Origin of the sequence: Salmonella enterica subsp. diarizonae (genome assembly GCF_008692785.1) — a bacterium.
In the GTDB taxonomy this organism is placed as follows: domain Bacteria; phylum Pseudomonadota; class Gammaproteobacteria; order Enterobacterales; family Enterobacteriaceae; genus Salmonella; species Salmonella diarizonae.
On the sequence record NZ_VXJV01000005.1, the window covers coordinates 57,128 to 172,470 of the forward strand.

The following is a 115,343-nucleotide window of genomic DNA, read 5'->3' on the forward strand; positions in this document are numbered from 1 at the left end:
CACAAGTGTCATTTTCATCTGAAGAGTTTGCGAACTTAACAGATGGTACTCTAAATAATGATACGACGATTGATGATGCAGCAAAAAATGTCAATGTTGTCCTTTTCAATAATGGAAATTCACAAAGTTCACAAGTTTTTATCGGGCGTCAGGATGATACTCCCCAGATTGTAACACTTGACAATGGCAGTGGCGTTTTTTCATTCGCGGCTGCTTATGTACCTGGTCCACAGTTTAATTCTGATTCAAATCAAATTGTTCCCGGTAAGGTTCACACCAATGCAACGTTTAGTATTACGTATTATTAGCAATTAGTGGAGCTTATTATGCGCATATGTACCAATGGCATAAGGTTTTTTCTGTTGACATTCTTCGGATTATTTCCATTATATTCTCAGGCTGATATTGTGATATCCGGGACTCGGGTTATTTATCCAGAGGGCAAAAGTGCTGTAACAGTCCATCTTGACAATCGTGGTGAGCGTCCATTGCTCGTACAAACATGGCTTGATAATGGGACTGAAAACAAGTCTCCGGATGAAATAGACGCGCCATTTGTCATAACACCGCCAATTACACGTATTGATAAAGACCATGGGCAAACTGTGCGAGTCATTTATACCGGTGGAACGTTGCCGCAAGATCGTGAATCATTGTATTGGTTCAATGTGCTGGAAGTACCCCCAAAAGATGATTCTTCAGCGTCTGCTAATAAGCTTCAATTAGCGTTTCGAACACGCATCAAATTTATTTACAGGCCACGTTCTTTGGATGGTGATTTGGCGTCTGCACTGAAAAAAGTTAAATGGAACTGGGGACGCAATAAAAAAGGCTATTTTTTCACTGTGACGAATAATAGTGGCTATTATTTATCAATGGACAAAGCCAATATTGACATTGCAGATAAAAATTATTCAATTAATACGGAAATGTTAAGTCCTTTTGGGACTGCACATTTTCCCATTGTCGCATCGAATGGAATCAATATTCCAGAACATGGAAAAATCAACTACTCTGTGGTTAATGACTTCGGTGGGCTAACGACAGCGAATGTGTCATTATGATATTCGTCATATAGTTGTTCATGGAATTTATCATTTAAATTCGCCTGTCATAATTGTGCCCGTAAATAGAGTGATATCATTTTACTCTATGATATTACGCTATTTACTTGCAAAACCATGCTAAGCATTCATTGAGCAAGAGTTTCCATATGTATCAAAATCGAAAAAGGAAGTGGGGTTGGGTATTTGTTGGTAGTGGAGTTTGTATTGTGACTATCTCATTTGTAACTTATGGACTTGTTGGAAATGAAAAAGATGTAAATTCTTCTCCTGTTGTAAAATATGCAGAAGACGATCCCACTGACACTGATGTCGCAGAACAGAAGATACGGGGTATTTTATATTCAAATGGCCCAGAAAATGCGTCTTTGAATGTTGCAAGACCAGGAGAAAAAATAATTTCAAAGGTAGATCAAGACGAAATGCGCAGCCAGAAAATGGCTGTAACGGGTGAAATGCCAGTACCTACGTATGCGAAAATTGAGAGTCAGCCTGTTCAGCAAGCTAATAATAACTTGCATAATATTTTTTTATCTGGAAACGCCAAAAATTCTACCGGAATTATTGTTCCGTTGAAAGAGCATGATGGAAAAAAACAAGATACTTCCTTTGATGCTATGAAAGCAGCATCATTAACTACACTTGTTCAACGTGAAAAAAGTAATGATGTCTTTCGTGATGTACATAAATCGGTTCTCAAAGAGAGGCAACCAGGCTCATCGTTTCCAAAGCAAATTAGGGCTTCAAAGCGGTCTATTACAGGTGATGACGCAGGTACGACTTCCAGATCTGTTGTTGCTCTGAACGAACTTAGTCGGAGTGCGCAAGAGCCTGACATATCGGGTGGGGATGAAAAAGTTGAGTTTGATTCACGCTTTCTGAATGGTAATGCTAAAGATGTTGACGTAAGCCGTTATGCCGAAGGTAATCCAGTGATGCCGGGAAATTACAATTTGGATGTCCTTGTTAATGATCAGCTAAAGTTAAATGCAACGATCTTATATATTGATGATGGTAATAAAAACACTTCTCCCTTTGTTACTGAAAAAACACTGACGCAGCTAGGTATTAAATATTCACTTAAGTCTCAGGATAAGATGAAGAAGGCGGGTGAGGATTATTACAACTTACTAAAAGTCACGCCCGGGATAAAAGTACGTTTTGATCAGGAAACGCAAGAGTTAAATATCAGTATCCCACAACTTTATATAGAAAACAGACCGGATGGTTATATTGACCCAAGCCTATGGGATGAGGGTATCACTGCCGGTACATTTTCATATGACGTCAATGCCTATCATTCAGACAACGCGGATGATTCAAGCGACAGTGTGTATTCAGGGCTTCACTATGGGCTCAATTTTGGTGAATGGCGGTTTCGCAGTCGTGGTGCTCTGAACTGGGAATCAGGCAATAAAGCCACCTATGATAGTCAAGAGGCCTGGTTACAGCGTGATATTGCCTCCCTGAAGTCTCAGTTGGTTATTGGTCAAAGCAGTACCCGTGGCGATACATTTGATTCTGTAGCAGTAAAAGGTATTCATCTTTATAACGATGATCGTATGTTAACTGGAGCTGAGTCTGGTTATGCTCCGACTATCAAAGGGGTAGCTAACACCAATGCTAAGGTCACCGTTAAACAGAATGGTAATATCATAAAACAGGTCACTGTACCGCCTGGCCCATTTGAAATAACAGATATTACCCCCTCCGGGTTCGGAAATGATTTGGATGTGACGCTCACTGAGGCTGATGGCAGGGAGCAACATTTTTCGGTTCCTTTCTCCTCTGTTTCACAACTTTTACGTGAAGATAGCCTGCGTTGGGAGGTTGCCTTAGGTCAGTTAGACCAGGATGGATTGTACCATTCCCCTGATATTGCGACCGCATGTGTCTATTACGGTCTGACTGACAAACTGACTACCTATGCAGGATTCCAGTCAACAGACCAGGACTATGACGCATTTTTGTTAGGAAGCGCCGTCAATACTGCTTTAGGCGCTTTTGCGTTTGATGCGACACAGTCCTATGCCACGCTGCCTGATATCGGAAAATGGAATGGTACGAGTTACCGTTTGTCCTATAGTCAGCAATTAGCGCAAAGTAAAACCTCAGTTAACGTTGCTGCATGGCGTTATGCTACAGAGCATTATTTATCTTTGAGTGATGCAACTAATATTTATGATCAATTAAAACATACCCAAAATCAGGCTCAATGGGTGATCAGTGACTATCAAAGATTAAAGGATCAATTGCAAGTCAATATTACCCAGCCTCTTGACTTTTATAATGAATATTGGGGATCGCTGTATGTGTCAGGGAGTTGGAATAGATATTGGTCAGAGCAGAGCAACACCCAATATTCATTAGGGTACAGCAATGCTTTCCGTTGGGGAACATACAGTATTACCGCTCAACGCAGCTATGATGAGAATAATGATTCGGATGATAGTGTTTATCTAAGTTTTAATTTACCGTTTGAAAAATTATCCCCAAATTTTAAGAAAAAATATGGGTTTACTGATGTTAATATGGGGCTGCGAAGCGATTCTGACGGCACTACCCAGCTTGACGCCAGTACCAATGGTAATTCAACCGATAACCGATTCAATTATAGTTTGAACACCTCATATTCGGCAGACTCTAACCAGTCGGGTAACAATCTCACGCAGGTTGGGGGAAATGTTAATTATGCAAGCCGGTTCGGTCCATGGAATGCATCACTCTCCGGCAGTGACCGGGGTGATAAGCAAATGTCATTGGGTGCTAGCGGAGGCATGATCCTTTACCATGGTGGGCTTGTTTTTGTCCCGGATAATATTGATAGCGCAAATACGATAGCATTAGTTAGTGCGCCTGGGGCCGAAGGAAGTCATGTTGGATCTTCTGATAACCAAATCGATCACTCTGGCTATGGTGTAGTCACTAATTTATCTCCCTATCATCGTAATATGGTAAATGTAGATATTAGCCAGCTTGATAACTCCGTTTATTTGGATAATACCTCTGCAACAGTTATTCCTGATGCCGGTGCGGTAGTGGAGGTTAGTTTTAAGACTAAAGTGGGAACACCGTATGTCTTTGACATTATGACCGAACAGCATTCTCATATACCATTCGGTGCTGACGTGTATGATGAAAATAATGAATGGCTTAGCGCGGTTGGACAGGGTGGTAAAGTGTTACTTCGTGGGATGAAGGATACTGGCACATTGCATATTAAATGGGGGGAAGATACAAGCCAGCAATGCTATGTCAATTACCATTTGCCTGCACGGAATGATAAAAAAAATACCAGTATGCTGCTATCTGCAATGCTTTGTAAGCAGAATAATTAAAATAAAATTTACACTAAGGATCATACGATGATGACTTTTGGAAGGCGGTATCATGGTTATTTTTTCTGTTTTTTATCATGTATTATTTCATGGAAAGTTAATGCGCTGAACCTTGACCTTGATTTCATAGCCAACATTAAAATCTCAACTTGCGATATGACATTGCTGGGTGGCAAGTCTACTGGAGGAAATAACTATACTTTCACGATTGGTAATAATGGTAAAGTGGGGGCGATGGACATTATTAATCACCTGGACAGCGCTTCCACAGATTTTTCCATAGGCATAGTTAATTGCGCCCCTGAAATTAGCAAAATTAATGTATCCATTGGTGGAGCGGCTGTATCCGGGATGACTACTGCGTTAGTTAACTCTTTGGCCGGGAGCGATGGCGGCGCAAAAAATATAGGGTTAACTATTGCCCGCCAGACTGCACCGGATACCCCTTTTACCATCAACAGTACTGCAGACGATGGAGGGTTGGTGTGGACCCAGGATGAAATTCACAGCGGTACTGTACCTTTAATTGCTCGTTTGATTAGCACTTCCGATAAAATATCAGCAGGGAATTTTAGTACTATTGCTACTTTCAATTTTACCTATGAATAAAAATATAGGATATTGGGTGTTATTATGCTTAATCTGCAGAGAATGATACTTGCCGGAGTATTGGTGTCATCATCTCAAATTAGTTTCGCTCTTACTGATACTGCTTCAATAACGGCAACATTTAATTCGACAATAGAAAGTGGGACTTGCAAAGCAGTTTTACATGATGATGCTGGTAACTTAGTTGATACACTGGATTTTGGTAATATGTATATTTCTGAGTTTAACAGTAATAAACCAACTAAAAATTTTAGTATTGCTCTTAATGATTGCCTGGCAGTAACGAAAGTTACCATTGCGCCATCCTCCTCCTCTCTATGTACTAATGGTGATGGACAGGAAGATGCTTTTGCCAATGCGAATGGTGATGCCAAAGGGATTGCTGTTGAATTATGGAGTGGCGAACCAGATGCCGGTACGAAATTTATCTGCTCGCAATCATCAGGACAAAGTTTTTCTGTGACCGATGATACGACGATTTTACCGATGAGCATACGAATGATACCGACTGAAACCACATTACAGGTCGGGAGTTTTGATACAACTCTTACACTTATCGTTACATACCCGTAGATTTGAGAAAGACAACATGAATTATCGACATTCACTATGGTACTGTTGCCTTCTGACTATGCTTATCTTTCAGATAGATACCGTAAGGATAGCGCATTCTGCAGAGCAAACTCTTTCGTTAAATGTGAAAGCAAATGTGGTTGAAAATAGTTGTAAGATTTCTTTTTCCGACTCCGGGTCTGTTGACCTTGGGAAGCAAAGTATTGCTGCGATTAAAAGCGTTGACTCTTTTACCAATTATATCGGTAATGGAAAGCATTTTTCTATTAACGTATCAGATTGCTCTCCGCTGAGTAGTGGTGTTATCAGCAAGCTTATTTTTAACTTTTCCCCTCAATCAGGTACTTTCCCCGTAGAAAGTTCTCAGGCATTTGCTAATGATATATTACCTGCTGATGGAGGCGCAACTGGCGTAGGGTTAGTTATCTTTGCTGAACAGCAGGATAAAAATGTGCTTGATGAATCCGGGCATTCGAATGCTATTTTTGATGTAACATCTGATACCTATCTAAATAGTTATGGTTTTTTTGCGCGCTTGCAAAAAATTAACACTATTACAGAGGGGGATTTTACGACGCATGTGACTGTAGAGGTAACTTATGAATAATGGACGTATCGCTTGTAAACTATCAAGGCCTGTCATTGGTGTTTTTTTATTTTCTTTCTCTATCCATGCGTTTGGGGCAACTGAGTGTTTTTTTAATGGTGCAAAAACGGATACATTAACCTTTGCATCACAATCAGTTGATATTACTTCCCCCGTTTCTGATACAAAAATTTTGAAAGATAATATCAAAGGTTCTGTAATAGTAACTACTTCATGTAATGCTGGTAAGGGGGGGCAAGACTTAAACTCAAAGCAATCAGGGGTTGCGGTTACAAGTACGACTATTAATGGTGTTAAAGTAGCATTATTTCCCACAAACGTTACCGGAATTGTATATGGAATAAAATTCGTCTCGAATTCAGAGCCACCAACGGGTTACATTGCAATGAGTACGGACTACACAACGGTTTTTTCAGTTGATGATGATCATGATAAAGAGTACTGGAAAGGTAAGTCAGGTCATTTCGACTTGACACTTTTCCAGACCCGAGATTATGTACCAGGGCAGGGGCATACCATAACACCTAACGCAAATATGGTTGGTGATTTCCGAATTGGTTCCCAGACTGATGCGCAGGATATTCAGATTAATAATAATTCATTCACTCTTAACATCCCGCAACCGACATGTGATGCGGCCACGCTTGAAAATTCAGATAATGCATCAGGGACTCAGGTTAATCTTGGTGATTACTATACGAGTGAACTGATTGGTAATAAACATCCGAAAAAAATTCCCTTTACTATAAAATTAACCGGCTGTGGTGGTGTTAATCATCTGATTACCAAACTAACGTCCCAATACGTATCACCTTATAGCAATAGTATGTTGGCTGATATCAATAATGCACAGCGTGGTGTCGGTGTACAGATATACTCAACGAATGATGTCGCATTGATTCCAAATGATGCTAATAGTTATTATTCTGTCCAGGATTCAAGCACACCGGATACTCGCGAGGCTAATTTTTATGCAGTGCTAAGTGACGATGGGAAGGGAGTAATAACCACAGGAACATTTAAAGCTATGGGAACATTTACCTTTACTTATAATTGATTTTGTGTTTTGAGTGCTCTTATGAAATTGACCTGACCACACTCCTCCACTGAGGGCTTCCCCCAGTAATGAGCGGATAAAAAAGGACGGGCATAAAAAATGCGATCGACTGATTTTGCCAACAATTCAATGAGATTACGTCTATGCCCGATCGTTTATTATGTCAGAGCTTTTTACGCGATACCTTAGAATCCCTTTCACCAGTATCGTCGGGTTGCACTACTTGATCCCCCTGACTCTATCAGCCGGGGATGATGTCGTCGGCATCGGGTTCGATTATTGAAGATATTAATATCAACCCGGACCAGGGACTTTATGCAACAGGGTGCATGCGCATTTCTTTTTTTACCCGCCTGAACTCCAGTTCCTTATTGGTAATAAAAAGCATTAGCGAATCATCTTCATACTACTTCCGTCATCTGAAGGTCTGGTTTGCGTTGGCTTTGAATATTTTGTCTCTGAATAACCTTGTTCTCTGCGCAGAGTTAGCGGTCAACCATAGAGGTGGAGCTTTATCACTGTTCATCCTGGTGATGCGGGGCAGGATGCATTGATACACTGGTTACGAATTATTGGATTGAAATAGCCGCCCCCCTCTCTTTTGGATAAAGTGTAATGACAAAAGGGAGCGGAAAACATGTCTGATAGTTTCAATTCGAAGAAGTCCACCAGAAATCCGTTAATGCAACGCGTCGGATTGATACTCAAGCATTGAGTCAATGTCGAGTTGTGATTCGTCGGCTACTGGAAAAGGAAGAACCATTGCATGTAGTAGAAAAGCGATTACGAAAGTTGCCCGGGTATTGTCATTCAGATCTGCCGGAGCATACGCAATAACCTGGTTTTCCCCAGTGGCGTTACCAATACAAAGCAAGAGACCCTGCTGATGCCTTTCGAAGAGGATACGTAAAACCGTAAGAGGAAGTGATGACCAGTCATCGCCGTTCAATACAAGATTTTTGATCGCTTCGTCCGCTTCTGGTTCGTATTGCGCTTTATACCGGAGGGTTTTTAGACGGTGCAAATGGGGAATAAAAATCTCATTGAGAGACCAGAGAATTTTAACGGTATCTTGCCCGTTGAAGCCTACCAGGCTGCATGATTCTAACGGTTTCCCAAGTGTCTGCTCATAAAAGGCATTAAGCAGATGGAATGTTTCTGGATTCATTTTATGTCCTAAATTCAGGGAAGAAACGGGATTATTTCCACATTCTTTCTATGCTCAACCTATCGGCCAGAGTTATCTGTGAGCCAGAAGGTCTCCATCTCGCTTAGGGAGGCGTCTGTCTTATGTGAGTAAGATTAGAATTTATAAAATAAGGATTGTAGGGGGAAGTTGTCGCGTTGAGCATGGGATAATCAGTTTATGTGTATGTGAGTAAAATGCCAGCCCTTCGGGCTGGCATTCATTTTTATTCCAGGCATCCCTGATATTCAGGATCTGTTTTTAGCAAGTTAGGATAATTGGCACCATCTCTCATGCGGTAACCCGTCCCGACATCACTCGTTGTCTCGCTCTCCGCCCAAACATATTTATTCATTGCCTGATAAGTTGGGTAACTATCCATATTCCCCCACATTGCCGTTATGCGTTGGAAATCAGCCAATGCTGGTATTTTGCGACCCATTTTTTCACAGTTAGCTTTTGTATCATCGTAGGTCGCCAGTGATGAGGAAACATGTAACATTTCATTCCCTTTTGCTATATGCAACGAGCTGGCATCATCAGATTGCCTTCCCAGACTGGTAATACGGATAGTAAAGTTAGCTAATTGATCCTTGATCGTTACGACGCCATTTTGATCGACTGAAGCAATATCCTCGTTCGATGATTCCCAGCTATAATGGCCATCCCCACCCTGTGCGGTAGAACTAAGTTTAAATTGTGTGTTGCTAATCCATGAGGACGGTAGCGAATTATCAAGCAGTGCTTTCCCTGCCAGCTGTAGTTGTCCGGTAAGTGCTGGTGGATCATAAAATGTAATCGTCTGGTTAGTACAGTTATTTGTACCCGTAATACATGCTGTAACAGTCACCGGCCCATCTGTAGTGTCAGATAATGTTGTTGAGGCGATAGCTATGCCACTCTCATCTTTTGCCGTAACTTCGGTTTTGCTAAAGGAACAATCGCTACCGCCGCAGATTCCGCTGGTGGTGGAGAATGTGATAGAAGTGCCCGGTGCTGGATTACCCGCGGAATCGGTAACAATCACACTAAGAGGTTCAGCGCGATCGGTCCAGGCTGTTTCTGGTGTTTTAAAGGTTATTTGTGGGTTTCCTGCACTCGATTCAATAACTGTAAATTGAGTTTGTGCGCTATTTGAGGCATTGTTGTGGCGATCATAAGCGATGCCCTTAAGGGTATACTGCCCTGCGACAGGAGGTAACGTGACAGTGAAATGTGTCGCGTCGCTACCCTGTGTAACAGATCCATTGGCTTTCAGCAGGGATGATGATGGGTCCCATTGAATATGATCAAGCCCATTTTTTGTATCAACCGATGCTGTCAATGGTACCTGCTTTGATATCTCCCCGCTTAATGATGCAGGTAGCGAGAGTTTAATGACATCTTGTTTGCGATATTGCATAACAATATCATTGTTACGCTCAACGAAATCGAAGCGTGACCCCATTAAAGAACGACGAATTTGTACTGCATCTGGGGAAATTTGTTGTGACCAGGGAATACCAAATGCATAGTTGAAGGACACTGATATTGCCGTATCGTCCAGTGAATCACTTCCCTTTTTATAATCTGCTGCAAAGGTGACTAAAGGAATTGGTGTATAACTGAGTCCTACAGTGATGGCATTTGGATTCGTTTGCAGATGGTCGGTACCAAATAATGCGACATCATCACCAAAATATTGTTCATATTTCACATGCCCGCCTAGCTGAGCATAAGAAGGTAAATAACCTTCTATTTGTATATCATAGCCATCGGCAGCCTTTTCATCATAATCTTGTAATTCGTCAGAATCTTGCCAGTCACTAAGTGCAAAATATCCGTTGCCACTGAATTTGAAATAGTCACGCCAGAGTTCAAGGCCAACACCCGTACGGGTTACATTGCTACTCATATTTTGATCATAGAATAGATTATAACCTAACATGGTATTATTTTTCAGAAAATAACGTTGCCCAAGACCCACATTAACAATCATATCATCAGAATCCTCGTAATGTGTATCGAACTGGATATAGTCAAGACGATTTTCTTGATTGTGAAGGCCAAACAGCAGGTCGGCGCTACTGCCGGCTAAAGCCTTACTATTTTGTGTTTGTGTATTGAGCGTTATGCGAGCATTTCCGTACTGCTTTAACCACTTTTCAAAAGCATCGGATGCTAGCTGAGATACCTGCGCATAAGCATAGTTACTCACTGATTCGCGTGATTTTGCGAATGATGATGCGCCTTTGATGATTTTATTTTCAAAAGGGGTGGGTTGTGTACTCGGTGTTAATGTGGAATTTAGTGTCGGCAAATCCTCATTTTTCGCCGTTTTTGACGAGTCGATATTTTGGGCATAAACTACCGACGATATACAAGTTAAAACGAGTAAAAAAAGATTTTTTTTTTCATAAGAATAATTACTTAATGTTGTTTATTTTTTGAAATATGGTGCAGCTAACTATTAAGTTTACGGCTATACAATATTCTGCTATCCAACCGAGGTCAGGAAGCCAGCACCAGCAATATTAATGTATTAAGTCTTTTTCAAAGCTCCAACTCTACCAGAGTGCTTCGTACATTTTTTATCGTATCAATAATTTTATCGATACTTTCTTCGATAATGTTGGTTGTTAAGTTATCCAGGTTTAGAACTTTCATTAAAATGAAAGCCTGTGCTTGTGATTCATAACAGCATACAAGCTCAGCGCTACTGAAAAGATAAGTATTTGCAGAAATAAGTACTAGTGCTTGCTTATGGGCGTCTTCGATTGTGGTATTGGCTAAAACACCATACATGTATATTTTTTCGTCACTATCAGCAATGAGAGTAATGTCATATTCCTCATCAATAAGAAATGAACAGATACCATCCTCATTAAACTTCATATCCGGTACGCCCTGAGTGATACCAAATTCTTTTAAAATTATATTTGCCCGTAATGACATCCAATTACTCCTTATAAGCTGTGTGCTTATTATCCATTAAAATTTTACAAGACTGAATTTCGCTTGGGTATATCGCCAGACTATAAAGCTATTTATCTGTTTATGACAAGGCCAATAATGCATTAGCTACAGGATTAATAAATTATCTTGCGGTCTCATTTTGGATTCCAATGCAGCAGAGGTCTGGCAGTGAAGATAATACATAAAAATACTGTTAAAATTTTTCTGGTAATTTTTTATTAATTCTTATAAGTTTTCCATTTTCCATTTCAATGAAACCACCAATTTTTAGTTGTGCTAAAATTTTTAGAATCATGCTGCGTGATAACCTTGAAAATGTCTGCATGTACTTGACAACGGTATACCTTTCCTTGATAGCATAGGAGTTTTCATTTTCCATATAAATTAGATAACTGCGAATTATTTCATAAGCAGATTGTAAACCTGATGTGGAGGCTCGAACTGCTACTGTTGCTAACGTGGGTAATAAAATCTGAACAACTTCACGCCACATGCCATTTTCATCTATAATCTTATTGAAGACATCAATGTCAACTGAATCCAGTAAGCATGGTGATATTGATTCAAACTCGCAAATAGCACCAGTTTGTCCTAACTGGCCTAGCCCAAGGATATAAGGACTGGTAGTTATACCCAGATTATGTTTTTTTTCACCTTCGCCGATAGATACAAGCAATGCGCCATCAAGCAAAAAATAAATCTTTTTTTGCATTGAATCTTTTTTCTCCTTAGGATCTAAAATACTTCCCGACTCAAGCAAAAATGGCTGTGTAACAGGAAAGAGAGATAACAATTTTTCTATGTATTCGGTGGGTTTATCAATGTCATAAAGATTCATTTATTTACCTGTACTTACGTGTATCCAGAAAAAATCTATGAAACATAATATTACCAGATATTTTGCATTTGAATCGCCATTAATGGTGTATTATTACACACCTCGTGAACATATTTCGATAAGTGCACTAATGTGAGATTTAACTTCTAATAAAATAACTTTTCATCAATTTTTGCTACTTTTTGTGTCTTATTGTTGCCAGGTGTAGTAGAGATTGGCTAATGGTTGTAATGAATTTTAGTTTTTCCATTGCTACATTCTTGCTCTTTTTTTGTTCTTCTGATAATTTCTTCAAGATGATTTTTGTAGGTAAATTTACGCATTCTTCGTAGCTGATGTTTAATACATTAGCAATGTTTTTATTTACTTTAGGCGTTGTTTTTATAGTGATCTTTTTTTTGTCATCAACCTGCAAGCTATGCCCATCAAAATCTTTCAGAATCTGAGATATTTTTTCTATTTTAAATTGTAAATCCATTATTTCAGAATTATATAATTTAATTTTTTTACATTGAGATTGTTGATCTTTACTGCTCATATTAGCAAAACTCCAGTTTATATATTATAAGAATGAAATAAAATCAACGTCTGAATACTATTCGCTATCATCATTCTTTTTGCACATATATTGATTTATATATCAAATCAGGTGTAGCGAGAAGCCCAAAATTAGACATTGTTTATGTTTTATACGACACCGCCTTATCGCATCATGGGACCAGCAGTATACGGCTAAAAATGTAACAGCCAGTGCCTGATGCCAAATTCTCAAACACCCGTACTTTCAGACGCTGCATATTATAAGTTTATGAAAATTAAACCAATAATACACTATAGTGGAAATCCCTAAGATATAAAGATAGATCGAGATTGGCATTTTGTGGATAACTGATGCCTCTGTTTAATTTATTTTCATAATCTAGCAGTTCGTTGTTATAATAAATTTCAATGTTAGGATCTTGCCAATTACTTATGACCCGATTATTACGATATAATTCTGAAGCATGTTGTTTAGCTGATTCAAGACGCTTAAGGGCAGCTTGAACATTCTCTGGTGGTAATAATTCGCTTAGGGTTTCTGCATAATCAACAGCATCGATAGACATTAATGCGTCGTAAGTCTCCTGAGAAATAAGATCAGGCACTATTTTTTGATTTATCCCAGTAATATTTCTTATGGTTTCTTGACCGATATGATCTAACATGCGAATATCTATTACCGGGCTATGATAATCATCAAGGTATAGTTTTCCCTGCGATGTTCTAAGAAAATAAGGGGTTAACTTATTCCTGTCTTGTACAGATATATTTAGATTATTTACTGATATAATACCTATACCTGTTAATGCTACGCTAAAGGAGGCATCATTATCAATCCCTGTTACTTTTATGTTGCCGGTAAGCTTATCAATATCGATAAGATAATTCTCAGAATGTCGATCTATTTGGCCGGCTAACGCATCAGCCCACTCCAGATTATTTAATTCATGCCGTAAATTTGCTTTTGCAATTTCGAATTTGTTATTTGTTTTACATATGCTAAGAATCGATTCTAACTGGGATTGAGTTATCCCGCCTGTACTTACAAGATCACAAGGTGTTTTTCCAGGGGCTTTATTCATAAAAAGCCCAAACTGTTTTTTATACATTCCCGCTGTTGCTGTTGATACTATATTTTGACAACCTAAATACTTGGCTACCTCACTGGATGCAATATTACGGACTAGCATTTCTGAAAAGTTATTGCCGTCCAAACAATGAAGTTGAAGATTACCTAATCCATAACGACCAACATACTCAGGTTTAAAAACTTTCTCAATAGGATGTTGTCCATGTGGTGCGTTATAAACACACAATGTCACTTCATTTACGCTTCCGCAACCTAGCGTATGAGCTGATTTAAGCCTTTCGGAGGATGAATCCTTTTCAAGATATTTAGGTGGAATACCGCGTGAGTAACATTCTATCAAGGCATCAGAGCCCGGTGAATTATAAAAAGCTTGTGTCAGATAACGTCCAGTGTTAGTAAAGTTTCCAGAGGCGGATTTTATTGATAGCTGAGATAGTTCGATTAATCCAGATGAAAAAACCCGATAATCAAAAGAGTTATATATTGTCCGATTGAAACTATCGCGTACTATTTTAATAAGACTTTGAGGGAGCTTTCCTATACTAGGATAGGACCACGTGTTCACATATTCAATCATTTTTTGTACATCTCGATGTACCGAATTGAGCTCGCTTAAACCCCCAAGCCGTTTTGCCTGTTCTTGTAGATTAGTCTGGAGTTTTTCTGTATATTGTATTATATAATTAATGACTTCTTTTTCTTCCGTATATATGTACGGAATTTTGTCCTGGGCCGTTTTCAGAGTGTTTATTGTCGGTTGAAATAGTTGGTTTATCGAATTTTCGAAAACAGGATTAATATTAGCTGTTGCAATTATTTTACATCTTCCGAGTGCGAGATTTAGTGATTTGTTGATAGTGTTGAAAATAATATCGTCATATATTAATTTTGTTCTTTCATATGTTTTATTTTGCGATAGCATTGCGTTTAATTTGAACTGGAGGTTGCGTGTTTTATTTTCTAATCGGTGATAGGCGATTTTATTATTTATCCCATTATTATTTTTCTCTAATATATCCAGCTCAATCAATAACTCGTTGACTTCTTTATAAAATTCTTGCATTGCTTGAGGAGTGCCATGCATATTAGTGACAACATTATCTAAATTTTCACCGATATTTTTCATGATGTCGATATTGTTTTTTCGATTGGAATTATTTGCCTGGCTGGCAACATTGAGCATTTCGCTGATGCGGCGTTCACAATCTTCTGCGCATAAGCTAATATATTCTAGCATATCACCAGTAACCGTTTTTCCATATATTTTTAACTTTTCTTTAAGTGAATATTGCGCTTTAACAGCTTGATTAAGCGCCTTAAATACTTCTGAATCTGAATGAGTTGAAAAATCGTTAAGTTTGTAATCTTCCAGTTTTCGCATGCAAATATCAGCATGACAAATTGCCTTCTTTAGTTGTGTACAGGCATGGGTGGACTGACTAATAAAAAAATTGTGATCTTTATTCTTAGCAGACAAAATATGATTGTTATTTATTTTGTTAATCAGATTAATATGAGATATTTCATTCATACCACCATGATTAGATATGTTTTGTTGTATGATTTTTTTGAGTCGGTTTATGGTCTCAGAATCACTTAGTCGTTCTACAGATGCTCTTGCTCTTATTCCTGGTAACTGTTTTCTGTTGTGCGGTTGCGGATGGCTACTATCCGCTGAACTTGTATTTGGATTGCTTATTAAGAATGTTCTATTTAAAGTTGTCATATATTTTTACCGTGAATTTGTTTTTTATTACTACTTTCAAGTATATCTAACAGTTCTGCTAACGCTGAACCTTCATATATTGTTTTATTATCTCTGGTATTGACTATCTTAAATTTGAATTCATCAGTGTCCATTATTATATATATGTTTGCTTTTTGATTTTGGAAGTAAAATTCGGATTCCATTGCACTGCTGCAAGCATTAACAAATAACTCCCCAATATCCTGTGCTGGCATATTATCAGTCGTGTCAATATCTGAGTATATGCCTCGAATAGGTATATCTAAAGCGACACCACATTGTGATGTTTCCCATATAATGCGCCAGCACCAACTTTGGACCCCATGGCCTACGAGTCCTTTAAATATATAGCCATCATTAAGACTTCTTTTAAAAATACTTTTATCTCTATCGGATTGTTGACTAAATATATCAAACGAAAGTTTTTCTGGTATGGAATGCGAGTTAAGCATATTAAATGTATTTATATAAATAGATTCATTTTTCATATGACTTCCTGTTTATAATGATAATTAATACATAGATCTATCTCTCTATCTCCAGACGTTTTACCTCGCTTGCGTGCTCATATTCTAACTAATTGGAATTACAGGAAAAAATGCTTGCAAAGAGCCTCTGGGGGCGAGGCCCTGGGTGAGGGAAACCAACTTATATGACCCCTGGTAACAGCCACCGGTGAGTCTTCACTATACTTTTTTTGCCATTTGCTGAGCTGCCTGGACATTGATGCTATACAGATGTGCAACACGGTCATTTCGGGCTCTATAGGTTGTTGAATAAAAGCAATTCTCTCTGCTAAGTATGATTCCCCTCAAATGATAATAACTCTTCAATCATCTTATTATTGACTACCTCTTATTTCAAGAGGGATAAAGTATTTGGTTGTTTATGATACGACTTAAGACTATCTATAGTAATCATATACTAGCAGTTATAAAATAAAATTGCGATTGGGTGGGTACTATTCAACTTCATGAGGAGTACAAATGATTTTTACTAGACTATTATTAGAGTCGTTTGTTTTTATTTTATGATTATTGCCTCTTTCTGAAAGAATGAAAGGTAAATTACACACATCTGATATTATTTTTGGTTGCTTGCATGAGTATAATCGCAGATTGAAGTGCCCCCCCCTCATCTGTAGAGTAAATATTTTTTAAGTTAAGGTTATTTTCCACTATAACGGTATTAAAATGTTTTCTGATGCTAAATAGCTGCGCTAAAATAGTAGATCACTTTGAGGGTATTCAGGCCAAACTGTGCGATACCGATCATAGCATCAATTCCACTGTAAGTTTGTTTTTCTGAATTTAACTATGTGGCAATATTTTCAGGAGTAAGATCAGATAAAGGGAGATCAAGCAGGTATGCTAATGTAATGGCTGGGGTAAGTAAACAGAGTGAATACACATCAACGTTAGTCAATTTAAATCCACATATGATTTAAATTAGTCGCATATTTTATAAAGACAAATGCGTATTATGATGTGGTTGTTCAGTAGGTTGGAAAGGTATAAACATTGTATTCGTAATGCGAAGGTTGTAAGTTTGATTCCTATTATTGCACCATTACAACGTTACTGAAACGTCCGTGTTAGCCCATAATCATTCCAATTTCTACAAGACAGGTGCTTGCTATATATTTACCAATCAGTCATTTTAAAAGTGCGTCATAACCGGAGAACTGTCCTCGTCAGGAGGCCTGTTTTCAGAAAGGCAACATCCTATTTCGACAGTAGCTTATATGTGACCGGGTTAGCAGCACATTCCCCTCCGCCACATTCCAGTACAGTTGAAATAAGGTTGGCAGTAATCAGTAACAGAAATACCCAACCGACAATACTGAACAGGTCCGGATTAATATTCAATGAACGAAATGCAACATTCATGCTACTGATTGCCAGAACTACCGCAACAGCAATAATAATCAGAATTGACGTAATCAGAGTCCAGGTATAAAAGTGTAATCCAAAAAATGCAGAACCATATCCTGTGTCACCGGGCATGATATGCAAACACATTTGCCGGGATGCCATAACTCCGGTCAGGATACTGCCAATAATTACCATCCCGTAATGTATACCTCGTAGACCAAAGCAGAGGTTAAATAAAAAGCCAAAACCGGCGATGATGAGACCAGCCCGCTGTAATAAGCAAATTGGACAAGGCAGCTCATGCCTAACGAGTTGATAATAAAAGGCTACAACCAGAGCAACGCATATCCCAAGGAGTCCCACCTGATTAATCAGATGAACAAATGTTGTTGGATGATGATGCGTTTTCATACACACTCCTTAAAATGACAAAGCCAGTGAATTGGTCATATGATGAATGAATGATAAAATAGTGACGATGAGTAAAACGCCCCACAGAATGTAGCTGACTTTATCCTTTCTGTTTATGGCCCCCATTGCCACGCTCAGTGCAAGCAAGAATGGCAGAAACATGAACATAAAAAACTCCTTTATTACATTGCTTGTTAAATATAATGGCTGTGTATTACCGGGTCTGTATTCCAGCTTATCCACCCCGCATTAGTCGGAGCTCAGTAAGGCATCAGGAATTATTTGCGTTATTATAAATCGATTATTTCTATGATGAATTATCCTGGCATCTGCTGGTTACAGAGATATTTCTGGCGACAAGAGTAAGAAATATCCCGATAGCTAATGGTATAATAAGCAGCATTGAGTGTGTTGAAATAGCATATCCATAAATATAGTCTTCCAGACTTACCGCAATCAGCGGAAAGATAAGAAATACAAGCGAAGCCTGGAAGGCATTAGCCTTTTGCTGAAGCGCAAAGTAGCACAGGATACCAAAAACTCCGGCAAAAGCCCCGAGATACAGGGTAGCTAATATTGAGTGTACTGAGAAGGTTGATACTTGTGGTCTTTCAAAAAACCATCCTGTCGCAGAAAGTATCAACCCAGCTAAAAGGCACGGGAGCGCATTAAATGTGATAACAGAGACAGTACAACTTCTTTTCTTACATTGTGTATATATTATGGCATGGATTAACACAGCAGAAATAAGCGCAGTGATACCCTGCCAGTGACTCTCTGTACTTGTATTCGTTTCTTCAAGAAGTATCCCCGTCAATGCAGTGATTGCGATAGTTAAGCCCGCGATCTGCATTAGTTTCGCTTTTTCATTTAGAAACAAAACCGATGCTATCAAAACGGCCACAGGCATATTCGCAAAGATAATGGCGGCAAGCCCAGAGTTGACATAGGTTTCACCATAAATCATTAGTGAGAAAGGAATAGAAAAATAAAAGATGCAAATCACAAACTGGAATAATCGTTGTCCGGGAGGAAACAACAGCGGTTTTTTTCTTAACCATGCAATGATGATTAAAAAAGGTGCTGCAAACATAAACCTCATTCCGGTTGCAAACACTGGAGGGATAGTTTCAACGGCAATTCGCATAGCCAACCATGTAGTCCCCCAGGTTAGTGAAACTAGCAGGAATAATATAGATATCGACACCTTGCGCATAAGATGCTCTCCGTAAAAAAATTAATGTAGCTTTTTAGCTAGAAAAAAGTAGCATTTTCTTCACTGTGTTTTTTATATGTTTAGATAAAAATTTCTCTATCAGAAGATGCAGTTATGCTGAATGAGAAAAATAAGAAATGACTCAGGCTGTTACCACACCATTGTCCACTGCGCCTGCAAGACCTGGCAGCAGTTGTCGATTTAATGTCTATTCTTGCTGGAAGGCATAAAACGCCTTGAAGATGAAGAGCTCATCATTAGTCGGGTTCCCTTGTTGAGCCAGGACAAGTTTAACTTATCGCTTTCAACCCTTACGATGATAAATGATCTTATCCACCCATAGTGGACATACGGCTAAATGAGTAAATTCTCAAGGTAAGAGGCAGGATCTGTATCAACCAGTAAGAAGCCCCGGAAACAGCACCGGCTGAATTCCGTCAGGAAGCTCTGAAACTCGCTGAATGTACGTTGCCCGCGAACGATTGTTAATCAGCACCGTATCAAGAATAATTGTTTGTTTCACAAGGAGATAGAAAAAACCTATAGCTTTGCGCCGGGGCGGAGGCAGGAGGAGATAACTCGTTGTAATAGAATGTTTTTATATGGCGACCTTAATACTGGCGCCATTTGGGATAAAATCTAATCAATTAACAAAATTGTGATCCGCTTCTAAATTACTTCTCCTGGCCGTACGGCTACCTGGAAGAATTTGTTCTGAGTCAGATTCATCACCAGAGCTTGTAAAACCCATTACGTAGCCGCAGAACATAATGGGTTACCAGAGCAAAACAGTTTATAACGTAACATAGATGCCAGACACACTACGACGCGATACGTTAAGCGTGTCGGTTTTTTTCAATGAATAACTGACATATTATATTTTTCCAGTATGGCTGTATATTGTCGCCAGTTTCCAGATTCATTGATTACTGCATAATTTATCGATGTTCCCGGCGTTGGCGAGCGTGTTAGCGGCACATTAAGTGCTGTTTTCGGCGCAACCATGATATCCCCGATACTTTTCTTGCCATCCATCGTTAACGTTAAACTCATATACCACAAGGTAGGGTTAACGATCCGTATATTATTCTCTTTAGCAATAAAGCGTAATTTTTTCTCCTCCGCTTCCGTTGGCGCTTTTAACCCGGTCGGGCGGATTAAAATTTTTAGCCTCAAACGAAGCGGTAATACCAGTTTTCGCGGGTTGTTTTTAATGTCCTGGGTGACTGGCGGTATCTGATAAATGTTTAGCCAGAAGAGACTCTCCCGGTCCGTTGCAAGCTGCTGGCGGGAACTCAGGAGCAGGCGAAGCGTTCTCAGTTCTCCTGGCTGCATTTTAAATACCGGCGGCAGCGCCACCAGCGGCGTTTTGCTATTATCCGGAGAGGCGTCAATGTTTCCGGCGTCGGTCCATACCTGTAACAGCATCGGCGTTGTATTATCGTTGGATAATGTCAACGATTGAGCGATATCATCTGAAGCAAAAATAATTCGGGTTCTGTCAATATTAACGGCGGCTTGTGCTTGACCATACCATCCCGTCAACCAGAGTAGCGTTAATATGACTTTACTGAAAACTAACCACTGCCTGTAATTGCGCATTCACGCTTCCTGCCGTTACTGTTTGTCCGCCGATCGCCTCAAGCGAGGCAGTAAAATCACCGCTGTAGGTTTCTACTGAACCGGATGATACCCGTGTGGTTAAATCTTTATAGCCATACCAGCCTCGGGCGTTGCCGGCACCCGTCTTGATACGATCGGGCAACAGGTTAATCGGCGTACCGGCATCGTTATAGATGCGGATACCCACTCCGGAAGCTACGCCGGGTTCACCATAATGGGTGTCCAGTAGCCACGACAGACCGCCTGCGGATGTGGTTAGCCCCAGGCGATGCGCCGCCGCCACGGCGGTTGGTTGATTAACTACAAACCCCATCGCGACATTGGCGGCACTAATGGTTGGACGGGGGCTGGATACGGCGCCGGACTCACATTCCAGGCTGACGTGGAAAGGTACCTGGCTACTCCCCCCGGCAGCTAATACACCGACTGCCACAGGGGGAATTTTCACGATCGCAGGATAATCTGTGATTTTACATAACGCTCCGCGAACATACGTGACGCTATTATAGGTACTCCATGCCCCGGGCCACTCCTTAGGCCAGCCATAATAATCAATAGCATGATCCAGTCCCGTTTTGATTTGCTCAGTAAGCAAGCCTGGGCCTTTAAACGCTATATAACCCCGAGGCTGCGTCCAGGTATCTCTGTCCAGTGGATTCTGGTAGACAAAATATTGGCTTGAGTCAATTTTAAACATCTCATATAACACGTTGCTAAACGCGCTGGCAGGAATATAAATATATTTATCATCCTGAAACCAACTGTCTGCGGTAAGTTGGCGTTCTTTCCAGAAACGGCTGTAATATTCGCCGGTACTAAGGTTTGTCATACGGACAGCAACATTACGCTCCACATCATAATAGGCGCCTTCTACTTCGGGAGTAAAAAATGCTCCCGCAAAAGCGCTATCGCCATTTGTCGAATACATCTCATAGAGCTTCCCGGCATCGGCGGAATCGCAGCGGTAAAGTACCTGTTTACTGGAATAGGGCGTTCCGGTGGCGGCTGTCAGGAAGTTACCGATGCCACTGGCCAATAGTGTGCCGGAGGGTTGAAATTTTTCACTATTACTGATGCTAATTACCGTTGGCAAACCGATATTACCGGTATTCGTGTCAGTTGCGCCGAGCCAGTTTTGCGCCGTGTAGCCAGCTTTTATCGCCGCGTCAGAGAGCGCGCTCTTATCGATGACTTTTATACATGACGACCATGTTCCGGCGCTAACGAACAGGCTGGTGATAAACAACAGCGTTCGGAAACTAAAAAGCATTGTGCTATTCCTTCTCGCAGATTTTGTTCAGATAGAGAAACGGTTCTTTTGTGTGAAGATCGAGTTGGTAGGCAACCCGGCAACGCTGGTTTGCCCCTTTTCCCCAGCTCACCAGCAGAGAGCCGGACGGATGGGCGATACGGGCATAAATCTGTCCACTCTGGCCGACCATTCCGATGTTTATGCCTTCACCGTTGAAAACATCAGCGCCCATTGGCGGTATGCCGCCATCTGGCATCTTCACGGAGATCAGCACCGCTTTGCCGCTGATAGTGGCGAAATTGACACGCGCGATGGCTCCGGCATAAGGCACAATCTGCTGGCTTCCTCCCGTTAGTTCGGTATCGCTGCGCATCTTACGGGTATCGAGCGTAACGTTATTGACGCGGTAAGGAGATAACGAAGGCAGAATGGCGTAACCAAAGTGATCAACCACAGCGCCCTGACCATTCTGTACGACCGCGCCCTGCGCGCCATCGGCATGGATGAGCGCAAAGGTATCGCTGGTATAGGGGCCAGCCGTCAGACCGCCAGGGTGGAGTACCAGGGTGCCGGACACGCCCAGTCCTTCCTGACGATAGTTATCGCCCTGGTCATAGTTGACGCGAAGTGCGCCAAACCGGGTGTTCTGTTGTAGATTACCGCCAAACGTCGTTGATGCGCCGCTATCGCCATTGCGATAACGCTCGTAGCCGCCATAAACTGACCATGACAGGTCGCTGCTCTCACCGCTACTGCCCGTCATTGATACGGTTGAGGAACGGCTTTGACGGGACTGGTTATAATTCATGGCGACAGAGGTTCTGTTTTCGCCCCAATCCAGCGGTATAGAGACATTAAACGACACTGTTGTCTCGGTATATTTTTGTCGGCTACTCACATCCAGTGGTTCGTTGACGCCGTGATAAAAGCGATCGTAATCCCAGGTGGTGCGCTGTCGTGCGATATTCACCCCGTAGCTTATATTCCGCCACTGGTTGCTATATCCCATTTGTAGCTGTGTTATACGCGATTGGTTATTGTAGTAGTCTGCGGTGCTGGCGCTGAGGTTAAGCGTGCCGAGCCGTCCTAACGGTTGGCTTACCGTCGCAGACAGGCGGTTGCGTTGATGCAGCGTGTCGGAGTAGTAATCAATCTCCGTTTTCGCTTCCCGGCGTACGCCGAGCACGTCCTGAAGATCGCGAAAACCGTTGGTTGAATAACGATAAGCCGCCAGTACCAGGTTAGTGCCGGTGGTAAACGTTTTGCTGTAACTGAGTTCCGCGCGCCAGCCTTGTTGGCGATCATTATGCTCTGCGCGCGCATTCGACCAGGTGGCGTTGAGGCCGAACGCGCCCATACCCGTGGCCCAGACGCCGCCCGCCAGCCATGCCTGGTAACGCTGCGCAATTCGTGAACCGAGGTTGAGGGTAATGGTGTTATTAACGCCGTGCTGGAACGTTCCCTCAAAGAAACGATTTTCAATATCGTAGTACTGACGAACCCTGCCGAAGGCCAGCGAATAGTGCCAGTTACCGGGACGTACCGAATCCGGCACGGAAGAATAAGGCACGGTGAAACGCGAGGTTTTACCGCTGGCCTCGATAACCTCTACCTCCAGATCGCCTTGATAACGGGTGTTGTACAGATCGTCAATATAAAACGGGCCCGGCGGAACGTTGGTTTCATAAATCACTTTCCCCAGTTGTTTTACTACCACGTGTGCGCTACTGGCCGCTACGCCCCGAACTTCCGGCGCATAACCGCGTTTTCCCTGAGGGCGCATCCGCTCGTCGGTGACAAGCTTAGCCCCGTTAAAGGACAGGCTGCCGAATAAGCTGGAGTCCGTATAGCTATCGCCCAGCGACAGGATACTGTTAATGGACGCGACAGGTCTTTGCACCCAGGTTCGAACACTATTATAGCGCCAGGCGCTTCCGCTCTGGCTGCTATTGGCATAGCGCAGATTACTTTGATGACGGACTTGCCAAAGTCCGAGGTTAACGCCCATGTTTATACCGCTCCATAAGTATTGGTAACGATAATGGCTATCGGTATTTTCGGTGTGGGTCCAGTTTGTGTTATGGCGTAAAAACAGCGCCAGCGCGCCGCTATCCCACTCTGAAGGTGAGATATAACCACGCGGTTTGTGCGTAAGTTTGGTCATCGGAATCGTCAGCAACAGGCGAAGCGTGGCGCTATCAAATTGCCAGCCGGCATGAGGTACCCACTCCCTGAGCGGGCGACACTGGGTCGCAGCGTCAGTCGCGGGGAGTGATTTTATCTGTGCCGCTTTCATCACCGATAAGGGCAGGCAGGGTTCAGTTTGTTGACCCTCTTTTACAGCATTAAATCGAATATTAATGCTCGATGTTACCAGCGTGCCATTAACGTAAACGTCGGCAAGATAGTCTCCGGAAGGCATTTGCTGTTCATTAAAACGGGCAATATTTTGTCCGTAAGTGGCCCCCTGAAGTAGCGCAGGATCAAAATAATACTCTTCACCCTGTGCGGAGCCTGAGCAAAATATGGCGATCAATAGCGCAAGGCTTTTGCGGTTCAAATTAATGGTGGGGGACATCGTAGCTCTCACTTATCCTTGCGCCCAGGTCGTTAACCAAAGTAACGGTGACTGTACCGGAGAAGGATTTGAGTGACCGTTTGCCCGGCAGCCACCAGGTTTGGCTGGAGAAAGGGGCAATCATGTCAGCATCCAGGTTATACGAAGCGCCGTTCACTTTTACATTCAGGTTACTTAAAGAGGCAAACCAGGGCAGCGGATTAACAATAACAATACCGCTTTTTCCGGAGCCATTATTAACCGTTTTAATCTGTAGTTTTTTCGCCAGATTATCAGGTTTGCCCAGCCCGTCAGGACGATAGAAAAGTTTTATTCTTGAACGCAGCATCACCAACATTTTATTTTGCCCGCTGTCGCTGCCAATATTCGTTGGGGGCACCTGTAATACGTTAAACCAGAATACTGACTCACGATCCTGCGGCAATTTTTTCGTGTTGTTATAAATTACGCGTACAACCTGGCCAGCTTTGGGTTGAATACGAAATACTGGCGGCGTGGCAATGAACGGCATCGCGCTGCTATTTTCCGGGCTGGTATTCATATCGCCATCATCAAACCAGGTTTGTACGATATAAGGTATTGCGTCATTATTTTTTAACTGCACATCTACGGAGGAGGCTGTCGATGGGTAAATTATTCGGCTACCCAAAATAGTAACGCTCGCCCACGATGCTGTGGCGGGTAGGGCCAGGAATAGAAAAACTATTAAGTAACATAATCCGGAATGTCGGGTATCCATTTTCATCTCAACAACTCCCTGGCGATAGAAAATGGTCTGGTGGTTCAACACCAGACCGTAGCGACAATTATTTATACGAAACGGCGTATTGTAGGGTGGCAGCGACTGTCCCTGCCTCTGCTTTCCCGGTAGAATAATACTGTGCGGTATAAGTCGCGCTCGCTTCAGAAGCATTTGGCTCCAGCTGTAGGTCGCCGTCGCCAGTAAAACCGCCGGTCAGATTGATTGGATTATCTGAGATGTCGAGCAATTGAACTTCAACATTCTTCGCACTGCCAGTATTACCCAGGTTACCGTTACTGGTGACCTGATTACCGACAAAGACGGTGGAGATTTTTGTTGTTTTGTCCTTAGAGCCGGTACACCCGGACAGCCCAATGTCAAACGTGACTGGCCCCGCCGTTTTCCCTTGATCTGTTAACTCTTTAGTACTTACTGTCGGCAATAACACGACGGGTTTAGCCTGATTGCCATTAATCACGACAGAGCACGTTTCATCAGTGACTTCCCCTTGAAAGGTGATGGTATTATCAGAAACAGCCATCGCGCTACTGGAGACAAGAAACGAGCCTGTAACCATGGCTAAATATTTTTTCATAGACATATTATAAAGTTCCTGTATTAATCTTTACTTTTTTCAGGGCGAGTGCAATTCGCCCAAATGTTTCGTGCTTATGGAGACGTGGTAAAATTAACCATCATTAACTCTATTTTGGGATGTAAGCTATACCCTCCTGCCTATCTTTAATGCGATATCAAACTGATAGGATTATTTCTCTTTTGCTGAAATAGAGCGATAAGCGCTTTAGCCCGTATACCTCATTAGTACAACTGATAGTGTTATCATTTGAGTGAGCGTAATTCGATAATAATTCTCTCCGTGACTGAATAGATTAACGACGTTGCAATACAAATCTACACACTTTTGCTATGTAAAATCCGCATCAGCTAAAACTCCCGATGGATAATACGATAGTGAGATTAAGGAAACTTTTCTGAAATGTGCTTCTGAAGCCGTATAATTAGTCTTACTTTTTTCTTACTTTTTGGCTTTCAGAATTTTTCTAAGTTTGCATTCAGGTAAAAAAACATTCAGATTTCACTGTAATATTTTGATTTTTAATGGTTAATTGATGTGAGTGTCAATTATTGTTTACTATGTATGATACTTTTAAGTTAAACTGAAGTTAATTAGGGGGCTGAATTCTTTTTTGAGCATGATAATATGTTGTCTGAATGATGGATGCAGTTACCTTTAGGATTGTCATGAATGAAAGCATATTTTTACTTGATAAGCGTGTTGTATTTGATAGTACGAAAATGACCTTATCGCAGGGTAATGAGATACTCAGAATATCAGAAGCCGAGACCCATTTACTTCTTGCTTTTTGGCAAGGCCTTTATAAAAAAGAAGATATTATCCATTTTGTCTGGGAAAATCGTGGAGGCTGTGTCTCAGAATCAAGTTACTATAAACTTATTAATCAAATGAGAAATGATTTTAGTAGCATTGGTCTACAGTCATCTGACATCGTAACTCGCCCTCGGGTTGGTGTGTCGTTGTCTGTTTCCATTGAGCCTATAAAAAAAATAACCACCGTAAAGGTACAGGATAAAAACGTTAATGGCAACCTGTCGCGGAAAAGCATAATCTATAAAATTAAACATAACAGTGCTTTTATAGTATTAGCAGGAGTCATTATTCTGATATTATTCTATGGGATGTTTCATATATATAGTGCACCTGCCCGTAAAAGTCCTGATGCTTTTTTTACGTATCTTGGTGAATATAATGATTATGTAATCTATAAAACCAAAGAGGATAAGGTCACGTTAAGCGAAGTGGTTTTTGCCTATAACTCTCTGAAAATTAAAATTTACAGGCAGAATGGACGCCATCTTTATTATATCAGAGAACCTAATCTGAATATTTTTCTACAATGCTTAAATCCTGTTGAAATGGCGGTGCCAAAATGTATTACAGTAAAAGAACGTTATTGATTATGTTTATTATATTCATAATCATTATCGTAATAGGGTCTGTAACAGTGCTTGGGTGGATAAAACGTGATTCTTATAGAGCCAATAATCTTATATGCACGACAAAATCAGAGGCTTATATTGAACCACGAAAACTGTACATGGATGGTGGACTGGTTCTGGATCTTAAATCCGGCAGGATTACCGTACACTACGATGTTACTACCGATACGAAAGAGAAACGGCTTTTTTTCCGTGACATCTGCATCAGTAAACTGCGCAGAACAGGTATGAAAACATTTACTTTTAAAGTCAATTCAGTGAAGACTTTTGACTCTGATACTGCTGGCGATTTATTCTCCTGGTTGAGACTATTACAACCCGGTACGATTAATGAGTTAAAGATTGTCAACATTGGAAAAAACACCTATATGTTTTCGCTTAATCGGCATTTATATAATGTGTGTACCACCAGTAGTAATGCTGAGTTACAATGAGTAATACTGTTTTTAATTGGTATTCGTGCCATGATTATTATGTTAACTTAGTGTCAGACTAACATATCGCACGTGACTTTATTTTAGATATCTGCTATCACTCATTTTAACGATGGCATCCTGCATCTGTTGAGTATTGATATTTTCTTTTATGTTTTCGACACAGGGTGTGCTGTCTTGCTATCATTAAGAACATATAACGTATCTCTTAATATTTCTTTTCTATATTAAGTTAATTTGGTTATCATATCAAAGCGTACAGTGGCAAAAGAAAGGCTGGTAAGAGGACAATGTTATGAAAGTAAGAAAGATATTTCTGATGTTGTTTATTGCCGTTCCACTGATCGTAATGATATTAGCGGGGTTACTCGCGGGTATCTTCCAGCTAAAAAGAGATATCGCCGTCAGCGCCAATACGCTGCTGCGGTTTAGCGCGGATATGTCAAACGCCTCCTGGCAAGTCGCCGGAAAAGCCGCCAGTCTGGCTGAACGTTCCTGCACTGACACGCTGAAAGAACTGTCCAGAACGCGGGCCTTCACTCCTTATGTCCGTGACATTGGGTTTCTGGAAAATGGCGATATCACTTGCTCCTTTGTCACAGGAACCGAACGCTATCATTTTTCCCGGCTGGCAGGGTTTTCTTTACCTGCTTCTTATCCGGCTCGGTGGCTGCGATCCATCGGTAGTATGGTCGAAGGGCCAGATCGGCTTGTCGTGGTTTATGTGAAAAAAATAGCAGCGAATAAAGCGGCCTTTGTCATTGTGGATTCGCAGTATGTACAGGAGCTCATGGAGATATTGGCGGCAGAAAGAGCATCTGGTTTTAGTCTAACATTCGGCGCCGGGGATGCTATTACAAGCGCTGCGACATTGTACGGTAAGGCATTTTTAACGCAACGGTTCACCTCAACAGATCATTCTATCCAACTGATGGTGCGCACTCCCTTCTCAACATTATCGGCATACTGGTTACACAATCTTTTTATTTTTGTTCCGCTATCATTATGCTTTTCTGTAGGGATGATTTTGCTCTACAGGCGCTGGCATTTAAAACGCTTATCTCTGGCCCGGGAGATTGAGCGGGGAATAGCGTGCAATGAGTTTACGGTACATTATCAACCTGTTTTTAATGTTAAACGCGGCAGTTGCGGCGGCGTGGAGGCGCTTATGCGCTGGCCGCAACCGGATGGCCGTTTTATGACCCCGGATATTTTTATCACCGCGGCAGAAAATGAAGGAATGATTATTCCACTTTCTCGTCATTTGTTTGAATTGATTGCACATGACGTAACAAACTGGAATGTACCGGATAATTTTTATATCAGCGTAAATATATCGCCTGCGTATCTTATGGATGACGGATTTATACAAGATGTAGAGGCGCTCAGGGCTCATCTGGGAATCATAACGCTTATGCTGGAGCTCACCGAGCGTAGCCTGATTGTAGAACCTTCACTGGTCGCAGAAAAACTTTCAACGCTCCGTGAAAAAGGTGTGTTAATAGCGATTGATGACTTTGGGACTGGCTATTGCTCTCTCTCATATCTGCAACAATTGCCTGCAAATTATCTTAAAATAGACAGAACATTTATCGATACAATTGATACCAGCAGCAATGATGTTCCTGTACTGGATACTATCATCACGCTGAGTCAGCGACTGGGACTCAATGTGGTTGCCGAAGGGGTCAGCACTCATCACCAATTGCGTTACATTTTAAGCCACGGCGTAGGATTCGTTCAGGGATTTCTTTATGCCAGGCCGATGAGGGCTACTGACTTTATGAGCTGGCTTGATAAGTCAGCCTGGCGGCAAAATAGTTTGCTCAACGGGGAGAGCGGGCCAGCGAGCGGCCTGGCGTCTGAATAATGCAGAAACCCGCTACTGAAAAAATTCAATAGTGCGATATATCCTGGTAATATGTTTACGCAGTGAAGAAACGTTATAGCACTGAGGCGGATATTTTTATGAGTCAGAACAACTACCTGATTGACAAAAGAGTTATTCTTGATTACGAACGAATGACGCTTTCCAGTGCCGGAGAGTCGATAACGATATCTGAATCAGAACGTAGTTTGCTTATCGCTTTTTATGAAGGCCTTTTTAAAAAAGATGACTTAATTAACTATGTCTGGGGGCGAAAAGGTGTCGTGGTATCTGATGCCAGTTATTATAAATTGATTAACCAGCTACGAGGATCATTTGATAAAATTGGTCTTAAGGCTGCGTCTGTTGTGACTCGTCCTCGCGTGGGCGTTTTGCTCTCAGTTTCCATTGAACCGTTGAGTAATGAGGATCAAAACACGGCTCTGCCTGCTGTTGCTGAAACAGAATTATCGATGGTTGAAACGCGGCACAATGACACTATTATCTCACCGACACAGGGGACGCTGAATAGAAAAGGTTGGCTCTATTTTTGTTTAGCTGCGATCCTGATGTTTTTTATGATTTATAAAGTTAAGAGCGAAAATATTGATTACTTTACTCTCCAGGGTTCATATGATGGATACACTTTTTATAGTGTAGGCCATGATAAAACGCATCTGACGGATATCGTTGACGCGTACTCTGAGATGAGTAATGAAATACATAAGCAAAATGGGAAATTCATTTATTACATCCGTGTTCCTAACACAAATATTTTTGTCCAGTGTCTTAACCAACTTGATATAGCGGAGCCGAAATGCATTTCCATAAAAGAACGTTATTAAGCTTGGCGACGCTTGGTATGCTGGCTGTTTCAGTCGTGCTGATGGTGGTTTTGGTACGAAATGATAACCATCGATTTATTAATACTGATGAGTTTTTATGTACGACAAGAACGGTAACAACGATACAGCCTAAAAATATTCATGCCGATGGTAGCCTTGTTCTTGATTTTAAGATGAAAAGAATTACGCTTCAATATGAAATAAAAACAAAAGATAATGCTGTAAAAATATTATACCGGGACGTATATATGAAAAATTTACATCGAACAGCGCCTGGTGTCTATACGTTTGAAGTATCCTTGATAAAAGTCTTTGCCACAGACACGGCTGGCGATCTGTTATCATATTTACGGGTTCTGCATCCGCAAGCGGCTAATGAGATTCGAATATCTAAGGTTGGTGAGAAAACATTTTTCTACTCTCTTAATCGGCAGCTTTATAACGTTTGTACCGCACAGTAGATCTGAATGCTACCTGAACGCGTTCAGAAGGTGGTTTGCGTAATTGCCCTCCGGAAAGAGTAAGGGCTAACCTGTGATTCTTTAAAATAATATTAAAAACAATAAGATATAACGTGTAGGTTTACGAAAGGATGTACTGCGATTCTCTGGCAACACTCACAACCTGCCTGACGGATGCGATATAGTGATCGATGAATTTCTGGTTTGAATTAACTATGAATCCGCTATTAATAAAAAAGTAAGAACTCTGTAAGACAGATTTCATATCCATTACCGAGCATATCAGGTTATATTGCCTCCGCAGTTGGTATGGCTGTTAATAAGCATATCTGTCACTTTTAATTTATATGCTATTTGTGTGCCATGAGTTTCGGTACCGCCTTAATTATATATCAAAATGGAGTGTTTTTAATGAAAAAACGGTCTTCGTTCCTTGTTGTTTTAGGTCTGTTATTAGCATCATCTTTAGCTTTGGCTAACGATCAGCACACCGTATCGTTTGGTTATGCACAAACCCATCTCAGTTCATTGAAAAATAGCGATAGCAAAGATCTGCGAGGTTTTAATTTTAAATATCGTTACGAGTTCAATGAGACTTGGGGGATGTTAGGCTCATTCACCGCGACGCGGAAAGAAATGGAGAACTACACCTGGAAAGAGGGGAAATTGCATAAAAATGGTTCCGATTCTGTGGACTATGGTTCTTTGATGTTTGGGCCGACATATCGTTTTAATGACTATGTGAGCCTGTACGGCAATGCTGGTATAGCGACGATGAAATTTAATAAACACTCAAAAGAAGACTCCTTTGCCTACGGCGCTGGCGTAATATTTAATCCTGTTAAAAGCATATCCATCGATGCATCATGGGAAGCAAGTCGTTTTTTCGCTGTTGATACCAATACATTTGGTGTTAGCATAGGTTATCGCTTCTGATATTAAAAGTATAAGCGTTAAGTGTATGGCAAGGAACTAAAAATAACGTGGCGTTGTTACTGAGTAGGGATGGTTAGGATCAATCAGGTAATATTAAGAGGACAATAAAACACTCACCGTGACGTTATTCTATTGATGAAATTATGATAAATTTAGAATCGGAACAACTTCCGTTAAAAACGATAAGCATAGTTTTAACGGATGATTATTATACTTATTTAGGTATCGCTTCACTCTTCGAGGCTGGGAAGTGCTTTATGTTCCCACTGAATGGAGGATATAATTCGTGTCAGATATCAGCTAGCGAAGATATCATAATTATTATTGATGGACGAGTTTTGATTCAGGGGATCTGGAAAGGTTTTAAGACGCTCATGCAGCATTATCCACATGCTCGTCGAATCTGGCTCACGCGCAGAGATATTGGAAAACTTTATCCATCTGGCTGCGATAGAGATCCTGATATCGATCCCGATTTGGCAAAGCCTGTTTTTATTGAGTACTTCATTAAATACGCTTGTGCAAACGATGTAGCGGTCGGTGAACTCGTGCCGTTGACAAAAAAGGAGGAGGAGTTGTTATGGCATTTTTTATACAAAAAGTCGATGAATCAGATTGCCAGTAGCTATGGCATTAGTCGCAAGACTTTATATATTCATAGATTGCGTATTTGCCGTAAATATGGCTTCAAACGTTTTTTCCATTTGCTATTTATTTACCAAAGAAGTCGCCATATATTTACATCTAAAATCTCCCATGTAGATAAAAAGGCCAGCCAGGCTTGAAGTGAACAAGATGAAAAAGTTAACGATGAGAGAGTGTGAAAGCATGAGCCCTACTTTATTGCTTGCCATTAAGATACTTATCTCGTCGCTTGACGAACAAACGAAAATAAGGCTCAGAGAGCATATTGAAAAAACTGAACAAGAAATAGCCTCAAGCATACATGATAGCATCATGACAGAGACTTTTCTTCAGCAAATGAAAGACATTCGTTACATCTTAAATATGGCTCCTTGACGGCGTCCAGAAGAGAGAACGTGTCACGATTTAATGATTAATAGACCAGGTATCAGTATGAAAAAGATCGTAGTATGTTTTGCCGGTTTGGCTTTAACCGCATGTAGTGCTAATTCGTTGAATTATGGCGCTGAACAGGTACGGGTGATGACCAGCGAGCCAGGTAAGGAATGCAGCTACTTAGGGGATATCACGGGCAGCCAGGGGAATTTCTTTACCGGTGGCTGGACATCCAACAGTAACCTGGAAACGGGTGCCCGTAACGATCTGAAAAACAAAGCTTATAAAATGGGCGGAAATACGGTAGTCCTGTTAACCCAGCGTGCGGGCCAAACAGGAAGTTCATGGCACGGTTCGGGCTCAAGCAAACAAACTAATGTCACATTAAGCGGGAACGTTTATCGTTGCCCTCGTTAGCCTGATTTTGAATAAGGCGAGTATTTAGCGCAGGCAATGTATTGCTGTTTAACACATGCGCCATACTGGCGATGCGTTTGGTTGAAGTTGAAACGTCGCTATCCGGGGAGCAGATAGCTGCCGCCCTGTAAAAGGCCGGTTTCCCGCCGCGCGAGCTGTAATCGTCAATTGCGACCGGTCTGGCGACAGGCCGGTCGCGATACGATAGCTATGCCTCGCTTTTCTTTGCATGACATCATCCCTATAAAAACTGTGACAAATCATGTGTCAGTAAGCTTTGTTAATAATATGTAATGATTTGTCTATTTTTGCTAACGTTTTACCTGCTATATACAAAAACATAACAAAGAAGTAGCGCAACGCTACCTTGTTACGTCGCTTTGGCGATGGGAGCGCTCATCAGCGCCTCGCCGCTTCAAAGCTTGATGTTATTTTTTGATGCAGGACACTACCTATGTACACCCCCCTGAACTGGACGACGACACAACGACATGTGGCGTTTGCCAGCTTTACCAGTTGGATGCTGGATTCGTTTGATTTCTTTATCCTTGTCTTTGTACTTAGCGATCTCGCCGAATGGTTTCACGCTTCCGTATCGGAGGTTTCCATTGCGATTATGCTGACCCTGGCGGTACGTCCCATTGGCGCGCTGCTATTTGGCCGAATGGCGGAAAAGTACGGACGTCGACCGATACTGATGCTCAATATTCTGTTCTTTACGGTTTTTGAACTGCTTTCCGCCTGGTCGCCCACCTTCATGGCATTTCTGATTTTTCGGGTCATGTACGGCGTGGCGATGGGCGGGATATGGGGCGTCGCGTCATCACTGGCGATGGAAACCATTCCCGATCGTTCGCGTGGCCTGATGTCAGGAATTTTTCAGGCGGGCTATCCCTGCGGCTATCTGTTCGCCTCGGTCATTTTTGGCCTCTTCTACAGTATGGTAGGCTGGCGCGGTATGTTCCTGATTGGCGCCCTGCCTATTGTCTTGCTGCCTTATATCTGGTTTAAAGTGCCGGAATCGCCCGTCTGGCTGGCGGCCAGAGCGCGTAAAGAGGATACCGCGCTGCTTCCTGTTCTGCGCAAGCAGTGGAAGTTGTGTCTGTATCTGGTGCTGGTAATGGCTTTCTTTAACTTTTTCAGTCACGGGACGCAGGATCTCTATCCTACCTTCTTGAAGATGCAGCATGGTTTTGATCCGCATCTGATTAGTATCATTGCGATTTTTTATAACATTGCCGCGATGCTCGGCGGCATTTTCTACGGTACGCTATCGGAACGTATTGGACGTAAAAAAGCAATCATGATCGCCGCCTTTCTTGCGCTTCCGGTACTTCCGCTATGGGCATTTTCCAGCGGATCATTCACCATTGGCCTGGGCGCGTTCCTGATGCAGTTTATGGTGCAGGGCGCCTGGGGAGTCGTGCCGACCTGGCTGAATGAGTTGGTTCCGGCGAATGCGCGCGCCGTGCTGCCGGGGTTTGTTTACCAGCTAGGTAATTTACTGGCGTCGGTTAACGCGACGTTACAGGCCCGCATCGCGGAAACGCATGGTGGAAATTACGGGTTGGCAATGGCGATCGTGGCTGGCGCGGTGGCTATTTTAATCTGTGTATTTGTGGCATTTGGTCGCGAGACCCGGGGAGTCGTCATCTCCGGTACAGATAGCGACTCACTCCCGGAGTCGGCCGTCGGTCATCGCACGTAAACAATACGCTCCTGGCGCTCGCCGTCGCCGGGGGCACACCTTCTTCCCGCTGGTTTTCACGCTCTTTCAACGAACAACAAAGGTTAATGATGGCATCTGCCTTTCGTGACCATTACAATCATCGCTTACTTTTTTCTTTATAAGAAATTGATTGTTGGACCTTAAAATTATCAACGGAGCGAAGATATCATGTTGAAAGATAACCAAAAACACAACGAGTCTGTTGCCCCGAATAGCGCCTTTCTGTCTGAGTTACAGCGTGCATTACCGGAATTTTTTATCGCCGATCGTTATGACGAGCAGGGCGAACTGATCGCGAAAGGCGGATTTGATCTCGCCAGATTTGAGCGCGCGCTGAAAGCGCGTAATATCGATGAGCTGACTAGCGGTTATCAGATTGATTTTATTGGCAAAGATTACGCAAAAAAACAGGCGGGTGAAAAATCCGTTACCGTTATCGTTCCTGACGTGGAACACAATACTCTGGCAGAAAACAAAAACAGCCATAATCTTTTTCTGACCGGGGATAATCTGGATGTTTTACGCCATCTGCAAAATAATTACGCCGATACCGTCGATATGATCTATATCGATCCCCCTTATAACACCGGATCGGACGGGTTTGTTTATCCCGATCATTTTGAATATAGCGATCGGGCGTTGCAGGATATGTTTGGTCTTAATGATACTGAACTGGCACGTTTAAAATCCATTCAGGGTAAATCGACGCACTCCGCGTGGTTATCTTTCATGTATCCGCGTCTCTTCCTGGCCAGGAAACTCCTGAAAGATACCGGATTTATTTTTATCTCTATCGACGATAATGAGTACGCCAATCTTAAATTAATGATGGATGAGATTTTTGGCGAAGGCGGATTTGTCACCAATGTGATGTGGAAGCGCAAAAAAGAGATTTCTAACGACTCTGATAACGTTTCCATCCAGGGGGAATACATTCTTGTTTACGCCAAAACCGGTCAGGGCGCCTTACGTTTAGAACCGCTTTCTAAAGAGTATATTCAGAAATCCTATAAAGAACCGACCGAACAGTTTCCTGAAGGAAAATGGCGGCCGGTGCCGTTAACGGTGTCAAAAGGGCTGAGCGGCGGCGGCTATACCTATAAAATTACCACGCCTAATGGTACGGTACACGAAAGGCTATGGGCTTATCCTGAAGCCAGTTACCAAAAATTGGTGGCCGATAATTTGGTCTATTTTGGCAAAGATAACGGCGGTATTCCCCAGCGAGTCATGTACGCGCATCACAGTAAAGGGCAGCCAACGACCAATTACTGGGATAACGTAGCGTCGAATAAAGAGGGGAAAAAGGAGATTCTGGATCTCTTCGGCGACAACGTTTTTGATACGCCGAAACCTACTGCGTTATTGAAGAAAATCATCAAGCTCGCTATCGATAAAGACGGCGTCGTTCTGGACTTTTTTGCCGGTTCTGGCACCACGGCCCATGCGGTGATGGCGCTGAATGAAGAAGATGGGGGGCAGCGCACGTTTATTTTATGCACTATCGATCAGACATTAAGCAATAACACTATCGCGAAAAAAGCGGGTTATAACACCATTGATGAAATCAGCCGTGAGCGAATTACACGCGTTGCGGCGAAGATCCGCGCTAACAATCCCGCGACCAATGGCGATCTCGGTTTTAAACATTATCGTTTTGCCACCCCGACGCAGCAGACGCTGGACGATCTGGATAGCTTCGATATTGCTACCGGCCATTTTATCAATACCAGCGGTCAACTGACCGCTTTCACCGAATCAGGATTTACCGACATGATCAATCCTTTTTCCGCCAGAGGATTGGGTGTGCCGGGCGGTGCAAGCGGCGAAGAGACCCTATTAACGACATGGCTGGTCGCCGATGGTTATAAAATGGACATTGAAGTACAGACCGTTGATTTTTCCGGCTATCGCGCCATGTATGTGGATAATACGCGCCTGTATCTGATTGATGAACGATGGGGAACAGAGCAGACCCGCGATCTGCTCAACCACATTGGTACGCACCAGCTTCCGGTTCAGACTATTGTCATTTACGGCTACTCTTTCGACCTTGAATCCATTCGGGAACTGGAAATCGGCTTAAAACAGCTTGATCAAAAAGTGAACCTGGTGAAGCGTTATTAAGAGGGGATGAAGATGAATATTTTATTGGAAGAACTCCCCCATCAGGAACAGGCATTAGCGGCCATTCTGGCGAGTTTTACCGGTATCGATCACGCGCAGGCCGATCATAATCACTATGCTAATCCGCTGATTAACGAGCGCTACAACGATAAAGCCAATATTGACGTTAAAATGGAGACCGGGACGGGGAAAACCTATGTCTATACCCGGTTGATGTATGAACTGCATCAGAAATACGGCCTCTTCAAATTTGTGCTGGTGGTGCCGACGCCAGCCATTAAAGAAGGTGCGCGGAACTTTATCACCAGCGATTATGCCAGACAGCATTTTTCACAGTTCTACGAAAATACGCAGATGGAACTTTGCACCATCAACGCTGGTGATTTTAAAGTGAAGTCGGGACGCAAAAATTTTCCGGCCCAGCTATTAAGTTTTACTGATGCCAGCCGTCGTGATAGCCATACGATTCAGGTTTTGCTAATCAATGCGCAAATGCTCAATTCCGCCAGTATGACGCGAGACGATTACGATCAAACGCTACTGGGCGGGCTGACGTCGCCTGTTAAAGGGCTGCAAATGACGCGACCGGTGGTCATTATTGATGAACCGCATCGTTTTGCGCGAGATAACAAATTTTATCGAGCGATTCAGGCCATTCAGCCGCAAATGATCGTACGTTTTGGCGCCACCTTCCCGGATATTGTCGAAGGCAAGGGTAAAAATAAATGTGTACGTAAAGATTACTATCGCCGGCAACCGCAGTTTGATCTCAATGCGGTGGACAGTTTTAACGATGGTTTGGTGAAAGGTATTGATATTTATTATCCGAATCTCCCCGAAGAGCAGGCCAACAATCGTTATATCGTTGACAGCGTTACGGCAAAGAAATTAATCCTCCGACGGGGGAGCAAAATTGCCGAGGTTGGCGTGGGCGAAAATCTCGCCGATGTCGATGCGGGATTTGAAGGCAGTATTGAATATGCCGGCAGTAAAATGTTATCGAACGAGCTGGAGCTGGAAGCCGGGATGGCGCTGGTGCCAGGAACCTTTGGTGCGAGCTACCAGGAACTGATTATTCAGAACGCTATTGATAAGCATTTTGACACCGAACAGGCAAATTTCTTACGCAGCAATGAGCCAGAAAATAACGCCCCGCGTATTAAGACATTAAGCCTTTTCTTTATTGACAGTATTAAAAGCTATCGTGATGACGAAGGTTGGTTGAAACTGAAGTTTGAGTGTTTACTGAAAAAGAAACTGACGCAACTGATTGACAATTATCAGCGCAAGACCCTGCCGCGAGAAGTGGAGTATCTGTCATTTCTGCAGGCCACGCTCGCCAGCCTGCACTCGGATAACCAAAACGTTCACGCCGGTTACTTTGGCGAAGACCGGGGAAGTGGCGATGAGGCGATCCAGGCTGAAGTAGATGATATTCTGAAAAATAAAGAGAAGTTGCTCAGTTTTTCAGACCATCACGGCAATTGGGAAACGCGCCGCTTTTTGTTTTCAAAATGGACGCTTCGCGAGGGTTGGGATAACCCGAATGTTTTTGTCATTGCTAAATTACGTTCTTCCGGTAGCGAGTCGAGCAAAATTCAGGAAGTGGGGCGCGGCCTGCGGCTACCGGTGGATGAAAACGGCCATCGCGTTCAGCAGGAAGAGTGGCCGTCCCGGCTGGCGTTTCTGATTGGCTATGATGAAAAAGCGTTTGCCAGTATGCTGGTTGATGAGATTAATCGTGACAGCAAAGTTCAGCTTAACGAGCAGAAACTGGATGAGGCGATGATCACACTTATCGTCACCGAGCGGCAAAAAGTCGATCCCGCGTTTACGGAGCTTCGTTTGCTGGAAGATCTGGATGATAAAAGACTGATCAACCGGAGTAATGAGTTTAAACCCAGCGTCACGCTTAACGGAGAAACCAAAAGTGGTTTTGCATGGCTACTGGAGTTCTACCCTGAGCTGACGCAGGCGCGGGTGCGAGCGGATCGTGTTCGTGACAATAGACCCGTCTCCCGATTGCGAGTCAGGTTACGCAAAGAAAATTGGGAACAACTTAGCGGTATCTGGGAGCAGTTTTCCCGTCGTTATATGCTGCAATTCGAGCGTAGCGGCGCTTCTCTGGAACAGATTGCCGCCGAGGTGCTGCGTGACCCGGCGCTGTATATACGCCAGAAGCCAAGCCAGATGCAACAACGGCTGGTATCGAATGAGGATAATGGCCGCTTTGAGGTGGCGCAGCGGGAAGGCGAATTAGCCGCCAGCGAATTCATGGCGGGCATGAAATATGGCCATTTTCTTAAGCAACTGGCGTTACGCACCAGTCTGCCGGTTAATGTTCTGCACCCGGTGTTAATGGCGATGCTGCGTGATGTTTTGCAGGGAGATTCACGCTATTTAAGCGAGATCTCGTTGGACAATATGACCCGCGCATTACAGGCGCGGATTAATGCGCATTTTGCGCAGCGCCACGATTATCTGCCTCTCGATTTTCAGGCTTCAACGTCGGTATTTGATTCCACGGCACGGCAGTTCAGGGAGGAGATTAGCGCTGAAATTCTGGGTAAAAATGTGGATGAGAATGCGATAGATGATCCCCGTTCTCTCTATCAAATACCGCCGCTGCGTTATGACAGCGTCGATCCTGAATTACCGCTATTAAAATACCATTATCCGCAACAGGTTTCCGTATTTGGCAAACTACCCAAGCGGGCCATTCAGATCCCCAAATATACGGGGGGCTCTACCACGCCGGATTTTGTGTACCGTATTGAGTGTCAGGACGCCGACAGCGTTTATTTACTGGTTGAAACTAAAGCAGAAAATATGCGCGTAGGCGATCAAGTTATTCTTGATGCGCAACGTAAATTCTTCGATATGCTGCGTCGGCAAAATATCAATGTCGAGTTTGCGGAAGCGACCAGCGCGCCGGCGGTATTTTCTACGATCAATGGCCTGATAGAGGGGAAGGTGAACTAACGGGTTTGAATGGACCTTAACGGTTATCTTTTTGATAGACCATATAAAATGGCCGCCGCGCAGCGAGCGTTGCGGTCATTCTCCCTACGCTAATCCCCCGCCCATGAAACCGCGTTGACTTGAACGTTATCGTTTTACGTCTATTCTTAACTTTCAGCTAAGAGTATTTTGCTGAAACTGCAAATAGTCTTGAGAACGCTGTTTTTTTGTTTTGCCGTTATTTTTCATAATGGCTGGGTAGATATTGCCAATTGAATGTAACTAAGGGAGACATGTTATGCTAAATAAATACTACCGTTTCGCTGTCGAAAAAGACGACCCCTCCGAAGCGCCAGAATCGGGCGATAAGCCTGATAGCCAACCGCAAAAAAAATCGTAATTTATCTGGATATTCCCCGGCGTTTTTACGTTTGGGGAAAATAACCGTTTCGTTTCAACCTGGTTGCGAACAGTGAATATTTTACACAAAGTGACTGTATATAAACGGGAGGGAACATGGAGTTTGATGCATTCTTTTTAGCGAGACTCCAGTTTGCCTTTACCGTCTCTTTTCATATTATTTTCCCCGCGATTACGATTGGCTTAGCCAGTTACCTGGTGGTACTGGAAGGTTTATGGCTAAAAACGCGTAATCCTGTCTGGCGCTCGCTCTATCAGTTCTGGCTCAAAATTTTTGCCGTCAACTTCGGGATGGGCGTGGTCTCCGGTCTGGTCATGGCTTACCAGTTCGGAACGAACTGGAGCGGTTTTTCCCAGTTCGCCGGCAGTATCACCGGGCCTTTATTAACCTATGAAGTGCTCACCGCATTCTTCCTGGAAGCGGGATTCTTAGGCGTGATGCTTTTTGGCTGGAACAAAGTCGGGCCGGGCCTGCATTTCTTGTCTACCTGTATGGTGGCGTTGGGCACGTTAATGTCGACGTTCTGGATTCTGGCATCTAATAGCTGGATGCATACCCCGCAGGGATTTGAAATTCATAACGGTCAGGTGGTCCCGGTGGACTGGTTCGCGGTGATTTTCAACCCGTCGTTCCCGTATCGCCTGTTGCATATGTCCGTTGCGGCGTTTTTAAGTAGCGCGATGTTTGTCGGCGCGTCCGCAGCCTGGCATTTACTGAAAGGTAACGATACGCCGGCTATCCGCCGTATGTTCTCGATGGCGTTATGGATGGCGGTCGTGGTGGCGCCCGTTCAGGCATTGATTGGCGATATGCACGGCCTTAATACTCTGAAGCATCAGCCGGTCAAAATTGCCGCGATTGAGGGGCACTGGGAAAATACGCCCGGCGAGCCAACGCCGCTTACGCTGGTAGGTTGGCCGGATATGGAGGCGGAACGGACCCGCTATGCGCTTGAGATCCCGGCGCTGGGCAGTCTGATCCTGACGCATAGCCTGGACAAACAGGTGCCTGCGCTAAAAGATTATCCCAAAGAGGATCGCCCCAACTCTACCGTGGTGTTCTGGTCTTTCCGTATTATGGTGGGCATGGGCGTACTGATGATCTTTCTGGGGCTGGCCAGCCTGTGGCTACGCTACCGACACCGACTGTATCATTCGCGGCCCTTTATGCACTTTGCGCTGTGGATGGGGCCGTCCGGGCTTATCGCTATCCTTGCTGGATGGGTGACGACTGAAGTAGGGCGTCAGCCGTGGGTGGTCTATGGCCTGCTGCGAACGCGTGATGCGGTTTCCGCGCACAGCACCTTGCAAATGAGCATCAGTTTGCTGGCCTTCTTTGTGGTCTATTCCCTGGTCTTTGGGGTTGGCTATATTTATATGATTCGCCTTATCCAGAAAGGGCCGCAGCCGGCGGAGACACCGACCGCTGAAACCGATGGCAGACCCGCGCGTCCTATCTCTGCCGTGGGAGAATCGCTTGAGCAGGAGAAACGCGAATGACCATCGATCTTCCGGTTATCTGGTTTGCTATTATCGTGTTCGCCACGCTGATGTATATCGTGATGGATGGTTTCGATCTGGGCGTCGGTATCCTGTTTCCGTTTATTCGTGATAAACACGATCGCGATGTCATGGTGAACTCGGTCGCGCCGATATGGGACGGTAACGAAACCTGGCTGGTGCTGGGCGGGGCCGGGCTTTTTGGCGCGTTTCCGTTGGCTTATGCCGTCATCGCCGACGCGCTGACTATCCCGCTGGTGGTTATGCTGCTTGGTCTTATCTTCCGCGGCGTCGCTTTTGAATTCCGTTTTAAAGCTACCGAGTCGCATCGCGCTTTCTGGGATAAATCCTTTATCGTTGGGTCAATCCTGGCAACCTTTGCCCAGGGGGTTGTGGTGGGCGCGGTGGTGAGCGGTTTTCAGGTGGAAGGGCGAGCCTTTAGCGGTTCGCAGCTTGACTGGTTGACGCCGTTTAACCTGTTCTGCGGCGTCGGTCTGGTCGTCACCTACGCGCTGCTGGGCGCTACCTGGCTGATTATGAAAAGCGAAGATCCGCTACATAGCCGGATGTGCGCGCTGTCGCGCCCGTTGTTGATCATCTTGTTGCTGGTGATGGGGGGCGTCAGCGTGTGGACGCCGTTCACCCACGACGATATCGCCGAGCGCTGGTTCACACTGCCCAATTTATACTACTTCCTGCCGGTGCCTGTGCTGGTGTTGGCTTTTAGCGTCTGGCTATGGCGCAGCGTGAAAAAACCAGAATCCCATGCGCGTCCATTTATTCTCACGCTAGGATTGATTTTTCTGGGGTTCAGCGGGTTAGGCATCAGTATTTGGCCGAATATTATTCCACCGGATATTTCGCTGTATGCCGCCGCCTCGCCGCCGCAAAGTCAACGCTTTATGCTGGTTGGGGCGCTGATAATCATCCCGATTATTCTGGCTTATACCTTCTGGAGCTACTACGTCTTCCGTGGAAAAGTGCGACATGGAGAGGGATATCACTGATGGTTAAAGTGAAAAAATGGTCGCGGCGAGTCGTATGGATGGTCGCGATATGGTGCGCCAGCGTACTTCTGCTGGCGGGCGTTGGAATGTTGTTCAGACTGCTCATGACCTCCGCGGGGTTTCGTTCCTGACTGATACCACCCGGACGCGCTTTCGTCTCTGGCGAAAGCGCGTCTTTATCGACAGATCGGCGTTTATCGATCACGTTTGCTCGCCTTATCTCTCCCTTTAATAGCGGTTGATAATTATTCTCATCTTTATTGTCGTTCCCGTGCTGCAGTGATATGGTTACAGAGTAGCTAATGCTTTGGTATAACGCAGATAAACGGTATTGATAATGTCTCCGATCTCCTGTCACTCTTCCGCATCCCCGGCGATGAAAAAGATCTTTTCCGTCAGCGACTTCATCGCGTTTGGCGAGCGGTATGGCATTGATTACCGCTTCCCGGCGTTACCGCAGTATACGCAGAGTAGTCCCGTACTTCATGGTGATATCGAAGAGATAGCGCTTCCCGGCGGGATTTGCATTACACGCTCGGATGTTCACGTGTTACAACCCTATGAAACCACCTCTCGCCATAGTAGTCCTCTGTATATGCTGGTAGTGCTGGAAGGTAACGTTGCGCTGGCGGTAAATGAGCAGACCTTTTTGCTGAGCGCGGGGATGGCGTTTTGCTCGCACCTTAGCGAGCAGCAGACGATGCGCGCTCATCACGACGCAGACAGTAAATTACGCACCTTATCGCTGGGAATGTACCCGGACGGCGGATGGCGGGAGCATTTGCCTGGCTCGCTGGCAGACGAGTGGGAAAATAGCGCTGCTTCTGCGATGGTCTGGCAGGTGCCGGAGTTTCTTCTTTCGGGGCTACGCTATGCGCAGCAGCCCGGACATCATGCTGCGTCACGCCAGTTAATGCTGGAAGGCATCATGCTGCAATTGCTGGGCTATGCGCTAAATCTATGTCAGCCCGAAAAGCAAAAATGCGGACTTCCCGTCACTGGTGAATATCAACGGCTGGAGCTCATTCGGCGTTTACTGGAACAGACGCCGGAAAAAGCATACACGCTGAACGAACTGGCGCGTCGGGCGGCAATGAGTCCGAGTAGCCTGCGGTGTAAATTTCGCCATGCCTATGGTTGTACCGTGTTTGATTATCTGCGCGATTGCCGCCTGGCGCGCGCGCGTCGTTATCTGATGGAGGGATACAGCGTGCAGCAGGCAGCCTGGATGTCAGGCTATCAACATGCCACAAACTTTGCGACGGCATTTCGTCGGCGTTATGGCTGCTCGCCCGGCGAACTGCGTGACGCTTCCCTGACGTCGTCCCGACACTGTGCGTAACGTGCCCCGCCAGAGCGGTAATATCCGCCGCTAACCCGGTTTTCTGCCTCTTTTTATGATTTTTTATCATTGCGCATAGGCAATCTGGCGTTACGCATAGTGATTCATCACCTCTAAAGGGTAATAATTCTTATTTACAATAAGAGATACCTTTGGAGATGTTCATGTTTGCGACAACGCGTATAGCGCTATTGATAGGCGGAACTATCGGCGGCGCGACTTTTCCTCTTTTTGCCCAGGAAACAACAAAAAATGATACGGTCATTGTCACCTCGCCCGTACAGAGTGGCGCGACCAAGTTGGCGACGCCAGATATTGAAACGCCGCAGTCGGTATCCATTATTACCCGCCAGCAGTTTGAAGAGCAGGGCGCAACCAGCGTGCGTCAGGCGGTCAGCTACACCCCAGGTGTATACAGTAACCAGATAGGCGCCTCTAACCGCTTTGATTACATTGTATTGCGTGGTTTTTCGGACGGTAGTCTGGATAACGTCTATCTCGACGGGTTAAAAATGATGGGCGACACCAATTCGCACAGTTCGTTGGTGGTTGACCCTTGGTTTCTGGAGGATATTGAGGTGGTACGCGGCCCGGCGTCCGTTCTGTATGGACGTTCATCGCCAGGCGGCATTGTCGCGCTGACGTCGCGAAAACCGGCGTTTGATGCCGGGGGAGAGGTGAAGCTGTTTGCCGGCAATAACAACCAGCGCGGGGCGGCTTTTGATGTGACCGGCCCTCTGGATGACAATGAACGTGTGGCGGCGCGTCTTAGCGGCATGACACGTTACGCCGATTCGCAGTTTACCCTCTTGAAAGAGGAACGCTATGCGCTGATGCCGAGCCTGACCTGGCGAATTACCGATCGGACGCGTCTTGAGCTTATGGCCTATCTGCACCGTGATCCGCAAGGCGGTAGCCACTCCGGATTACCTTATCAAGGCACGGTTGTACCTTATAACGGCGGAAAAATTTCTAACACCTTCTTTGAAGGTGAAGATGACTACGACAAATACGATCGCCGTGAAAATATGGTGGGTTATAACATCGAGCATCTGTTCGATAACGGCTGGTCGGTACGGCAAAAATTGCGTTATCTGCATACTAAAGTGGCGTTAAATCAGGTCTATGCCGCAGGTTGGTTGAATGAAACGGCGCTGAATCGCGGCTATTCCGGCTCCGGGGAGAAAATGTCGGCTATCGCGCTGGATAATCAGCTCGACGGCAGCGTGGATACCGGGGAGATTAACCATCGTCTGCTGGTGGGGATCGATTATCAGGATCGCAGCAATCATACCACTGGCTATTATGGCGCGTTTCCGCCGATTGACGCTTTCAACCCCGTTTATGGCGCTCAGCCGGATTACATTACGTTGTACAGCCGTGAAAAACATAAGTTGCGGCAGACTGGATACTATTTACAGGATCAGATGTCATGGGATCGCTGGCGTTTTACGTTGGGCGGCCGTTACGATCGGGTCAGTGTGTCTAATATCGACAAACTTCATGATTCACGCAGCGATCTCGATAAAAACAACGTCAGTACCCGTGCCGCGTTGCTTTATCTGTTCGACAATGGCGTCGCCCCCTATCTCAGTTATTCTACCGCGTTTACGCCAACCAGCTTCGCCGACGAAAACGGCAATGTGCTGGAACCGATGAAAGGCAAGCAGTGGGAGGCGGGGGTAAAATACGAACCGCTGGGGTGGAACAGCCAGTTTAGCGCCGCCGTGTATCGTATTAACCAGACAAATATCGCGACCAAAGAAGAACCTACCGATCCGTACCGTTCGATTGGTGAAATTGAGTCTAAAGGGGTTGAACTGGAGGCCATTAGCCATTTGTCGGATAGCGTCCGTTTGCAGGCGGCGTATACCTATACTGATATCCGTTATAAGAAAAGTAGCCCGCAAGAGCAGGGTAAGCGCGCGGTTTATGCTCCACGGAATCAGGCCAGCGCCTGGCTAAGCTACGATGTGAAAAGCGGTCTGTTAGAGGGGCTGACTTTGGGCTCCGGCATCCGGTACGTCAACGGCGTGACCAGCGATCGCCTGAATACTCATACGTTGCCGTCCTATACACTGGTCGATATGGTGGTAGGGTATGATTTATCCAGCATTGGGTTAAATGGCTTAAGCGCCCAGCTCAACGTAAATAACCTGACGGACAAACGTTATGTCGCTGCCTGTAATTCGCTCTCTTATTGTTATTTTGGCGCCGAGCGTAGCATTGTAGGCAGCGTTTCATGGGCGTTTTGATAACGCTTATTGTCCGGTAGCAAACGCTACCGGGCAAGCATTAGCGGTGCGTCACGCCTTCATAGAGAAGTCTGAGCGCAAACATCCCGATAATGGCGCCGATAACACGACTGGCAATGCGCTGTATTCGCCCATAAGCACGGCGGACTGCGGGGAGCGAAAAGGCCTGGCTGAGAAAAATACGCCAGATAACGGATGACAGCACAATCCCGGCCCAGGCCATTAACCTTGCCCATGTGGGCGTTTCTGCGCTAAGCGTTACGGAAAAAATACTGATAAAAAACAGTACGGTTTGCGGATTAGATAAATCTGTCATTAATCCCCGGCGAAAGAAAATCGTCCACGGGGCGGCAATCGGTGCCTGGAGCGTGCTCATTTGCGGCGTCGCCTGGTGGCGAATACTGTTCCAGGCGAACCATAATAAATAGGTGCCGCCGACAATTTTGATAAGAGAAAATACCGCTTCGCACTGCGTAATGAGCGTCGCCAAACCGAAAAGCCCCAGCCCGGAATAAAAGGCGTCTCCCGTGGCGACGCCCAGGCCGGTTATTACCCCCGCCCGGCGTCCTGATGCGAGGCTGGTTTGCACCACCACAAACAGATTTGCGCCGGGATTAAAAAAGGTTAATACAAACAGACTGACGGTAAGCACAACGGCATGAAACGGCTCCATAGACAACTCTTCCCTTAGCCTCAAGAAATAACGTTCATCTTATTAATAGTCAAACCAGACGATTGCGAGTGAGATCACAAAGCAGTAGCATTTTTAATGCGCGTAGTTACGCCGACAGAAGGGAGGCTGACTGGATTTTTCCAGCAATCTACACTACTTATTTAATCAGTCCGAACGGCATTTTTGTTCTGATAAAGCGATGATGGCGTAATAATAAAACGAGGGTTTTGCTATGAAAACTGGCTACAAGGTTATGCTTGGCGCATTAGCGTTTGTCGTGACAAACGTCTATGCCGCAGAAATGATGAAAAAAACGGACTTTGATAAAGTCGCTTCGGAATACACGAAAATTGGCACTATTTCTACCACCGGGGAAATGTCGCCGCTGGACGCCAGAGAAGATTTAATTAAAAAGGCGGATGAAAAAGGGGCGGATGTAGTGGTGCTGACGTCCGGACAGACAGAAAATAAAATTCATGGTACGGCTGATATTTATAAAAAGAAATAAAAGCGTTGCATCATCAAAATACCCGCCTGGGTTTCCGGCGGGTATTTTTTATTCCTGGCAACCGGTATCCGTTTTGCCGGATGACGGCCTGCAGTAAACGTAGCGCTATCAGGCGTTCAGGACATTGTCATTTGTCTTAATTACCCGACTGGTTTTTGGCACATGCTTTTAAACGACGCCAAAGGGTGGTGCGGCTAATCCCCAGATAACGCGCCGCAGCAGTCTTATCGCCATTAAAGCGCGCCAGCACATCCTGCAACGTGAGTGCATCCACGATTGAAGGCGTCAGTTCTGCTGTATTCACCATAAGTTCAGGTAATAATTGCCGCATAAATTGCCTGTCCAGCGTTGGCGCGGGGTCGACGCTTAAAAAAAGCGCCAGGCGCTCCATCATATTACGCAGTTCGCGAATATTACCGGGCCAGCGCCAGGCCAGCAATAGCGGCTGACACTGCGTCAATCCATGACGTACCGATTCGGTAAACGGAATTTCTATCGCCGCCAGCGACTGTTTTAAAAAGCTTTCCGCCAGCGGCAAAATATCAGCCTGCCGCTCGCGCAAAGGAGGAAGCGTCAGGCGTAGAATACTCAGGCGGTAAAATAGATCGGTACGAAAACGTCCTTGCACTATCTCCCGATCCAGATCGCAATGTGTAGCGCTGATCACCCGGACATCCACCGGGATCGGCTGGTGTCCGCCGACGCGAGTGACGGCTTTTTCCTCCAGTACGCGCAAGAGTCGGGTTTGTAACGGCAAGGGCATTTCGCCGATTTCATCCAGAAACAGCGTGCCGCCGTGCGCGATTTCAAACAGCCCCGCCCGGCCTCCTCGTCGTGAACCGGTAAACGCGCCCTCTTCATAACCAAACAGTTCCGCTTCCAGCAACGATTCGGTAATCGCGCCGCAATTGACGGCGACAAAGGGAGGGGATGGCTTATTCTGACGGTGAGGCAGGCGGTGAAAAAACGTCTGGTGAATCGCCTGCGCCGCCAGCTCTTTCCCGGTCCCCGTCTCCCCCTGAATCAGCACTGCCGCACGGGAGCGGGCATAGAGTGTAATCATCTGGCGGACCTGCTCCATTTGCGGCGAATGGCCTCGTATATCGCCCAGTTCATACCGGGTTTGTAATCCCTTGCCGGACGGATAATCAACGCGCTGGCGCCGTGTCAGACGGGTCATATCCAGCGCATCATGGAAGGCCTGACGAACGGTCGCCGCGGAATAAATAAAGATGGCGGTCATTCCCGCCTCTTCCGCCAGATCGGTAATTAATCCCGCCCCGACGACAGCCTCAATACCGTTGGCCTTAAGTTCGTTAATTTGCCCGCGCGCGTCCTCTTCGGTGATATAGCTTCGCTGTTCAAGACAGAGGTGAAACGTTTTCTGAAAGGCAAGTAAAGCCGGAATGGTCTCCTGATAGGTCACGATGCCGATAGATGAGGTGAGCTTTCCCGCTTTCGCCAACGCCTGTAACACATCGAATCCGCTGGGCTTGATGAGGATCACCGGTATTGACAGGCGACTTTTTAAATAGGCGCCGTTAGAACCCGCCGCGATAATCGCGTCGCAGCGCTCGGTCACCAGTTTTTTGCGAATGTAGGTCACCGCCTTTTCAAAGCCGAGTTGAATAGGCGTGATGGTCGCCAGATGATCGAATTCCAGACTGATATCCCGAAACAGTTCGAACAGACGCGTTACGGAGACCGTCCAGATCACCGGTTTATCGCTATTATCGCGCGGAGCGCTGTGGGCAGTCGTCATCGCAGTAGGTTCATCTTTAAGGGGCGAGTTTTTGTTTTAAACATGTTTCATGAATGTTGCAATGAAACGGAACGATTCGTTCCATGAAACGTTAGCTGACACGTTTTTCTTTTTCCTTAATCGCGCCTATTCATAACAGGGATTGCTGTAATTATCTGTTTTTAAATCTCATTGTATTTAATTTTCTCGCTGCCTCTTTGCCTGGCATAGCCTTTGCTTTGGTTAATATATCTTGAGTAACAATTTACTAACATGAGGATCGAATATGTCTCTACATTCGCCGGGGCAGGTATTTCGCGCCGCGCTCGCCAAAGAGAATCCATTGCAAATTGTCGGCGCTATCAATGCTAATCATGCTCTGTTGGCCCAACGGGCCGGGTATCAGGCGATCTATCTTTCTGGCGGCGGCGTAGCAGCGGGCTCGCTCGGACTGCCGGACCTGGGGATTTCGACGCTGGATGATGTGTTAACCGATATCCGGCGCATCACGGATGTTTGTCCGCTGCCGCTGTTGGTGGATGCGGATATCGGCTTTGGCTCCTCCGCCTTTAATGTCGCGCGGACGGTAAAGTCCATAGCCAAAGCGGGCGCCGCCGCGCTGCATATTGAAGACCAGGTTGGCGCTAAGCGCTGTGGACACCGTCCAAACAAAGCGATCGTCTCGAAAGAGGAGATGGTGGACAGGATTCGGGCGGCAGTGGATGCGCGCACCGATCCGAACTTTGTGATCATGGCGCGTACCGATGCGCTGGCGGTGGAAGGGCTGGAGGCGGCTCTCGATCGCGCGCGGGCTTACGTAGACGCGGGGGCTGACATGCTGTTCCCGGAGGCGATCACCGAACTGTCGATGTACCGCCAGTTCGCCGACGTGGCGCAGGTGCCGATCCTCGCCAACATCACTGAGTTTGGCGCGACACCGCTGTTTACTACCGACGAGTTACGCAGCGCAAACGTGGCGATGGCGCTCTATCCGCTGTCGGCGTTTCGCGCCATGAACCGCGCCGCAGAAAAAGTCTATACCGTACTGCGCCAGGAAGGGACGCAAAAGAACGTGATCGACATCATGCAGACCCGCAACGAGCTGTATGAAAGCATCAATTATTACCAGTTCGAGGAAAAACTCGACGCCCTGTACGCCAAAAAATCGTAGGCCGGATAAACGCAGTGCCATCCGACAATGCCTGATGGCGGCTGCGCCTTATCAGGCCTACGCCCTACACATTATAAAAATGACGAGGACACTATGAGCGACACCACGATCCTGCAAAATAATAACCATGTCATTAAGCCAAAAAAATCCGTCGCCTTGTCTGGCGTACCTGCCGGGAACACCGCTCTGTGTACCGTGGGAAAAAGCGGTAACGATCTGCACTATCGCGGTTACGACATTCTCGATCTGGCGGAGCACTGCGAATTTGAAGAAGTCGCGCATTTACTGATCCACGGAAAATTACCGACTCGCGACGAGCTGAATGCTTATAAAAGCAAATTAAAAGCGCTGCGCGGATTACCCGCCAATGTCCGTACCGTTCTGGAAGCCTTACCGGCAGCGTCGCACCCGATGGACGTGATGCGGACCGGCGTTTCCGCGCTGGGCTGTACCCTGCCGGAAAAAGAGGGACATACCGTCTCCGGCGCGCGGGATATTGCCGATAAGCTGTTGGCCTCGCTCAGCTCAATCCTCCTCTACTGGTATCACTACAGCCACAACGGCGAACGTATTCAGCCGGAAACCGACGATGATTCCATCGGCGGCCATTTCTTGCATCTGCTACATGGTGAAAAGCCAACTCAAAGTTGGGAAAAGGCGATGCATATTTCGCTGGTGCTATACGCCGAGCATGAGTTCAACGCCTCGACGTTTACCAGCCGGGTGATTGCCGGGACCGGTTCGGACGTCTACTCCGCGATTATCGGCGCGATTGGCGCGCTGCGCGGCCCGAAACACGGTGGGGCGAATGAGGTGTCGCTGGAAATTCAACAGCGTTATGAAACGCCGGACGAGGCGGAAGCGGATATCCGTAAACGCGTGGAAAACAAAGAGGTGGTGATTGGTTTTGGACATCCGGTTTACACCATCGCCGACCCACGCCATCAGGTGATCAAACGGGTAGCGAAACAGCTTTCAGAAGAAGGCGGCTCGCTGAAGATGTACCACATCGCCGACTGTCTGGAAACCGTGATGTGGGAGACCAAAAAGATGTTCCCCAATCTCGACTGGTTTTCGGCGGTCTCCTACAACATGATGGGCGTCCCTACCGAAATGTTCACCCCGCTGTTTGTCATCGCCCGCGTTACCGGCTGGGCGGCGCACATTATTGAACAGCGTCAGGACAACAAAATTATTCGTCCTTCCGCCAATTATACCGGCCCGGACGATCGCGAGTTTGTCGCAATCGACGAACGTTGCTAATTCACTCTTATTAAAAATAAAACGCAGGAAACGTACCCTATGTCTACCCAACAACTGAACATCCGCCCGCAATTCGACCGTGAAATTGTGGATATCGTTGATTACGTTATGAATTACGAAATCTCCTCAGAAGTCGCGTATGACACTGCGCATTACTGTCTGCTCGACACGCTCGGCTGTGGTCTGGAAGCTCTGGAATACCCAGCCTGTAAAAAATTGCTTGGGCCGATCGTGCCTGGCACCGTGGTGCCCAACGGCGCACGCGTGCCGGGCACCCAGTTCCAGCTCGATCCGGTACAGGCAGCCTTTAACATTGGCGCGATGATCCGCTGGCTCGATTTTAACGATACCTGGCTTGCCGCCGAGTGGGGCCATCCTTCCGACAACCTGGGCGGTATTCTGGCGATCGCGGATTGGTTGTCACGCAACGCCATCGCCGCCGGCAAAGCGCCGCTGACCATGAAACAGGTATTGAGCGGGATGATCAAAGCCCACGAAATTCAGGGCTGTATCGCGCTGGAAAACGCGTTTAATCGTGTCGGGCTTGACCATGTGCTGCTGGTCAAAGTGGCCTCGACCGCGGTGGTCGCTGAAATGCTGGGGCTGACGCGCGATGAGATCCTCAACGCGGTATCGCTGGCGTGGTTGGATGGGCAGTCGCTGCGCACCTATCGCCATGCGCCGAATACCGGTACGCGTAAATCCTGGGCGGCGGGCGACGCTACCTCACGCGCGGTGCGCCTGGCGCTGATGGCGAAAACTGGGGAGATGGGTTATCCGTCAGCACTGACGGCAAAAACCTGGGGCTTCTACGACGTTTCATTCAAAGGCGAAACGTTCCGTTTCCAGCGACCTTACGGCTCCTACGTGATGGAAAACGTGCTATTCAAAATTTCCTTCCCGGCAGAATTCCACTCGCAAACCGCCGTCGAAGCGGCGATGACGATGTATGAGCAGATGCAGACCGCGGGAAAAACGGCAGCGGATATCGAGAAAGTGACCATCCGCACCCACGAAGCCTGTCTCCGCATTATCGATAAAAAAGGCCCGCTCAATAACCCGGCGGACCGCGATCACTGTATCCAGTATATGGTTGCCGTGCCGTTACTGTTCGGACGGTTAACCGCGGCGGATTATGAAGACGAGGTGGCGCAGGACAAGCGTATTGACGCCCTGCGCGAGAAGATCGTGTGTTATGAGGACCCGGCTTTTACCGCCGACTATCATGACCCGGAAAAACGTGCTATTGGCAATGCGATCACCGTGGAGTTTACTGATGGCTCACGCTTTGACGAAGTTATCGTGGAGTATCCGATTGGTCATGCGCGTCGCCGCGCCGACGGTATTCCGAAGCTTATCGAAAAATTTAAAATCAACCTGGCGCGTCAGTTCCCGACTCGCCAGCAGCAACGCATTCTGGATGTCTCCCTGGACAGAACCCGCCTGGAGCAGATGCCGGTTAACGAATACCTCGATTTATATGTCATCTGAGCCAACCAGCAGTAAGGCGTAAGTTCAACAGGAGAGCGTGATGTCTTTTAGCGAATTTTATCAGCGTTCCATTAACGAACCGGAGGCGTTCTGGGCCGAGCAGGCCCGGCGTATCGACTGGCGAGAGTCGTTTACGCAGACGCTGAATCATAGCCGTCCACCGTTTGCCCGCTGGTTTTGCGGCGGCACCACTAATTTATGTCATAACGCCGTTGACCGCTGGCTGGATAAACAGCCGGAGGCGCTGGCGCTGATTGCCGTCTCATCAGAGACCGATGAAGAGCGCACGTTTACCTTCAGCCAGTTGCATAATGAAGTTAACGTTGTGGCCGCCATGTTGTTGTCGCTGGGCGTGCAGCGTGGCGATCGCGTATTGGTCTATATGCCGATGATTGCCGAAGCGCAGATAACGCTGCTGGCCTGCGCGCGTATTGGCGCGATCCATTCGGTGGTCTTTGGCGGTTTTGCCTCGCACAGCGTGGCGGCGCGAATTGACGATGCCAGACCGGCGCTGATTGTATCGGCGGATGCCGGGATGCGCGGCGGTAAAATCCTGCCGTATAAAAAGCTGCTCGATGACGCTATTGCGCAGGCGCAGTATCAGCCGAAACACGTTCTGCTGGTTGACAGAGGGCTGGCGAAAATGGCGTGGGCGGACGGGCGCGATCTGGATTTTGCCACGTTGCGCCAGCAGCATCTCGGCGCGAGCGTGCCGGTGGCGTGGCTGGAATCCAATGAAACGTCGTGCATTCTTTATACCTCCGGCACTACCGGCAAGCCGAAAGGCGTCCAGCGCGATGTCGGCGGCTACGCGGTGGCGCTGGCAACCTCGATGGACACCATCTTTGGCGGCAAAACGGGCGGCGTGTTCTTTTGCGCATCGGATATCGGTTGGGTGGTAGGACATTCTTACATTGTCTACGCGCCGCTGTTGGCAGGCATGGCGACTATTGTTTACGAAGGACTGCCGACGTACCCGGACTGCGGGGTCTGGTGGAAGATTGTCGAGAAATACCAGGTTAACCGGATGTTCTCCGCCCCGACCGCGATTCGCGTGCTGAAAAAATTCCCGACGGCGCAAATTCGCAATCACGATCTCTCCTCGCTGGAGGCGCTTTATCTGGCCGGTGAGCCGCTGGACGAGCCGACTGCCGCCTGGGTGACGGAGACGCTGGGCGTGCCGGTCATCGACAATTATTGGCAGACGGAGTCCGGCTGGCCGATCATGGCGCTGGCGCGCGCGCTGGACGACAGGCCATCGCGTCTGGGAAGCCCAGGCGTGCCGATGTACGGTTATAACGTCCAGCTACTCAATGAAGTCACCGGCGAACCCTGCGGCATAAACGAAAAAGGAATGCTGGTAATCGAAGGGCCGCTGCCGCCGGGTTGTATTCAGACTATTTGGGGCGACGATGCGCGTTTTGTGAAGACTTACTGGTCGCTGTTTAACCGTCAGGTTTATGCCACCTTCGACTGGGGAATCCGCGATGCCGAGGGCTATTACTTTATTCTGGGCCGTACCGATGATGTAATTAATATTGCTGGTCATCGACTGGGGACGCGAGAAATAGAAGAAAGTATCTCCAGTTACCCGAACGTGGCGGAAGTTGCGGTGGTGGGGATAAAAGACGATCTGAAAGGGCAGGTGGCGGTGGCGTTCGTCATTCCTAAACAGGGCGACACGCTGGCGGATCGCGAGGCGGCGCGCGGCGAGGAAAAAGCGATTATGGCGCTGGTGGACAACCAGATCGGTAACTTTGGTCGTCCGGCTCATGTCTGGTTTGTCTCGCAGCTCCCCAAAACGCGCTCCGGAAAGATGCTTCGCCGCACGATCCAGGCGATCTGCGAAGGCCGCGATCCGGGCGATCTGACGACCATTGACGATCCCGCGTCGTTGCAGCAAATTCGCCAGGCGATCGAGGAATAACCGTAGGCCGGATAGACCGCGTTGTTGGCACTATCCGGCGATGGGTCAGTGCCAAAGATTGAATATTGGGGGAGACAGGTACTGTAAAGTCGGGAAAGGGCGGCAGAGCACCGCCCTGTGACAGAATTAACGCAGAATGTTTTTCTCAGCCAGATCCAGCGCGAAGTAACTGAAAATCAAATCGGCGCCGGCGCGTTTAATCGAGCCCAGACTTTCCAGCACGACCCTTTCTTCATCAATGGCGCCAGCCATAGCAGCAAATTTAATCATAGCGTATTCACCGCTCACCTGGTAAGCGCCAAGCGGCAACTCTGTGCGTTCGCGGATTTCACGCAGCACGTCCAGATACGCGCCGGCCGGTTTCACCATTAAGCAATCCGCGCCCTGGGCTTCGTCGAGCAGTGATTCGCGAATTGCTTCACGGCGGTTCATCGGATTCATTTGATACGTCTTGCGGTCGCCTTTTAACGCGGTACCCGCTGCTTCACGGAAGGGGCCGTAGAAAGAAGAGGCGAACTTAGTGGAGTAGGACATTATTGCCGTATCGGTAAAACCGGCGGCGTCCAGCGCCTGGCGGATGGCCTGGACTTGTCCATCCATTGCCGCAGAGGGCGCAATAAAATCTGCTCCAGCCGCCGCCGCGACAACGGCCTGCTTACCGAGGTTGGCCAGCGTCGCATCGTTATCCACACCGTGTTCGCACAACACGCCGCAGTGACCGTGCGAGGTGTATTCGCAGAAGCAGGTGTCGGACATGACGATCATCTCCGGCACGGTTTGCTTACAGATGCGGGACATTCTCGCTACCAGGCCGTCTTCTTTCCAGGCATCGCTGCCGGTGTCATCAGTATGGTGAGAAATGCCGAAGGTCATAACGGAACGAATACCAGCATTTGCGATACGTTCAATTTCTCGCGCCAGGTGCTTTTCCGGGATGCGCATTACGCCGGGCATGGCGTCAATAGCTTTGTAATCGTCGAGTTCTTCTTCAACAAAGATCGGCAACACCAGGTCGTTCAGGCTGAGTGTTGTCTCTTCAAACATGGCGCGCAACGCAGCGGATTTGCGCAGGCGGCGAGGGCGATGGATAAGGTCTGTCATGGTCTGCCTGATGTTTGTGGAATCGAAGGCCTAGTATACCTGAATCTGTAGGCAGATGTTTTACGAAAACGGTCCTTAACGCAGCGGGCGCAACGCTAGCGCCGGAAGATAATAGTACTGGTTTATATACTGGAAATTAATATTTTAAAGTGTGACGCATTTTTAGGAGCAATTAATTTTGCAGTAATTTTAGTTTTATTTCATTTCTTTTTAAGTAAGAGACGTACTGTCTGTTATTCATGTTTATGTTGTATTTCTATTAAATATATTATTCTTATATGTATTCCATTTTCTTGACTTGCTTGCAACTTGCTGAAATAAAAGTTATTTTTATAGTTTTATTTCGCTTTTGGAAACGTATTTAATTCATGTCCGAATCCGGACTGAGGGTAAAGAATAATTGAACCTTTCAGCGATGACGCCGCATAATCGTCCTTGCTAAATGGAAAAAAACACCGTTGGTACTTGTCTGACCAGCGTTCGTCATGGTCTGGCGGATAATGGCGGCGCAGGGGGAAGCTACTTTGACGGTAACTTGAGTTACTCTCGCTTCAACAACGACTTATCTGCTAACATGAGCGACGGTACTTACGTTGACGGCAACACCGCTTCTGACGCTTGATTTCAAACTGGTTTACGTTTACGACGACTCCAACAGCGATGCTGACGTAAACGACGACTCTATCGATATTGGTATAGAAGGCGCTGCGGCTGGATACTCAGTTCAGCTTCACGAAGGACTTCAGCACCTACAACGATGCTAACAACCTCGGCGGCGGTGATGTTGAGCAAGACTGGTCTGCAAACGTTGGTATTAAATATACCTGGTAATTCATTTCTCTCAGGAGAAATAAAGGTAATTTAAACTGAAAAATGCCCGTCAAGGACCTGACGGGCATTATTGCAAGGAATGCATATGTTATCTTTAAGCAAGCCACTCCAGGAATTCAGGAAACTCGATAAATGCCTTTCTAAGCATGGTACGCGTTTCGAATTTGTTAACGATAAAGAGATTATTTGTTCACCTGATGAAAGTAACACCCATACCTTTGTTATTTTAGAGGGGGTTGTTTCGTTGATCCGGGGTGATAAAGTTCTTATTGGTATTGTGCAGGCCCCCTTTATTTTCGGCTTAGCCGATGGTGTGGTGAAAAAAGAGCCTCAATATAAATTAATTGCGGAGAGCGGTTGCATCGGTTATCGCCTCTCATCATCACAAACTCTCGCTATCATTGAGCAGAACCAACTGTGGCGTGAAGCATTCTGCTGGTTAGCATGGAAAAGTCAGGTACTGGAACTTCGTGACAGGCAGCTCATTGGTAATAATTCTTACGACCAGATTCGGGCGACGTTAATAACAATGATTGAGTGGGATGAAGAACTTCGCTCACGTATTGGTGTTATGAATTATATTCATCAACGAACGCGCGTATCGCGATCGGTGGTGGCGGAAGTACTCGCGGCCCTGCGTAAGGGTAATTATATTGAAATGAATAAAGGCAAACTGATCAGTATTAACCGTTTGCCCTCCGAATATTAACAAAAATGTCGTGCCTCGTCTGATATACGGCGAAGCACGACGACTCAGGATGCAGGAATGATAATGGGTTTATTGCCGCTTAACTCAGTAACCAAATCGTTAATACCGTCGCTCATATTGGTAAATCGAGTGAGGGGGGTACGGGTTACGACCACAAAAGCGCCAATATTATATTGTGGGATCATCGCCATATAGGTAATAAAACCGCCGCCGCCGCCCGTTTTCTGGATAATGCCAGGACGTCCGTCTTTTGGCGCCATATAGACCCAGCCCAGACCGAGTGCGTCGGCTTTACCCGGTACGTCCATCCCAATCATTTTTTTTAGCTGCGTGCGCTGATAAATCAACGTTTGCATACGATCGGCCTGATGGCTACGGTGATAGAAATCTGACGACAGATACTGTTGCATCCAGCGCATCATATCTCCTGGCGTAGAATAAACCCCGCCGCTGCCGATAGCTGCCAGCGTATTATTACAGGGGCTTGCGCCTTTCTCTGCCACCATCAGACGCTTACACTGATCGGGAGAGGGAGTAAACGTGGTGTCTTTCATTCCCAGCGGGCGGGTAATCTTTTCTTCAAACAGTTGCGTATAAGGTTTGCCGGAGGCGGTCGCCAGCGCGTCGGCTAACAGATCGAACGCCAGATTGGAATAGGCCGCCTGCGAGCCCGGTGCTACTTTTAAGGCCGCTGTGGAGATCCAGTTCCAGCGTTGTTCGCGGGTTGGCCAGACAAATACCGGACGATGCGCCGCGCCGCCGGGCTGTTCTCGCGGAAGCGCGCTGGTATGGGTCGCTAAGTTGACCAGCGTAATCGGCGTGCCTTGATACGTCGGGACATGCGCGCCGGGAGGGGCATATTTGCTAAGAGGATCGTTTAATTTTACCGTTCCCTGATCGAGCAATTTCACCAACATTTCACTGGTCATTAGCTTGGTGAGAGAAGCGATACGAATAACCGAATCAAGCTGTGGACGAACATTATTGCCCGGTCTGGTTTCACCGAAACTACGAAACACGCGTTGATTGCCGTCGATTACCACCAGCGCCATGCCCGTGGCGCCGCTACCATAAAAGATATGCTCGGCGTAACGATCAACGATATCAGAGGCAAAAACCGGATCGGCAATCGGCTGAGCCGCCTGGACAGAAGTAAGTGATGCCGCAAACAGTGTTGCAGTAAAAAGCAGACTACGTTTCAACGGTGATGTCCATAAATGAAATAACGGAGGTTATGCGTATTTATACTACCCGGCGGCACATTGCAAAGTGTTAAAGAGAAAAAAGTGGGTGAGAAAACGTAACGGCGGGTTTTCGTGATGGAGAATGTTTACTTTAGTGATATCGCGCTTGTGATAACCTGATAGCGTTAGCCGGCATGCTCATGTATGAAACTCGTCGAAACAATTCTATTGAGCAGAAGTGCGAACTAAGCGTCACAACGTAGGTCACAATGCCTGGTTTAGCCCTTTCATTTGCCAGGGCATGGCTTGATATTGCCGTCGTCACAGTAGCCGTAATAAAGATAAGAAGTTAGCAGGAGAGCATGATGTTTAAATCTTTTTTCCCAAAGCCAGGGCCGTTTTTCATTTCGGCGTTTGTTTGGGCGCTGATCGCCGTCATTTTCTGGCAGGCGGGAGGAGGAGATTGGGTGGCGCGACTTGTGGGAGCATCCGATAAGGTGCCTATCAGCGCCGCGCGATTCTGGTCGCTGGACTATCTGATTTTTTATGCTTATTACCTGATTTGCGTTGGTTTATTTGCAACGTTCTGGTTCATCTATAGCCCGCACCGCTGGCAGTACTGGTCGATACTTGGCACCTCGCTCATTATTTTTGTCACCTGGTTTTTGGTGGAGGTCGGCGTCGCGGTTAACGCCTGGTACGCGCCGTTCTATGATTTGATTCAAACGGCGCTCAGCTCGCCGCACAAGGTAACTCTTGGTCAATTTTATTATGAAGTGGGGGTGTTTCTCGGTATTGCGCTTATCGCCGTGGTGATCGGCGTGCTGAACAACTTTTTTGTCAGCCACTATGTATTTCGCTGGCGTACCGCAATGAATGAGCACTATATGGCGCACTGGCAGTATCTGCGCCATATCGAAGGGGCCGCCCAGCGTGTGCAGGAAGACACCATGCGTTTTGCCTCTACACTGGAGAATATGGGCGTGAGTTTTATCAATGCCATTATGACGCTCATCGCCTTCTTGCCGGTGTTAGTCACCCTGTCAGCGCATGTGCCGGATTTACCTGTCGTGGGACATGTTCCTTACGGCCTGGTCATTGCCGCCATAGTCTGGTCATTAATGGGTACGGGCCTGCTGGCGGTCGTCGGGATCAAATTGCCGGGGCTGGAATTTAAAAATCAGCGAGTGGAAGCGGCTTATCGTAAAGAGTTGGTCTACGGCGAAGATGACGCCAGCCGCGCCACGCCGCCAACCGTCCGTGAACTGTTTAGCGCGGTGCGCCATAACTACTTCCGTCTCTACTTTCACTATATGTATTTCAACATTGCGCGCATTCTCTATTTGCAGGTTGATAACGTTTTCGGTTTGTTCCTGCTGTTTCCTTCCATTGTTGCCGGTACGATTACGCTGGGTCTGATGACGCAAATCACCAACGTGTTTGGCCAGGTGCGCGGTTCGTTCCAGTATTTGATTAACTCCTGGACGACGCTGGTGGAGCTGATGTCTATCTATAAACGTTTACGTAGTTTTGAACGCCAGTTGGATGGTCAGCCAGTTCAGGATGTGACCCACTCTTTTAGCTAACAGAAGGAAACGTTATGCCGGCGGCGTCCCGTCTTTATCCTCTGCCTTTTCTGGCGATCGCAATATTGGCTGGCTGTAGTAGTCAATCCGGGCAGCCTGTGAACAAGGGCGAGAAGCCTGTCGACGTTGCAAGCGTAGTACGCCAGAAAATGCCGGCCAGTGTCAAAGACAGAGAAGCCTGGGCGAAAGATATCGCGACAACGTTTAAGAGCCAGGGGCTGGCGCCGACGGTAGAAAATATCTGTTCGGTGCTGGCTGTCGTCCAGCAGGAGTCCGGTTATCAGGCTGACCCTGTCGTGCCGGGGCTAAGTAAAATAGCCTGGCAGGAGATTGATCGTCGTGCTGAGCGACTGCACATTCCGCTGTTTCTGGTGCACACCGCGCTGAAAATTAACTCCCCCAACGGGAAGAGCTATAGCGAACGCCTGGATACGGTAAAAACCGAAAAACAGCTTAGCGCTATTTTTGACGATTTTATCAATATGGTTCCTATGGGGCAGACGCTATTCGGCTCATATAACCCGGTGCATACGGGGGGCCCGATGCAGGTCAGTATCGCCTTTTCCGAACAGCACGCTAAAGGCTATCCGTGGAAGATGGCGGGCACGGTACGTCAGGAGGTGTTTACGCGCCGTGGCGGACTGTGGTTTGGAACATACCATTTGCTGAATTACCCGGCGAACTACAGCGCGCCTGTTTTCCGCTTCGCCGATTTCAACGCCGGATGGTATGCCAGCCGTAACGCCGCGTTCCAGAATGCCGTCAGTAAAGCCAGCGGCGTAAAACTGGCGCTGGATGGCGATCTGATTCGTTATAACAGCAAGGAACCGGGTAAAACAGAGTTAGCGGCGCGCAAACTGGCAGAACAGTTGGGAATGAGTGAGCGTGAGATTCGCAGCCAACTGGAGAAGGGCGATAGCCTGGCGTTTGAAAAAACGGCGCTCTACAAGAACGTCTATAAACTGGCCGAGGCCAAAACGGGCAGGACGCTTGCGCGGGAAATGTTGCCCGGTATTCAACTGGAAAGCCCGAAGATCACGCGCAAGCTGACGACCGCCTGGTTTGCTAAGCGAGTTGATGAACGGCGGGCGCAGTGTATGGGGCGATAAATTTTGCGCTGGGATATTTTCGCCAGCGCGCTAAGGTTTACTGGTGACGGTGACGCCAGCGCAAAAACGCGGCGATAACGGCAAAAATGAGGCAGCCCGTGAGGAAGGGCACCAGGCCAAAAATCGTCCCGACGCCCAGCCCAATCTCTACCCGTGGTCGACCTGTATCCTGTACCTGCATCAGATGCTCATAGATGCCCGGCGCATGAACCAGCAGGTTTAAAAGCTGCGCCCCGGCCCAGAAGCAAAACAGTACAAATACGGCGTAAGCAATATTTCCTGGCGCAGAGGAGGTTTCTCGATGTTTCCCGCTGAACAGCGATTTTGAGAGAGTGAAATCAGCCATAAAGACCTCCAGGGTGATCGGCTACGATCTGGCGTTATGCCATCGGCTTACTGTGAAGTCTGACAGGTCATTGTGTTTGTCAATATCAGAATCATGGTAATTTCACATACGGAATGTATCCATCGCGTAAATTTTTGTTAGTTGTCACAAAATTATCACTTTTATCTAAATCAATTAACATTTAAGAAATTCCGTATCCCCCACAGACTCGCCCGCAAGAAGTATGCAAAAATACATTTTTGCTGTTGTTAATACGTCGGAGTTGTTATGCATTTGCCTGTAAAAATTCGTCGTGACTGGCACTACTATGCCTTCGTTATTGGCCTTATCTTTATTTTGAATGGCGTCGTAGGATTGCTGGGTTTTGAGGCGAAAGGATGGCAAACCTATGGCGTTGGGCTGGTAACATGGATTATTAGCTTCTGGCTGGCGGGGTTCATCATTCGTCGGCGCGAAGATGATGAGGCAAAAGACGCCCGATAAACGTTGCGCTATCGGGCGTGCGTTATTACATCGTGGTTTTTAAGGCGTTATCCGCCGCATGGCGTTCCAGCGCCAGCTCAATCAGGCGGCTGATCAAATCGGTATAGCCCAATCCGCTCGCCTGCCAGAGTTTTGGATACATACTGATATTGGTAAAACCTGGCAGCGTATTGATCTCGTTAATCACGACCTCATTGTCTGTCGTTAAAAAGACATCGACACGAGCCATACCCGCGCAGCCCAGCGTCTGATAAGCCTGGATCGCGATCGCGCGGATCTTGTCATTCACCTCGGAAGGGATCTGCGCAGGCACGACAACCTGTGCGCCATTATCATCAATATACTTGGTATCGTAGGCGTAAAATTCGCTATTCAGTACGATTTCGCCACAGGTACTGGCCTGCGGGCTACTGTTACCTAATACGGCGCATTCGATCTCGCGCCCTTTGATCCCTTGCTCCACCACCACTTTATGATCGAACTCGAAGGCCAGCGCGACCGCCTGTTGATATTGCGCCTCGTTGGCGACTTTACTTACGCCGACTGAAGAGCCCTGATTAGCGGGCTTCACGAACAGCGGCAGTCCCAGACGAGACTCTATCTCGGCAAAGCTAAACGCGTGGCGGTTCGCCCGGGTGAGAGTAATAAACGGGGCGATATTCAGTCCTGCATCGCGCAGCAGTCGTTTGGCGACGTCTTTATCCATGCAGGCCGCGGAGCTCAGAACGTCTGAACCGACAAACGGTAAGTTTGCGACGCGCAGCATCCCCTGCAATGAGCCGTCTTCACCCAGCGTACCGTGGACGATAGGAAAAATGACATCTACCGTCGGCAGCGGTTGCCCGTTCTGGGCGTTAATCAATTGGTGTTCGTGTTTGCCAGGCACCTGGGCCAGACTGATTGCCGAAGGGCGTAGCGCGATATGTGCCGGATCGTCTGCATTCTGCAAATAATTTTCCGCATCGTTAACATGCCATTGTCCCGCCTTATCTATCCCTAACAGCACTACGTCGAAGCGGGTTTTATCGATCGCATCAACGATATTTTTCGCTGATTGCAAAGACACTTCATGTTCCGCTGACTTACCGCCAAATACTATTCCTACCCGCAATTTCGCCATCTTAAAAACCCATTCCATCGAATGCAAAGCGTATACATTACCACGACAAAACGCGGGTTTCGCGGGCTTCTGCCATAATGTTTATGGGATGTGAGAACGGAGGCCGCGTGAGAGGTAAGGGTTTTCTGATTATTGTGCTGTTGGGCGGCATTGGCGGGCTGGGATATCGTTATCTTCCTTCTTATTATAATCCTTTTGCCCCGTTACAACTTGCCGATCCGCCAGGCTGGATCACTACTTTCAAACTACAGCGCCTTACGTCGCCACAGTGCCGGGAACTTTTGACGGCGGCTAATCAACAGGGATTAATTTCATCACAGCCTGTTGTGGATAGCGCTGGCGAATGTCCATTAACCCATGTTGTGCGTGTCAAAGATTTTGGCCAGGTAAAATTGAGCAGTAGTTTTTTAGCCTCCTGCCCGTTGGCGCTGAGCTCCGCGCTGTTTGTCGAACAGCAGGCAAAACCCTTAACAGAAACCTGGATGAGGCGCCGCCTGACCCGCATCGAACATCTGGGCAGCTATGCCTGTCGTAATATTTATCACCGCCCGGATGCGCGGCGCAGCGAACATGCCGGCGCAGAAGCGCTGGATGTCAGCGGGTTTCAACTGTCGGATGGACGGAGAGTTACTGTCCTGCGAGGCTGGAAGCGTGAGGAGACAGGGCCCTGGCTGCGCGCTATGTTAAACGCCAGTTGCCATTATTATGGAAATGGGCTCGGGCCTGACTATAACGTTGCTCATGCTAACCATTTTCACCTGGGGATGCGTGGCTACGGCGTGTGTCGTTAAAGCATAAACGTCTGAGCTGTGCGCCTATATAATGTGATATATTTCACAAAAATGATGAACGGTGAGACAAAATAGCAAAGTGTGACGTATCGCACCTCTGGAACCACCTGAAAAAACATAGCTTGCTAAGCTAGCACGTATTTTCAGCTACTTATCGTTACGAGTCTTATGGAATCCTGGAAAGTTAATCTAATTTCCGTCTGGTTTGGATGTTTTTTTACCGGTCTGGCAATCAGTCAAATCCTGCCATTTTTACCCCTTTATATTTCCCAGCTTGGCGTCTCTTCCCATAAAGCGTTATCAATGTGGTCCGGGTTAACGTTTAGCATTACGTTTCTGATTTCCGCTATTGTATCGCCGATGTGGGGCAGCCTGGCCGACCGTAAGGGGCGCAAATTGATGCTGTTGCGCGCATCGCTTGGGATGGCGATTGCTATTTTACTGCAGGCATTTGCGACCCATGTCTGGCAGCTTTTCCTGCTGCGCGGAATCATGGGGTTAACGTCAGGCTATATCCCCAATGCTATGGCGCTGGTGGCCTCTCAGGTACCGCGCGAACGTAGCGGCTGGGCGCTCAGTACGCTTTCTACCGCGCAGATTAGCGGCGTCATCGGCGGGCCGTTAATGGGCGGTTTTGTCGCGGATCATATTGGTTTGAGGGCTGTCTTTCTGATTACCGCCATGCTGTTGGTGGTGAGCTTTCTGGTCACGCTGTTTTTAATTAAAGAAGGCGTGCGTCCAGTCATCAAGAAGAGCGAACGTCTGAGCGGTAAAGCCGTTTTTGCGTCGTTACCTTATCCTGCGCTGGTGATCAGTTTGTTTTTTACCACGATGGTCATTCAACTCTGTAATGGCTCTATCAGTCCAATCCTGGCGCTGTTTATCAAATCAATGATGCCGGACAGTAATAACATCGCCTTTCTTAGCGGGTTAATTGCCTCGGTGCCCGGAATCTCCGCGCTTATCTCCGCGCCTCGTCTGGGAAAACTTGGCGACAGAATCGGCACGGAAAGAATTCTGATGGCCACGCTTATCTGCGCGGTGCTGCTTTTCTTCGCGATGTCCTGGGTCACCACGCCATTCCAGTTGGGGCTGTTGCGTTTCTTGTTGGGCTTTGCCGATGGCGCGATGTTACCCGCCGTACAAACGTTGTTGGTGAAATACTCCAGCGACCAAATTACCGGACGTATTTTTGGCTACAACCAGTCATTTATGTATCTGGGCAACGTGGTAGGGCCGTTGATGGGGGCGACAGTATCGGCGATGGCTGGTTTCCGCTGGGTTTTTATCGCCACGGCGGCAATCGTGCTGATCAATATTGGGCAACTGAGCCTGGCGCTACGTCGTCGGCGTAACGCGCAAAAAGCGAAAGGCCAATAGCTTTACATCGTAACGGTGCTCCTGCCGTTACGATGTGGTTTAAATTAAAAGATATATTCTTTACCCATGAGGCTTTTCTATAGATGGCATAACTTTAAATTATGATATAGCGTGATTATTGTTTTTTGATGGTTTATTATCGTCTCGTTTACGGTTTGAGAAACGTTTCGCTGCGGCGATGGTGATAATTATTTGTGTAAAGTTCTTCCTGTATCATAAAAATAGTACTTTCAGCCTCTAGGCAGTGGTTCTTCATAGTGATAACGTCACCCTGGAGCTAATAAGGAAATATGGTCATGAAAAATCTCATAGCAGAGTTGTTGCTTAAGCTAGCCCAAAAAGAAGAAGAGTCGAAAGAACTGGTTGCTCAGGTAGAAGCGTTAGAGATTATCGTCACAGCAATGTTACGTAACATGGCGCAAAGCGAGCAACAGATGTTGATACGTCAGGTAGAGAGCGCACTTGAAGGCGTAAAGCCGGATGCCAGCGTTCCTGATCACGATACGGAATTGCTGCGCCAGTATGTAAAAAAGTTGCTGAGACACCCTCGGCACTAATCGTATTTAAAACAACACAGTTGTTATAACGTTACTTTTATGAAATAACCATAGCCGCTTCGTTTTTATTTTGCTTTACATTAAACAGAAAAATAAAAACGAAGCGGCTATGGTAATAACAGGGTAACGCGATGCGTTGTTCCTCTCCATCATGCCGGTATAGTTGTGGATAATCGAATTGCACATCAACCTGCGGTTTGTCAATCAATAAAGCCTATATTAATAACGGTAAGTAATACTTTTACTGCCGGGTGGTATTTTTGCCAGTAACAGCCAGACTTATATAAAGTCCCTGGGATATTTCCCAAAGGGACAAAGTGTAGTGTGTACACTGACAAAAGGATGGTGCTATGAAAATAACCTTACTGGTGACTTTACTTTTTGGCCTGGTCTTTTTAACTACCGTCGGCGCTGCCGAGAAACCGTTGACGCCGCAACAGCAGCGCATGACCACCTGTAATCAGCAGGCGACAGCGCAGGCGCTGAAAGGCGATGCGCGTAAAACTTACCTTAGCGATTGTCTAAAAAACAGGTAGTCAGCCCCTGGTGAGAAAAGCCTGACGCCGCAACAGCAGAAAATGCGTGAATGCAACCTCCAGGCGACGGAACAATCCTTGAAAGGCGACGATCGCAGCAAGTTTATGAGCGCCTGCCTGAAAAAAGCGGCGTAGTGCTATCGGGTGAGCCCTGAAAAACGCTCACCCGAAATCTCATACTCCTTCCCTGCGCTCTGTTTCTATAATTTGGGAAAATTGTTTCTAAATGTTCCCAAAAATAATGAATGATGAAAATTTTTACCGAAAAGCGGTTGAACAGGCGGTAGCGCCGCCAGCCTCTCCTGATGAGCATCAACGTTCCGGGTTGCGTTTTGCCCGGCGCATCAGGCTGCCGCGTGCGGTGGGGTTAGGGGGAATGTTTTTACCCGTGGCCGCCGTGTTAGTGTCGCAACCCGTTTCCGGAGGCTGGTGGCTGTTGCTGGTCGGCTGGTCTTTTGTCTGGCCGCATCTGGCGTGGCAGTGGGCGGCAAAAGCGCTTGATCCGCTACGTCAGGAAATTTACAACCTGAAAGCGGATGCGATCCTCTCCGGCATGTGGATCGCGCTGATAGGCGTCAACATGCTGCCTGCCGCCACGCTGTTTATGATGATGAGTATGAATCTGATGGGCGCTGGCGGGTTGCGACTATTCACTGCCGGAATGGGGCTCTTGCTGGCATCATGTCTGGTGACATTGCAGCTTACCGGGCTACCTGTCGCTATGCGAAGCTCATCGCTGGAAGTCACGCTCTCTTTGCCCGTCATTATGTTGTATCCGCTGCTGTTTGCCTGGGTAAGTTACCAAACGGCCATTAAATTAGCGGAACATAAGCGACGCTTGCAGGCTATGAGCTCGCGGGATGGCATGACCGGCGTCTATAACCGACGACACTGGGAAATTTTATTACGCAATGAATTCGATCACAGCCGACGCCACCATCGAGAGGCGACATTGTTGATTATCGACATCGATCATTTTAAGAGCATTAACGATACCTGGGGACATGATGTTGGGGATGAGGCTATTATCGCCCTGACGCGTCAACTGCAGATAACGCTACGCGGGAGTGATATTATCGGGCGCTTTGGCGGCGACGAATTTGCGGTGATTATGTGCGGAACGCCGGCAGACAGCGCGATTACCGCCATGTCGCGAGTGCATGAACGGCTAAATACATTACGCTTGCCGGGCGCGCCACAGGTCATGTTACGTATCAGCGTGGGCGTGGCGCCGTTAACGCCACAAATCACTCATTATCGGGAATGGCTAAAGTCTGCAGATATGGCGCTTTATAAAGCAAAGAATGCCGGACGTAACCGCACCGAAGTGGCGGCATGACGTCCAGCCGGGCCTCAGGATTTACTGAGCGCCTCTGATTTTTCCATACACTTCGTCATCGCTTCTATTACCGCAGCGCGGAAGCCACGTTCTTCCAGAACGCGTACGGCTTCAATCGTCGTTCCGCCAGGCGAGCACACCATATCTTTCAGTTCACCGGGATGCTTTCCGGTTTCCAGAACCATTTTCGCCGATCCCATGACGGCCTGCGCGGCGAATTTATAAGCCTGAGCGCGAGACATACCGCCCAGAACGGCAGCGTCCGCCATCGCCTCGATAAACATAAAGACATAGGCCGGAGAAGATCCACTCACGCCAACCACCGGATGGATCATAGGCTCAGCAATCACTTCCGCCTCGCCAAAGCAGCGGAAAATGTTCAATACATCAGCCGTATCTTCCGGCGTTACCAGCGCATTGGGCGTGACGGAGGTCATACCGGCGTTGACCAGCGATGGCGTATTCGGCATGGCGCGAATAATTTTACGATCGTGCCCCAGCGCGCGCGCAAGCTGATCAAGCGTTACTCCAGCGGCAATAGAGACCACCAGAGAGTCTTTGCTCAGGCTGGAGGAAATTTCACTCAGCACTTTTACCATAATGCCCGGTTTTACCGCGCCGAAAACGATATCCGCGACCTGAGCGACTTCCTGCGCGCTTTGCGCCGCATTAATGCCGTACTGGTCATGCAAGGCGGAAACTTTATCGGGGGAGGGGGTGTAGACCCAGATCTGACCGGGAAGCACCTGACCGCTGGCAATGAGTCCGCCAAGAATAGCCTTGCCCATATTACCGCAGCCAATAAAACCGATTTTCTTCTCCATCTCGTCACTCCCTATGTTTGTGTGTTATGGGGAAGGGTTAGCTTAACGCGGATTGAAAACGGGCAGAAGGAGAAACAGCACTTTGACGAAAGACAAAAGCGCGAGACAATAAAAGATTGTATACCGTATGGGAGACATTATGACCATCTGGGTGGATGCGGATGCGTGTCCGAATGTCATTAAAGAAATTTTGTATCGCGCCGCCGGGCGGATGCAGTTGCCGCTTATTCTGGTTGCCAATCAGGCCTTGCGCGTGCCGCCTTCGCGTTTTATCCGTACGCTCCGTGTGGCCGCCGGGTTTGACGTGGCGGATAATGAAATCGTGCGTCAATGCGAAGCGGGCGATCTGGTGATTACCGCTGATATTCCGCTGGCGGCTGAAGTGCTGGAAAAAGGCGCTGCAGCTCTTAATCCTCGGGGAGAACGCTATAGCGAAGCCACGATTCGCGAACGCCTGACGATGCGTGACTTTATGGACACGCTACGCGCCAGCGGCGTACAAACGGGGGGACCAAACAGTCTTTCGCCGCGCGATCGTCAGCATTTTGCCGCCGAGCTGGATAAGTGGTGGCTGGAAAGCCAGCGTAAAAAATAAATCGTGTAATGAAAGTTTTACAGTTTATTCATTTCTAATTCTTGCTATAGTGCTAATATTATGAGTTTAGTATTTTCATGTAAATTATTGTTTACATTTATGCATTGTACTAGTTTGATGGTATGATTACAACATTGCTGATATCAAATCCTGCGTATGCGCAGCTCCCAGGGGAACGCCTGCTATGATGCAACCTCTTTATCTTGTTGGCCCGCGAGGCTGTGGGAAAACCACCATCGGTATGGCGCTGGCGCAGGCAACCGGTTTCCGGTTTGCGGATACCGACCGCTGGCTGCAATCGCATGTGCAAATGAGCGTCGCTGATATTGTTGAAAAAGAGGGCTGGGAAGGGTTCCGCGCCCGGGAAACAGCGGCCCTTGAAGCGGTAAGCGCGCCTTCGACGGTCGTGGCGACAGGAGGCGGTATTATTCTCACAGAATATAATCGACGTTATATGCACCGTGTTGGCATAGTGATTTATTTGTGCGCGCCGGTGTCAACGCTGGTTAACCGGCTTGAGGCTGAACCTGAAGCGGATCTGCGTCCAACTCTAACCGGAAAGCCGTTGAGCGAAGAGGTTCGGGAAGTGCTTGAGCAGCGTGACGCGCTGTATCGCGAAACGGCGCATTACATTATTGACGCGACGAAAGCGCCGACCCAGGTCGTTTCTGAAATTATTGCGGCGCTGCCGCCGTCGACGCAACGGGTGCAGGGAGATGTCTATACTTAACGCTCACCCAGAATAAAGGAAACACTATGCCAACCAGACCACCTTATCCGCGGGAAGCTTATATCGTCACCATTGAAAAAGGCGTGTCAGGACAGACGGTGACGTGGTATCAGCTACGGGCTGACCATCCGAAACCTGATTCGCTCATTAGCGAGCATCCGACTGCAGAAGAGGCGATGGATGCGAAAAAACGTTATGAAGATCCGGATAAATCATAGCCGCATGAACGACTCGGAAGGGATTCTGAGTACTCCTAAATTGTATCTCTATCACATTTTTGAAACATTTATACTGGCAACTAAAACCGTAAATTAAGCGATAACAATACAATACTGGAATTATTTGGAATCTTTACACAATACGTGGTCCATCTGCTGCTACGCTTTTTGAGATTTGTAGGGCAGGTAGCACGGTGGTTGTGTAAATATTTGCCCGGGAACTACGACGAAGTAATAAGAAGGTGGAATAAGAATGAGTGCGTCGTTGGCAATCCTCACAATCGGCGTTGTGCCAATGAGCGAAGTGTTACCGCTCCTGACGGAATACATCGACGAACAACATATCACCCATCACAGCCTGCTGGGAAAAATGAGCCGGGAAGACGTTATGGCGGATTACGCCGTAGAGCCTGGCGACGATCCGCTTCTGACGTTGCTGAATGATAACCAAATAGCCCATGTTTCCCGCCAGAAAGTGGAGCGAGATTTACAGAGCGTTGTCGAAGTGCTGGATAACCAGGGTTATGATGTCATTATACTGATGAGCACTGCGGCGATTAAAAGTATGGCTGCCCGCAATTCTATTTTGCTTGAACCGCTGCGTATTATTCCACCGCTTGTTGCCTCTATTGTGGATGGGCATCAGGTTGGCGTTATTGTGCCAGTTGCAGAGCTTCTGGCGGCCCAGGAGAAAAAATGGCAGGTATTGCAAATGCCGCCGGTTTATTCGCTGGCGAATCCGGTTCACGGATCTGAGCAACAGTTAATTAATGCCGGGCAGGCGCTACTGGATCAAGGCGCGGACGTCATTATGCTTGATTGTCTGGGTTTTCATCAGCGTCATCGGGATATTTTACAGCAGGCGCTGGATGTGCCGGTTTTACTCTCTAATGTTTTGATTGCGCGGTTAGCTTCAGAACTGCTTGTCTAATTTTGCGTGACAGGCCGAACGTCAGGACTCTATATTGGGTGTTAATTTAATAACGAGACGGGGCCTGATTATGCTACAAAGCAATGAATACTTTTCCGGGAAAGTGAAGTCTATTGGATTTACCAGCAGTAGCACCGGCCGGGCCAGCGTTGGCGTGATGGCGGAAGGAGAGTATACCTTTGGCACCGCCGAACCCGAAGAGATGACGGTTGTGAGCGGCGCGTTGAAGGTACTGTTGCCGGGAACTGTCGAATGGAAAGTGTATACGGCAGGTGAGGTGTTTAACGTGCCTGGCCACAGCGAGTTTCATCTACAGGTTGCTGAGCCTACCTCGTATCTGTGCCGCTATTTGTAACGGTGAGTCCCCTCTCCGGCGGAGAGGGACCCTCTGGTTAGCGTTGCGCTTCGCCGCCTAATCCTTCCACCAGGCTTTGAATCAGCGCCGCCAGCTCTCCGGTCATCAGGATAAAGTCCGCGTCGAAACGCTGGGCAAAATCTTCCCGGTCGATATCTTCGTTCTGATCGCGCAGCTCATCGCAGAATTTCAGACGCTTAATGGAGCCGTCGTCGCACATCACGAACTGAATGCGTTGCTGCCAGTCGAGCGCCAGCTTCGTTACCACTTTACCCGCTTCAATATGAACGGCGATCTCGTCGCTGACCAGATCCTGCTTTTTCGCGCGAATCACGCCGCCATCTTCCAGCATCGCTTTCAATTCGGCTTCGTCGAGCAACTGGAAGCCCTGAGCGACCGTACCGGAGCGCACCCACTCTGTGAGCGTCAGTTCAATCGGATTTTCCAGCGCCAGCGGGACAACCGGCAGCGAGCCGAGACTTTTACGCAGTAGCGCCAGCGTATCCTCCGCTTTTTTCGCGCTGGCGCAGTCAACCATAATCAGGCCGTTAACGGTATCAATCCACATCATTGTCTGGCTGAAGCGGCTAAACGCGCGCGGCAGCAATGAATGCAACACTTCATCCTTCAGGGAATCTTTTTCCGTCTTCTTCAGCTTGCGCCCCTGATCGGCTTCCAGTTTCTGGATTTTCGCTTCCAGCGCCTGTTTAATCACTGGCGATGGCAGAATTTTCTCTTCTTTGCGCGCACAAATAATAATTTGGCCATTGGCAGTGTGCGTTAACGCATCGCTGTGAGAGCCCATTGGCGGAACCCAGCCCATTTTGGCCATATCCTGGCTACCGCATGGGGTAAACGTCATTGAGGCGAGCTGTTTCTCCATCTCTTCGACGCGCAATGCGATATCGCGGCTAAGACGGTAAACCATTAAATTTTTGAACCACAGCATGATAATTTCCACGGCCTTGTCGTTAAATCCAGGCGGTATAGTAACGAATTGTCGGCGGGCTTGCATTGCCAATCAGAACGGTGGGTTCTACCCTGTTGATATTCCCAAAAAATGAGGAGCGGTATGTGCGTATTGGTATCGATTTAGGCGGCACAAAAACGGAAGTCATTGCGCTTGATGATGCAGGAGAACAGCGGTTTCGCCATCGTCTGCCTACGCCGCGGGAGGATTATCAGCAAACGATAGAAACTATCGCTGCGCTGGTCGACATGGCGGAACAGGCGACCGGACAGACCGGTAGCGTCGGCATTGGCATTCCCGGTTCTCTCTCGCCTTACACTGGCGTCGTGAAAAACGCTAACTCTACGTGGCTTAACGGCCAGCCGTTCGATAACGATGTGAGCCGTCGTCTGAAGCGTGAAGTACGGTTAGCTAACGATGCCAATTGCCTGGCGGTCTCAGAGGCGGTAGATGGCGCGGCGGCGGGGGCGCAAACGGTATTTGCGGTGATTATCGGTACCGGGTGCGGCGCGGGCGTAGCGCTAAATGGCCAGGCGCACATCGGCGGCAACGGTACGGCAGGCGAATGGGGCCACAATCCGTTGCCGTGGATGGATGACGATGAGTTGCGTTACCGCGAAGAAATTCCGTGTTATTGCGGTAAACAAGGCTGTATCGAAACTTTTATTTCCGGTACGGGATTTGCCACGGATTACCAGCGTTTGAGCGGTAAGGCGCTAAAAGGCGATGAGATTATTCGTCTGGTTGATACGCAGGACGCCGTGGCGGAACTGGCGATAAGCCGTTATGAGTTACGGCTGGCGAAAGCGTTAGCGCACGTCGTAAATATTCTTGATCCGGATGTCATTGTGCTGGGCGGCGGCATGAGCAATGTTGAGCGCCTGTACAAGACGGTTCCGTCGCTGATGAAATCGTTTGTTTTTGGCGGCGAGTGCGAGACGCCGGTGCGTAAGGCGCAGCATGGCGATTCGAGCGGTGTGCGCGGCGCGGCCTGGCTGTGGCCGCTGGCGTAACGTTTTTAGCCGGATGGCGCGTCATCCGGCAACAGACGTGACCGATGGCTGCTTGTGTTTTAGACGGCCATATACCAGCAACGACGACATGGCGGAAAACGACAGTAGAGCGGCGGGAAGCGCCACGTAGTGGTACGCAAAACCTAGCGTCAGCATCAGCCCTCCGCACCAGGCGCCAATTGCGCTACCGAGATTAAACGCGATTTGCCCTCCCGCCGCACCCAGCAGTTCGCCGCCTTTGGCGTTTTGTAGCAGCAAGATCTGCAGCGGCGCAGAGAGCGCAAACAGACCAGCGCAGCAGATAAACGCGAAAGTCAGCGATGCCGTTTTGCATCCGCCGAAGAAAAAGAGCGCCGTGAGAGAGAGCACGATAACGAGGTCAGTCACTGCCGCGATGCGGAGCGGAGTATATCTGCCGGAGAGTTTGCCGCTTAATAGATTGCCTAACACCATCCCCAGCCCGACCAGCATCATAATAAACGTCATGCTCGTTTCCGAAAAACCGGAGATGTACATCATAAATGGCTTGATATAGCTGAACCAGGCAAAAACGCCCGCATTGCCGAACATCGTGGCGGCGAAGATAAGCCACGGCGCGAGGCTGCGCAGAAAGTAGAACTGCTCGCGCAGGCTGCTTTTGGCTTCGTCGCGAATATCCGGCACCCAGAAGAAAATCGCGGTGAGCACGGCGATGTTGAAAACCGCGATCAATAAAAAGGTGTAGCGCCAGCTAAATTCCTGGCTCAGGTAAGTGCCGAACGGGATGCCCACCAGATTCGCCACCGTCATCCCCGAAACCATACCCGCGACGGCGGCGGTGACTTTCCCGGGGCGGATAATCTTTGACAAGACAATGGCGCCGACGCCAAAAAAGGCGCCGTGCGGAAAGCCGGAAACCAGTCTGCCGATGGCGAGCATCAGATATGAGGAGGAAAAGGTAAACATGGCATTGCCTGTCACGCACAGCATGACCAGAAACAGCAGTACATGTTTAAGCGAAAAGCGGCTGGAAAAAAGCGCCATAATGGGAGCGCCCAGCACGACGCCGAAGGCGTAAAACGAGATCATATGCCCGGCGGCGGGAATCGTTATTCCGACATCGCGCTCCAGCTCCGTCAGCACGCCCATAATGCCAAACTCGGCCATCCCCAGTCCGAACGTACCCAGCGCCAAAGAAAAAATAACTTTTTTCATACCACCTGCCGAAAATGAAGGCGCATGTTGCGCGCCGTGGCTGTCAACTGTCGTAGCCAATCAACGTATAGCTTGCGGATAAGCGCGAGGTAATACCATTCCTTATCCGTCTTTGTGTATTCATTATTATGCTACGTCATGACATTATGTTGCGCGCAGAATGGCTCCCGCGTTACTCCACGGCAAACACTTTGTCCAGTTTGCTGTAACCAAGTCCGTTGATTTTTTTCACTTTTATCTGCACAGGGATACGTTCTTTCATGGCTTCCACGTGGCTAATAACGCCGATGGTCTTACCGCTGGCATTCAGCGCGTCGAGCGCATCCAGCGCGGCGTCCAGCGTTTCGCTATCAAGCGTGCCGAAGCCTTCGTCGAGGAACAAAGAGTCAATGCGCGTTTTATGGCTGACCAAATCTGATAACGCCAGCGCCAGCGCCAGGCTGACCAGGAAACTTTCGCCGCCTGATAAAGTGCGCGTATCGCGCACAGCGTCGGCCTGCCAGGTATCGACAACCTCCAGCTCCAGCGCGTCGCTGGCTTTACGTTGCAATAAATAACGACCATGCAGACGGGTGAGCTGATGATTCGCCAGCCAGACCAGATTATCCAGCGTCAGCCCCTGGGCGAATTTGCGGAACTTATCACCCTCTTTAGAGCCGATCAGCGCATTAAGATAGCCCCAGTCTTCCACCTGCTGAGAGGCTTGCGTCATTTCCGCCATCAGCGCCCGTTGGTGCTGCCGATTATCTGCATCCTGTTTAATTTGCTGGCGGATTTCCCCCTGGCGTGTCGTGTTTTCACGCAGTTGTTGCGCCAACTGCGTCAGCCGCTGCGAGAGCTGCTCCGCCGTACACGTTGGCTCCAGACCGGCGGGCGGCTGTTGCTGATGGTCAGCCAGCGCCTGCGCGGACTGCGCGCTTAACGCCTTCGCTTGCTGTAGCTGACTTTCCAGCGCCTGTTGCTGTTTTTCCAGACGGGTCACGGTCTCTTCATCCAGCAACGCCGCCAGGAACGTTGTCTGGCTGTCAAACGGGCTATTTTTTAACGCTGCGTCAAAATGCGCTATCGCCTCGGCGGCGCGCTGCTGCTCCTGTGTCGCCTGCTGCTGCAAGGTTTGCAATTGGCTTTGTAACGACACGCATTCATCATGCGCCTGCCGCCAGTTATCCAGCGGCACGTCGTCGGAATCCACGGTATCCGTTTGCGGTAGCGTCTCCAGCAACGGGGCAAGCCTGTCGATCTGCGTTTGCAAATCCGCGAACTCTGTCTGACGCTGTTGCCACATTTTCACTTCATCGGCGCGGTCATTCAGCCACGAAGCCTCCTCTTCTGGCGCAGGAAGGGAAAGCTTATACAGCGCCAAATCAGCCGTCAGCGACGCCTGACGCTGCGCAATCTGCGCGGTAAAGCGGGCTACCTGCTCGGTATGCGCGGCGATTTGCGTTTGTAGAGCATGGCGCTGGCTTAGCTGATCCAACTGCTGCTCATGCTCTTCCGCGGCGGTCAGCCAGCCAGAGAGATCTTCTTGCGGCTGAAACTTAACGCCCAGCGCGGCGCAGAGCGTTTGCCATTCCTCAGTAAGCGCTTGCTCTTCCTGCAACAGCGACTGCGCCTCGCTTTCATCCCGCTGTAATTGTTGCGTTAAGGCATCTAACTGTCCTCGCAGCGCAGCGCCTTCTTCCGCCAGCGTTTTGACCTCTTTTTCCAGCGCGTCGCGGCGGGTTTGATTCGTGCTCAGTTCGAGCGCCTGATAGGCGGCGATGGCGGGGTGTGTCGTCGAGCCGCAAAGCGGACACGGCTGGCCGGGCTGTAAGCGCGCCCGCTGGCTTTCCAGATCTTTGATGCGCGCTTCCTGCTCGCAAATAGTGCGAACGTCCGCAAGCTCCTGTGCTTTGGTTTTATAACTCAGGCGCTTATCCGCCAGGCGTTGGGTGTATTGCGTCTGTTCCTGATGATGACGCGTAATCGCCTCCTGTAGCTGCGTCTGACGCTTTTGTTTCGGGGTAATTTGCCCCTGAAGCGCGGCGAGACGCTGACGTAGTGGACGTTGCCGGGTATGTAACGCCCTGGCTTCCGCCAGCGCCTGTGGCGTGAGATCGAGCATGAGCGGCGGTAGCGCGTCGAGTTGACGCGTATCGCTCATCAACTGCTGTTGCCATTGGCTCAGTTGCGCCCGATCGTGGGATTGTTGTGTTAATAATGCTCGCCAACCCGCCAGTTCGCTGTGCCAGACGCGGATGCCGTCGTGTTCCGCCAGCCATGCCTTCAACCGCTGCCCTGTGGCGTTCAGTTGCGTGGATTGTCGATGCGCGCAGGCGCGGATACTCTGGCGCAGGCGATACGCGCTTTGTAAGCGAGCATTCACTTCATCAATGTGCTGGCGAACCCGCTCAACGGCGCGGGTTTGTTCCTGAATGCGCTCCCAATGCGGGCGCAACTGGCGAGCAGGTTGCGCCAGAGTCAGCGCCGCGAGCTGCGGCTGCGCTTTTTCTCGCGCCTCTTGCGCCGCGTACAGCGACTGCTGCCGGGCGTGTAATTCAGTGTGGAGCTCGTTTTTTCGGGTCAGCCAGTGAAGGTGCTGCTGCTGTACCTGCTGGCCGGCCAGCAGGCGTTTCTCTTCGTCAGTAAGCGCCTGCAAACTGGCTTCCAGTTGCTGTAACTGTTCGTCCGCCAATAGGGCGACGCCGCTGGCCTGCGCTTGTAACTTTTCCAGTTCGAGACGGGCTGATTTATGTTTTTCAAATACCTGTGCGGATATCTGCCCGTAAATCTCAGTGCCGGTGAGCTCCTCCAGAAGCTCTGCGCGCTCTTTCGCTTTGGCGTTAAGAAAGGCGGCGAACTGCCCCTGTGATAACAACATCGAACGGGTGAAGCGCCCGTAGTCCAGCCCGGTCAACGTGGCGATCATCTCCAGTTTATCCTTTACCTTATCGGCAAAGATTTTTCCGTCTGAACACCGCGCCAACTCCACGCGTGGTGCCTGGAGATTGCCGTCAGGCTGATTTCGGGCGCGGTTCTGGCTCCAGAACGCGCGCCAGGCTTCGCCTTTTACCTCAAACTCCACTTCGGCCAGACATTCCGCCGTATCGCGCGTCATCAAATCGTTTTGCGATTGCGATACCGTATTCAGGCGCGGCGTTTCGTGGTACAGCGCCAGGCAGATGGCGTCAAGCAAGGTGGTTTTTCCCGCGCCGGTCGGGCCGGTGATGGCGAATAACCCGTTACTGACAAACGGTTCGGCGGTAAAGTCGACCTTCCATTCTCCTTTCAGCGAGTTCAGGTTTTTCAGACGCAAACTGAGAATTTTCATGCCTCATGCTCCTCATTCAACGCGTAGAGCGTGCTGGAAAAGAGCTGATTCAGGCGCTCGCGCTGCGGGGTATCTAACGCTTCCAGCGCCAGCCGCCGCGCAAAAACCTCCTCCACGCTAAGCTCGCTTAATGTTTCCCGCCGTTCGTTCGCCAGCGAGCGTTCACGCTGTTCGCGGCTACGACGCACCAGTAATACTTCTACCGGTAGCGACTCCGTTAATGTCTGTATTTTTCTTTGTATATCATGTAGATAATCATCGCTGGTGATTTCAATATCCAGCCAGACGGGGGGCGATTGCTCAATGCCGCGCCACTGCTCAAGCTGTTCGGTAATTGACGCCAGGTCGCCTTTTAAAACCGCCAATGGTTGGCTAACGGGGATGGCCAGACTTTCGGTACTTTGCCATTTCCCCTGGTCGAAGGTCACCAGATGCACGCATTTGCTTTTGCCGCACTCATCAAAGCTGAGGGCGATGGGGGAGCCGCAATAGCGGATATGCTCTGTGCCGCCGACACATTGCGCGCGGTGAATGTGTCCCAATGCGATATAATCCGCTGGTGGGAAATGCTCCGCCGGAAAGGCATCCAGCGTACCGATATAAATGTCGCGTACCGCATCGCTTTTGCTGGCGCCGACGGTGGTTAAATGCCCCGTCGCGATAACCGGCAACTTCCGTTCGCCGCGTAGCAGGCACGCTTCCTGGTACTGCTGTTGATAATAATCGGCAATCGCATGAAGGAGTTGCTGCTGTTTCTCGCTGCCGGACAACCCCGCCTGGCTGGTAATAATGTCGCGCGGGCGTAAAAAGGGAATGGGGCACAGTACGGCGCCGGGAGAACCATCGCGGCGATGAAGTAGTTGCGGCGCATAGCCCGCGCTGGCGATCACGGTTGTATTGAGAAACGCCAGAATTTCGCGTGACTCGTTAAGCGTGGCAACGGAATCATGATTACCGGCCAGCACCACTAAATGACAGCCTGTTTGCTGTAAATTAACGACAAAACGGTTATAAAGTTCTCGGGCATAGCTTGGCGGCGAACCGGTATCAAAAATATCGCCTGCGACAATAATGGCATCCACCTGATGGGACTGCGCGGTCTCCAGCAGCCAGTCCAGAAAAGCCTGATGCTCCGCGGCGCGGCTTTTACTGTAGAAATTTTGTCCCAGATGCCAGTCAGAGGTATGGAGGATGCGCATAATAGTTCCATGCAAAAAAAGCGTGAACGGGATTATACACGTCATCCCCTCCATTTTTGGGCGCAATTTACCGCCAGTAGACGGTAATGCAATGTTTCAACGGTGTCATAAATCATCAACATGCTGTCAATACCACCCCTTTTTTTCATAAATCTGTCATAAATCTGACGCATAATGGCGCGGCATTGATAACTAACGACTAACAGGGCAAATTATGGCGAGACGTATTCTGGTCGTAGAAGATGAGGCGCCGATCCGTGAAATGGTGTGCTTCGTGCTCGAACAAAATGGCTTTCAGCCCGTAGAAGCCGAAGATTATGACAGTGCGGTGAATAAACTTAATGAACCCTGGCCGGATCTCATCCTTCTTGACTGGATGTTGCCCGGCGGGTCTGGGTTACAGTTTATTAAACATCTCAAACGTGAAGCCATGACCCGGGATATTCCTGTGGTTATGCTGACGGCGAGAGGTGAGGAAGAAGATCGCGTGCGCGGGCTGGAAACCGGCGCTGACGATTACATTACCAAGCCGTTTTCCCCCAAGGAGTTGGTGGCGCGCATTAAGGCCGTTATGCGGCGTATCTCACCGATGGCGGTCGAAGAGGTGATCGAGATGCAGGGACTGAGCCTTGATCCTGGCTCTCATCGCGTGATGACCGGCGACAGCCCACTGGATATGGGGCCGACCGAATTTAAATTACTCCATTTCTTTATGACGCATCCGGAACGGGTTTATAGTCGCGAACAGCTACTCAACCATGTCTGGGGCACCAATGTGTACGTTGAAGACCGGACGGTCGACGTGCATATTCGCCGTTTGCGTAAGGCGCTGGAGCACAGCGGCCACGACCGGATGGTGCAAACGGTACGCGGGACAGGGTATCGTTTTTCGACCCGCTTTTAATGCCTTTTCCGCCAGTAGATCACAGGCTTCTGGCGGAGAAGGCTTTCCATTCTTGAGGGAGTATGACGCGTGCTGGAACGGCTGTCATGGAAAAGGCTGGTGCTGGAGTTGGTGCTCTGTTGCATCCCCGCGCTTATCCTTAGCGCTTTTTTTGGTTATCTGCCGTGGTTTTTACTGGCGGCGGTGACGGGACTGCTTGCCTGGCATTTCTGGAATTTATTGCGCCTCTCCTGGTGGCTTTGGGTCGACAGAAGTATGACGCCGCCGCCGGGACGGGGAAGTTGGGAGCCGCTGTTATACGGTTTACACCAGATGCAGTTGCGAAATAAGAAGCGCCGCCGCGAGCTGGGGAACCTGATTAAACGTTTTCGCAGCGGCGCGGAGTCGCTGCCTGATGCAGTGGTACTGACCACAGAAGAGGGCGGCATTTTTTGGTGTAACGGTTTGGCGCAACAGATACTGGGGCTACGCTGGCCGGATGACAGCGGGCAGAATATTCTCAATCTGCTGCGTTACCCGGAGTTTACCCAGTATTTAAAAACGCGTGATTTCACCCGTCCGCTTCATCTGGTGCTGAATACCGGGCGGCACCTGGAGATCCGTGTCATGCCTTATACCGATAAACAACTCCTGATGGTGGCGCGCGATGTGACGCAAATGCATCAGCTTGAAGGCGCCAGGCGTAACTTTTTCGCCAACGTTAGTCATGAGTTGCGTACGCCATTGACGGTATTGCAAGGCTATCTGGAAATGATGCAGGAACAGGCGCTGGAGGGGGCGACGCGAGAGAAAGCGCTGCATACGATGCGCGAGCAAACGTATCGTATGGAAGGGCTGGTAAAACAATTGCTTACGTTATCTAAAATTGAGGCGGCCCCGGCGCTGTTATTAAATGAAAAAGTGGATGTACCGATGATGCTGCGGATCGTGGAGCGTGAAGCGCAGACGCTCAGCCAGCAGAAGCATACCTTTACGTTTGAGGTCGACGATAGTCTTAGCGTTCTGGGCAACGAAGAGCAGCTACGCAGCGCGATCTCAAACCTGGTGTATAACGCGGTAAACCATACGCCGGCGGGAACGCATATTACGGTGAGCTGGCGACATGTCGCGCATGGCGCTGAGTTTTGCATACAAGATAACGGTCCGGGGATTGCCGCTGAGCATATTCCTCGTCTGACCGAACGCTTCTACCGTGTCGATAAAGCGCGTTCGCGTCAAACGGGCGGCAGCGGCCTGGGGTTGGCGATTGTGAAACATGCGCTGAATCATCATGAAAGCCGCCTTGAAGTCGACAGTTTGCCTGGTAAAGGAACGCGATTTAGCTTTGTTCTGCCGGAACGTTTAATTGCCAAAAATAGCGTCTAATTACCTTTCGTAAGTATAACTTTCCATAAGCCAGCGGATGCTGGCTTATTTTCTTTGCAGTTAATGCGGGGGCGCTGAAACTTTCAACGTCTGGTGGTTTTTTGTTCGCATGATTAGCCATAACTTTTTCATGAGAATGGTGTTTTATTCTGGTTGTAAATTTCATATCGCTATATTCATCTGGTTTTTAGATCCCACCTTGCTTTAAAACGTTATAAGCGTTTAAATTGCGCTCCAGGTGCTGTCATTACGGCTGCATTTGCGCGGTAAATCGAAAAACAATTCTTCGCCGCATCGGTCCGGGAGTTTTTCCCGCTGAAATTGATAAAAAACGCCGCTTTATAATCCTCCGGGAAAGGCAAAAATTTTAATGTTTACAACATCACCATCCACAGGCAGTAAGACTTTATGACCCATCAGTTAAAATCGCGCGATATCATCGCCCTGGGCTTTATGACATTTGCGCTGTTCGTTGGCGCAGGCAATATTATTTTTCCTCCTATGGTCGGTTTGCAGGCGGGTGAACACGTCTGGACAGCCGCTATTGGCTTTCTGATTACCGCCGTGGGTCTACCGGTTCTTACCGTTGTGGCGCTGGCGAAAGTCGGCGGCGGCGTAGACAGCCTCAGTACGCCGATTGGTAAAGTGGCGGGCCTCCTGCTGGCGACCGTTTGTTATCTGGCCGTCGGGCCGTTATTTGCGACGCCGCGTACCGCGACGGTGTCGTTTGAGGTCGGTATCGCTCCGTTGACCGGCGATTCTGCAATGCCGTTGCTGATTTACAGCGTGGTCTATTTCGCTATCGTTATTCTGGTTTCCCTCTATCCGGGTAAGCTGCTGGATACGGTAGGGAATTTCCTGGCGCCGTTGAAAATTATTGCGCTGGTCATCCTTTCCGTTGCGGCTATCGTTTGGCCTGCCGGTCCAATCAGCAACGCCCTGGACGCTTATCAGAATGCGGCCTTTTCTAACGGATTTGTGAACGGCTATCTGACGATGGATACGCTGGGCGCGATGGTGTTTGGTATCGTTATTGTGAACGCGGCGCGTTCTCGCGGCGTTACCGAAGCGCGCCTGTTGACGCGTTACACGGTCTGGGCCGGCCTGATGGCGGGCGTGGGGCTGACGCTGCTTTACCTTGCCTTGTTCCGCTTAGGCTCTGACAGCGCGACGTTGGTCGATCAGTCAGCGAACGGCGCGGCGATTCTTCATGCCTACGTTCAGCATACCTTTGGCGGCGCGGGAAGCTTCCTGTTGGCGGCGCTAATCTTTATCGCCTGTCTGGTGACGGCGGTGGGGCTGACCTGCGCCTGCGCTGAGTTCTTCGCGCAGTATATTCCGCTGTCTTACCGGACGCTGGTCTTTATCCTCGGCGGCTTCTCTATGGTGGTGTCAAACCTCGGACTGAGCCATCTGATTCAAATCTCCATTCCGGTGCTGACGGCTATCTATCCGCCGTGTATCGCACTGGTTGTATTAAGTTTTACCCGCTCATGGTGGCATAATTCCACCCGCATCATCGCACCGGCAATGTTTATCAGCCTGCTTTTTGGTATCCTTGACGGCATCAAAGCATCTGCCTTTGGCGATGTGTTGCCAGCCTGGAGCCAGCGTTTGCCGCTGGCGGAACAAGGACTGGCGTGGTTGATGCCAACGGTGGTGATGGTGATCCTGGCGATTATCTGGGATCGCGCGGCGGGTCGACAGGTGGCCTCCAGCGCTCACTAAAATCGCTGACATATGTGTACACCACGGGGCTTAACGCCCCGTGGTTTTTTATTGTGTTGATAGGTCAGAAATTGATGGAAAGCAATAATAAGCTAAAGCGTGGGCTGAGTACCCGGCACATTCGCTTTATGGCATTAGGTTCGGCAATCGGCACCGGCCTGTTTTACGGCTCGGCGGACGCCATCAAAATGGCGGGGCCGAGCGTGCTGTTGGCCTATATTATTGGCGGGGTCGCGGCATATATCATTATGCGCGCATTGGGGGAAATGTCCGTTCACAACCCTGCCGCCAGCTCATTTTCGCGCTATGCGCAGGAAAACCTCGGCCCGCTGGCGGGCTATATCACCGGCTGGACCTACTGTTTTGAGATCCTGATCGTCGCCATTGCCGACGTGACCGCGTTCGGCATATACATGGGCGTCTGGTTCCCCGCCGTGCCGCACTGGATTTGGGTGCTTAGCGTGGTGCTGATCATTTGCGCCATCAACCTGATGAGCGTCAAGGTGTTTGGCGAGCTGGAGTTTTGGTTCTCCTTCTTCAAAGTCGCCACCATTATTATCATGATTGTCGCGGGTATCGGTATCATTGTGTGGGGAATTGGCAACGGCGGGCAGCCCACCGGCATTCATAACCTGTGGAGCAACGGCGGGTTCTTCAGCAATGGCTGGCTGGGAATGATCATGTCGCTGCAAATGGTGATGTTCGCTTACGGCGGGATTGAGATTATCGGTATCACCGCCGGGGAAGCGAAAGACCCGGAGAAATCCATTCCGCGGGCCATTAACTCGGTACCGATGCGTATCCTGGTATTTTATGTCGGCACGTTGTTCGTCATTATGTCTATCTATCCGTGGAATCAGGTCGGCACGGACGGTAGCCCATTTGTGCTGACGTTTCAGCATATGGGGATTACCTTTGCCGCCAGCATTCTGAACTTTGTGGTATTGACTGCCTCGCTTTCCGCTATCAACTCCGATGTGTTTGGCGTAGGCCGTATGCTGCATGGTATGGCGGAGCAGGGGAGCGCGCCGAAAATCTTTGCCAAAACGTCACGCCGTGGTATTCCGTGGGTCACTGTGCTGGTGATGACGATTGCGCTGCTGTTTGCGGTTTATCTGAACTACATCATGCCGGAAAACGTTTTCCTGGTGATTGCCTCCCTGGCGACGTTTGCGACAGTATGGGTGTGGATTATGATCCTGCTGTCGCAAATCGCCTTCCGTCGTCGTTTACCGCCGGAAGAGGTAAAAGCGCTGAAGTTTAAGGTGCCGGGCGGTGTCGTAACGACGATAGTGGGTCTGATTTTCCTGGTCTTCATTATTGCGCTTATCGGCTATCATCCGGATACCCGCATCTCACTGTATGTGGGCTTCGCCTGGATAGTTTTGCTGTTGATTGGCTGGATGTTTAAACGCCGTCGCGACCGTCAGTTGGCGCAGGCGTAGTCGTTTTTCTCTGCCTTATCCGGTCTGCAGGCAACTGTAGGCCGGATAAGCGGAGCCGCTTCTCCTCCTTGCGTCTCCTCCCCTAATAAACCCTCGGATGATGAGTTATCCTTTAAATCCCTGTGGCAAGGTGACCCCATTTTCAGTAGAGGGGATACGAGATGTTGAATGCCTGGCACCTACCGGTTGCCCCATTTGTGAAGCAACATAACGATAAATTAATCATTACGTTGTGGCTGAGCGGAGAAAATCCGCCTTCTCGCGTGACGTTGCGCTCAGAATTCGATAATGAAGAAATCTCGCTGGCGATGCGCAAACAGCGCCGCCAGCCGCAGCCGGGCGTGACGGCGTGGCGAGCGACGCTCGATATCGCGTTAGGGCAGCCCCGTCGCCGTTACAGCTTTAAATTGCTTTGGCATGACCGTCAGCGATGGTTTACGCCGCAGGGATTTAGCCGTTTTCCGCCTGCGCGTCTGGAACAATTTGCGGTTGATGCGCCGGATAGCGGCCCACAGTGGGTCGCCGATCAAATTTTTTATCAGATCTTCCCGGATCGTTTTGCCCGCAGCGAGACGCGTGAAGCAGATCAGGACCGAGTGTATTACCATCATGCCGCGGGGCAGGAGATTGTGCTGCGTGACTGGGACGATCCTTTAACCATCCAGGCGGGCGGTTCCACCTTTTACGGCGGCTGTCTGAATGGCATTTGCGAGAAGCTACCGTATCTGAAAAAACTGGGCGTCACAGCGCTATATCTGAACCCGGTATTTACCGCGCCGAGCGTCCATAAGTATGACACGGAAGATTATCGCCATGTCGATCCGCAATTTGGCGGCGATCGGGCGCTGCTACGCCTGCGGCGTGAAACGCATTCGCAGGGCATGCGACTGGTGCTGGATGGCGTGTTTAACCATAGCGGCGACTCGCACGCGTGGTTTGACAGGCATAACCGCAGCACTGGCGGCGCGTGCCATCATCCGGACTCGCCGTGGCGCGACTGGTACTCCTTTTCGCCACAAGGCGTGGCGCTGGACTGGCTGGGTTATCCGAGCCTGCCGAAACTTGATTATCAATCAGAAACGCTGGTGGATGAGATCTATCGCGGTGAGGACAGTATTGTTCGTCACTGGCTAAAGGCGCCGTGGAATATGGACGGCTGGCGGCTGGATGTCGTACATATGCTGGGCGAGGCGGGTGGGGCGCGCAACAATTTGCAGCATGTCGCCGGCATTACCCGGGCGGCAAAAGAGGCGCAGCCCGAAGCCTATATTGTGGGAGAACATTTCGGCGATGCGCGGCAGTGGCTACAGGCCGACGTGGAAGATGCCGCCATGAATTATCGCGGTTTTACCTTCCCGCTGTGGGGATTTCTCGCCAAAACTGATATCGCTTACGAGCCGCAGCATATCGATGCCCGGACCTGTATCGCGTGGATGGATAACTACCGCGCCGGATTATCGCACCAGCAACAACTGCGCATGTTTAATCAACTCGACAGCCATGATACCGCGCGCTTTAAGACCCTGCTGGGTAAAGACAAGGCGCGCCTGCCGCTGGCAGTGGTCTGGCTGTTTACCTGGCCCGGCGTGCCATGTATCTATTATGGCGATGAAGTCGGCGTAGACGGCGCGAATGATCCGCTGTGCCGCAAACCGTTCCCGTGGGACGAACGCAAGCAGGACGGTAACTTGCTGGCGCTGTACCAGCGTATGGTGAAACTGCGCCAGCGCAGTCTGGCGCTGCGTCGTGGCGGATGCCAGGCGCTGTATGCCGAAGGTGATGTAGTGGTGTTCGTGCGGGTTTATCAGCAGCAGCGGGCGCTGGTGGCGATTAACCGGGGCGAGGCCTGTGAAGTGGCGCTGGAAGCGTCGCCGTTGCTGAACGTGGCCGGATGGCAATGTAAAACGGGAAGCGGTGACATCCGCGAGGGGAGGCTTACTTTACCCGCGATTTCCGCGACGGTATGGATGAATCGTTGAGGCGAAGTGGTTCGTAAAACCTCACGCATAAAAAAGGCTCGCGATAGCGAGCCTTTTATCAATGCACTGACTTACAGGTTGGAAATGTTCTCAGCCAGGTATTTAGCCACGCCGTCCGGAGAGGCGTTCATGCCTTCTTTGCCTTTTTCCCACTGCGCCGGGCAGACATCGCCGTGCTCTTCGTGGAATTGCAGCGCGTCGACCATACGCAGCATTTCGTCAATATTACGACCCAGCGGCAGATCGTTTACAACCTGGTGGCGAACAATACCGTTAGCGTCAATCAGGAAAGAGCCGCGCAGCGCAACGCCTTCATCAGGATGTTCGATACCATAAGCTTTCTGAATTTCACGCTTCACGTCGGCGACCATCGCGTATTTCACCGGGCCAATGCCGCCTTTATCGACAGGGGTGTTACGCCATGCGTTGTGGACGAATTCAGAGTCGAAAGAAACGCCGACCACTTCAACGCCGCGCTTCTGGAATTCTTCATAACGTTTATCAAAGGCGATCAGCTCAGACGGGCAAACAAAAGTGAAGTCCATCGGCCAGAAGAACAGAACGGTCGTTTTACCATTGGTGTGCTGTTTGAAGTTGAATTTATCAACAATCTCACCGCTACCCAGTACCGCTGCAGCGGTGAAATCTGGGGCCTGACGAGTAACCAGTACCATAATAATTCTCCTGCAATATTAAGGGTTTTAGAACGCAACGCGGGCAGTATAGGGAGGGCGAAGCGACAAAACAATGCGGTCTTGACAATCAATGAGACAGCTTTTGCCTATCGATCGGATCATTATAAATCGTAATGATGACCCCTTTATGACAACGGACGATCTTTTTGCCAACGGCGCATCTGACGCGCGCCCTCGCTATCAGGCGGTCAAAGCGCTTTGCGGGCGGCCTGTGCCATCATACGCGGATAAAAATGCCAGAAGCGTTCTTCTAACGCGTCGTAGTGCGCGTCCAGATCGTACCAGGAATCACGCAAAGCATCCAGCCGGGGACGGCGATTCGCCATGCCATTCAGCACGTTTTGAATGAAATCCATATCGCGATAACGCTCTAACCATTTTTCTGACCAAAGATAATCATTCAGGTTGACAAAGCGCGGCGGGGAGTTGGGCAAAATAGTCGCGACCTGCGCATGGGCATAGCCGACAAACGCCTGAAGTGGAAAATCGGGAGAGATTTGCGTCCAGTGGCGCGATAAAAAATGATCCCACATGACGTCCAGCGTAATGGGCGCCACACGCCTCGTTTCATGGCGGAACCACTCTCGCGCCTCACGAACTTCCGGCAGGTTGTCGGTCATGACGTCAATACGCCGATGCATATAAATACCCTCTACGACGTCAGGAGGATAATGCGTTGCCGGGTTTCCCCGGACAAAATCGGCCAGCAGATTACCGGAAAGTGAGCTGTCGGCAAGGTGCGCCAGATGCAGGTGAGCAAGAAAATTCATTATTGATTCTCTGTCCAAAACGCGGGTAACGGTTGCAGCGGGAACGCCCCGGCACTAGACTACCCGCCTCTTATTTTAGTCTGAGTCAGAGTCATGCGCGTTACCGATTTTTCCTTTGAACTACCCGAATCCCTGATTGCCCACTACCCACAGCCGGAGCGCAGTCGCTGCCGTTTGCTGTCATTAGAGGGGCCGACGGGCGCGCTGACGCACGGTACTTTCACCGATCTGCTCGATAAGCTCAACCCTGGCGATTTGCTGGTCTTTAACAATACCCGCGTGATCCCGGCGCGGCTCTTTGGCCGTAAAGCCAGCGGCGGCAAGATTGAGGTGCTGGTCGAGCGTATGCTTGATGATAAACGCATCCTGGCGCATATTCGCGCCTCTAAAGCGCCAAAACCGGGTACGGAACTGCTACTGGGCGATGACGAAAGCATTCACGCGACCATGACCGCGCGTCACGGCGCTCTGTTTGAAGTTGAGTTTAATGACCAGCGTCCGGTGCTGGATATTCTCAACGCCATCGGCCATATGCCGCTGCCGCCGTATATCGACCGTCCGGACGAAGACGCCGACCGCGAACTGTACCAGACGGTCTACAGTGAAAAACCGGGCGCTGTTGCCGCGCCGACTGCCGGGCTGCACTTTGATGAGCCACTGCTGGCGGCGCTTCGGGAAAAAGGTATCGAAATGGCGTTTGTCACGCTACACGTAGGAGCGGGCACTTTCCAGCCGGTGCGTGTCGATACAATCGAAGATCACATCATGCATTCCGAATATGCGGAAGTGCCGCAGGAGGTGGTCGACGCGGTGCTGGCGGCAAAAGCGCGCGGCAAGCGGGTTATCGCCGTGGGCACGACCTCGGTACGCTCACTGGAGAGCGCGGCGCAGGCGGCAAAAAGCGATTTGATAGAGCCGTTCTTTGGCGATACGCAAATCTTTATTTATCCAGGTTATCAATACAAAGTGATTGATGCGCTGGTCACCAACTTCCACCTGCCGGAATCTACGTTGATTATGCTGGTTTCCGCGTTTGCCGGTTATGAGCACACCATGAATGCTTATAAGGCTGCGGTGGAACAAAAATATCGCTTTTTTAGCTACGGGGACGCGATGTTTATCACGTACAATCCGCAGGCTATTTTTGAGCGTCCGTAAGAAGGCTATCTCACTTGCCATTTTGACGCCGGGCAGTGCTCGCCATCCTCACGTACTGCGTGTACGCTCCGGTGGCTGTGTGCTGGCCGACCCCAAACTGGCTGCGCCGATGACGCCTTCGGGAATTTATTAGCTATGGAATAATTCCGTAGCGAGTCGTTAAACGTCAGACTGTTTTTCTGACGCAGGAGTGATAATGAAATTTGAGTTAGATACCACCGATGGTCGCGCGCGTCGCGGTCGTCTGGTGTTTGATCGTGGCGTAGTGGAAACGCCTGCTTTTATGCCCGTTGGGACTTACGGTACGGTAAAAGGCATGACGCCGGAAGAAGTGGAAGCGACCGGCGCGCAAATCATTCTCGGTAATACTTTCCACCTGTGGCTGCGTCCGGGTCAGGAGATCATGAAGCTGCATGGCGATCTGCACGATTTTATGCAGTGGAAAGGGCCGATCCTCACCGATTCCGGCGGCTTCCAGGTCTTCAGCCTTGGAGATATTCGTAAGATTACCGAGCAGGGCGTACATTTCCGTAACCCGATCAACGGCGATCCGATTTTCCTCGATCCGGAAAAGTCGATGGAGATCCAGTACGATCTCGGTTCCGATATCGTGATGATCTTTGATGAATGTACGCCGTACCCGGCAGACTGGGACTATGCTAAACGCTCGATGGAGATGTCGTTGCGTTGGGCGAAGCGTAGTCGCGACCGTTTTGATAGCCTTGGCAATAAAAATGCGCTTTTTGGCATCATTCAGGGCAGCGTTTACGAAGATTTACGCGATATCTCGGTGAAAGGTCTGGTAGAGATTGGCTTTGATGGCTACGCTGTCGGCGGTTTGGCTGTCGGTGAGCCGAAAGAAGATATGCACCGCATTCTGGAGCACGTCTGTCCGCAGATCCCGGCTGACAAACCGCGTTACCTGATGGGCGTTGGTAAACCGGAAGATTTGGTGGAAGGCGTGCGTCGCGGTATTGATATGTTTGACTGTGTCATGCCAACGCGAAATGCCCGTAATGGTCATCTGTTTGTGACCGACGGCGTGGTGAAGATTCGTAATGCGAAGCATAAAAGCGACACCAGCCCGCTTGACGCCGAGTGCGATTGCTACACCTGTCGCAATTATTCACGCGCTTACTTGCATCATCTTGACCGTTGCAACGAAATATTAGGCGCGCGTCTCAATACCATTCATAACTTGCGTTACTACCAGCGTTTGATGGCGGGTTTACGCAAGGCTATTGAAGAGGGTAAATTAGAGAGCTTCGTAACCGAGTTTTACCAACGTCAGGGGCGACCCGTTCCACCTTTGAACGTTGATTAATTTTAATAATGAGGGAATTTGAATGAGCTTTTTTATTTCTGATGCGGTAGCGGCAACAGGTGCTCCGGCGCAGGGCAGCCCGATGTCTCTGATTTTAATGCTGGTGGTGTTTGGTCTGATTTTCTATTTCATGATCCTGCGCCCGCAGCAGAAGCGCACCAAAGAGCACAAAAAGCTGATGGACTCCATTGCGAAAGGTGATGAAGTTCTGACGAATGGCGGTCTGGTCGGTCGAGTGACTAAAGTAGCGGAAGCTGGCTACATTGCCATCGCGCTGAATGACACCACGGAAGTGGTTATCAAACGTGACTTCGTAGCTGCCGTTCTGCCGAAAGGCACCATGAAGGCGCTGTAATATTTCCGTTTTCCCAAAGGGAACTGCCGTGTTAAACCGTTATCCTTTGTGGAAGTACATTATGCTGGTCGTCGTGATTGTCGTCGGCCTGCTTTACGCACTTCCCAACCTGTATGGTGAGGATCCGGCTGTTCAAATCACTGGCGTGCGCGGCGTCGCCGCCAGTGAGCAAACGCTGATCCAGGTCCAGAAAACGTTACAAGAAGAAAAAATTCCCGCTAAGTCTGTGGCACTGGAAGAGGGCGCTATTCTTGCGCGCTTCGACACCACCGATACCCAGCTACGCGCCCGCGAAGCGCTGATGAGCGTGCTGGGGGATAAATATGTCGTGGCGCTTAACCTTGCGCCGGCTACGCCGCGCTGGTTGGCGGCTATTCACGCCGATCCGATGAAGCTTGGTCTTGACCTGCGCGGCGGCGTTCACTTCCTGATGGAAGTGGATATGGATACCGCGTTGGGTAAACTCCAGGAACAAAATATCGATAGCCTGCGCAGCGATCTGCGTGAAAAAGGCATTCCTTATACCACTGTTCGTAAAGAAGATAATTATGGGCTGAGCATCACGTTCCGTGACAGCAAAGCGCGTGATGAGGCGATTGCCTATCTGACGCCGCGTCATCGTGACCTGGTGATTTCCAGCCAGAGCGACAATCAGCTTCGCGCGGTAATGACCGATGCGCGTCTGAGCGAAGCGCGCGAATACGCCGTTCAGCAGAACATTAATATTCTGCGTAACCGTGTTAACCAACTGGGCGTCGCGGAGCCTGTCGTACAACGTCAGGGCGCGGACCGTATTGTGGTTGAGCTGCCGGGCATTCAGGATACCGCCCGTGCGAAAGAAATTCTGGGCGCGACAGCAACGCTGGAATTCCGTCTGGTGAATACCAACGTTGACCAGGCCGCCGCCGCCGCCGGGCGCGTACCGGGTGATTCCGAAGTGAAGCAGACCCGCGAAGGTCAGCCGGTTGTATTGTACAAACGCGTGATCCTCACCGGCGACCATATCACCGACTCTACGTCCAGCCAGGATGAGTACAACCAGCCGCAGGTTAACATCTCGCTGGATAGCGCAGGCGGCAATATCATGTCTAACTTCACTAAGGACAACATCGGCAAACCGATGGCGACCCTGTTTGTGGAGTATAAAGACAGCGGTAAGAAAGATGCTAACGGTCGCGCCGTACTGGTGAAACAGGAAGAGGTGATTAACATCGCCAACATCCAGTCTCGCCTGGGTAACAGCTTCCGTATTACCGGCATTAGCAATCCAAACGAAGCGCGCCAGCTCTCGCTGTTGCTGCGCGCGGGCGCCCTGATTGCGCCGATTCAGATCGTTGAAGAGCGCACCATTGGCCCGACCCTGGGTATGCAGAACATTAAACAAGGTCTGGAAGCGTGTCTGGCCGGTCTGGTGGTCTCCATTCTGTTCATGATCTTCTTCTATAAGAAGTTTGGTCTGATTGCGACCAGCGCGTTAGTGGCTAACCTGGTGTTGATTGTCGGTATCATGTCGCTGTTGCCGGGAGCAACGCTCAGTATGCCGGGGATTGCGGGTATCGTGTTAACCCTTGCGGTCGCGGTTGACGCCAACGTTCTGATTAATGAACGTATCAAAGAAGAGTTGAGTAATGGCCGCACGGTACAGCAGGCGATCAACGAAGGCTATGCCGGCGCGTTCAGTTCCATCTTCGATGCGAACATCACGACGCTGATTAAAGTCATCATTCTGTATGCCGTCGGTACCGGGGCAATTAAAGGGTTCGCGATTACGACTGGTATCGGTGTGGCGACGTCGATGTTCACCGCGATTATCGGTACGCGTGCTATCGTAAACCTGCTATATGGCGGCAAGCGCGTCACTAAGCTGTCAATCTGAGGAGTGCGATGTGGCACAGGAATACACTGTTGAACAACTAAACCACGGCCGTAAAGTCTATGACTTTATGCGCTGGGACTACTGGGCATTCGGCATCTCCGGACTGTTGCTGATCGCGGCTATTGTCATTATGGGCGTGCGCGGGTTTAACTGGGGGCTGGATTTCACCGGTGGCACGGTGATTGAAATCACGCTGGAAAAACCGGCTGAAATGGACGTGATGCGTGAAGCGCTGCAAAAAGCAGGCTTCGAAGAGCCGCAGTTGCAGAACTTTGGCAGCAGCCACGACATTATGGTGCGTATGCCGCCAACCGAAGGCGAAACCGGCGGTCAGGTACTGGGCAGCAAAGTAGTGACGATCATTAATGAAGCCACCAACCAGAATGCGGCCGTGAAGCGTATTGAATTCGTGGGGCCAAGCGTGGGCGCCGATCTGGCGCAAACCGGCGCCATGGCGCTGCTGGTGGCGTTGATCTCTATCCTCGTTTATGTCGGTTTCCGCTTTGAGTGGCGACTGGCGGCAGGGGTGGTTATCGCGCTGGCGCATGACGTGATCATTACGCTGGGAATACTGTCGCTTTTCCATATCGAGATTGACCTGACCATTGTGGCATCGTTGATGTCGGTGATCGGTTACTCGCTGAACGATAGTATCGTGGTCTCTGACCGTATTCGTGAAAACTTCCGCAAAATCCGTCGCGGAACGCCTTACGAAATCTTTAACGTGTCGCTAACCCAGACGTTACACCGTACGTTGATTACCTCCGGTACGACGTTAGTGGTGATTCTGATGCTGTACCTCTTCGGTGGTCCGGTACTGGAAGGCTTCTCGTTGACAATGCTGATCGGCGTTTCTATCGGTACGGCATCTTCTATCTATGTCGCATCGGCGCTGGCGCTGAAACTCGGTATGAAGCGCGAGCATATGCTGCAGCAGAAAGTCGAAAAAGAAGGGGCGGATCAGCCGTCTATTCTGCCGTAAACAGGCTTTGATGCCACACTCTACATCCCGGTCAGAATGACCGGGATTTTTTCTATATGCCTCCAGCACGAAAAGATGACGTAACTGTCTCTTCGTTTCGGGGATTGCCAAAAACCCGGCTTCGCGGGAAACTGCGTATAACCCTTTCTATTATCCAGGTATCTGACATGGCGATTATCCCTAGAAATTATGCGCGGCTGGAAAGCGGCTATCGTGAAAAGGCGTTGAAACTGTTCCCGTGGGTGTGTGGACGTTGTTCCCGTGAGTTTGTGTATTCAAATCTGCGTGAATTAACGGTGCATCATATCGATCACGACCATACCAATAATCCGGAAGACGGCAGTAACTGGGAACTGCTGTGCCTCTACTGCCACGATCATGAACATTCCAAATATACCGAAGCCGATCAGTACGGTTCGACGGTCATTGCCGGGGAAGATGCGCAAAAAGATGTCGGTGAGGCGACCTGGAACCCGTTTGCCGATCTGAAGGCGATGATGAATAAGAAGAAGTGAGAACAAAGATGCCGGAGCGCAGTCTGTCCGGCATGTTATGGTTAATACGCCGGAGATTTCCGGCGTATTACGCGAATCAGAAGTTGTAACCCACGACCAGGTAGCCGCCCCAGCCGGTAGATTTCGCGCTGAAATCGCCGTCGCCCCAGTTCAGTTTTGCGCCATTCTGCCACTGTCCGCCGTTATGGAAGTAACGCGCGACGACCGAGTAATGCCAGTGATCGTAGTTCAGCGCCAGGATATGGCTGGAAGCGATCGAGTTGCTGGTACGGTTCGGATCGTCGCCTAAATCAGATCCCCAGTCAAAGTTGGTAAAGCCGATATAGCTCAGTTTACCGCCCCACAGATCGGTGATGGGGACGAAGTATTTCACTTTGAAACGGTAGCCGTCCCATTCGTTTTCATTGGAAGCGCCGTAGTTTTGCCACTGATATTTTGCATACACGTTCAGCGACAGGCCCATCGGCAGACCGGTGTCGATATCGGTCCCCAGCCCCATATACCACGTGCTCTGACGACCGGCTTTGTTATCGCCCATATCGTAGATGTAGTTGTTGGCGAAATACCACTCTTTAAACGGGCCGAAACCCAGGTTGACGCCGGTCAGTTTATCAATCGAGAAACGCGGTTCGATCTCCATGAACATCGGGGAGCCGTCATCCCATGCGCCTTTATCGTTGCCGTTGCCCCAATCGAAGGTTTTGGGAATATCGATATAGCCGTAGAAATCAAACCAGTCTTTTTTGGCAAAAGCTTCATATTCCAGATAGACGTCGTTGTTCAGCTTCGGCGAGAAGCGGGTATGGTAGCTGCCTACTACGTTTACGCTCTGATGCCACCAGTCGGAAAGATACTGCGGCTGATCGTTTTCTGCTGCGTTAACAGTAAAAGATGAGGTGAGCGCCAGCGCTGCGCTGGCTGCGAGTAAAGTTTTTTTCATATGTATGCCACTGTTTGAAATCCCTTACGGGAGTGAAAAAAGCGCAATTTGCGTTTCTAAATATTTCGTGTTTCTGCGGACCCTATTATAAAAATCATTGCTCACAAAAATATGTCTTGTTTCACATATCTATCATTTACGTAATCGATTGCGTTCACGTTTGCGCATTTTAGGCGCGATAAGGGTAGTGGCTTTCATAAATATTTACAATACGTGCTATAAATGCCGAAAATGTCAGAAGGACAACAAAAGAGCGTGAAGCGTGTTGCGGAACGCACAAAACGCTCCGCCAGAACGTTTATTGATTAACAGGCTGAATGTCATGGATGCGAATAAAACCTAACCGCGCCGGTGTGATTCCCTTCAACTGTAACGGAATATTGACATCACTGGGCGCCAGCAAGCTGGCAGGCGCATTTACCAGAAGGCTCTGCGCATTCACCTCTTGATAGTTCTCCGTAGTGCCCTGAATCTGCCCATACTCTACGGTAGCGCTGAATGCCGGAAGCGGATCGTGGGACTCGCCCTGAATGCGTAACGTTGCCAGGGCACCGTCAGTGACAGGCGTAACTTCCAGCAATGTCATACGTAGCGTACCGATCTGACTCTCCAGCCGGGCAGGCGTATTGGCGCCAGGCAACAGATAGACGCCGCGGGTTGAATCTGCATTCAGCTTATTTTGTTGGGTAATTTTTACCGTTTCCTGATTCAGTTGGTTCATCTCTTTATTCAGAGTGCTAATGCTTTGATGCATCTGGCGAACCTCGCTCTGCGGCGCGCAGGCGGTCAGGCTCAAGAGACTTCCCACCAGGAGAACTCTTAGGTAACGTCTTGTCATGTCGATCATTTCCTTCATGGTCCGATAGCGTAATGGTAGTGTGCTATACGAACAAAGGCACCGATCCTTTATCTCAAAAGCGCTCTGCCTTTGTTGTCGCGCCAGTTCAGGGTAAAATAGCGTTTTCTAAGTCACCTGGTCAGGACGCCGTATGCATTGCCCATTTTGTTTCGCCGTAGATACCAAAGTCATTGACTCTCGTCTTGTAGGCGAGGGCTCGTCCGTACGCCGCCGTCGGCAGTGCCTGGTTTGTAATGAACGCTTTACGACCTTTGAAGTGGCTGAACTGGTCATGCCGCGCGTGATAAAAAGTAACGATGTGCGCGAACCCTTTAATGAGGATAAGCTGCGCAGCGGCATGTTGAGAGCGCTGGAAAAAAGGCCCGTCAGCGCGGATGATGTTGAAATGGCGTTGAACCATATTAAGTCACAATTACGCGCCACTGGGGAGCGTGAAGTTCCCAGCAAGATGATTGGCAATCTGGTCATGGAGCAGCTGAAAAAACTCGATAAAGTCGCGTATATTCGCTTTGCCTCCGTCTATCGCAGTTTCGAAGATATCAAAGACTTTGGCGAAGAAATCGCTCGCCTACAGGACTAAGCCATGCAGGATGAGTTTTACATGGCGCGAGCGCTAAAACTGGCGCAGCGTGGACGTTTCACCACTCACCCGAACCCTAATGTCGGCTGCGTCATTGTTAACAATGGCGACATCGTCGGCGAAGGTTATCACCAGCGCGCCGGAGAGCCGCACGCCGAGGTACATGCGCTGCGGATGGCGGGCGCAAAAGCCAAAGGCGCAACCGCCTATGTCACGCTTGAACCCTGTAGCCATCACGGACGAACGCCGCCATGCTGCGATGCGCTGATTGCGGCCGGCGTCGCGCGCGTTGTCGCCGCGATGCAGGACCCGAACCCACAGGTCGCCGGACGCGGGCTGTATCGCCTGCAACAGGCGGGTATTGCGGTCAGCCACGGTTTAATGATGAGTGAAGCGGAGGCGCTCAATAAAGGCTTCCTCAAGCGGATGCGTACCGGATTCCCTTATCTTCAGCTTAAACTGGGCGCCTCCGTGGACGGACGGACGGCGATGGCCAGCGGCGAGAGCCAGTGGATCACCTCGCCGCAGGCCCGGCGTGATGTTCAGCGCTTGCGTGCGCAAAGCCACGCTATCTTAACCAGTAGCGCGACGGTATTGGCTGACGATCCGGCCTTGACGGTGCGTTGGGCGGAGTTAGACGCATCTACGCAGGCTTCTTACCCACAGGAAAATCTGCGCCAGCCGGTGCGAATTGTTATCGACAGCCAAAACCGGGTAACGCCTGCGCATCGTATTGTGCAACAACCTGGCGAAACGTGGATTGCGCGTACCCAGGAAGATAGCCGCGCGTGGCCCGATTCGGTTCGTACTATCAGCGTGCCGGTGCACAACGGACATTTGGATCTGGTTGTGTTGATGATGCAGTTAGGCAGGCAGCAGATTAATAGTATTTGGGTTGAAGCCGGACCGGGGCTGGCGGGCGCGTTGTTGCAAGCCGGGCTGGTGGATGAACTGATTGTCTATGTCGCGCCTAAATTGTTGGGAACCCAGGCGCGGGGATTATGTGAATTACCGGGGCTTGAGAAGCTCGCCGACGCGCCGCAATTTACCTTCAGCGAAATACGTCATGTCGGCCCGGATGTTTGCCTGCATATGGTGAGCGCATGAGTTCTCCCGTCGAAAGGGGAGCAGCGCTCAAATTATTATGATAAAATCCGCCCCCCTGCGGGGCCAAATGAACCCTGGAAGAGAGAATATGAACATTATTAAAGCTAACGTTGCAGCCCCTGACGCTCGCGTCGCCATCACTATTGCGCGTTTCAATCAGTTTATCAACGACAGCCTGCTGGATGGCGCGGTTGATGCCCTGACGCGTATTGGTCAGGTAAAAGATGATAATATTACCGTAGTGTGGGTGCCAGGCGCTTATGAACTGCCGCTGGCGACCGATGCGCTGGCGAAAAGCGGTAAATATGACGCCGTGGTTGCGCTGGGAACCGTGATTCGCGGGGGGACTGCGCACTTTGAATATGTGGCAGGCGGCGCCAGCAATGGCCTGGCAAACGTTGCCCAGGAGAGCGGCGTGCCGGTAGCTTTTGGTGTTCTGACCACCGAGAGTATTGAACAAGCCATCGAACGTGCTGGTACAAAAGCCGGTAATAAAGGCGCAGAAGCTGCGCTGACCGCGCTTGAAATGATTAATGTATTGAAAGCCATTAAGGCCTGATTTTTTGTAAGGGGAATTCCGTGAAACCTGCTGCTCGTCGCCGCGCCCGTGAGTGTGCCGTCCAGGCGCTTTACTCCTGGCAGTTGTCCCAGAACGACATCGCTGATGTTGAATACCAGTTCCTGGCGGAACAGGACGTAAAAGACGTCGACGTTCTCTATTTCCGTGAACTGCTATCCGGGGTGGCGACTAACAGCGCGTACCTGGATGGTTTAATGAAACCGTATCTGTCCCGCCTGCTTGAAGAGCTGGGACAGGTTGAAAAAGCCGTGTTGCGTATTGCGCTGTTTGAGCTGTCAAAACGCAGCGATGTGCCTTATAAAGTGGCCATCAACGAAGCGATTGAACTGGCGAAAACCTTTGGCGCTGAAGACAGCCACAAATTTGTCAACGGCGTGCTGGATAAAGCAGCTCCTGTGATTCGTCCCAACAAAAAGTGATTCACAGGCCGGAAAGATAGCGGGCGATCGATACCCGTCGTCTCCGGCCTTTTCTTTTTTTCTGCTGAGGCATAACGTATGGCATGTGGCGAGTTTTCCCTGATTGCCCGTTATTTTGACCGTGTAAGAAGCTCTCGTCTTGATGTTGAAACCGGTATTGGCGACGATTGCGCGCTCCTGAATATTCCTGAAAAGCAGACCCTGGCGATCAGTACCGATACGCTGGTGGCGGGCAACCACTTCCTCCCTGATATCGATCCTGCCGATCTGGCTTATAAAGCGTTGGCGGTGAATTTAAGCGATCTGGCCGCGATGGGGGCCGACCCGGCCTGGTTAACTCTGGCGTTAACATTGCCGGAAGTGGATGAGCCGTGGCTGGAGGCTTTTAGCGACAGTCTGTTTGAGCTATTGAATTACTACGATATGCAGCTCATTGGCGGCGACACCACGCGTGGACCGCTGTCGATGACGCTGGGTATCCACGGTTATATCCCGGCAGGGCGCGCGCTCAAGCGATCTGGCGCGAAGCCAGGTGACTGGATTTATATCACCGGTACGCCGGGCGACAGCGCTGCCGGGCTGGCGGTTTTGCAAAACCGGCTCCAGGTATCGGAGGAGACAGACGCTCACTATTTTATTAAACGTCATTTACGCCCGACGCCGCGTATTTTACACGGCCAGGCGCTGCGTGATATCGCCAGCGCGGCTATCGATCTTTCCGACGGCCTGATTTCCGATCTGGGGCATATCGTCAAGGCCAGCGGTTGTGGGGCAAGAGTAGATGTTGATGCGCTCCCCAAATCCGACGCGATGATGCGCCATGTTGATGCCGGGCAGGCGCTGCGCTGGGCGCTTTCTGGCGGCGAAGACTATGAGCTGTGTTTTACTGTGCCGGAACTGAACCGCGGCGCGCTGGATGTCGCCATCGGTCAACTGGGTGTTCCCTTTACCTGCATAGGTCAAATGAGCGCAGATATTGAAGGGATGAATTTTGTACATGACGGAATGCCTGTCACCTTCGACTGGAAAGGATATGACCATTTTGCCACGCCATAAAGATGTTGCGAAAAGCCGCCTGAATTTGCGCAATCCGTGGCATCTGCTCGCTACCGGCTTTGGCAGCGGACTGAGCCCCGTGGTGCCGGGCACGATGGGCTCGCTGGCGGCGATCCCCTTCTGGTATCTGATGACGTTTCTGCCGTGGCAGCTTTATTCGCTGGTCGTGATGTTTGGGATCTGTATTGGCGTTTATCTTTGCCATCAGACGGCAAAAGATATGGGCGTACACGACCACGGCAGTATTGTCTGGGATGAATTTATCGGTATGTGGATAACGCTAATGGCGTTGCCGACGACGGACTGGCAGTGGGTGGCTGCCGGGTTCGTTATTTTCCGCATTCTGGATATGTGGAAACCCTGGCCGATCCGTTGGTTTGATCGCAACGTGCACGGCGGTATGGGGATTATGATCGATGATATCGTCGCCGGCGTGATATCCGCCGGCATACTGTATTTTATCGGTCATCACTGGCCGCTCGGTATCATTTAAAGGGGTTGTCGGATGGCGGCGTAAACGCCTTATCCGGCCTATAACAGAGCGTAGTGCCATCGGATACCACTTTTATTTAAATCCGACCACCGGATGCTGCTTATACGGTGTTTCGAGTTCGGCAATCTGCTCCGGTTTGAGCGTTAAATCAACGGCATTCAGCAACTCACCTAACTGCTCTTCACGCGAAGCGCCGATAATCGGCGCGGCGACGCCTCGTTTGCTGAGCAGCCAGGCCAGCGCGACCTGCGCTCGCGTTGCGCCAAGCGCCTCGCTGACGCCAGCCAGCCGTTCCGCTATTTGCGCATCATTTTTATCGCTTTCATCGTATAAATTTTTGCCCACGTCATCCGAGACCAGCCGGGCCGTGGTTTCTCCCCAGGGGCGAGTTAAGCGCCCGCGCGCCAGTGGACTCCACGGAATCACGGCGACGCCTTCCTGCCAGCATAGCGGCAGCATCTCACGCTCTTCCTCGCGGTAGATCAGGTTATAGTGATCCTGCATGGTGACAAACGGCGCCCAGCCGTGTTGTTTTTGTAGCGCCAGCGCCTGGGCAAATTGTGAGGCGTGCATTGAGGAGGCGCCGATATAGCGGGCTTTACCCGCCTTCACCACTTCATTTAGCGCGTTCAGCGTTTCTTCTATCGGCGTGGTGTAATCCCAGCGGTGGATTTGCAGGATATCGACATATTCCATTCCCAGACGGGCGAGGCTATCGTCAATGGAGCGCAGGATTTGCGCGCGGGACAAACCTTCCGGCAGATCGCCAACGCGATGAAAGACTTTCGTCGCCACCACCACCTCGTCGCGCCGGGCAAAATCACGCAACGCGCGACCGACAATCTCTTCGCTGCTGCCGTCGGAATAGCTGTTAGCGGTATCAAAAAAGTTAATGCCGCCCTCAAGGGCGCGCTTGATGATGGGACGGCTGCTCTCTTCGGGAAGCGTCCAGGCGTGATTGCCGCGACTCGGCTCGCCGAATGTCATACAGCCCAGACAAAGGCGGGAAACCTGAAGATCCGTATTTCCTAAGGTGTTGTATTGCATTACTCCGCTCCTGTTATACCCGTCACTCTTTAAGCATAGCAGGAGCGAAGAGGGGATTATGCCAGCCAGGCCTTGATTTTGGCTTCAATGCCTGCGGCGTCGAGCCCCAGTTCCGCGCGGGCTTCTTCCTGAGTTCCTTGCGGGATAAAGAAATCCGGAAGGCCGATATTCAGCACAGGTACAGGTTTACGATGGGCCATTAGCACTTCGTTTACGCCGCTGCCAGCGCCGCCCATAATAGCGTTTTCTTCCAGCGTCACCAGCGCTTCATGCTGCGCGGCCATCTCCAGAATTAACGTGTCGTCCAGCGGTTTAACAAAGCGCATGTCGACCAGCGTGGCGTTCAGCGCTTCGGCGACTTTCGCCGCCTCAGGCATTAAGGTGCCAAAGTTCAGAATCGCCAGTTTTTCGCCAAGACGCTTCACAAGGCCTTTACCAATAGGCAGTTTTTCCAGCGGGGTTAGCGCCACGCCCTGTGCATTACCGCGTGGATAACGTACTGCCGTTGGGCCGTCGTTATAGTGATACCCGGTAAATAACATCTGGCGACATTCGTTTTCGTCGCTTGGCGTCATGATCACCATATCCGGGATGCAGCGCAGATAGGAGAGATCGAACGCGCCCTGGTGCGTTTGTCCATCCGCGCCAACGATACCGGCGCGATCGATGGCGAACATAACCGGCAGTTTCTGGATAGCGACGTCATGGATGACCTGGTCGTAGGCGCGTTGCAGGAAAGTAGAGTAGATCGCCACGACGGGCTTATAGCCGCCAATCGCCAGACCTGCGGCGAAGGTGACGGCATGCTGCTCGGCGATGGCGACGTCAAAATAGCGATCCGGGAATTTACGTGAAAATTCCACCATGCCGGAGCCTTCGCGCATTGCCGGGGTGATCGCCATCAGCTTGCTGTCTTTGGCGGCAGTTTCACACAGCCAGTCACCGAAGATTTTTGAATAACCTGGCAGACCGCCGCTACTTTTCGGCAAACATCCGCTGGAAGGATCAAATTTAGGCACCGCATGGAAAGTGATCGGATCTTTTTCCGCGGGCTCATAGCCGCGGCCTTTTTTGGTCATGATATGCAGGAATTGCGGGCCTTTCAGGTCGCGCATATTCTTCAGCGTGCTGATAAGCCCCATTACATCGTGACCATCGACCGGCCCGATGTAGTTAAAGCCGAGTTCTTCGAACAATGTTCCCGGCACAACCATACCTTTAATATGTTCTTCGGTACGCTTGAGCAGTTCTTTGATCGGCGGTACGCCCGAGAAGACCTTTTTTCCGCCTTCGCGCAGGGAAGAGTAAAGCTTACCGGAAAGTAGCTGCGCCAGATGGTTGTTGAGTGCGCCGACGTTTTCCGAAATCGACATTTCATTGTCGTTCAGAATGACCAGCATGTCGGGCCGGATATCGCCTGCATGATTCATCGCTTCAAACGCCATACCGGCAGTGATTGCGCCGTCGCCAATCACGCAGACGGTGCGGCGATCTTTGCCTTCTTTCTCCGCCGCCACGGCAATACCGATACCGGCGCTGATGGAGGTGGAGGAATGCCCAACGCTCAGTACGTCGTATTCGCTTTCGGCGCGCCACGGGAACGGGTGCAGACCGCCTTTCTGGCGAATGGTGCCGATTTTGTCGCGACGGCCGGTAAGGATTTTATGCGGATAAGCCTGGTGACCGACATCCCAGATCAACTGGTCAAACGGGGTGTTGTAGACATAATGCAGCGCCACGGTAAGTTCTACCGTGCCCAGCCCGGAAGCGAAGTGCCCGCTGGAACGGCTTACGCTGTCGAGTAAGTAGCGGCGTAGCTCGTCGCAGAGTTTCGGCAGACTCTCTTTCGGTAACAGTCGTAACTCCTGGGTGGAGTCGACCAATGCCAGGGTAGGGTATTTGGCTATATCAAAACTCATCGCAAGCTCATTGGATATGGGGTTTATTTATCACGCTGGATTATGTAATTCGCTAGCGCTTCCAGTGCCGAGGTGTCCAGTGATTGTGCGGCCAGTTGATTTAACGACTGACGGGCGTCCTCTATCAGGTCCCGGGCTTTATTCCGGGCTTGCTCAAGACCCAGAAGTGCAGGATAGGTACTTTTGCCAAGCTGCTGGTCTGCGCCCTGACGTTTACCTAACGTTGCAGTATCGCCCACCACATCCAGAATGTCATCCTGAACCTGGAAGGCAAGGCCGATACTCTCTGCGTAGCGGTCAAGTATCGGCAGAGTATTCCGTCCTTTATCGCCCGCACTCAACGCGCCAAGTCTAACGGCGGCGCGAATGAGCGCGCCAGTCTTATGGCGATGAATGCGTTCCAGCGCGTCCAGAGTTATCTGTTGGCCTTCTGCCGCCAGATCCAATGCCTGACCGCCGCACATTCCGGCGATACCGCTGGCGTTAGCCAGTTCGGCGATCATCGCGATACGATCGCGATCGGCGACTTCCGGCATCAGCGCGTCACTGATAATGGCAAAGGCCAGAGTTTGCAGCGCATCTCCCGCCAGGATGGCGTTGGCTTCGCCAAATTTAATATGGCAAGTCGGCAGGCCGCGGCGCAAATCGTCATCGTCCATTGCCGGCAAGTCATCATGGATCAACGAATATGCATGGATGCATTCGACCGCTGCGGCTGGCGCATCCAGCGTTGCCGTACTGACGCCAAACATTTGACCGGTGGCGTAAACCAGAAACGGCCGCAGGCGCTTACCGCCTAATAATGCGCCATACTGCATAGCTTCGACCACGGGAGTGTTCTGAAAGGGCAGTGGCGCGATAAAACGGCTCAGCGCCTGATTCGCTTGCGCTACGCAAGCCTGTAGCTGCTGCGTAAAGTCCATTTACTCATTATCCGCGATAAAAGGCTCAGGTGAAGCCCCTTCATTATCAGACAGCAAAATTTGCACGCGCTGTTCCGCTTGCTGCAGTTTTGCCTGCCCCTGACGCGCCAGTTGTACGCCGCGCTCAAATTCATTCAGCGCGTCTTCCAGCGGCAAATCGCCGCTTTCCAGGCGGGTAACGATATGTTCCAGCTCGCTCAGCGCAGTTTCAAAGCTGGCGGGCGCCTCATTTTTCTTCGGCATAATGACTGTTTGACTCTCTGTAATGGCAGCACAAGTCTATGGTAACGGACTCACACTGATAAGCAAATAACGCGCAATGGTAAGGGGAAATGCGCAAGATGTCCGTGATAGTGATATACTTCCGCGCCTGGATGCAGCCGTAGGTATGGGCTGCTGTACTATTTCTCCACGACAAGCCTTAGATAGCTTGCTAAAGAACCATTGCCGCCATGAAGTTTATCATTAAATTGTTCCCGGAAATCACTATCAAAAGCCAATCTGTGCGTTTGCGCTTTATAAAAATTTTAACCGGGAACATCCGTAACGTTTTAAAGCACTATGATGAGACCCTCGCAGTTGTCCGTCACTGGGATAACATTGAAGTTCGTGCCAAAGATGAAAACCAGCGTCTGGCGATTCGTGATGCGCTGACCCGCATTCCGGGGATTCACCATATTCTTGAAGTCGAAGATGTGCCGTTCACTGATATGCACGATATTTTCGAGAAAGCGTTGGCGCAGTATCGCGAGCAGCTTGAAGGCAAAACCTTCTGCGTGCGCGTAAAACGTCGCGGCAAACATGAGTTTAGTTCCATTGAGGTGGAGCGCTATGTGGGCGGCGGATTAAATCAGCATATTGAATCGGCGCGCGTGAAGCTCACTAACCCGGATGTGACGGTACATCTGGAAGTGGAAGATGACCGCCTGCTACTGATCAAAGGGCGTTATGAAGGTATTGGCGGTTTCCCGATTGGCACCCAGGAAGATGTGTTGTCGCTGATCTCTGGCGGTTTCGACTCCGGGGTCTCCAGCTATATGCTGATGCGTCGCGGCTGTCGCGTACACTACTGCTTCTTTAACCTTGGCGGCGCGGCGCATGAAATCGGCGTTCGTCAGGTGGCGCATTACCTGTGGAACCGCTTTGGCAGCTCCCATCGCGTGCGTTTTGTGGCGATTAACTTCGAGCCGGTAGTCGGCGAGATTCTGGAGAAAGTCGATGACGGTCAGATGGGCGTCGTACTCAAGCGCATGATGGTGCGCGCGGCGTCGAAAGTGGCGGAACGTTACGGCGTACAGGCGCTGGTGACCGGCGAAGCGCTGGGCCAGGTGTCCAGCCAGACGCTAACCAACTTGCGCTTGATCGATAACGTGTCTGACACGCTGATCCTGCGTCCGCTGATCTCTTACGATAAAGAGCGTATTATTAATCTCGCCCGTCAGATCGGCACCGAAGATTTTGCCCGCACCATGCCGGAATACTGTGGCGTGATTTCAAAAAGTCCGACGGTGAAAGCCATTAAAGCGAAAATTGAAGCCGAAGAAGAAAATTTCGACTTCAGTATTCTCGATAAGGTGGTAGAAGAAGCGAACAACGTCGATATCCGTGACATCGCCCAGCAGACCCAGCAGGAGGTGGTGGAAGTAGAAACCGTTAGCGGTTTTGGCGCCAACGATGTGATTCTGGATATCCGTTCTGTCGATGAGCAGGATGATAAGCCGCTGAAAGTGGAAGGCGTAGACGTCGTTTCTCTGCCGTTCTACAAGCTGAGCACTAAATTCGGCGACCTCGACCAGAGCAAAACCTGGCTGCTGTGGTGCGAACGCGGCGTAATGAGCCGGCTACAGGCGCTCTATCTGCGCGAGCAGGGGTTTGCGAATGTGAAGGTGTATCGCCCGTAATGGCCGTTTGTCCCGGACCAGTGCGTGCCGGGGCAAAGCGCATTCCGTTAATGTAGCGGGGCGAGCGCGTGTAGTAACTGGCTGGCGATGTGTGGAATGGCTTCTGCGCTAAAAAATCCCATTGTCACCGCAATCGCAATTAACTTCTCTTTATTATCCAGAAGCGGGCAGGCAATAAACTGCGCGCCAGAGATCCCTTGCGTTGGAGGGTAGCGAACCGCATAACCCTCCATTCTCGCCTGGTTAATCGGCTCTGCTCGTGCTTCGTCTTGCGCCTCAACATCGGTAAAACTCATCAACACTTGTCCTGCACCGCTGGCATGGAGCGGAACCGGCGTATTGGGAAGAAAATCGATATCATGTTCCGGGTGCCGACGCGACAATCCCGTTACTCTGGTGGCAATTATGCGCCAGCCTCTGTGTGGCGGTATAGGATGATTCGCGTTTGCGCTACGGTACGCATAGTTGAGTGTGAGGCGCTTTCGTTGTGACCGGTGAGCTGGCGGGAAGAATGCTGTTTTATAGCAATGTGATGAGCGGAGCGCCGTGGTTCTAATTAGCACGGAGACCGGATAGAGCTCGCCCGGTGGCGCTACGCTTACCGGGCCTACAGAACCAAGCATGTTGCAGGCCGGATAAGGCGCGTCAGCGCCGCCATCCGGCAATGCATTTATTCGTAGTAGTTATAAATCCCCGCCGCCATCACCAGTTGCGAAGCCACTTCATGCGCTTTTTCACGACCGACCAATAGGTCGATGATTTTCAAGCCAAAATCGATAGTGGTACCCGGTCCCTGGCTGGTTAATAATTTTACCCGCGCATCCCACACCACACGCTTATCCTGCCACTGTTCGGCGGGGATCTTATCCTTCAGCGCCGGAAAACCGGTCATATTGCCGATAGGGAAGATATTATGCGGCACGAGCACCGTAGCGGCTGCGGCGCAAATGGCTGCGACAATGCGCCCGGAGCGGTGAAACTGTTTTACGGTTTCGACCAGCAGCGGGCTGTCGCGAAAGCACTCGGCACCCTTAAGACCGCCGGGCAACACGATGATGTCATAATCGCCGTCGGCAACTTCAACCAACGGCGCATCCGCCAGCAACTTCACGCCGCGCGAGCAGACAATAGTCAGGTTGCCATCGCTGGCGACGCTGGCGGTGGTGACGTGGATTCCGCCGCGAACCAGCAGATCGATAGTGGTGACCGCTTCGGTCTCTTCACTACCAGGGGCGAGGCATACCAGTGCCTGAGCGCTCATACTCACTCTCCTTTCGCTTTACCATTTCAAACAGGCGGCTATTTTCCGGAACGGCGAGACCATGCACGCGGGCGCGCTTGAGTAAATAACCGGTGATGTAGTCAATTTCGGTATGGCGCATGGCGCGCACGTCCTGCAACATGGATGAGATGTTTTCTGCCGTACTGTCAATCACTTGCTCAACATAATAGCGTAAATCGTCTGCCGATGTGTGGTAGCCTTCACGTTCAATCACCGCAGCGACCTCTTCGCAAATCGCGTTGATTTCATCTGGATGATGGCGCAGCTCGCCGTTCGGGCAGTTCCAAAGCGCGGTGAGCGGGTTGATAACACAGTTGACTGCCAGTTTGCGCCACATCTCTGCGCGGATATTGTTATGCCAGGCGACATCGGGCAGTACCCCCTGCAGGATATCGGCGAGATAACTGTAATCGCCGTCTTGCTCGCGCGCCGGGCCAATATGCGTAGTACCGTTGGCGACATGAATAATGATATTACCGTCGCGGCGCGCAGCGTGAGTAATAGTCCCCATCAACATCGGCTGCTGGATATTTTGTAGTTCTTCTATGGTTCCCATTCCATTATGAATGAGCAGGATCGGCGACGTCACCGGTAGGGTTGACGCCAGGGTTCGTACTGCGTCGGAAACCTGCCACGCTTTCAGCGTGACTAACAAGAGTTCGCTCTTCGCCAAAAAATCCGGATCGTTTGCCGTCAGTGATTCGTTGAAAAAAGAACCATCGGTGTCGATCAGATTTACGCTGCAATAAGGTTGTGGCACCCGTAGCCAGCCCTGTACGTCATGTCCGTGTTTGCACAGCGCCGAAAGCCAAAGTTGTCCTAAGGCTCCGCATCCCAGTACAGTAATTTTCATTGTTCCTCCTCACCTGCAACAGCGCCAGGTGTTATGGCGCTAATTATAGCGTCATCAGCTAAGCTTCTCGTTAAGCCTCGTTGCAGGTATTATGCAACGCAACGAAAATGAAGGGAGAAGAAAAGATGCCATCTTTCGATATTGTTTCTGAGGTTGATCTGCAGGAAGCGCGTAACGGCGTGGATAACGCGGTCCGCGAGGTTGAGTCTCGTTTTGACTTTCGTGGCGTAGAGGCGAGCATTGAACTGAACGATGCCAATAAAACCATCAAGGTGCTGAGCGAGTCCGATTTCCAGGTCAATCAGTTGCTCGACATTCTGCGCGCCAAGCTGCTTAAACGCGGCATTGAAGGCGCTTCGCTGGATGTACCGGATGAGTTCGTGCACAGTGGTAAAACCTGGTATGTGGAAGCGAAGCTCAAGCAGGGCATTGAAAGCGCCGTGCAGAAGAAAATCGTCAAGCTGATTAAAGACAGCAAACTGAAGGTGCAGGCGCAAATTCAGGGGGAAGAGATTCGCGTGACGGGCAAATCACGTGACGATCTGCAATCGGTAATGGCGCTGGTACGCGGCGGTGATTTAGGCCAGCCGTTCCAGTTCAAAAACTTCCGCGATTAAGTTGTTATGCCGGATAAGGCCTCACTGCCATCCGGCAATTCTGCATTCATCCTTTGCTGATAAGCTGTTCAACTTCAAAGCGATTGGTCACTTTACTGTCGATTTTGACGTAAGCGGAATGCTCTTCCGCCACGATCAGCGCTTCGCTTACGCCTTTCATTGCCAACAGTCGCTGTTTTAGCCTGTCGTCAGCAACGATATCCGCTGGAATTTCCACGCGCAGGCTGCTGACATAGGGCGGTTCTTTCATGGTACTTGCCACCGCCAGCCATACCATCGCCAGTACGGCCCCGGCAAGGAAGACGGTTTGCCCATCAAACGTGCCGTCTATCCAGCCGCCCAGCGAGCCTCCAAGCGCCACGCCAAGAAACTGACTGGTAGAATAGACGCCCATCGCCGTTCCTTTATACCCTGCGGGCGACTCTTTGCTAATAAGAGAAGGTAGCAGCGCCTCCATCAAATTAAAGGCGAGGAAAAAGAGTTGTACGCCAATTACCAGCTCCCAGAAATGCTGGCCCGCTCCCCACAACACGATTTCTGCGACGATAATGAGCCCCACGCAGAACAGGAATACCTGTTTCATCCGCCGTTTGACTTCAGCGTAGATGATGAAGGGCACGACGGCGGCAAAGGCGATCACCATGGTCGCCAGATACACCTTCCAGTGTTCGGCGGCAGGGAAACCGGCATCGGCAAGTTGACCGGGCAGGGCGACAAAGGTGGACATTAATAAAATATGCAGACACATGATGCCGAGATTGAGTTTGAGCAGCCTCGGTTCCGCCAGCACTTTACTGAAGCTGCCTTTGACCATCCCGGACTCTCGATTCAGCACATGGTTGGTACTGTTGGGAACTACCCAGATCGTCAGAATAATGCCCAGGGTGGCGAGGGCGGCGATCATCCAGAACAGCGCGTTCAATCCCAGACTATGGGTAACGATCGGCCCTAATACCATCGCAATCGCGAAAGTGATACCAAAGCTGACGCCGATAAACGCCATCGCTTTGGTGCGGTTTTGCTCGCGGGTGAGGTCAGACAGTAGTGCCATGACGGCGGCGGCAATAGCGCCGGACCCCTGTAGTGCGCGCCCCAGAATAATGCCCCAGATTGAGTGGGAGAGAGCGGCAATGACGCTACCCGCGACAAATACAGCCAGTCCGCCGACAATTAGCGGCTTACGGCCAATGCGGTCGGAAAGCAGTCCAAAGGGAATTTGAAAGATAGCCTGCGCCAGACCGTAAATGCCGATCGCAATACCGATTAATGCTTCGCTGGCACCCTGTAGCGCCATGCCGTATGTGGTCAGAACCGGCAGGACCATAAACATGCCCAGCATACGCAACGAAAAGACGGTCCCTAAACCCCAGGTGGCGCGCAACTCCCCAGGCGTCATTTTGTAATCGTTCATTCCCACCTCTGTATAAAATTCGCACCTAGTGTAAAGCGCTACGTTGGTTGGGTAAATATGCGCTTTATTAACAAATGTTGTGGTGGTGAGGGGAGGCGAAGGAAGACGAAAATGCCGGATGGCGATACTCACGTATCTTATCCGGCCTACAAAAGCACGTTACCTGTAGGCCGGATAAGCGTAAGCCGCCATCCGGCATAAAAGGTGGGACGATTTACTGCGAATATAAGCAAATATTCACTTCAACATATATCTTAACTTTGTTTAGGCACTTTCACCCGAAAAGGTGAAAGTGCCTGTATTGACGAGTAAGCAGATGATTAACCTTTCTGCATCAGTCGCAGATTTTTCAGCGTCTGATAATCAGTAGATTGGTTTGGATAGATAATTTGAATATCCAGTTCAATATCTTTCTCTGGAGCGATAACGTGGCCTGGTTCACTATCCAGATAGACGTTGCCATTGACTGATTTTTCGGTATTTAACTGAACCCAACTGCTTTCAGTTTCTAACCATTCAGGGGATACTTCAGCCCCCTCAGGCAATAAGAAAGACAGCTCCCATTTATCAACTTCAGTATCAGCAGAGCTGAGAATAAGTTTATAACTATAAATATAATTTGTGCTGGGCCAGGTATCGGCCCAATCCCCGGCGAAGGATTGAGTCACTTGTAATGCGCGAGTTTCGCTTACGGTAACAGTGGTTTGTGTCATATTGTTGCCACTGTTAATAATACCCAAAGGCATTGTAAGCTGGCAGGTTAGCGTTGCTTTTCCCTGACCTTTACCCTCTACAGGAATACGTACATTGACCGTTTCATTGCCCGGAATATTCAGAGTTTGTGAATAAAATTCGGCAGAAAAAACGGCGGAGTTACTGGAAGATGCTGAGACAGTCACTCCTTCCACAGCTTCACTGGTATTGTTATGGATTTGCAGTAGTGCAGAATATTCTTCTCCCTCCTCCAGAACAATTTCACTTTCGATACTCATGCTTAAATCAACGTTGCGGGTGCCTGCGGACACAACGGAGTTCACCTCATCGTTCCAGTTTCCTGTCGCCAAAGGAAAATCAATAAGAGAGGATATGCGGAGCCCCGGCGAAACGGTCAAAGTAGCTCCGTCAAGGTACAAACCGGAAACCAGCGTGGCGTCTTGATCCATATTATTAACAACGGAAGAAACACCATCATGTTCACCCACGATAAAACCATAACCTTCCAGGTCTTGTTTAGTAAGAGCAACATTCGGTGAGATAATTAAGATGTCACCCATTTCCCCCCCGTTAAAATCGACATTGGTATAAAGTGCCAGTTTGCCTGATGGGCATTTATCGGCACCGGATTCGTTTTTAATTAAATAGACATCTTGCTCGCTCATAAGAGACTCCTGTTTATCAAATTGAAATTGTATGGGTTGTTAATTAACGGAGAGAGTAACTCTGCCGTGGAATTACTTTATCTTCATTTCATCGATATACAGGAATCATTTGAGATAAATATATATAACAGCGTATATAAGCTAATTAATTTTATTTTTATCACATCTAAAATTAACAGTGATAAGCAGATAAAATTTATAAATTGTTTTATTTTTAAACGAAAAATGCCGGATGGCGATACTCACGTCTCTTATCCGGCCTACAGTAACGTGCTTTGTAGGCCGGATAAGGCGTCAGCCGCCATCCGGCATAGAAGGTGTGACGATTAGCTTACCAAACGTAAGTCAGCAGATTCTGTGAATTCGGCACCATAAAATCAACGGACATCATGATGCTCAGCGCGGTAATGGCAATGATAGAGAAGCCGAACAGCTTGCGCGCCCAGACTTTATCATCTTCCACTTTGTAACCGCGCAGCGCCATGCCGAGCCACCAGACGCTGACCGCCGCGGCGACCACCAGGTATTTGTAACCGGCATAGCCACCCAGGGTCAGCATTAGCGTAGCAACCGCAAACGCGATGATATACAGCGTGATGTGGTTTTTAGCGACTGAGATCCCTTTTACCACCGGCAGAACCGGAATATTGGCCGCCTGATAGTCCTTAAAGCGGAAAATGGCGATGGCATAAGAGTGCGGCATCTGCCAGAGGCTGAAAATTGCCAACAGGATCGCCGCGCCGCTGTCGAAGTCGCCCGTTACGGCGCAGTAGCCAATCACCGGCGGCGCTGCGCCGGAGAGAGAACCAATCAGCGTTCCGTAGACGGAGTGCCGTTTCATGTACAAGCTGTACACGCCAACGTAGACCACGAAGCCCATTACCCCCAGCCAACAGGCCAGAGGATTGGCGCCAAACCACAGCAGCATAAAGCCAGCAATACCCAGCAGGGTGGCGTATACCAGCGAGACGCCAGGAGAAATCAGGCCTTTGACCAGCACCCGATTCTTGGTCCTTTCCATCTTCCTGTCGATATCCCTGTCGATGTAGTTGTTAAATACACAACCCGACGCCACAACCAGTGACACCCCGACCAACGTGTAGATAAACAGGGGATAGTCAATGCTGCCCTTTGAGGCCAGCAGAAATCCCCCGATCACTGAGATCAGGTTGCCAAAGATGATGCCTGGTTTCGTTACTTGCAGGTATTGCTTAAACATCATACTCGCCGCTCTTAGTGCATCATCATGTTGTAGTTGAGGTTCCACATAATCCAGATGGAGCCAACAACCAGGATGGCGATGATCAGCACGGTAAAGATAAAGGCCGTCATGTTCCAGCCTTCATCAGATTTGGTGTTCATGTGCAGGAAACACACCAGATGCACCAGAATCTGTACCACTGCCATTGCCAGGATAGATCCCAGAATAACGGCCGGAGAGGCAGCGCCAGTCATTACCATCCAGAATGGGATAACCGTCAGGATGACCGACAGAATGAAGCCGGTCATGTACGTTTTTACGCTGCCGTGGGATGCGCCGCCGCTCTCGGTAGAATGACTCATTACATCGCCCCCATCAGATAAACAACAGTGAACACGCAAATCCAAATCACATCCAGGAAGTGCCAGAACAGGCTCAGGCACATGATGCGGGTACGGTTAGTGCTGGTCAGACCGCGACGGGCGACTTGCACCATCAGCACCGCCATCCAGATAAGACCGGAAGTGACGTGCAGACCGTGAGTACCGACCAGCGCGAAGAAGGCCGACAAGAAGCCGCTGCGATCCGGGCCCATACCGTTAACAATCAGGTGATGGAATTCATAGAGTTCCATCCCGATGAATCCGGCGCCAAACAAGAAGGTCAACGCCAGCCAGGAGATAACCTGGCTCTTGTTGTTCTTGTGCATGGCGATCGCCGCCATGCCGTAGGTGATGGAGCTAAACAACAGCAGGAAGGTTTCGACCAGAACGAACGGCAGTTCGAAAATGTCCTTACCTGTCGGGCCACCAGCGGTGCCGTTCACCAGAACGGCATAGGTTGCGAACAGAATAGAGAACAGAATGCAGTCGCTCATCAGGTAGATCCAAAATCCGAAGATTTTGTTCTGGCCTGCGTCATGGTGCCCGTGTTCGTGCGCGTGGGCAGTCGCGTGCGTTAAAGTATCAGTTGCCATTTTTCAGCCCTGCCTTAGTAATCTCATCGAAATGCTGGTTTTCCAGTTTTTCGACGTCGCGAACCGGCACGTAGTAGTCCACATCTTCATCAAAGCTTTTTACAATCCAGCTGATGATCATGCCTGCGAAACCCACTATCGCCAGCCACCAGATATGCCAGATCATGGCGAAGCCAAATACCGTCGCGAAGGCGGCGATAACAATACCGGCACCGCTATTTTTCGGCATATGGATCTCTTCATACTGTCCAGGCTGTTGGTACGCTTCGCCTTTTTCTTTCATTTCCCAGAAGGCGTCACGTTCGTGAACGTGCGGCACAACGGCAAAGTTATAGAACGGCGGCGGAGAAGAGGTTGACCACTCCAGCGTACGCCCCCCCCATGGGTCGCCGGTCAGATCGCGGTTCTGATCGCGGTCGCGAATAGAAACGAAGATCTGAATCAGTTGGCACAGGATACCCAGCGCAATCAGCGCGGCGCCGGCGGCGGCAACCATCAGCATCGTATGGAACTGCGGATCAATTTGCTGGCTCAGGCGACGGGTCATGCCCATGAAGCCCAGTACGTACAGCGGCATAAAGGCCACAAAGAAACCGATAATCCAGAACCAGAAGGCGCGTTTACCCCAGGTTTCGTTCAGTTTGAAGCCAAACGCCTTCGGCCACCAGTACGTCATACCCGCGAAGCAGCCAAACACCACGCCGCCGATGATCACGTTATGGAAGTGCGCAATCAGGAACAGACTGTTGTGCAGGACGAAGTCCGCGCCCGGTACCGCCAGCAGAACGCCGGTCATACCGCCGACCGAGAAGGTCACGATAAAGCCGATGGTCCACAGCATTGCGGAATGGAAGACGA

105 protein-coding genes and 5 pseudogenes (2 of these 110 running past the window's edge) are annotated in these 115,343 nt (G+C 49.3%); 67 read left to right on the forward strand and 43 right to left on the reverse strand.

Going from position 1 to position 115,343, the window contains the following annotated elements; all coding sequences use genetic code 11:
* The 7 genes from F4V72_RS11470 to F4V72_RS11500 all read left to right on the forward strand — a co-directional run.
* Positions 1 to 308, forward strand: partial view of a fimbrial protein gene (locus F4V72_RS11470; RefSeq protein ID WP_063390178.1) — the 3' portion only. 304 nt of this gene lie to the left of the window's left edge; 308 of the gene's 612 nt are visible here — the last part of the coding sequence; its start codon lies beyond the left edge, outside the window; the stop codon is at positions 306 to 308.
* Positions 309 to 326: 18 nt separating this feature from the next.
* A complete protein-coding gene (locus tag F4V72_RS11475; protein ID WP_053508650.1) occupies positions 327 to 1,064 on the forward strand; it encodes a fimbria/pilus periplasmic chaperone in 738 nt (245 codons plus the stop codon).
* Between the two features lie 149 nt (positions 1,065 to 1,213).
* Positions 1,214 to 4,402, forward strand: coding sequence for an outer membrane usher protein (locus F4V72_RS11480; RefSeq protein WP_136058449.1), 3,189 nt, complete (start codon positions 1,214 to 1,216; stop codon positions 4,400 to 4,402).
* Positions 4,403 to 4,429: 27 nt separating this feature from the next.
* Positions 4,430 to 5,011 (forward strand): fimbrial protein, encoded by a 582-nt coding sequence (locus tag F4V72_RS11485; protein ID WP_053508646.1) that lies wholly within the window; start codon positions 4,430 to 4,432, stop codon positions 5,009 to 5,011.
* A gap of 63 nt (positions 5,012 to 5,074) precedes the next feature.
* Positions 5,075 to 5,584, forward strand: coding sequence for a hypothetical protein (locus tag F4V72_RS11490; RefSeq protein ID WP_170245761.1), 510 nt, complete (start codon positions 5,075 to 5,077; stop codon positions 5,582 to 5,584).
* Between the two features lie 16 nt (positions 5,585 to 5,600).
* Positions 5,601 to 6,191 carry a fimbrial-like protein gene (locus F4V72_RS11495; protein WP_136058447.1) on the forward strand — a complete coding sequence of 197 codons (591 nt, stop codon included), beginning with the start codon at positions 5,601 to 5,603 and terminating at the stop codon, positions 6,189 to 6,191.
* Positions 6,184 to 7,248, forward strand: coding sequence for a fimbrial protein (locus F4V72_RS11500; protein ID WP_079813378.1), 1,065 nt, complete (start codon positions 6,184 to 6,186; stop codon positions 7,246 to 7,248). The genes F4V72_RS11495 and F4V72_RS11500 overlap by 8 nt, the downstream gene beginning before the upstream one ends.
* A gap of 679 nt (positions 7,249 to 7,927) precedes the next feature.
* On the opposite strand, the gene F4V72_RS11505 is transcribed toward F4V72_RS11500, so the two are convergent.
* From F4V72_RS11505 to F4V72_RS11575, 15 genes are all read right to left on the reverse strand, one after another.
* Positions 7,928 to 8,416 (reverse strand): hypothetical protein, encoded by a 489-nt coding sequence (locus tag F4V72_RS11505; protein WP_053529199.1) that lies wholly within the window; start codon positions 8,414 to 8,416, stop codon positions 7,928 to 7,930.
* 244 nt (positions 8,417 to 8,660) lie between these two features.
* Complete coding sequence (locus F4V72_RS11510; protein ID WP_170245762.1) at positions 8,661 to 10,733, reverse strand: inverse autotransporter beta domain-containing protein; 2,073 nt, start codon at positions 10,731 to 10,733, stop codon at positions 8,661 to 8,663.
* A 233-nt stretch (positions 10,734 to 10,966) separates the two neighbouring features.
* Entirely contained in the window at positions 10,967 to 11,368 is a 402-nt protein-coding gene (locus tag F4V72_RS11515; protein ID WP_088734303.1) for a CesT family type III secretion system chaperone, read from the reverse strand.
* 214 nt (positions 11,369 to 11,582) lie between these two features.
* Positions 11,583 to 12,227: a helix-turn-helix domain-containing protein gene (locus tag F4V72_RS11520; RefSeq protein ID WP_063390179.1), complete on the reverse strand. Its 645-nt coding sequence runs from the start codon at positions 12,225 to 12,227 to the stop codon at positions 11,583 to 11,585.
* A 175-nt stretch (positions 12,228 to 12,402) separates the two neighbouring features.
* Complete coding sequence (locus tag F4V72_RS11525) at positions 12,403 to 12,765, reverse strand: hypothetical protein (protein WP_150342453.1); 363 nt, start codon at positions 12,763 to 12,765, stop codon at positions 12,403 to 12,405.
* 277 nt (positions 12,766 to 13,042) lie between these two features.
* A complete protein-coding gene (locus tag F4V72_RS11530) occupies positions 13,043 to 15,583 on the reverse strand; it encodes a hypothetical protein (RefSeq protein ID WP_136058444.1) in 2,541 nt (846 codons plus the stop codon).
* Positions 15,580 to 16,092: a hypothetical protein gene (locus tag F4V72_RS11535; protein ID WP_088734299.1), complete on the reverse strand. Its 513-nt coding sequence runs from the start codon at positions 16,090 to 16,092 to the stop codon at positions 15,580 to 15,582. Before F4V72_RS11535 ends, F4V72_RS11530 begins: the two co-directional genes overlap by 4 nt.
* Before the next feature lie 1,236 nt (positions 16,093 to 17,328).
* Positions 17,329 to 17,889 carry a disulfide bond formation protein B gene (locus F4V72_RS11540; RefSeq protein ID WP_053508625.1) on the reverse strand — a complete coding sequence of 187 codons (561 nt, stop codon included), beginning with the start codon at positions 17,887 to 17,889 and terminating at the stop codon, positions 17,329 to 17,331.
* Positions 17,890 to 17,898: 9 nt separating this feature from the next.
* Complete coding sequence (locus F4V72_RS11545) at positions 17,899 to 18,057, reverse strand: DUF5993 family protein (RefSeq protein WP_023246090.1); 159 nt, start codon at positions 18,055 to 18,057, stop codon at positions 17,899 to 17,901.
* 139 nt (positions 18,058 to 18,196) lie between these two features.
* The gene (locus F4V72_RS11550) at positions 18,197 to 19,105 is read right to left on the reverse strand and encodes a DMT family transporter (RefSeq protein WP_053508623.1); all 909 of its coding nucleotides are present in this window, start codon (positions 19,103 to 19,105) and stop codon (positions 18,197 to 18,199) included.
* 855 nt (positions 19,106 to 19,960) lie between these two features.
* Positions 19,961 to 20,707 carry a fimbrial biogenesis chaperone StbE gene (gene stbE, locus F4V72_RS11555; RefSeq protein WP_053508621.1) on the reverse strand — a complete coding sequence of 249 codons (747 nt, stop codon included), beginning with the start codon at positions 20,705 to 20,707 and terminating at the stop codon, positions 19,961 to 19,963.
* The gene (stbD, locus tag F4V72_RS11560) at positions 20,673 to 21,998 is read right to left on the reverse strand and encodes a fimbrial usher protein StbD (protein WP_023246093.1); all 1,326 of its coding nucleotides are present in this window, start codon (positions 21,996 to 21,998) and stop codon (positions 20,673 to 20,675) included. The genes stbE and stbD overlap by 35 nt, the downstream gene beginning before the upstream one ends.
* A gap of 4 nt (positions 21,999 to 22,002) precedes the next feature.
* The gene (locus F4V72_RS11565) at positions 22,003 to 24,558 is read right to left on the reverse strand and encodes a fimbrial outer membrane usher protein (RefSeq protein ID WP_136058443.1); all 2,556 of its coding nucleotides are present in this window, start codon (positions 24,556 to 24,558) and stop codon (positions 22,003 to 22,005) included.
* Positions 24,542 to 25,303, reverse strand: a complete 762-nt coding sequence (gene stbB, locus F4V72_RS11570) for a fimbrial biogenesis chaperone StbB (protein ID WP_136058442.1) — start codon at positions 25,301 to 25,303, stop codon at positions 24,542 to 24,544. The genes F4V72_RS11565 and stbB overlap by 17 nt, the downstream gene beginning before the upstream one ends.
* A 61-nt stretch (positions 25,304 to 25,364) precedes the next feature.
* The gene (locus F4V72_RS11575; protein WP_136058441.1) at positions 25,365 to 25,901 is read right to left on the reverse strand and encodes a fimbrial protein; all 537 of its coding nucleotides are present in this window, start codon (positions 25,899 to 25,901) and stop codon (positions 25,365 to 25,367) included.
* Positions 25,902 to 26,563: 662 nt separating this feature from the next.
* On the opposite strand from F4V72_RS11575, the gene F4V72_RS11580 reads away from it, so the two are divergent.
* The 20 genes and pseudogenes from F4V72_RS11580 to foxA all read left to right on the forward strand — a co-directional run bounded on the left by F4V72_RS11580 (position 26,564) and on the right by foxA (position 46,661).
* A complete protein-coding gene (locus F4V72_RS11580; RefSeq protein WP_053529341.1) occupies positions 26,564 to 27,298 on the forward strand; it encodes a winged helix-turn-helix domain-containing protein in 735 nt (244 codons plus the stop codon).
* Positions 27,271 to 27,571: pseudogene (locus F4V72_RS11585) on the forward strand (hypothetical protein). Before F4V72_RS11580 ends, F4V72_RS11585 begins: the two are co-directional and overlap by 28 nt.
* 498 nt (positions 27,572 to 28,069) lie before the next feature.
* Positions 28,070 to 29,644, forward strand: coding sequence for an EAL domain-containing protein (locus tag F4V72_RS11590; protein ID WP_136058440.1), 1,575 nt, complete (start codon positions 28,070 to 28,072; stop codon positions 29,642 to 29,644).
* Positions 29,645 to 29,742: 98 nt separating this feature from the next.
* Positions 29,743 to 30,486 (forward strand): winged helix-turn-helix domain-containing protein, encoded by a 744-nt coding sequence (locus F4V72_RS11595; protein WP_136058439.1) that lies wholly within the window; start codon positions 29,743 to 29,745, stop codon positions 30,484 to 30,486.
* Positions 30,459 to 30,947, forward strand: a complete 489-nt coding sequence (locus F4V72_RS11600) for a hypothetical protein (RefSeq protein WP_079813385.1) — start codon at positions 30,459 to 30,461, stop codon at positions 30,945 to 30,947. Before F4V72_RS11595 ends, F4V72_RS11600 begins: the two co-directional genes overlap by 28 nt.
* Positions 30,948 to 31,358: 411 nt before the next feature.
* A complete protein-coding gene (locus F4V72_RS11605) occupies positions 31,359 to 31,883 on the forward strand; it encodes an Ail/Lom family outer membrane beta-barrel protein (protein ID WP_053529210.1) in 525 nt (174 codons plus the stop codon).
* A 143-nt stretch (positions 31,884 to 32,026) separates the two neighbouring features.
* Positions 32,027 to 32,668: a helix-turn-helix transcriptional regulator gene (locus F4V72_RS11610; RefSeq protein ID WP_063390188.1), complete on the forward strand. Its 642-nt coding sequence runs from the start codon at positions 32,027 to 32,029 to the stop codon at positions 32,666 to 32,668.
* A gap of 10 nt (positions 32,669 to 32,678) precedes the next feature.
* On the forward strand, positions 32,679 to 32,903 hold the full coding sequence (locus F4V72_RS11615) for a hypothetical protein (RefSeq protein WP_023246103.1): 225 nt from the start codon (positions 32,679 to 32,681) through the stop codon (positions 32,901 to 32,903).
* A 57-nt stretch (positions 32,904 to 32,960) separates the two neighbouring features.
* Positions 32,961 to 33,320 carry a DUF4156 domain-containing protein gene (locus tag F4V72_RS11620; protein ID WP_023246104.1) on the forward strand — a complete coding sequence of 120 codons (360 nt, stop codon included), beginning with the start codon at positions 32,961 to 32,963 and terminating at the stop codon, positions 33,318 to 33,320.
* A 68-nt stretch (positions 33,321 to 33,388) separates the two neighbouring features.
* A pseudogene (locus F4V72_RS11625) lies at positions 33,389 to 33,451 on the forward strand (copper chaperone); the annotation flags it as partial.
* Between the two features lie 323 nt (positions 33,452 to 33,774).
* The gene (locus tag F4V72_RS11630) at positions 33,775 to 35,028 is read left to right on the forward strand and encodes an MFS transporter (RefSeq protein ID WP_136058438.1); all 1,254 of its coding nucleotides are present in this window, start codon (positions 33,775 to 33,777) and stop codon (positions 35,026 to 35,028) included.
* Positions 35,029 to 35,217: 189 nt separating this feature from the next.
* Positions 35,218 to 37,176 (forward strand): site-specific DNA-methyltransferase, encoded by a 1,959-nt coding sequence (locus tag F4V72_RS11635; RefSeq protein ID WP_023246106.1) that lies wholly within the window; start codon positions 35,218 to 35,220, stop codon positions 37,174 to 37,176.
* Positions 37,177 to 37,188: 12 nt separating this feature from the next.
* Entirely contained in the window at positions 37,189 to 40,158 is a 2,970-nt protein-coding gene (locus F4V72_RS11640) for a type III restriction-modification system endonuclease (RefSeq protein ID WP_053529211.1), read from the forward strand.
* Between the two features lie 277 nt (positions 40,159 to 40,435).
* Positions 40,436 to 40,537 carry a small effector SsaA gene (gene ssaA, locus F4V72_RS11645; RefSeq protein ID WP_000933133.1) on the forward strand — a complete coding sequence of 34 codons (102 nt, stop codon included), beginning with the start codon at positions 40,436 to 40,438 and terminating at the stop codon, positions 40,535 to 40,537.
* 116 nt (positions 40,538 to 40,653) lie between these two features.
* Positions 40,654 to 42,057, forward strand: a complete 1,404-nt coding sequence (locus F4V72_RS11650) for a cytochrome ubiquinol oxidase subunit I (RefSeq protein WP_023246109.1) — start codon at positions 40,654 to 40,656, stop codon at positions 42,055 to 42,057.
* Entirely contained in the window at positions 42,054 to 43,064 is a 1,011-nt protein-coding gene (cydB, locus tag F4V72_RS11655; RefSeq protein ID WP_150342454.1) for a cytochrome d ubiquinol oxidase subunit II, read from the forward strand. Before F4V72_RS11650 ends, cydB begins: the two co-directional genes overlap by 4 nt.
* Entirely contained in the window at positions 43,010 to 43,195 is a 186-nt protein-coding gene (locus F4V72_RS11660; RefSeq protein WP_305954967.1) for a DUF2474 domain-containing protein, read from the forward strand. The genes cydB and F4V72_RS11660 overlap by 55 nt, the downstream gene beginning before the upstream one ends.
* Positions 43,114 to 43,306 (forward strand): annotated as a pseudogene (locus F4V72_RS24670) (hypothetical protein). The gene F4V72_RS11660 and the pseudogene F4V72_RS24670 overlap by 82 nt, the downstream one beginning before the upstream one ends.
* A gap of 95 nt (positions 43,307 to 43,401) precedes the next feature.
* Complete coding sequence (gene foxR / locus F4V72_RS11665; RefSeq protein WP_053529212.1) at positions 43,402 to 44,406, forward strand: ferrioxamine uptake transcriptional regulator FoxR; 1,005 nt, start codon at positions 43,402 to 43,404, stop codon at positions 44,404 to 44,406.
* A 146-nt stretch (positions 44,407 to 44,552) separates the two neighbouring features.
* Positions 44,553 to 46,661 (forward strand): ferrioxamine B receptor FoxA, encoded by a 2,109-nt coding sequence (foxA, locus tag F4V72_RS11670; RefSeq protein WP_162786047.1) that lies wholly within the window; start codon positions 44,553 to 44,555, stop codon positions 46,659 to 46,661.
* Positions 46,662 to 46,701: 40 nt separating this feature from the next.
* Here the strand turns inward: foxA and F4V72_RS11675 are convergent, their stop codons facing one another.
* On the reverse strand, positions 46,702 to 47,334 hold the full coding sequence (locus tag F4V72_RS11675) for a LysE family transporter (protein WP_053529214.1): 633 nt from the start codon (positions 47,332 to 47,334) through the stop codon (positions 46,702 to 46,704).
* 232 nt (positions 47,335 to 47,566) lie between these two features.
* Between F4V72_RS11675 and yahO the strand changes: the two genes are divergently transcribed.
* On the forward strand, positions 47,567 to 47,842 hold the full coding sequence (gene yahO / locus F4V72_RS11680) for a DUF1471 family periplasmic protein YahO (protein WP_023246115.1): 276 nt from the start codon (positions 47,567 to 47,569) through the stop codon (positions 47,840 to 47,842).
* A 136-nt stretch (positions 47,843 to 47,978) separates the two neighbouring features.
* On the opposite strand, the gene prpR is transcribed toward yahO, so the two are convergent.
* Positions 47,979 to 49,604 (reverse strand): propionate catabolism operon regulatory protein PrpR, encoded by a 1,626-nt coding sequence (gene prpR, locus F4V72_RS11685; protein ID WP_070801540.1) that lies wholly within the window; start codon positions 49,602 to 49,604, stop codon positions 47,979 to 47,981.
* Between the two features lie 265 nt (positions 49,605 to 49,869).
* Between prpR and prpB the strand changes: the two genes are divergently transcribed.
* From prpB to prpE, 4 genes are all read left to right on the forward strand, one after another.
* Positions 49,870 to 50,754 carry a methylisocitrate lyase gene (prpB, locus tag F4V72_RS11690; protein ID WP_023246117.1) on the forward strand — a complete coding sequence of 295 codons (885 nt, stop codon included), beginning with the start codon at positions 49,870 to 49,872 and terminating at the stop codon, positions 50,752 to 50,754.
* 93 nt (positions 50,755 to 50,847) lie between these two features.
* On the forward strand, positions 50,848 to 52,017 hold the full coding sequence (gene prpC, locus F4V72_RS11695) for a bifunctional 2-methylcitrate synthase/citrate synthase (protein WP_023246118.1): 1,170 nt from the start codon (positions 50,848 to 50,850) through the stop codon (positions 52,015 to 52,017).
* 39 nt (positions 52,018 to 52,056) lie between these two features.
* Positions 52,057 to 53,508, forward strand: coding sequence for a bifunctional 2-methylcitrate dehydratase/aconitate hydratase (locus tag F4V72_RS11700; protein WP_136058436.1), 1,452 nt, complete (start codon positions 52,057 to 52,059; stop codon positions 53,506 to 53,508).
* 40 nt (positions 53,509 to 53,548) lie between these two features.
* Positions 53,549 to 55,435, forward strand: coding sequence for a propionate--CoA ligase (gene prpE, locus F4V72_RS11705; RefSeq protein ID WP_023246120.1), 1,887 nt, complete (start codon positions 53,549 to 53,551; stop codon positions 55,433 to 55,435).
* Positions 55,436 to 55,561: 126 nt separating this feature from the next.
* Here the strand turns inward: prpE and hemB are convergent, their stop codons facing one another.
* Positions 55,562 to 56,536, reverse strand: coding sequence for a porphobilinogen synthase (gene hemB / locus F4V72_RS11710; RefSeq protein WP_053508591.1), 975 nt, complete (start codon positions 56,534 to 56,536; stop codon positions 55,562 to 55,564).
* Between the two features lie 442 nt (positions 56,537 to 56,978).
* Between hemB and F4V72_RS11715 the strand changes: the two are divergent.
* Both F4V72_RS11715 and iprA read left to right on the forward strand, forming a co-directional pair.
* Positions 56,979 to 57,367 (forward strand): annotated as a pseudogene (locus F4V72_RS11715) (autotransporter outer membrane beta-barrel domain-containing protein); the annotation flags it as partial.
* Between the two features lie 85 nt (positions 57,368 to 57,452).
* Positions 57,453 to 58,076, forward strand: coding sequence for a hydrogen peroxide resistance inhibitor IprA (iprA, locus tag F4V72_RS11720; RefSeq protein ID WP_053529219.1), 624 nt, complete (start codon positions 57,453 to 57,455; stop codon positions 58,074 to 58,076).
* A 44-nt stretch (positions 58,077 to 58,120) separates the two neighbouring features.
* Here iprA and ampH read toward each other — a convergent pair whose 3' ends face one another.
* Positions 58,121 to 59,278 carry a D-alanyl-D-alanine-carboxypeptidase/endopeptidase AmpH gene (ampH, locus tag F4V72_RS11725; RefSeq protein WP_023246123.1) on the reverse strand — a complete coding sequence of 386 codons (1,158 nt, stop codon included), beginning with the start codon at positions 59,276 to 59,278 and terminating at the stop codon, positions 58,121 to 58,123.
* A gap of 347 nt (positions 59,279 to 59,625) precedes the next feature.
* Here ampH and sbmA point away from each other — a divergent pair, with 347 nt between their 5' ends.
* Positions 59,626 to 60,846, forward strand: coding sequence for a peptide antibiotic transporter SbmA (gene sbmA, locus F4V72_RS11730; protein ID WP_023246124.1), 1,221 nt, complete (start codon positions 59,626 to 59,628; stop codon positions 60,844 to 60,846).
* A 14-nt stretch (positions 60,847 to 60,860) separates the two neighbouring features.
* A complete protein-coding gene (yaiW, locus tag F4V72_RS11735) occupies positions 60,861 to 61,955 on the forward strand; it encodes a surface-exposed outer membrane lipoprotein YaiW (protein WP_114048626.1) in 1,095 nt (364 codons plus the stop codon).
* Positions 61,956 to 61,992: 37 nt separating this feature from the next.
* Here yaiW and F4V72_RS11740 read toward each other — a convergent pair whose 3' ends face one another.
* A complete protein-coding gene (locus F4V72_RS11740; RefSeq protein ID WP_000763138.1) occupies positions 61,993 to 62,301 on the reverse strand; it encodes a YaiY family protein in 309 nt (102 codons plus the stop codon).
* 267 nt (positions 62,302 to 62,568) lie between these two features.
* On the opposite strand from F4V72_RS11740, the gene F4V72_RS11745 reads away from it, so the two are divergent.
* A complete protein-coding gene (locus tag F4V72_RS11745; RefSeq protein WP_063390193.1) occupies positions 62,569 to 62,784 on the forward strand; it encodes a DUF2754 family protein in 216 nt (71 codons plus the stop codon).
* A gap of 25 nt (positions 62,785 to 62,809) precedes the next feature.
* Here the strand turns inward: F4V72_RS11745 and ddlA are convergent, their stop codons facing one another.
* Entirely contained in the window at positions 62,810 to 63,904 is a 1,095-nt protein-coding gene (gene ddlA / locus F4V72_RS11750; protein WP_023246127.1) for a D-alanine--D-alanine ligase, read from the reverse strand.
* A gap of 77 nt (positions 63,905 to 63,981) precedes the next feature.
* Between ddlA and F4V72_RS11755 the strand changes: the two genes are divergently transcribed.
* The 5 genes and pseudogenes from F4V72_RS11755 to adrA all read left to right on the forward strand — a co-directional run bounded on the left by F4V72_RS11755 (position 63,982) and on the right by adrA (position 68,507).
* The gene (locus F4V72_RS11755; protein WP_136058435.1) at positions 63,982 to 64,695 is read left to right on the forward strand and encodes an extensin-like domain-containing protein; all 714 of its coding nucleotides are present in this window, start codon (positions 63,982 to 63,984) and stop codon (positions 64,693 to 64,695) included.
* A gap of 168 nt (positions 64,696 to 64,863) precedes the next feature.
* Positions 64,864 to 66,075: a multidrug efflux MFS transporter gene (locus F4V72_RS11760; protein WP_023246129.1), complete on the forward strand. Its 1,212-nt coding sequence runs from the start codon at positions 64,864 to 64,866 to the stop codon at positions 66,073 to 66,075.
* Between the two features lie 296 nt (positions 66,076 to 66,371).
* Positions 66,372 to 66,632: an anti-adapter protein IraP gene (gene iraP, locus F4V72_RS11765; protein ID WP_023246130.1), complete on the forward strand. Its 261-nt coding sequence runs from the start codon at positions 66,372 to 66,374 to the stop codon at positions 66,630 to 66,632.
* Between the two features lie 350 nt (positions 66,633 to 66,982).
* Positions 66,983 to 67,303 (forward strand): annotated as a pseudogene (gene psiF / locus F4V72_RS11770) (phosphate starvation-inducible protein PsiF).
* 91 nt (positions 67,304 to 67,394) lie between these two features.
* Complete coding sequence (gene adrA, locus F4V72_RS11775; RefSeq protein ID WP_023246132.1) at positions 67,395 to 68,507, forward strand: diguanylate cyclase AdrA; 1,113 nt, start codon at positions 67,395 to 67,397, stop codon at positions 68,505 to 68,507.
* Between the two features lie 14 nt (positions 68,508 to 68,521).
* Here adrA and proC read toward each other — a convergent pair whose 3' ends face one another.
* Entirely contained in the window at positions 68,522 to 69,331 is an 810-nt protein-coding gene (gene proC / locus F4V72_RS11780; protein WP_023246133.1) for a pyrroline-5-carboxylate reductase, read from the reverse strand.
* 139 nt (positions 69,332 to 69,470) lie between these two features.
* Between proC and F4V72_RS11785 the strand changes: the two genes are divergently transcribed.
* The 5 genes from F4V72_RS11785 (at position 69,471) to ppnP (ending at position 72,160) form a co-directional block, all read left to right on the forward strand.
* Positions 69,471 to 69,926 (forward strand): YaiI/YqxD family protein, encoded by a 456-nt coding sequence (locus F4V72_RS11785; RefSeq protein WP_000158171.1) that lies wholly within the window; start codon positions 69,471 to 69,473, stop codon positions 69,924 to 69,926.
* A 184-nt stretch (positions 69,927 to 70,110) separates the two neighbouring features.
* Complete coding sequence (gene aroL / locus F4V72_RS11790; protein ID WP_023246134.1) at positions 70,111 to 70,656, forward strand: shikimate kinase AroL; 546 nt, start codon at positions 70,111 to 70,113, stop codon at positions 70,654 to 70,656.
* A 26-nt stretch (positions 70,657 to 70,682) separates the two neighbouring features.
* Positions 70,683 to 70,874: a protein YaiA gene (gene yaiA / locus F4V72_RS11795; RefSeq protein WP_023246135.1), complete on the forward strand. Its 192-nt coding sequence runs from the start codon at positions 70,683 to 70,685 to the stop codon at positions 70,872 to 70,874.
* A 253-nt stretch (positions 70,875 to 71,127) separates the two neighbouring features.
* Positions 71,128 to 71,805, forward strand: coding sequence for an AroM family protein (locus F4V72_RS11800; protein WP_023246136.1), 678 nt, complete (start codon positions 71,128 to 71,130; stop codon positions 71,803 to 71,805).
* 70 nt (positions 71,806 to 71,875) lie between these two features.
* Positions 71,876 to 72,160: a pyrimidine/purine nucleoside phosphorylase gene (ppnP, locus tag F4V72_RS11805; RefSeq protein ID WP_000941953.1), complete on the forward strand. Its 285-nt coding sequence runs from the start codon at positions 71,876 to 71,878 to the stop codon at positions 72,158 to 72,160.
* Positions 72,161 to 72,197: 37 nt separating this feature from the next.
* Here ppnP and rdgC read toward each other — a convergent pair whose 3' ends face one another.
* Positions 72,198 to 73,109 carry a recombination-associated protein RdgC gene (rdgC, locus tag F4V72_RS11810; RefSeq protein ID WP_023246138.1) on the reverse strand — a complete coding sequence of 304 codons (912 nt, stop codon included), beginning with the start codon at positions 73,107 to 73,109 and terminating at the stop codon, positions 72,198 to 72,200.
* A 125-nt stretch (positions 73,110 to 73,234) separates the two neighbouring features.
* Here rdgC and mak point away from each other — a divergent pair, with 125 nt between their 5' ends.
* Positions 73,235 to 74,143, forward strand: coding sequence for a fructokinase (mak, locus tag F4V72_RS11815; RefSeq protein ID WP_053529226.1), 909 nt, complete (start codon positions 73,235 to 73,237; stop codon positions 74,141 to 74,143).
* Between the two features lie 21 nt (positions 74,144 to 74,164).
* Here mak and araJ read toward each other — a convergent pair whose 3' ends face one another.
* From araJ to sbcD, 3 genes are all read right to left on the reverse strand, one after another.
* The gene (gene araJ / locus F4V72_RS11820) at positions 74,165 to 75,337 is read right to left on the reverse strand and encodes an MFS transporter AraJ (protein ID WP_136058434.1); all 1,173 of its coding nucleotides are present in this window, start codon (positions 75,335 to 75,337) and stop codon (positions 74,165 to 74,167) included.
* A gap of 172 nt (positions 75,338 to 75,509) precedes the next feature.
* Positions 75,510 to 78,647, reverse strand: a complete 3,138-nt coding sequence (gene sbcC, locus F4V72_RS11825) for an exonuclease subunit SbcC (protein ID WP_136058433.1) — start codon at positions 78,645 to 78,647, stop codon at positions 75,510 to 75,512.
* A complete protein-coding gene (sbcD, locus tag F4V72_RS11830) occupies positions 78,644 to 79,846 on the reverse strand; it encodes an exonuclease subunit SbcD (RefSeq protein ID WP_079813395.1) in 1,203 nt (400 codons plus the stop codon). Before sbcD ends, sbcC begins: the two co-directional genes overlap by 4 nt.
* 214 nt (positions 79,847 to 80,060) lie before the next feature.
* Here sbcD and phoB point away from each other — a divergent pair, with 214 nt between their 5' ends.
* The 5 genes from phoB (at position 80,061) to malZ (ending at position 87,267) form a co-directional block, all read left to right on the forward strand.
* Complete coding sequence (gene phoB / locus F4V72_RS11835) at positions 80,061 to 80,750, forward strand: phosphate response regulator transcription factor PhoB (protein ID WP_000113921.1); 690 nt, start codon at positions 80,061 to 80,063, stop codon at positions 80,748 to 80,750.
* Positions 80,751 to 80,819: 69 nt separating this feature from the next.
* The gene (phoR, locus tag F4V72_RS11840) at positions 80,820 to 82,115 is read left to right on the forward strand and encodes a phosphate regulon sensor histidine kinase PhoR (RefSeq protein ID WP_023246143.1); all 1,296 of its coding nucleotides are present in this window, start codon (positions 80,820 to 80,822) and stop codon (positions 82,113 to 82,115) included.
* 408 nt (positions 82,116 to 82,523) lie between these two features.
* Positions 82,524 to 83,843 carry a branched-chain amino acid transporter carrier protein BrnQ gene (gene brnQ / locus F4V72_RS11845; RefSeq protein ID WP_023246144.1) on the forward strand — a complete coding sequence of 440 codons (1,320 nt, stop codon included), beginning with the start codon at positions 82,524 to 82,526 and terminating at the stop codon, positions 83,841 to 83,843.
* A gap of 74 nt (positions 83,844 to 83,917) precedes the next feature.
* A complete protein-coding gene (proY, locus tag F4V72_RS11850) occupies positions 83,918 to 85,288 on the forward strand; it encodes a proline-specific permease ProY (RefSeq protein WP_023246145.1) in 1,371 nt (456 codons plus the stop codon).
* 161 nt (positions 85,289 to 85,449) lie between these two features.
* Complete coding sequence (gene malZ / locus F4V72_RS11855; RefSeq protein WP_114048631.1) at positions 85,450 to 87,267, forward strand: maltodextrin glucosidase; 1,818 nt, start codon at positions 85,450 to 85,452, stop codon at positions 87,265 to 87,267.
* A 71-nt stretch (positions 87,268 to 87,338) separates the two neighbouring features.
* On the opposite strand, the gene F4V72_RS11865 is transcribed toward malZ, so the two are convergent.
* Positions 87,339 to 87,941 carry a peroxiredoxin gene (locus F4V72_RS11865; protein WP_000244730.1) on the reverse strand — a complete coding sequence of 201 codons (603 nt, stop codon included), beginning with the start codon at positions 87,939 to 87,941 and terminating at the stop codon, positions 87,339 to 87,341.
* Between the two features lie 209 nt (positions 87,942 to 88,150).
* Positions 88,151 to 88,732 carry an ACP phosphodiesterase gene (gene acpH, locus F4V72_RS11870; protein ID WP_001009859.1) on the reverse strand — a complete coding sequence of 194 codons (582 nt, stop codon included), beginning with the start codon at positions 88,730 to 88,732 and terminating at the stop codon, positions 88,151 to 88,153.
* Between the two features lie 93 nt (positions 88,733 to 88,825).
* Here acpH and queA point away from each other — a divergent pair, with 93 nt between their 5' ends.
* The 6 genes from queA (at position 88,826) to yajD (ending at position 94,942) form a co-directional block, all read left to right on the forward strand.
* Positions 88,826 to 89,890, forward strand: coding sequence for a tRNA preQ1(34) S-adenosylmethionine ribosyltransferase-isomerase QueA (gene queA, locus F4V72_RS11875; RefSeq protein WP_053508575.1), 1,065 nt, complete (start codon positions 88,826 to 88,828; stop codon positions 89,888 to 89,890).
* Between the two features lie 196 nt (positions 89,891 to 90,086).
* Complete coding sequence (gene tgt / locus F4V72_RS11880; RefSeq protein WP_000667308.1) at positions 90,087 to 91,214, forward strand: tRNA guanosine(34) transglycosylase Tgt; 1,128 nt, start codon at positions 90,087 to 90,089, stop codon at positions 91,212 to 91,214.
* A gap of 22 nt (positions 91,215 to 91,236) precedes the next feature.
* Positions 91,237 to 91,569, forward strand: coding sequence for a preprotein translocase subunit YajC (yajC, locus tag F4V72_RS11885; RefSeq protein ID WP_000007628.1), 333 nt, complete (start codon positions 91,237 to 91,239; stop codon positions 91,567 to 91,569).
* Between the two features lie 28 nt (positions 91,570 to 91,597).
* Complete coding sequence (gene secD, locus F4V72_RS11890; RefSeq protein WP_150342455.1) at positions 91,598 to 93,445, forward strand: protein translocase subunit SecD; 1,848 nt, start codon at positions 91,598 to 91,600, stop codon at positions 93,443 to 93,445.
* Between the two features lie 10 nt (positions 93,446 to 93,455).
* Positions 93,456 to 94,427 carry a protein translocase subunit SecF gene (gene secF / locus F4V72_RS11895; RefSeq protein WP_000046648.1) on the forward strand — a complete coding sequence of 324 codons (972 nt, stop codon included), beginning with the start codon at positions 93,456 to 93,458 and terminating at the stop codon, positions 94,425 to 94,427.
* Positions 94,428 to 94,594: 167 nt separating this feature from the next.
* The gene (gene yajD / locus F4V72_RS11900) at positions 94,595 to 94,942 is read left to right on the forward strand and encodes an HNH nuclease YajD (RefSeq protein WP_023246149.1); all 348 of its coding nucleotides are present in this window, start codon (positions 94,595 to 94,597) and stop codon (positions 94,940 to 94,942) included.
* Positions 94,943 to 95,018: 76 nt separating this feature from the next.
* Here the strand turns inward: yajD and F4V72_RS11905 are convergent, their stop codons facing one another.
* Both F4V72_RS11905 and F4V72_RS11910 read right to left on the reverse strand, forming a co-directional pair.
* A complete protein-coding gene (locus F4V72_RS11905; RefSeq protein WP_023246150.1) occupies positions 95,019 to 95,882 on the reverse strand; it encodes a nucleoside-specific channel-forming protein Tsx in 864 nt (287 codons plus the stop codon).
* A gap of 298 nt (positions 95,883 to 96,180) precedes the next feature.
* The gene (locus F4V72_RS11910) at positions 96,181 to 96,720 is read right to left on the reverse strand and encodes a DUF3251 domain-containing protein (protein WP_063390199.1); all 540 of its coding nucleotides are present in this window, start codon (positions 96,718 to 96,720) and stop codon (positions 96,181 to 96,183) included.
* A 151-nt stretch (positions 96,721 to 96,871) separates the two neighbouring features.
* Here F4V72_RS11910 and nrdR point away from each other — a divergent pair, with 151 nt between their 5' ends.
* The 6 genes from nrdR (at position 96,872) to pgpA (ending at position 100,976) form a co-directional block, all read left to right on the forward strand.
* Positions 96,872 to 97,321: a transcriptional regulator NrdR gene (gene nrdR, locus F4V72_RS11915; RefSeq protein WP_000543533.1), complete on the forward strand. Its 450-nt coding sequence runs from the start codon at positions 96,872 to 96,874 to the stop codon at positions 97,319 to 97,321.
* A gap of 3 nt (positions 97,322 to 97,324) precedes the next feature.
* Positions 97,325 to 98,428 carry a bifunctional diaminohydroxyphosphoribosylaminopyrimidine deaminase/5-amino-6-(5-phosphoribosylamino)uracil reductase RibD gene (gene ribD / locus F4V72_RS11920; protein WP_023246152.1) on the forward strand — a complete coding sequence of 368 codons (1,104 nt, stop codon included), beginning with the start codon at positions 97,325 to 97,327 and terminating at the stop codon, positions 98,426 to 98,428.
* 88 nt (positions 98,429 to 98,516) lie between these two features.
* Positions 98,517 to 98,987, forward strand: a complete 471-nt coding sequence (gene ribH / locus F4V72_RS11925) for a 6,7-dimethyl-8-ribityllumazine synthase (RefSeq protein WP_053529234.1) — start codon at positions 98,517 to 98,519, stop codon at positions 98,985 to 98,987.
* Between the two features lie 20 nt (positions 98,988 to 99,007).
* Positions 99,008 to 99,427 (forward strand): transcription antitermination factor NusB, encoded by a 420-nt coding sequence (nusB, locus tag F4V72_RS11930; protein WP_000801129.1) that lies wholly within the window; start codon positions 99,008 to 99,010, stop codon positions 99,425 to 99,427.
* Between the two features lie 78 nt (positions 99,428 to 99,505).
* Positions 99,506 to 100,483: a thiamine-phosphate kinase gene (gene thiL / locus F4V72_RS11935; protein WP_136058432.1), complete on the forward strand. Its 978-nt coding sequence runs from the start codon at positions 99,506 to 99,508 to the stop codon at positions 100,481 to 100,483.
* Positions 100,461 to 100,976 carry a phosphatidylglycerophosphatase A gene (gene pgpA / locus F4V72_RS11940; RefSeq protein WP_000154063.1) on the forward strand — a complete coding sequence of 172 codons (516 nt, stop codon included), beginning with the start codon at positions 100,461 to 100,463 and terminating at the stop codon, positions 100,974 to 100,976. Before thiL ends, pgpA begins: the two co-directional genes overlap by 23 nt.
* 72 nt (positions 100,977 to 101,048) lie before the next feature.
* Here the strand turns inward: pgpA and F4V72_RS11945 are convergent, their stop codons facing one another.
* Genes F4V72_RS11945 through xseB form a run of 4 tightly spaced genes read right to left on the reverse strand, consistent with a single transcriptional unit; the run spans position 101,049 to position 105,108 of the window.
* Entirely contained in the window at positions 101,049 to 102,023 is a 975-nt protein-coding gene (locus F4V72_RS11945; RefSeq protein ID WP_053529235.1) for an aldo/keto reductase, read from the reverse strand.
* Positions 102,024 to 102,079: 56 nt separating this feature from the next.
* Complete coding sequence (gene dxs, locus F4V72_RS11950; RefSeq protein WP_023246157.1) at positions 102,080 to 103,942, reverse strand: 1-deoxy-D-xylulose-5-phosphate synthase; 1,863 nt, start codon at positions 103,940 to 103,942, stop codon at positions 102,080 to 102,082.
* A gap of 23 nt (positions 103,943 to 103,965) precedes the next feature.
* Entirely contained in the window at positions 103,966 to 104,865 is a 900-nt protein-coding gene (gene ispA / locus F4V72_RS11955) for a (2E,6E)-farnesyl diphosphate synthase (protein WP_079813400.1), read from the reverse strand.
* Positions 104,866 to 105,108 carry an exodeoxyribonuclease VII small subunit gene (xseB, locus tag F4V72_RS11960; protein WP_023246159.1) on the reverse strand — a complete coding sequence of 81 codons (243 nt, stop codon included), beginning with the start codon at positions 105,106 to 105,108 and terminating at the stop codon, positions 104,866 to 104,868.
* A 209-nt stretch (positions 105,109 to 105,317) separates the two neighbouring features.
* Here xseB and thiI point away from each other — a divergent pair, with 209 nt between their 5' ends.
* Positions 105,318 to 106,766: a tRNA uracil 4-sulfurtransferase ThiI gene (gene thiI, locus F4V72_RS11965; protein WP_136058431.1), complete on the forward strand. Its 1,449-nt coding sequence runs from the start codon at positions 105,318 to 105,320 to the stop codon at positions 106,764 to 106,766.
* A 47-nt stretch (positions 106,767 to 106,813) separates the two neighbouring features.
* Here thiI and F4V72_RS11970 read toward each other — a convergent pair whose 3' ends face one another.
* The 3 genes from F4V72_RS11970 to panE form a co-directional block, all read right to left on the reverse strand.
* Positions 106,814 to 107,149, reverse strand: a complete 336-nt coding sequence (locus F4V72_RS11970; protein ID WP_223232419.1) for a hypothetical protein — start codon at positions 107,147 to 107,149, stop codon at positions 106,814 to 106,816.
* A gap of 287 nt (positions 107,150 to 107,436) precedes the next feature.
* On the reverse strand, positions 107,437 to 108,027 hold the full coding sequence (yajL, locus tag F4V72_RS11980) for a protein deglycase YajL (RefSeq protein WP_063390202.1): 591 nt from the start codon (positions 108,025 to 108,027) through the stop codon (positions 107,437 to 107,439).
* The gene (gene panE, locus F4V72_RS11985) at positions 107,990 to 108,901 is read right to left on the reverse strand and encodes a 2-dehydropantoate 2-reductase (RefSeq protein WP_000705814.1); all 912 of its coding nucleotides are present in this window, start codon (positions 108,899 to 108,901) and stop codon (positions 107,990 to 107,992) included. The genes yajL and panE overlap by 38 nt, the downstream gene beginning before the upstream one ends.
* A gap of 125 nt (positions 108,902 to 109,026) precedes the next feature.
* Here panE and F4V72_RS11990 point away from each other — a divergent pair, with 125 nt between their 5' ends.
* Positions 109,027 to 109,518, forward strand: a complete 492-nt coding sequence (locus tag F4V72_RS11990; protein WP_023246164.1) for a YajQ family cyclic di-GMP-binding protein — start codon at positions 109,027 to 109,029, stop codon at positions 109,516 to 109,518.
* A 46-nt stretch (positions 109,519 to 109,564) separates the two neighbouring features.
* Here F4V72_RS11990 and F4V72_RS11995 read toward each other — a convergent pair whose 3' ends face one another.
* The 6 genes from F4V72_RS11995 to cyoB form a co-directional block, all read right to left on the reverse strand.
* Positions 109,565 to 110,929: an MFS transporter gene (locus tag F4V72_RS11995; RefSeq protein ID WP_001000931.1), complete on the reverse strand. Its 1,365-nt coding sequence runs from the start codon at positions 110,927 to 110,929 to the stop codon at positions 109,565 to 109,567.
* A gap of 320 nt (positions 110,930 to 111,249) precedes the next feature.
* On the reverse strand, positions 111,250 to 112,308 hold the full coding sequence (locus F4V72_RS12000; protein ID WP_053529237.1) for a peptidase inhibitor family I36 protein: 1,059 nt from the start codon (positions 112,306 to 112,308) through the stop codon (positions 111,250 to 111,252).
* A gap of 331 nt (positions 112,309 to 112,639) precedes the next feature.
* Positions 112,640 to 113,530 (reverse strand): heme o synthase, encoded by an 891-nt coding sequence (gene cyoE, locus F4V72_RS12005; protein WP_000971352.1) that lies wholly within the window; start codon positions 113,528 to 113,530, stop codon positions 112,640 to 112,642.
* Positions 113,531 to 113,541: 11 nt separating this feature from the next.
* Positions 113,542 to 113,871 (reverse strand): cytochrome o ubiquinol oxidase subunit IV, encoded by a 330-nt coding sequence (locus F4V72_RS12010; RefSeq protein WP_000019878.1) that lies wholly within the window; start codon positions 113,869 to 113,871, stop codon positions 113,542 to 113,544.
* Entirely contained in the window at positions 113,871 to 114,485 is a 615-nt protein-coding gene (locus F4V72_RS12015; RefSeq protein ID WP_023246682.1) for a cytochrome o ubiquinol oxidase subunit III, read from the reverse strand. Before F4V72_RS12015 ends, F4V72_RS12010 begins: the two co-directional genes overlap by 1 nt.
* A protein-coding gene (gene cyoB, locus F4V72_RS12020; protein WP_000467156.1) for a cytochrome o ubiquinol oxidase subunit I crosses the window boundary here: on the reverse strand, positions 114,475 to 115,343 show its 3' portion. It continues 1,123 nt past the right edge of the window; the window shows 869 of its 1,992 coding nt (coding positions 1,124-1,992); its start codon lies beyond the right edge, outside the window — the gene reads right to left on this strand; the stop codon is at positions 114,475 to 114,477. Before cyoB ends, F4V72_RS12015 begins: the two co-directional genes overlap by 11 nt.

Bases quoted from the DNA above. Each gene is read 5' to 3' on its own strand.
- xseB (WP_023246159.1), bottom strand. From the start codon at position 105,108: ATGCCGAAGAAAAATGAGGCGCCCGCCAGCTTTGAAACTGCGCTGAGC.
- adrA (WP_023246132.1), top strand. From the start codon at position 67,395: ATGTTCCCAAAAATAATGAATGATGAAAATTTTTACCGAAAAGCGGTT.
- F4V72_RS11700 (WP_136058436.1), top strand. From the start codon at position 52,057: ATGTCTACCCAACAACTGAACATCCGCCCGCAATTCGACCGTGAAATT.
- yaiA (WP_023246135.1), top strand. From the start codon at position 70,683: ATGCCAACCAGACCACCTTATCCGCGGGAAGCTTATATCGTCACCATT.
- F4V72_RS11760 (WP_023246129.1), top strand. From the start codon at position 64,864: ATGGAATCCTGGAAAGTTAATCTAATTTCCGTCTGGTTTGGATGTTTT.
- F4V72_RS11605 (WP_053529210.1), top strand. From the start codon at position 31,359: ATGAAAAAACGGTCTTCGTTCCTTGTTGTTTTAGGTCTGTTATTAGCA.
- pgpA (WP_000154063.1), top strand. From the start codon at position 100,461: ATGACCATTTTGCCACGCCATAAAGATGTTGCGAAAAGCCGCCTGAAT.
- F4V72_RS11505 (WP_053529199.1), bottom strand. From the start codon at position 8,416: ATGAATCCAGAAACATTCCATCTGCTTAATGCCTTTTATGAGCAGACA.
- F4V72_RS11785 (WP_000158171.1), top strand. From the start codon at position 69,471: ATGACCATCTGGGTGGATGCGGATGCGTGTCCGAATGTCATTAAAGAA.
- tgt (WP_000667308.1), top strand. From the start codon at position 90,087: ATGAAATTTGAGTTAGATACCACCGATGGTCGCGCGCGTCGCGGTCGT.
- F4V72_RS12010 (WP_000019878.1), bottom strand. From the start codon at position 113,871: ATGAGTCATTCTACCGAGAGCGGCGGCGCATCCCACGGCAGCGTAAAA.
- dxs (WP_023246157.1), bottom strand. From the start codon at position 103,942: ATGAGTTTTGATATAGCCAAATACCCTACCCTGGCATTGGTCGACTCC.
- sbmA (WP_023246124.1), top strand. From the start codon at position 59,626: ATGTTTAAATCTTTTTTCCCAAAGCCAGGGCCGTTTTTCATTTCGGCG.
- ribD (WP_023246152.1), top strand. From the start codon at position 97,325: ATGCAGGATGAGTTTTACATGGCGCGAGCGCTAAAACTGGCGCAGCGT.
- F4V72_RS11620 (WP_023246104.1), top strand. From the start codon at position 32,961: ATGAAAAAGATCGTAGTATGTTTTGCCGGTTTGGCTTTAACCGCATGT.
- F4V72_RS11910 (WP_063390199.1), bottom strand. From the start codon at position 96,720: ATGACAAGACGTTACCTAAGAGTTCTCCTGGTGGGAAGTCTCTTGAGC.
- sbcC (WP_136058433.1), bottom strand. From the start codon at position 78,647: ATGAAAATTCTCAGTTTGCGTCTGAAAAACCTGAACTCGCTGAAAGGA.
- F4V72_RS11525 (WP_150342453.1), bottom strand. From the start codon at position 12,765: ATGAGCAGTAAAGATCAACAATCTCAATGTAAAAAAATTAAATTATAT.
- F4V72_RS11675 (WP_053529214.1), bottom strand. From the start codon at position 47,334: ATGGAGCCGTTTCATGCCGTTGTGCTTACCGTCAGTCTGTTTGTATTA.
- F4V72_RS11540 (WP_053508625.1), bottom strand. From the start codon at position 17,889: ATGAAAACGCATCATCATCCAACAACATTTGTTCATCTGATTAATCAG.
- thiL (WP_136058432.1), top strand. From the start codon at position 99,506: ATGGCATGTGGCGAGTTTTCCCTGATTGCCCGTTATTTTGACCGTGTA.
- proC (WP_023246133.1), bottom strand. From the start codon at position 69,331: ATGGAGAAGAAAATCGGTTTTATTGGCTGCGGTAATATGGGCAAGGCT.
- araJ (WP_136058434.1), bottom strand. From the start codon at position 75,337: ATGAAAAAAGTTATTTTTTCTTTGGCGCTGGGTACGTTCGGACTGGGG.
- yajL (WP_063390202.1), bottom strand. From the start codon at position 108,027: ATGAGCGCTCAGGCACTGGTATGCCTCGCCCCTGGTAGTGAAGAGACC.
- brnQ (WP_023246144.1), top strand. From the start codon at position 82,524: ATGACCCATCAGTTAAAATCGCGCGATATCATCGCCCTGGGCTTTATG.
- prpE (WP_023246120.1), top strand. From the start codon at position 53,549: ATGTCTTTTAGCGAATTTTATCAGCGTTCCATTAACGAACCGGAGGCG.
- rdgC (WP_023246138.1), bottom strand. From the start codon at position 73,109: ATGCTGTGGTTCAAAAATTTAATGGTTTACCGTCTTAGCCGCGATATC.
- F4V72_RS11635 (WP_023246106.1), top strand. From the start codon at position 35,218: ATGTTGAAAGATAACCAAAAACACAACGAGTCTGTTGCCCCGAATAGC.
- stbE (WP_053508621.1), bottom strand. From the start codon at position 20,707: ATGCGCAATTACAGGCAGTGGTTAGTTTTCAGTAAAGTCATATTAACG.
- F4V72_RS11650 (WP_023246109.1), top strand. From the start codon at position 40,654: ATGGAGTTTGATGCATTCTTTTTAGCGAGACTCCAGTTTGCCTTTACC.
- F4V72_RS11545 (WP_023246090.1), bottom strand. From the start codon at position 18,057: ATGTTCATGTTTCTGCCATTCTTGCTTGCACTGAGCGTGGCAATGGGG.
- F4V72_RS11535 (WP_088734299.1), bottom strand. From the start codon at position 16,092: ATGAAAAATGAATCTATTTATATAAATACATTTAATATGCTTAACTCG.
- F4V72_RS11595 (WP_136058439.1), top strand. From the start codon at position 29,743: ATGAGTCAGAACAACTACCTGATTGACAAAAGAGTTATTCTTGATTAC.
- ribH (WP_053529234.1), top strand. From the start codon at position 98,517: ATGAACATTATTAAAGCTAACGTTGCAGCCCCTGACGCTCGCGTCGCC.
- cydB (WP_150342454.1), top strand. From the start codon at position 42,054: ATGACCATCGATCTTCCGGTTATCTGGTTTGCTATTATCGTGTTCGCC.
- F4V72_RS11600 (WP_079813385.1), top strand. From the start codon at position 30,459: ATGCATTTCCATAAAAGAACGTTATTAAGCTTGGCGACGCTTGGTATG.
- yahO (WP_023246115.1), top strand. From the start codon at position 47,567: ATGAAAACTGGCTACAAGGTTATGCTTGGCGCATTAGCGTTTGTCGTG.
- F4V72_RS11515 (WP_088734303.1), bottom strand. From the start codon at position 11,368: ATGTCATTACGGGCAAATATAATTTTAAAAGAATTTGGTATCACTCAG.
- yajC (WP_000007628.1), top strand. From the start codon at position 91,237: ATGAGCTTTTTTATTTCTGATGCGGTAGCGGCAACAGGTGCTCCGGCG.
- F4V72_RS11865 (WP_000244730.1), bottom strand. From the start codon at position 87,941: ATGGTACTGGTTACTCGTCAGGCCCCAGATTTCACCGCTGCAGCGGTA.
- F4V72_RS11640 (WP_053529211.1), top strand. From the start codon at position 37,189: ATGAATATTTTATTGGAAGAACTCCCCCATCAGGAACAGGCATTAGCG.
- stbD (WP_023246093.1), bottom strand. From the start codon at position 21,998: ATGCTTTTTAGTTTCCGAACGCTGTTGTTTATCACCAGCCTGTTCGTT.
- F4V72_RS11565 (WP_136058443.1), bottom strand. From the start codon at position 24,558: ATGTCCCCCACCATTAATTTGAACCGCAAAAGCCTTGCGCTATTGATC.
- F4V72_RS11945 (WP_053529235.1), bottom strand. From the start codon at position 102,023: ATGCAATACAACACCTTAGGAAATACGGATCTTCAGGTTTCCCGCCTT.
- F4V72_RS11615 (WP_023246103.1), top strand. From the start codon at position 32,679: ATGAAAAAGTTAACGATGAGAGAGTGTGAAAGCATGAGCCCTACTTTA.
- phoB (WP_000113921.1), top strand. From the start codon at position 80,061: ATGGCGAGACGTATTCTGGTCGTAGAAGATGAGGCGCCGATCCGTGAA.
- malZ (WP_114048631.1), top strand. From the start codon at position 85,450: ATGTTGAATGCCTGGCACCTACCGGTTGCCCCATTTGTGAAGCAACAT.
- F4V72_RS11990 (WP_023246164.1), top strand. From the start codon at position 109,027: ATGCCATCTTTCGATATTGTTTCTGAGGTTGATCTGCAGGAAGCGCGT.
- hemB (WP_053508591.1), bottom strand. From the start codon at position 56,536: ATGACAGACCTTATCCATCGCCCTCGCCGCCTGCGCAAATCCGCTGCG.
- F4V72_RS11530 (WP_136058444.1), bottom strand. From the start codon at position 15,583: ATGACAACTTTAAATAGAACATTCTTAATAAGCAATCCAAATACAAGT.
- prpC (WP_023246118.1), top strand. From the start codon at position 50,848: ATGAGCGACACCACGATCCTGCAAAATAATAACCATGTCATTAAGCCA.
- F4V72_RS11495 (WP_136058447.1), top strand. From the start codon at position 5,601: ATGAATTATCGACATTCACTATGGTACTGTTGCCTTCTGACTATGCTT.
- acpH (WP_001009859.1), bottom strand. From the start codon at position 88,732: ATGAATTTTCTTGCTCACCTGCATCTGGCGCACCTTGCCGACAGCTCA.
- stbB (WP_136058442.1), bottom strand. From the start codon at position 25,303: ATGAAAATGGATACCCGACATTCCGGATTATGTTACTTAATAGTTTTT.
- F4V72_RS11995 (WP_001000931.1), bottom strand. From the start codon at position 110,929: ATGAACGATTACAAAATGACGCCTGGGGAGTTGCGCGCCACCTGGGGT.
- yajD (WP_023246149.1), top strand. From the start codon at position 94,595: ATGGCGATTATCCCTAGAAATTATGCGCGGCTGGAAAGCGGCTATCGT.
- F4V72_RS11740 (WP_000763138.1), bottom strand. From the start codon at position 62,301: ATGGCTGATTTCACTCTCTCAAAATCGCTGTTCAGCGGGAAACATCGA.
- F4V72_RS11485 (WP_053508646.1), top strand. From the start codon at position 4,430: ATGATGACTTTTGGAAGGCGGTATCATGGTTATTTTTTCTGTTTTTTA.
- F4V72_RS11580 (WP_053529341.1), top strand. From the start codon at position 26,564: ATGAATGAAAGCATATTTTTACTTGATAAGCGTGTTGTATTTGATAGT.
- F4V72_RS11480 (WP_136058449.1), top strand. From the start codon at position 1,214: ATGTATCAAAATCGAAAAAGGAAGTGGGGTTGGGTATTTGTTGGTAGT.
- ddlA (WP_023246127.1), bottom strand. From the start codon at position 63,904: ATGGCGAAATTGCGGGTAGGAATAGTATTTGGCGGTAAGTCAGCGGAA.
- F4V72_RS11745 (WP_063390193.1), top strand. From the start codon at position 62,569: ATGCATTTGCCTGTAAAAATTCGTCGTGACTGGCACTACTATGCCTTC.
- thiI (WP_136058431.1), top strand. From the start codon at position 105,318: ATGAAGTTTATCATTAAATTGTTCCCGGAAATCACTATCAAAAGCCAA.
- nrdR (WP_000543533.1), top strand. From the start codon at position 96,872: ATGCATTGCCCATTTTGTTTCGCCGTAGATACCAAAGTCATTGACTCT.
- cyoE (WP_000971352.1), bottom strand. From the start codon at position 113,530: ATGATGTTTAAGCAATACCTGCAAGTAACGAAACCAGGCATCATCTTT.
- ispA (WP_079813400.1), bottom strand. From the start codon at position 104,865: ATGGACTTTACGCAGCAGCTACAGGCTTGCGTAGCGCAAGCGAATCAG.
- ppnP (WP_000941953.1), top strand. From the start codon at position 71,876: ATGCTACAAAGCAATGAATACTTTTCCGGGAAAGTGAAGTCTATTGGA.
- F4V72_RS11630 (WP_136058438.1), top strand. From the start codon at position 33,775: ATGTACACCCCCCTGAACTGGACGACGACACAACGACATGTGGCGTTT.
- prpB (WP_023246117.1), top strand. From the start codon at position 49,870: ATGTCTCTACATTCGCCGGGGCAGGTATTTCGCGCCGCGCTCGCCAAA.
- prpR (WP_070801540.1), bottom strand. From the start codon at position 49,604: ATGACGACTGCCCACAGCGCTCCGCGCGATAATAGCGATAAACCGGTG.
- aroL (WP_023246134.1), top strand. From the start codon at position 70,111: ATGATGCAACCTCTTTATCTTGTTGGCCCGCGAGGCTGTGGGAAAACC.
- panE (WP_000705814.1), bottom strand. From the start codon at position 108,901: ATGAAAATTACTGTACTGGGATGCGGAGCCTTAGGACAACTTTGGCTT.
- F4V72_RS11905 (WP_023246150.1), bottom strand. From the start codon at position 95,882: ATGAAAAAAACTTTACTCGCAGCCAGCGCAGCGCTGGCGCTCACCTCA.
- F4V72_RS12000 (WP_053529237.1), bottom strand. From the start codon at position 112,308: ATGAGCGAGCAAGATGTCTATTTAATTAAAAACGAATCCGGTGCCGAT.
- F4V72_RS11500 (WP_079813378.1), top strand. From the start codon at position 6,184: ATGAATAATGGACGTATCGCTTGTAAACTATCAAGGCCTGTCATTGGT.
- ssaA (WP_000933133.1), top strand. From the start codon at position 40,436: ATGCTAAATAAATACTACCGTTTCGCTGTCGAAAAAGACGACCCCTCC.
- queA (WP_053508575.1), top strand. From the start codon at position 88,826: ATGCGCGTTACCGATTTTTCCTTTGAACTACCCGAATCCCTGATTGCC.
- sbcD (WP_079813395.1), bottom strand. From the start codon at position 79,846: ATGCGCATCCTCCATACCTCTGACTGGCATCTGGGACAAAATTTCTAC.
- F4V72_RS11475 (WP_053508650.1), top strand. From the start codon at position 327: ATGCGCATATGTACCAATGGCATAAGGTTTTTTCTGTTGACATTCTTC.
- F4V72_RS11610 (WP_063390188.1), top strand. From the start codon at position 32,027: ATGATAAATTTAGAATCGGAACAACTTCCGTTAAAAACGATAAGCATA.
- F4V72_RS11550 (WP_053508623.1), bottom strand. From the start codon at position 19,105: ATGCGCAAGGTGTCGATATCTATATTATTCCTGCTAGTTTCACTAACC.
- F4V72_RS11520 (WP_063390179.1), bottom strand. From the start codon at position 12,227: ATGAATCTTTATGACATTGATAAACCCACCGAATACATAGAAAAATTG.
- proY (WP_023246145.1), top strand. From the start codon at position 83,918: ATGGAAAGCAATAATAAGCTAAAGCGTGGGCTGAGTACCCGGCACATT.
- iraP (WP_023246130.1), top strand. From the start codon at position 66,372: ATGAAAAATCTCATAGCAGAGTTGTTGCTTAAGCTAGCCCAAAAAGAA.
- F4V72_RS11575 (WP_136058441.1), bottom strand. From the start codon at position 25,901: ATGTCTATGAAAAAATATTTAGCCATGGTTACAGGCTCGTTTCTTGTC.
- iprA (WP_053529219.1), top strand. From the start codon at position 57,453: ATGTTATCTTTAAGCAAGCCACTCCAGGAATTCAGGAAACTCGATAAA.
- F4V72_RS12015 (WP_023246682.1), bottom strand. From the start codon at position 114,485: ATGGCAACTGATACTTTAACGCACGCGACTGCCCACGCGCACGAACAC.
- F4V72_RS11590 (WP_136058440.1), top strand. From the start codon at position 28,070: ATGAAAGTAAGAAAGATATTTCTGATGTTGTTTATTGCCGTTCCACTG.
- foxR (WP_053529212.1), top strand. From the start codon at position 43,402: ATGTCTCCGATCTCCTGTCACTCTTCCGCATCCCCGGCGATGAAAAAG.
- F4V72_RS11755 (WP_136058435.1), top strand. From the start codon at position 63,982: ATGTTTATGGGATGTGAGAACGGAGGCCGCGTGAGAGGTAAGGGTTTT.
- F4V72_RS11800 (WP_023246136.1), top strand. From the start codon at position 71,128: ATGAGTGCGTCGTTGGCAATCCTCACAATCGGCGTTGTGCCAATGAGC.
- yaiW (WP_114048626.1), top strand. From the start codon at position 60,861: ATGCCGGCGGCGTCCCGTCTTTATCCTCTGCCTTTTCTGGCGATCGCA.